The organism is Streptomyces sp. NPDC047841 (assembly GCF_040704085.1).
In the GTDB taxonomy this organism is placed as follows: domain Bacteria; phylum Actinomycetota; class Actinomycetes; order Streptomycetales; family Streptomycetaceae; genus Streptomyces; species Streptomyces argyrophylli.
This window is the reverse complement of sequence record NZ_JBEYRP010000022.1, coordinates 1-113,499: the sequence shown is the minus strand read 5'-3', so window position 1 is coordinate 113,499 and position 113,499 is coordinate 1. Positions and strand designations below refer to the sequence as shown.

General features: G+C 72.3%; 98 protein-coding genes, 4 pseudogenes and 1 riboswitch (1 of these 103 only partly in view). Of the genes and pseudogenes, 37 read left to right on the top strand and 65 right to left on the bottom strand.

The annotated features are described in order from the left end of the window. The 9 genes from AB0947_RS32070 to AB0947_RS32030 form a co-directional block, all read right to left on the bottom strand. Positions 1 to 109: the 5' portion of a VOC family protein gene (locus AB0947_RS32070; RefSeq protein WP_366753861.1), read on the bottom strand. It extends 317 nt beyond the left edge of the window; only the first 109 of its 426 coding nucleotides appear in the window; its start codon is at positions 107 to 109; its stop codon lies off the left edge, out of view. A gap of 13 nt (positions 110 to 122) precedes the next feature. Further along, positions 123 to 1,733: a citramalate synthase gene (cimA, locus tag AB0947_RS32065; RefSeq protein ID WP_366753860.1), complete on the bottom strand. Its 1,611-nt coding sequence runs from the start codon at positions 1,731 to 1,733 to the stop codon at positions 123 to 125. Between the two features lie 284 nt (positions 1,734 to 2,017). Further along, positions 2,018 to 3,319, bottom strand: coding sequence for an MFS transporter (locus AB0947_RS32060; protein ID WP_366753859.1), 1,302 nt, complete (start codon positions 3,317 to 3,319; stop codon positions 2,018 to 2,020). A gap of 60 nt (positions 3,320 to 3,379) precedes the next feature. Then, the gene (locus AB0947_RS32055) at positions 3,380 to 3,988 is read right to left on the bottom strand and encodes a TetR/AcrR family transcriptional regulator (RefSeq protein WP_366753858.1); all 609 of its coding nucleotides are present in this window, start codon (positions 3,986 to 3,988) and stop codon (positions 3,380 to 3,382) included. A gap of 18 nt (positions 3,989 to 4,006) precedes the next feature. Beyond that, on the bottom strand, positions 4,007 to 5,047 hold the full coding sequence (locus AB0947_RS32050; protein WP_366753857.1) for an agmatine deiminase family protein: 1,041 nt from the start codon (positions 5,045 to 5,047) through the stop codon (positions 4,007 to 4,009). An 11-nt stretch (positions 5,048 to 5,058) separates the two neighbouring features. After that, complete coding sequence (locus AB0947_RS32045) at positions 5,059 to 6,801, bottom strand: urease subunit alpha (protein WP_366753856.1); 1,743 nt, start codon at positions 6,799 to 6,801, stop codon at positions 5,059 to 5,061. Next, positions 6,798 to 7,496, bottom strand: coding sequence for an urease subunit gamma (gene ureA, locus AB0947_RS32040; RefSeq protein WP_366753855.1), 699 nt, complete (start codon positions 7,494 to 7,496; stop codon positions 6,798 to 6,800). The genes AB0947_RS32045 and ureA overlap by 4 nt, the downstream gene beginning before the upstream one ends. Positions 7,497 to 7,730: 234 nt before the next feature. Beyond that, positions 7,731 to 8,819, bottom strand: coding sequence for a branched-chain amino acid aminotransferase (locus AB0947_RS32035; protein ID WP_366753854.1), 1,089 nt, complete (start codon positions 8,817 to 8,819; stop codon positions 7,731 to 7,733). Positions 8,820 to 9,060: 241 nt separating this feature from the next. Next, the gene (locus AB0947_RS32030; protein ID WP_366753853.1) at positions 9,061 to 10,104 is read right to left on the bottom strand and encodes a 3-isopropylmalate dehydrogenase; all 1,044 of its coding nucleotides are present in this window, start codon (positions 10,102 to 10,104) and stop codon (positions 9,061 to 9,063) included. Between the two features lie 143 nt (positions 10,105 to 10,247). Between AB0947_RS32030 and AB0947_RS32025 the strand changes: the two genes are divergently transcribed. Beyond that, positions 10,248 to 11,804, top strand: a complete 1,557-nt coding sequence (locus AB0947_RS32025; RefSeq protein WP_366753852.1) for a metallophosphoesterase family protein — start codon at positions 10,248 to 10,250, stop codon at positions 11,802 to 11,804. Positions 11,805 to 11,853: 49 nt separating this feature from the next. Here the strand turns inward: AB0947_RS32025 and AB0947_RS32020 are convergent, their stop codons facing one another. The 4 genes from AB0947_RS32020 to AB0947_RS32005 all read right to left on the bottom strand — a co-directional run bounded on the left by AB0947_RS32020 (position 11,854) and on the right by AB0947_RS32005 (position 15,535). After that, complete coding sequence (locus AB0947_RS32020; RefSeq protein WP_015493350.1) at positions 11,854 to 11,985, bottom strand: hypothetical protein; 132 nt, start codon at positions 11,983 to 11,985, stop codon at positions 11,854 to 11,856. A 311-nt stretch (positions 11,986 to 12,296) separates the two neighbouring features. Then, positions 12,297 to 12,818, bottom strand: a complete 522-nt coding sequence (locus AB0947_RS32015; protein ID WP_366753851.1) for a GNAT family N-acetyltransferase — start codon at positions 12,816 to 12,818, stop codon at positions 12,297 to 12,299. 110 nt (positions 12,819 to 12,928) lie between these two features. Beyond that, on the bottom strand, positions 12,929 to 14,569 hold the full coding sequence (gene pruA / locus AB0947_RS32010) for an L-glutamate gamma-semialdehyde dehydrogenase (RefSeq protein ID WP_366753850.1): 1,641 nt from the start codon (positions 14,567 to 14,569) through the stop codon (positions 12,929 to 12,931). A gap of 39 nt (positions 14,570 to 14,608) precedes the next feature. Next, positions 14,609 to 15,535 carry a proline dehydrogenase family protein gene (locus tag AB0947_RS32005; protein WP_366753849.1) on the bottom strand — a complete coding sequence of 309 codons (927 nt, stop codon included), beginning with the start codon at positions 15,533 to 15,535 and terminating at the stop codon, positions 14,609 to 14,611. A gap of 165 nt (positions 15,536 to 15,700) precedes the next feature. On the opposite strand from AB0947_RS32005, the gene AB0947_RS32000 reads away from it, so the two are divergent. Further along, positions 15,701 to 16,990, top strand: coding sequence for a helix-turn-helix domain-containing protein (locus AB0947_RS32000; protein WP_366753848.1), 1,290 nt, complete (start codon positions 15,701 to 15,703; stop codon positions 16,988 to 16,990). 12 nt (positions 16,991 to 17,002) lie between these two features. On the opposite strand, the gene AB0947_RS31995 is transcribed toward AB0947_RS32000, so the two are convergent. Continuing rightward, complete coding sequence (locus AB0947_RS31995; RefSeq protein ID WP_366753847.1) at positions 17,003 to 17,587, bottom strand: TetR/AcrR family transcriptional regulator; 585 nt, start codon at positions 17,585 to 17,587, stop codon at positions 17,003 to 17,005. Between the two features lie 97 nt (positions 17,588 to 17,684). Here AB0947_RS31995 and AB0947_RS31990 point away from each other — a divergent pair, with 97 nt between their 5' ends. Then, entirely contained in the window at positions 17,685 to 19,220 is a 1,536-nt protein-coding gene (locus AB0947_RS31990) for an MFS transporter (RefSeq protein WP_366753846.1), read from the top strand. 66 nt (positions 19,221 to 19,286) lie between these two features. Here the strand turns inward: AB0947_RS31990 and serA are convergent, their stop codons facing one another. The 6 genes from serA to AB0947_RS31960 form a co-directional block, all read right to left on the bottom strand. After that, positions 19,287 to 20,876: a phosphoglycerate dehydrogenase gene (gene serA, locus AB0947_RS31985; protein ID WP_366753845.1), complete on the bottom strand. Its 1,590-nt coding sequence runs from the start codon at positions 20,874 to 20,876 to the stop codon at positions 19,287 to 19,289. A 224-nt stretch (positions 20,877 to 21,100) separates the two neighbouring features. Continuing rightward, complete coding sequence (gene ilvC / locus AB0947_RS31980; protein ID WP_366753844.1) at positions 21,101 to 22,099, bottom strand: ketol-acid reductoisomerase; 999 nt, start codon at positions 22,097 to 22,099, stop codon at positions 21,101 to 21,103. A 118-nt stretch (positions 22,100 to 22,217) separates the two neighbouring features. Continuing rightward, positions 22,218 to 22,742, bottom strand: coding sequence for an acetolactate synthase small subunit (gene ilvN / locus AB0947_RS31975; RefSeq protein ID WP_121786755.1), 525 nt, complete (start codon positions 22,740 to 22,742; stop codon positions 22,218 to 22,220). A gap of 20 nt (positions 22,743 to 22,762) precedes the next feature. Further along, positions 22,763 to 24,613 (bottom strand): acetolactate synthase large subunit, encoded by a 1,851-nt coding sequence (locus AB0947_RS31970; protein WP_366753843.1) that lies wholly within the window; start codon positions 24,611 to 24,613, stop codon positions 22,763 to 22,765. A gap of 244 nt (positions 24,614 to 24,857) precedes the next feature. Then, the gene (locus AB0947_RS31965) at positions 24,858 to 27,875 is read right to left on the bottom strand and encodes an EAL domain-containing protein (RefSeq protein WP_366753842.1); all 3,018 of its coding nucleotides are present in this window, start codon (positions 27,873 to 27,875) and stop codon (positions 24,858 to 24,860) included. Positions 27,876 to 28,250: 375 nt separating this feature from the next. Next, entirely contained in the window at positions 28,251 to 29,228 is a 978-nt protein-coding gene (locus AB0947_RS31960) for a 2-hydroxyacid dehydrogenase (RefSeq protein WP_366753841.1), read from the bottom strand. Positions 29,229 to 29,303: 75 nt separating this feature from the next. Here AB0947_RS31960 and AB0947_RS31955 point away from each other — a divergent pair, with 75 nt between their 5' ends. Beyond that, positions 29,304 to 30,302 (top strand): aldo/keto reductase, encoded by a 999-nt coding sequence (locus AB0947_RS31955; RefSeq protein WP_366753840.1) that lies wholly within the window; start codon positions 29,304 to 29,306, stop codon positions 30,300 to 30,302. Between the two features lie 176 nt (positions 30,303 to 30,478). Continuing rightward, on the top strand, positions 30,479 to 31,645 hold the full coding sequence (locus AB0947_RS31950) for a PQQ-dependent sugar dehydrogenase (protein WP_366753839.1): 1,167 nt from the start codon (positions 30,479 to 30,481) through the stop codon (positions 31,643 to 31,645). A 31-nt stretch (positions 31,646 to 31,676) separates the two neighbouring features. On the opposite strand, the gene AB0947_RS31945 is transcribed toward AB0947_RS31950, so the two are convergent. The 12 genes from AB0947_RS31945 to AB0947_RS31890 form a co-directional block, all read right to left on the bottom strand. Further along, entirely contained in the window at positions 31,677 to 31,883 is a 207-nt protein-coding gene (locus AB0947_RS31945) for a DUF6191 domain-containing protein (protein ID WP_366753838.1), read from the bottom strand. A gap of 37 nt (positions 31,884 to 31,920) precedes the next feature. Next, complete coding sequence (locus tag AB0947_RS31940; protein ID WP_366753880.1) at positions 31,921 to 34,959, bottom strand: AAA family ATPase; 3,039 nt, start codon at positions 34,957 to 34,959, stop codon at positions 31,921 to 31,923. A gap of 95 nt (positions 34,960 to 35,054) precedes the next feature. Further along, positions 35,055 to 35,246 (bottom strand): hypothetical protein, encoded by a 192-nt coding sequence (locus tag AB0947_RS31935; protein WP_366753837.1) that lies wholly within the window; start codon positions 35,244 to 35,246, stop codon positions 35,055 to 35,057. Positions 35,247 to 35,452: 206 nt separating this feature from the next. Next, the gene (locus tag AB0947_RS31930) at positions 35,453 to 36,097 is read right to left on the bottom strand and encodes a hypothetical protein (RefSeq protein WP_366753836.1); all 645 of its coding nucleotides are present in this window, start codon (positions 36,095 to 36,097) and stop codon (positions 35,453 to 35,455) included. Positions 36,098 to 36,132: 35 nt separating this feature from the next. Then, positions 36,133 to 36,705 carry a GNAT family protein gene (locus AB0947_RS31925; protein ID WP_366753835.1) on the bottom strand — a complete coding sequence of 191 codons (573 nt, stop codon included), beginning with the start codon at positions 36,703 to 36,705 and terminating at the stop codon, positions 36,133 to 36,135. Positions 36,706 to 36,871: 166 nt separating this feature from the next. Then, entirely contained in the window at positions 36,872 to 37,180 is a 309-nt protein-coding gene (locus tag AB0947_RS31920; RefSeq protein WP_366753834.1) for a hypothetical protein, read from the bottom strand. Positions 37,181 to 37,406: 226 nt separating this feature from the next. Continuing rightward, a complete protein-coding gene (gene gatB / locus AB0947_RS31915; protein WP_366753833.1) occupies positions 37,407 to 38,921 on the bottom strand; it encodes an Asp-tRNA(Asn)/Glu-tRNA(Gln) amidotransferase subunit GatB in 1,515 nt (504 codons plus the stop codon). 16 nt (positions 38,922 to 38,937) lie between these two features. Next, positions 38,938 to 39,177, bottom strand: coding sequence for a hypothetical protein (locus tag AB0947_RS31910; protein ID WP_030346630.1), 240 nt, complete (start codon positions 39,175 to 39,177; stop codon positions 38,938 to 38,940). Continuing rightward, entirely contained in the window at positions 39,174 to 40,676 is a 1,503-nt protein-coding gene (gene gatA, locus AB0947_RS31905) for an Asp-tRNA(Asn)/Glu-tRNA(Gln) amidotransferase subunit GatA (protein ID WP_366753832.1), read from the bottom strand. The genes AB0947_RS31910 and gatA overlap by 4 nt, the downstream gene beginning before the upstream one ends. Before the next feature lie 5 nt (positions 40,677 to 40,681). Continuing rightward, positions 40,682 to 40,978, bottom strand: a complete 297-nt coding sequence (gene gatC, locus AB0947_RS31900; protein WP_004925108.1) for an Asp-tRNA(Asn)/Glu-tRNA(Gln) amidotransferase subunit GatC — start codon at positions 40,976 to 40,978, stop codon at positions 40,682 to 40,684. Positions 40,979 to 41,248: 270 nt separating this feature from the next. Then, complete coding sequence (locus tag AB0947_RS31895; RefSeq protein ID WP_366753831.1) at positions 41,249 to 41,743, bottom strand: cupin domain-containing protein; 495 nt, start codon at positions 41,741 to 41,743, stop codon at positions 41,249 to 41,251. Between the two features lie 40 nt (positions 41,744 to 41,783). After that, on the bottom strand, positions 41,784 to 42,155 hold the full coding sequence (locus tag AB0947_RS31890; RefSeq protein ID WP_366753830.1) for a DUF4267 domain-containing protein: 372 nt from the start codon (positions 42,153 to 42,155) through the stop codon (positions 41,784 to 41,786). 97 nt (positions 42,156 to 42,252) lie between these two features. Here AB0947_RS31890 and AB0947_RS31885 point away from each other — a divergent pair, with 97 nt between their 5' ends. Continuing rightward, positions 42,253 to 42,831 (top strand): TetR/AcrR family transcriptional regulator, encoded by a 579-nt coding sequence (locus tag AB0947_RS31885; protein ID WP_366753829.1) that lies wholly within the window; start codon positions 42,253 to 42,255, stop codon positions 42,829 to 42,831. Between the two features lie 15 nt (positions 42,832 to 42,846). Here AB0947_RS31885 and AB0947_RS31880 read toward each other — a convergent pair whose 3' ends face one another. The 5 genes from AB0947_RS31880 to AB0947_RS31860 form a co-directional block, all read right to left on the bottom strand. After that, positions 42,847 to 45,084 (bottom strand): bifunctional diguanylate cyclase/phosphodiesterase, encoded by a 2,238-nt coding sequence (locus AB0947_RS31880; protein ID WP_366753828.1) that lies wholly within the window; start codon positions 45,082 to 45,084, stop codon positions 42,847 to 42,849. 259 nt (positions 45,085 to 45,343) lie between these two features. Next, positions 45,344 to 47,539 carry an NAD-dependent DNA ligase LigA gene (ligA, locus tag AB0947_RS31875; protein ID WP_366753827.1) on the bottom strand — a complete coding sequence of 732 codons (2,196 nt, stop codon included), beginning with the start codon at positions 47,537 to 47,539 and terminating at the stop codon, positions 45,344 to 45,346. Between the two features lie 15 nt (positions 47,540 to 47,554). Next, positions 47,555 to 48,562: a methionine synthase gene (locus AB0947_RS31870; protein ID WP_366753826.1), complete on the bottom strand. Its 1,008-nt coding sequence runs from the start codon at positions 48,560 to 48,562 to the stop codon at positions 47,555 to 47,557. Positions 48,563 to 48,593: 31 nt separating this feature from the next. Continuing rightward, positions 48,594 to 49,292, bottom strand: a complete 699-nt coding sequence (locus AB0947_RS31865; protein ID WP_366753825.1) for an SDR family oxidoreductase — start codon at positions 49,290 to 49,292, stop codon at positions 48,594 to 48,596. Between the two features lie 40 nt (positions 49,293 to 49,332). After that, positions 49,333 to 49,863, bottom strand: coding sequence for a TIGR00730 family Rossman fold protein (locus tag AB0947_RS31860; protein WP_366753824.1), 531 nt, complete (start codon positions 49,861 to 49,863; stop codon positions 49,333 to 49,335). Positions 49,864 to 49,930: 67 nt separating this feature from the next. Here AB0947_RS31860 and AB0947_RS31855 point away from each other — a divergent pair, with 67 nt between their 5' ends. Continuing rightward, positions 49,931 to 50,254 carry a DUF427 domain-containing protein gene (locus tag AB0947_RS31855; protein WP_171152588.1) on the top strand — a complete coding sequence of 108 codons (324 nt, stop codon included), beginning with the start codon at positions 49,931 to 49,933 and terminating at the stop codon, positions 50,252 to 50,254. Between the two features lie 63 nt (positions 50,255 to 50,317). Continuing rightward, entirely contained in the window at positions 50,318 to 51,100 is a 783-nt protein-coding gene (locus tag AB0947_RS31850; protein WP_366753823.1) for an alpha/beta hydrolase, read from the top strand. A gap of 31 nt (positions 51,101 to 51,131) precedes the next feature. Here AB0947_RS31850 and mnmA read toward each other — a convergent pair whose 3' ends face one another. Then, positions 51,132 to 52,262, bottom strand: coding sequence for a tRNA 2-thiouridine(34) synthase MnmA (mnmA, locus tag AB0947_RS31845; protein ID WP_366753822.1), 1,131 nt, complete (start codon positions 52,260 to 52,262; stop codon positions 51,132 to 51,134). A gap of 105 nt (positions 52,263 to 52,367) precedes the next feature. On the opposite strand from mnmA, the gene AB0947_RS31840 reads away from it, so the two are divergent. Further along, entirely contained in the window at positions 52,368 to 53,069 is a 702-nt protein-coding gene (locus AB0947_RS31840; protein WP_366753879.1) for an N-acetylmuramoyl-L-alanine amidase, read from the top strand. Here the strand turns inward: AB0947_RS31840 and AB0947_RS31835 are convergent. The 3 genes from AB0947_RS31835 to AB0947_RS31825 form a co-directional block, all read right to left on the bottom strand. Further along, a complete protein-coding gene (locus AB0947_RS31835) occupies positions 53,062 to 54,231 on the bottom strand; it encodes a cysteine desulfurase family protein (protein WP_366753821.1) in 1,170 nt (389 codons plus the stop codon). The genes AB0947_RS31840 and AB0947_RS31835 overlap by 8 nt on opposite strands. A 299-nt stretch (positions 54,232 to 54,530) precedes the next feature. After that, complete coding sequence (locus AB0947_RS31830; RefSeq protein WP_366753820.1) at positions 54,531 to 54,815, bottom strand: DUF4190 domain-containing protein; 285 nt, start codon at positions 54,813 to 54,815, stop codon at positions 54,531 to 54,533. Positions 54,816 to 54,867: 52 nt separating this feature from the next. Next, entirely contained in the window at positions 54,868 to 55,026 is a 159-nt protein-coding gene (locus AB0947_RS31825) for a hypothetical protein (protein ID WP_366753819.1), read from the bottom strand. A gap of 145 nt (positions 55,027 to 55,171) precedes the next feature. Between AB0947_RS31825 and AB0947_RS31820 the strand changes: the two genes are divergently transcribed. Next, positions 55,172 to 55,798 (top strand): TetR family transcriptional regulator, encoded by a 627-nt coding sequence (locus AB0947_RS31820; RefSeq protein WP_366753818.1) that lies wholly within the window; start codon positions 55,172 to 55,174, stop codon positions 55,796 to 55,798. Positions 55,799 to 55,824: 26 nt separating this feature from the next. Here the strand turns inward: AB0947_RS31820 and AB0947_RS31815 are convergent, their stop codons facing one another. Continuing rightward, positions 55,825 to 56,787 (bottom strand): YafY family protein, encoded by a 963-nt coding sequence (locus AB0947_RS31815; protein ID WP_366753817.1) that lies wholly within the window; start codon positions 56,785 to 56,787, stop codon positions 55,825 to 55,827. 101 nt (positions 56,788 to 56,888) lie between these two features. Here AB0947_RS31815 and AB0947_RS31810 point away from each other — a divergent pair, with 101 nt between their 5' ends. After that, positions 56,889 to 57,500, top strand: coding sequence for a TIGR03086 family metal-binding protein (locus AB0947_RS31810; protein WP_366753816.1), 612 nt, complete (start codon positions 56,889 to 56,891; stop codon positions 57,498 to 57,500). On the opposite strand, the gene AB0947_RS31805 is transcribed toward AB0947_RS31810, so the two are convergent. Continuing rightward, on the bottom strand, positions 57,487 to 58,350 hold the full coding sequence (locus tag AB0947_RS31805) for a thioesterase family protein (protein ID WP_366753815.1): 864 nt from the start codon (positions 58,348 to 58,350) through the stop codon (positions 57,487 to 57,489). The two genes, AB0947_RS31810 and AB0947_RS31805, sit on opposite strands and share 14 nt — an antisense overlap. Positions 58,351 to 58,515: 165 nt before the next feature. Between AB0947_RS31805 and AB0947_RS31800 the strand changes: the two genes are divergently transcribed. Further along, positions 58,516 to 59,775, top strand: a complete 1,260-nt coding sequence (locus AB0947_RS31800; protein ID WP_366753814.1) for an alpha/beta hydrolase-fold protein — start codon at positions 58,516 to 58,518, stop codon at positions 59,773 to 59,775. Here AB0947_RS31800 and AB0947_RS31795 read toward each other — a convergent pair. From AB0947_RS31795 to AB0947_RS31750, 10 genes are all read right to left on the bottom strand, one after another. Then, the gene (locus AB0947_RS31795) at positions 59,684 to 60,343 is read right to left on the bottom strand and encodes a trimeric intracellular cation channel family protein (RefSeq protein WP_366753813.1); all 660 of its coding nucleotides are present in this window, start codon (positions 60,341 to 60,343) and stop codon (positions 59,684 to 59,686) included. The genes AB0947_RS31800 and AB0947_RS31795 overlap by 92 nt on opposite strands. A gap of 47 nt (positions 60,344 to 60,390) precedes the next feature. Further along, entirely contained in the window at positions 60,391 to 61,782 is a 1,392-nt protein-coding gene (locus tag AB0947_RS31790; protein ID WP_366753812.1) for a M1 family metallopeptidase, read from the bottom strand. 98 nt (positions 61,783 to 61,880) lie between these two features. Continuing rightward, positions 61,881 to 63,677 (bottom strand): dipeptide ABC transporter ATP-binding protein, encoded by a 1,797-nt coding sequence (locus AB0947_RS31785; RefSeq protein WP_366753811.1) that lies wholly within the window; start codon positions 63,675 to 63,677, stop codon positions 61,881 to 61,883. Beyond that, entirely contained in the window at positions 63,674 to 64,768 is a 1,095-nt protein-coding gene (locus tag AB0947_RS31780) for an ABC transporter ATP-binding protein (protein WP_366753810.1), read from the bottom strand. The genes AB0947_RS31785 and AB0947_RS31780 overlap by 4 nt, the downstream gene beginning before the upstream one ends. Further along, on the bottom strand, positions 64,765 to 65,772 hold the full coding sequence (locus AB0947_RS31775) for an ABC transporter permease (protein WP_171152614.1): 1,008 nt from the start codon (positions 65,770 to 65,772) through the stop codon (positions 64,765 to 64,767). Before AB0947_RS31775 ends, AB0947_RS31780 begins: the two co-directional genes overlap by 4 nt. Positions 65,773 to 65,844: 72 nt before the next feature. Continuing rightward, the gene (locus AB0947_RS31770) at positions 65,845 to 67,617 is read right to left on the bottom strand and encodes an ABC transporter substrate-binding protein (RefSeq protein ID WP_366753809.1); all 1,773 of its coding nucleotides are present in this window, start codon (positions 67,615 to 67,617) and stop codon (positions 65,845 to 65,847) included. A 36-nt stretch (positions 67,618 to 67,653) separates the two neighbouring features. Next, positions 67,654 to 68,652, bottom strand: a complete 999-nt coding sequence (locus tag AB0947_RS31765) for an ABC transporter permease (RefSeq protein WP_366753808.1) — start codon at positions 68,650 to 68,652, stop codon at positions 67,654 to 67,656. A 349-nt stretch (positions 68,653 to 69,001) separates the two neighbouring features. After that, a complete protein-coding gene (locus tag AB0947_RS31760; protein ID WP_366753878.1) occupies positions 69,002 to 69,787 on the bottom strand; it encodes an enhanced serine sensitivity protein SseB C-terminal domain-containing protein in 786 nt (261 codons plus the stop codon). Positions 69,788 to 69,983: 196 nt separating this feature from the next. Beyond that, positions 69,984 to 70,775 (bottom strand): enhanced serine sensitivity protein SseB, encoded by a 792-nt coding sequence (locus tag AB0947_RS31755; RefSeq protein WP_366753807.1) that lies wholly within the window; start codon positions 70,773 to 70,775, stop codon positions 69,984 to 69,986. 66 nt (positions 70,776 to 70,841) lie between these two features. Then, the gene (locus AB0947_RS31750; RefSeq protein ID WP_366753806.1) at positions 70,842 to 71,510 is read right to left on the bottom strand and encodes an AAA family ATPase; all 669 of its coding nucleotides are present in this window, start codon (positions 71,508 to 71,510) and stop codon (positions 70,842 to 70,844) included. Positions 71,511 to 71,689: 179 nt separating this feature from the next. Continuing rightward, positions 71,690 to 71,785, top strand: a riboswitch (glycine riboswitch). A 155-nt stretch (positions 71,786 to 71,940) separates the two neighbouring features. On the opposite strand from AB0947_RS31750, the gene gcvT reads away from it, so the two are divergent. The 6 genes from gcvT to AB0947_RS31720 all read left to right on the top strand — a co-directional run bounded on the left by gcvT (position 71,941) and on the right by AB0947_RS31720 (position 78,514). Continuing rightward, entirely contained in the window at positions 71,941 to 73,059 is a 1,119-nt protein-coding gene (gene gcvT / locus AB0947_RS31745; protein ID WP_366753805.1) for a glycine cleavage system aminomethyltransferase GcvT, read from the top strand. Between the two features lie 137 nt (positions 73,060 to 73,196). Continuing rightward, the gene (gcvH, locus tag AB0947_RS31740) at positions 73,197 to 73,574 is read left to right on the top strand and encodes a glycine cleavage system protein GcvH (protein ID WP_366753804.1); all 378 of its coding nucleotides are present in this window, start codon (positions 73,197 to 73,199) and stop codon (positions 73,572 to 73,574) included. A gap of 14 nt (positions 73,575 to 73,588) precedes the next feature. Continuing rightward, positions 73,589 to 74,854: a serine hydroxymethyltransferase gene (glyA, locus tag AB0947_RS31735; protein ID WP_366753803.1), complete on the top strand. Its 1,266-nt coding sequence runs from the start codon at positions 73,589 to 73,591 to the stop codon at positions 74,852 to 74,854. 62 nt (positions 74,855 to 74,916) lie between these two features. After that, a complete protein-coding gene (locus AB0947_RS31730; RefSeq protein WP_366753802.1) occupies positions 74,917 to 76,284 on the top strand; it encodes an L-serine ammonia-lyase in 1,368 nt (455 codons plus the stop codon). A 613-nt stretch (positions 76,285 to 76,897) separates the two neighbouring features. Further along, a complete protein-coding gene (locus AB0947_RS31725) occupies positions 76,898 to 77,920 on the top strand; it encodes a phosphatidylinositol-specific phospholipase C domain-containing protein (protein ID WP_366753801.1) in 1,023 nt (340 codons plus the stop codon). A 36-nt stretch (positions 77,921 to 77,956) separates the two neighbouring features. Next, on the top strand, positions 77,957 to 78,514 hold the full coding sequence (locus tag AB0947_RS31720) for a glycoside hydrolase family 25 protein (RefSeq protein ID WP_366753800.1): 558 nt from the start codon (positions 77,957 to 77,959) through the stop codon (positions 78,512 to 78,514). Positions 78,515 to 78,546: 32 nt separating this feature from the next. Here AB0947_RS31720 and AB0947_RS31715 read toward each other — a convergent pair whose 3' ends face one another. After that, on the bottom strand, positions 78,547 to 79,209 hold the full coding sequence (locus AB0947_RS31715) for an NAD(P)-binding domain-containing protein (RefSeq protein ID WP_366753799.1): 663 nt from the start codon (positions 79,207 to 79,209) through the stop codon (positions 78,547 to 78,549). Between the two features lie 132 nt (positions 79,210 to 79,341). Between AB0947_RS31715 and AB0947_RS31710 the strand changes: the two are divergent. Both AB0947_RS31710 and AB0947_RS31705 read left to right on the top strand, forming a co-directional pair. Next, positions 79,342 to 79,506, top strand: a pseudogene (locus AB0947_RS31710) (2-isopropylmalate synthase); the annotation flags it as partial. 74 nt (positions 79,507 to 79,580) lie between these two features. Next, positions 79,581 to 80,405: an ATP-binding cassette domain-containing protein gene (locus AB0947_RS31705; RefSeq protein ID WP_366753798.1), complete on the top strand. Its 825-nt coding sequence runs from the start codon at positions 79,581 to 79,583 to the stop codon at positions 80,403 to 80,405. 59 nt (positions 80,406 to 80,464) lie between these two features. Here AB0947_RS31705 and AB0947_RS31700 read toward each other — a convergent pair whose 3' ends face one another. Then, positions 80,465 to 80,677, bottom strand: coding sequence for an EF-hand domain-containing protein (locus AB0947_RS31700; RefSeq protein WP_366753877.1), 213 nt, complete (start codon positions 80,675 to 80,677; stop codon positions 80,465 to 80,467). Positions 80,678 to 80,871: 194 nt separating this feature from the next. On the opposite strand from AB0947_RS31700, the pseudogene AB0947_RS31695 reads away from it, so the two are divergent. Then, positions 80,872 to 81,520, top strand: a pseudogene (locus tag AB0947_RS31695) (GNAT family N-acetyltransferase). Here the strand turns inward: AB0947_RS31695 and AB0947_RS31690 are convergent. The 6 genes from AB0947_RS31690 to AB0947_RS31665 all read right to left on the bottom strand — a co-directional run bounded on the left by AB0947_RS31690 (position 81,487) and on the right by AB0947_RS31665 (position 87,806). Further along, positions 81,487 to 82,674: a hypothetical protein gene (locus AB0947_RS31690; protein WP_366753797.1), complete on the bottom strand. Its 1,188-nt coding sequence runs from the start codon at positions 82,672 to 82,674 to the stop codon at positions 81,487 to 81,489. The pseudogene AB0947_RS31695 and the gene AB0947_RS31690 overlap by 34 nt on opposite strands. Then, the gene (locus AB0947_RS31685) at positions 82,674 to 83,462 is read right to left on the bottom strand and encodes a polysaccharide deacetylase family protein (RefSeq protein ID WP_366753796.1); all 789 of its coding nucleotides are present in this window, start codon (positions 83,460 to 83,462) and stop codon (positions 82,674 to 82,676) included. The genes AB0947_RS31690 and AB0947_RS31685 overlap by 1 nt, the downstream gene beginning before the upstream one ends. Positions 83,463 to 83,532: 70 nt before the next feature. After that, on the bottom strand, positions 83,533 to 84,141 hold the full coding sequence (locus AB0947_RS31680; protein ID WP_366753795.1) for an ATP-binding protein: 609 nt from the start codon (positions 84,139 to 84,141) through the stop codon (positions 83,533 to 83,535). A 199-nt stretch (positions 84,142 to 84,340) separates the two neighbouring features. Continuing rightward, positions 84,341 to 85,108, bottom strand: a complete 768-nt coding sequence (locus AB0947_RS31675) for an enoyl-CoA hydratase-related protein (protein ID WP_366753794.1) — start codon at positions 85,106 to 85,108, stop codon at positions 84,341 to 84,343. A gap of 80 nt (positions 85,109 to 85,188) precedes the next feature. Continuing rightward, the gene (locus tag AB0947_RS31670; protein ID WP_366753793.1) at positions 85,189 to 86,424 is read right to left on the bottom strand and encodes an Ig-like domain-containing protein; all 1,236 of its coding nucleotides are present in this window, start codon (positions 86,422 to 86,424) and stop codon (positions 85,189 to 85,191) included. Between the two features lie 158 nt (positions 86,425 to 86,582). Continuing rightward, positions 86,583 to 87,806: an Ig-like domain-containing protein gene (locus AB0947_RS31665; protein WP_366753792.1), complete on the bottom strand. Its 1,224-nt coding sequence runs from the start codon at positions 87,804 to 87,806 to the stop codon at positions 86,583 to 86,585. 229 nt (positions 87,807 to 88,035) lie between these two features. Here AB0947_RS31665 and glgX point away from each other — a divergent pair, with 229 nt between their 5' ends. From glgX to AB0947_RS31640, 5 genes and pseudogenes are all read left to right on the top strand, one after another. Next, positions 88,036 to 90,279, top strand: a complete 2,244-nt coding sequence (glgX, locus tag AB0947_RS31660) for a glycogen debranching protein GlgX (protein ID WP_366753791.1) — start codon at positions 88,036 to 88,038, stop codon at positions 90,277 to 90,279. A gap of 112 nt (positions 90,280 to 90,391) precedes the next feature. Continuing rightward, positions 90,392 to 90,898, top strand: coding sequence for a SigE family RNA polymerase sigma factor (locus AB0947_RS31655; protein WP_366753790.1), 507 nt, complete (start codon positions 90,392 to 90,394; stop codon positions 90,896 to 90,898). Between the two features lie 10 nt (positions 90,899 to 90,908). After that, positions 90,909 to 91,493 (top strand): hypothetical protein, encoded by a 585-nt coding sequence (locus AB0947_RS31650; RefSeq protein WP_366753789.1) that lies wholly within the window; start codon positions 90,909 to 90,911, stop codon positions 91,491 to 91,493. A gap of 149 nt (positions 91,494 to 91,642) precedes the next feature. Continuing rightward, a pseudogene (locus tag AB0947_RS31645) lies at positions 91,643 to 92,341 on the top strand (dolichyl-phosphate beta-glucosyltransferase); the annotation flags it as partial. An 86-nt stretch (positions 92,342 to 92,427) separates the two neighbouring features. Further along, entirely contained in the window at positions 92,428 to 93,621 is a 1,194-nt protein-coding gene (locus AB0947_RS31640; RefSeq protein WP_366753876.1) for a hypothetical protein, read from the top strand. A gap of 34 nt (positions 93,622 to 93,655) precedes the next feature. On the opposite strand, the gene AB0947_RS31635 is transcribed toward AB0947_RS31640, so the two are convergent. Continuing rightward, complete coding sequence (locus AB0947_RS31635; RefSeq protein ID WP_366753875.1) at positions 93,656 to 95,473, bottom strand: ABC transporter ATP-binding protein; 1,818 nt, start codon at positions 95,471 to 95,473, stop codon at positions 93,656 to 93,658. Positions 95,474 to 95,526: 53 nt separating this feature from the next. Next, positions 95,527 to 97,338 (bottom strand): ABC transporter ATP-binding protein, encoded by a 1,812-nt coding sequence (locus AB0947_RS31630; RefSeq protein ID WP_366753788.1) that lies wholly within the window; start codon positions 97,336 to 97,338, stop codon positions 95,527 to 95,529. A 206-nt stretch (positions 97,339 to 97,544) separates the two neighbouring features. Between AB0947_RS31630 and AB0947_RS31625 the strand changes: the two genes are divergently transcribed. The 10 genes and pseudogenes from AB0947_RS31625 (at position 97,545) to AB0947_RS31580 (ending at position 108,714) form a co-directional block, all read left to right on the top strand. Further along, positions 97,545 to 99,344 (top strand): ABC transporter ATP-binding protein, encoded by a 1,800-nt coding sequence (locus AB0947_RS31625; RefSeq protein ID WP_366753787.1) that lies wholly within the window; start codon positions 97,545 to 97,547, stop codon positions 99,342 to 99,344. Then, on the top strand, positions 99,341 to 101,101 hold the full coding sequence (locus AB0947_RS31620) for an ABC transporter ATP-binding protein (RefSeq protein ID WP_366753786.1): 1,761 nt from the start codon (positions 99,341 to 99,343) through the stop codon (positions 101,099 to 101,101). Before AB0947_RS31625 ends, AB0947_RS31620 begins: the two co-directional genes overlap by 4 nt. Positions 101,102 to 101,349: 248 nt before the next feature. Further along, entirely contained in the window at positions 101,350 to 103,404 is a 2,055-nt protein-coding gene (locus AB0947_RS31615; RefSeq protein ID WP_366753785.1) for a M4 family metallopeptidase, read from the top strand. 250 nt (positions 103,405 to 103,654) lie between these two features. Next, the gene (locus AB0947_RS31610; protein WP_366753784.1) at positions 103,655 to 105,295 is read left to right on the top strand and encodes a M4 family metallopeptidase; all 1,641 of its coding nucleotides are present in this window, start codon (positions 103,655 to 103,657) and stop codon (positions 105,293 to 105,295) included. A gap of 72 nt (positions 105,296 to 105,367) precedes the next feature. Then, positions 105,368 to 105,889 (top strand): DUF1990 domain-containing protein, encoded by a 522-nt coding sequence (locus AB0947_RS31605; RefSeq protein ID WP_366753783.1) that lies wholly within the window; start codon positions 105,368 to 105,370, stop codon positions 105,887 to 105,889. Between the two features lie 218 nt (positions 105,890 to 106,107). Further along, positions 106,108 to 106,524, top strand: coding sequence for a hypothetical protein (locus tag AB0947_RS31600; protein WP_366753874.1), 417 nt, complete (start codon positions 106,108 to 106,110; stop codon positions 106,522 to 106,524). After that, positions 106,521 to 107,171, top strand: coding sequence for a hypothetical protein (locus tag AB0947_RS31595; protein ID WP_366753782.1), 651 nt, complete (start codon positions 106,521 to 106,523; stop codon positions 107,169 to 107,171). The genes AB0947_RS31600 and AB0947_RS31595 overlap by 4 nt, the downstream gene beginning before the upstream one ends. Beyond that, positions 107,171 to 108,097, top strand: a pseudogene (locus AB0947_RS31590) (putative T7SS-secreted protein). The gene AB0947_RS31595 and the pseudogene AB0947_RS31590 overlap by 1 nt, the downstream one beginning before the upstream one ends. Then, the gene (locus tag AB0947_RS31585) at positions 108,085 to 108,270 is read left to right on the top strand and encodes a polymorphic toxin type 28 domain-containing protein (RefSeq protein WP_366753873.1); all 186 of its coding nucleotides are present in this window, start codon (positions 108,085 to 108,087) and stop codon (positions 108,268 to 108,270) included. Before AB0947_RS31590 ends, AB0947_RS31585 begins: the two are co-directional and overlap by 13 nt. Before the next feature lie 12 nt (positions 108,271 to 108,282). After that, a complete protein-coding gene (locus AB0947_RS31580; RefSeq protein ID WP_366753781.1) occupies positions 108,283 to 108,714 on the top strand; it encodes a contact-dependent growth inhibition system immunity protein in 432 nt (143 codons plus the stop codon). Between the two features lie 96 nt (positions 108,715 to 108,810). On the opposite strand, the gene AB0947_RS31575 is transcribed toward AB0947_RS31580, so the two are convergent. Together AB0947_RS31575 and AB0947_RS31570 are read right to left on the bottom strand one after the other, a co-directional pair. Next, entirely contained in the window at positions 108,811 to 111,429 is a 2,619-nt protein-coding gene (locus AB0947_RS31575) for a glycosyltransferase family 1 protein (protein WP_366753780.1), read from the bottom strand. A gap of 98 nt (positions 111,430 to 111,527) precedes the next feature. Continuing rightward, the gene (locus AB0947_RS31570) at positions 111,528 to 112,019 is read right to left on the bottom strand and encodes a hypothetical protein (protein WP_366753779.1); all 492 of its coding nucleotides are present in this window, start codon (positions 112,017 to 112,019) and stop codon (positions 111,528 to 111,530) included. A 496-nt stretch (positions 112,020 to 112,515) separates the two neighbouring features. On the opposite strand from AB0947_RS31570, the gene AB0947_RS31565 reads away from it, so the two are divergent. After that, the coding region (locus tag AB0947_RS31565; protein WP_366753778.1) for a maltotransferase domain-containing protein at positions 112,516 to 113,499 on the top strand (984 nt) is incomplete at its 3' end.

The following is a 113,499-nucleotide window of genomic DNA, read 5'->3' as shown; positions in this document are numbered from 1 at the left end:
ACAGACCGAGCTTGTCGGCGTAGAAGCGGCGGGCCCGGTCCAGGTCCCGGGCCGGCAGCCGGGTGGCGACGCGGGCCCGGGACAGCACGTCTGGGTCTTCTGAGGTCATGCCTCCACTGTGGCTACTCCGCGGGCTCCACGCCCGCGCGGAGGAGGCCGTACGTGTACGCGTCCTCCAGCGCCTGCCAGGAGGCGGCGATGACGTTCTCGGCCACGCCGACCGTGGCCCACTCGCCTGAGCCGTCCGAGGTGGAGATCAGCACCCGGGTGGTGGACTGGGTGCCGTGCTTGCCCTCCAGGATGCGGACCTTGTAGTCGACCAGGTCCAGCTTGGCGAGCTGCGGGTAGATCTTCTCCAGGGCCACGCGCAGGGCGCGGTCCAGGGCGTTGACGGGGCCGTTGCCCTCGGCGGTGGCGACGATCCGCTCGCTCTTGGCCCACAGCTTGACCGTGGCCTCGTTGGCGTGGGTGCCGTCGGGGCGGTCCTCGACGATGGCCCGCCAGGACTCGACCTCGAAGTACTTCAGCGGCCTGCCCTCGGCCTCGGCGCGCAGCAGCAGCTCGAAGGAGGCGTCCGCCGCCTCGTAGCTGTAGCCCTGGAGCTCGCGCTCCTTCACTCGTTCGACCACCCGGCCGACCAGCTCCCGGTCGCCGCTCAGGTCGATGCCCAGCTCCTTGCCCTTCAGCTCGACCGAGGCGCGGCCGGCCATGTCGGAGACGAGCATGCGCATGGTGTTGCCGACCAGCTCGGGGGCGATGTGCTGGTACAGGTCGGGGTCGACCTTGATGGCGGAGGCGTGCAGGCCGGCCTTGTGCGCGAAGGCGGAGACGCCGACGTAGGGCTGGTGGGTGGACGGCGTCAGGTTGACGACCTCGGCGATGGCGTGGGAGGTGCGGGTCATCTCGCGCAGCCGGCCCTCGGGCAGCACCTTCTTGCCGTACTTCAGTTCCAGGGCGGCGACCACCGGGAACAGGTTGGCGTTGCCGACGCGTTCGCCGTAGCCGTTGGCGGTGCACTGCACGTGGGTGGCGCCCGCGTCGACGGCGGCCAGGGTGTTGGCGACCGCGCAGCCGGTGTCGTCCTGGGCGTGGATGCCGAGCCGGGCGCCGGTGTCGGCGAGGACGGTGGAGACGACCGCGTGGACCTGGGCGGGGAGCATGCCGCCGTTGGTGTCGCAGAGGACGACGACGTCGGCGCCGGCTTCCGAGGCGGTGCGGACGACCGCCTTGGCGTACTCGGGGTTGGCGCGGTAGCCGTCGAAGAAGTGCTCGCAGTCGACGAAGACGCGGCGGCCCTGCTCGCGCAGGTACGACACGGTGTCGCGGACCATCTCCAGGTTCTCGTCCAGGGTGGTGCGCAGCGCCAGCTCCACGTGCCGGTCGTGCGACTTGGCGACCAGGGTGATCACCGGGGCGCCGGAGCTGAGCAGTGCCTTGACCTGCGGGTCCTCGGCGGCCGTGCTGCCGGCGCGGCGGGTGGCGCCGAAGGCGACCAGCTGGGCGTGGCGGAAGCCGATCTCCGCCTGCGCGCGGGCGAAGAACTCCGTGTCGCGGGGGTTCGCGCCGGGCCAGCCGCCCTCGATGAAGCCCACGCCGAAATCGTCCAGGTGCCGGGCGATGGCGAGCTTGTCCGCGACGGTGAGGTTGATGCCCTCGCGCTGCGCGCCGTCGCGCAGCGTGGTGTCGAAGACGTGGAACGAGTCGTCGAGCTCGCTGTTTGCCGTCTCGGTCATGTCTCAAGGCTCCTGTGGGAAATCTTCGGTCTTTACCGGAATGACCGGCTCCACCGTTCCTCCATGCTCCCTCGCGCTCCGCCTCCGGCTGCGGGTGGGCCGGAAAACGAAAAAACCCCTCGCGGGTGCGAGAGGTCTGCGCGCGGGTCGAGGACGACGGTGGCCACCCGCACTTGGTCGTACGAGATGGTCACTGCGGACCGGCGCGCCTGCTGCCGATAATCATGGCGAACGAGAGCACGGGGGCAGTCTGGCACACCTGCGCCCCCGGCTCACCGACCGTCTCAGGATGCGGTCGTCACGCTGGACTCCGCGCGGGCCTGCACGCGGGCCAGATCCAGGTCCTTGGTCTCGCGCATGGTGGCGTACACCACGAGGGAGACGGCGGCGCAGCCGGCCACGTACCAGTAGAAGCCGGACTCCATGCCGCCCTTCTTGAACCACAGGGCGACGTACTCGGCGGTGCCGCCGAAGAGGGCGTTGGCGATGGCGTAGGGCAGGGCGACGCCGAGCGCGCGGACGCCGGTCGGGAACAGCTCGGCCTTCACGCAGGCGTTGATCGAGGTGTAGCCGGTGACCACGACCAGCGCGAGCAGGGCGAGGCCGAGGGCGGGCCAGTAGCCGTCCGCGTGCTTGAGCAGCGTCATGACCGGCACCGTCAGGAAGGTGGAGCCGACGGCGAACGTGATCAGCAGCGGGCGGCGGCCGATGCGGTCGGACAGGGCGCCCGCGAGCGGCTGGAGGCACGCGAAGACGATCAGCGCGGTGAAGGAGACGAGCGTGGCGGTCTCCTTGGACAGCCCCGCCGAGTTCGACAGGTACTTGGTCAGGTAGGTGGTGTACGTGTAGTACGCCACCGTGCCGCCCATGGTGAGGGCGATCACCAGGAACGCCTCCCGCCGGTGCCGCCACAGCGCGCGCAGGGTGCCGCGCTCCTCGGTGTGCGAGGCGTCCTCCTCGTACACCTCCGTCTCCAGCATGGTGCGGCGCAGGTAGAAGACGACGGCCGCGCCGAGCGCGCCGACGACGAACGGGATGCGCCAGCCGTAGCTGTGCAGGGCGTCGTCGGACAGGGTGCGCTGGAGGACGATCTGGAGGCCGAGACCGGCGATCTGGCCGGCGGTCATGGACACGTACTGGAAGCTGGACGCGAAGCCGCGCCGCCCCGGGTCCGACGCCTCGGTCAGATAGGTGGCGCTGGCCGCGTACTCGCCGCCCACCGACAGGCCCTGGAGCAGACGGGCGACGAGCAGCACGAGGGCCCCGCCGTAGCCGGCGACGCCGTAGGTGGGGGCGACGGCGATGAGGACCGCCGAGGCCGACATGAGCGTGACGGTCAGGGTCAGTGCCGCCTTGCGGCCCTTGCGGTCACCGACCCTGCCCAGCAGCCAGCCGCCGACGGGGCGCATGAAGAAGCCGACGGCGAAGATGCCGGCGGTGTTCATCAGCTGGGCGGTGGGGTTGCCGCTGGGGAAGAAGGCACCGGCGAAGTACGTGGCGAAGCTCGCGTACACGAACCAGTCGAACCACTCGACCATGTTGCCCGCCGAGCCGACCCAGATCCTCTTCCAGTGTTGTCGTCCCATGGGCCGTTACTTGCCCGTCTGCGGAGGAAAGGATTCCGATGCGCCGCCGGACGTGCGTCCCTAGGGGGCCACGGCGAGCCCGTCCTCGATGAACTCCCGGACGTGGGCGAGGACTTGCTCCCTGTCCGTGCCCCGCAGCCCGATCGCCACATGGATGGAGAACCCGTCGAGCAGCGCGCGCAGCCTCGTCGCGAAGCGGTCCGCGTCCACCGGGCGGAACTCCCCCCGTGAGATCCCCTCGGCGATCAGGGCGACCAGGTCGCGGTGCCACGCGCCCTCGATCGCCGCCTGCCGGGCCCGCGCGTCCTCGTCGGCGTTCTGCGAGCGGTTCCAGACCTCCAGCCACAGGGTCCAGTGCGGATCGCGGTGCCCGTCGGGGACGTACAGGTCGACGTACCCGGACAGCCGCTCCCGCGCGCTCCCGGTACGGGCCAGCAGCCGCCCCCGTTCCGCGCCCAGCCGGCCCTCGCTCCACTCCAGCGTCTGCAGCAGCAGCTCGTCCTTGGAGCGGAAGTAGTACAGCAGGTGGCCGCTGCTCATGCCGACCTCGCGGCCCAGCCCCGCCATGGTGAGCTTCTCCAGACCGCGCTCGGCGATCATGTCCATGGCGGCGGCGAGGACCGCCTCGCGCGGCGGCGCGTTCCTGCGCGCCCGGCCCGCACCGGTCATCTGCCGCTCCCGTGTGTGTCAGACCCTCGGCTGCTGTTGCGTGATGCAGTGGATGCCGCCCCCGCCAGCGAAGATCGTACGCGCGTCCACCAGCGTCACCGTCCGCTCCGGGAACAGGCGCCGGAAGATCCCGGCGGCGATCTCGTCGCGCGGGTCGTCGAAGCCGCACAGCACCACACCGCCGTTGCAGAGGTAGTGGTTGATGTACGAGTAGTCCGCCCAGTGGCCGTCGGCCTCCAGGGCGGTGGGCGCGGGCACCTCCACGACCTCCAGGCGGCGGCCCCGGGCGTCGGTCGCCGACCTCAGCAGGCCGATGACCTCCTGGGTGACCTCGTGGTCGGGGTGGGCCGGGTCCGGCTGGTGGTGGGCGACCACGACGCCCGGCCGGGCGAACGCGGCGACGATGTCGACGTGGCCGAGGGTGCCGAAGCCGTGGGGAGGGTAGTCGCCGGTCAGGCCGCGCGGCAGCCATATCGCCTTGCTGGTGCCGAGGTGGGCGTGGATCTCCGCCTCGACCTCCGCCCGGGTCCAGTGCGGGTTGCGCTCGGGGCCGAGCTGCACGGTCTCGGTGAGCAGCACGGTGCCCTCGCCGTCGACGTGGATCGCGCCGCCCTCGTTGACCAGCTTCGAGGCGTACGTCGTGGCGCCCGCGAGGCCGGAGACGTACGCGCCGATCCGGGAGTCGTGCTCCCAGCGGGCCCATGCCTGGGCGCCCCAGCCGTTGAACGTCCAGTCCACGGCGGCCAGCCGGCCCCGGCCGTCGGTGAGGAAGGTGGGGCCGATGTCCCGCATCCAGGCGTCGTCCAGCTCGCGCTCGACCGTGTCGACGCCGGGGCCGAGCAGCTCCCTGGCCTTCTGCGACTGGCCGGGGCCGCACACGACCGTCACCGGTTCGAAGCGGCGGACGGCGCGGGCCACGGACGCCCAGGCCGTCCGGGCGGCGCCCAGGTCGTCCGCGTCGTCGAAGGTGGGGTTGGGGCTCGGCCAGGCCATCCAGGTGCGCTCGTGGGGGGACCACTCGGCGGGCATGCGGAAGCCGTCGGCGGCGGGGGTGCTCATGGCGCGGGTCCTTAGAGGAAGTAGAGGCGGTTGAGGGAGACGGAGTCGGCCGGTTCCGAGCGGATCGGGTCGCCGTCGAGGGTGACCAGCCCGGTGCGCCGGTCGACGTCCACCGCTCCGGTACGGGAGTTCAGCCGCAGGTCGGCGGGTCCGATGCCGCGGGTGCCGCGCACGGCGACCCTTCTGCGCCGGGTCGGCATCAGGTCGTTGCCCTGGTCGACGGCGGCGCGGGCGACGAACGCCACGGAGAGATCGGCGGCCGTGGCGCCGTACGCCCCGAACTGCGGGCCCAGGACGAGGGGTTCGCAGGTGTCGGTGGCCGCGTTGGGGTCGCCGACCACGCCATACGCCGGGAAGCCGGCCTTGAGGACGAGCTGCGGTTTGGCCCCGAAGTACTCCGGGCGCCACAGCACGATGTCGGCGAGCTTGCCCACCTCGATCGAGCCGACCTCGTGCGACAGCCCGTGCGCGATGGCCGGGTTGATGGTCAGCTTGGCCATGTAGCGCAGGACGCGCGCGTTGTCGTCGTTCTCGCCGTCGCCCGCCTGCCCGTCATGGGGAAGCAGGGGCCCCAGCTCGGCCTTCATCTTGCCGGCCATGGCGAAGGTGCGGCGGACCGTCTCACCGGCCCGGCCCATGCCCTGGGCGTCGGAGGAGGTGATGCCGATCGCGCCCAGGTCGTGCAGCACGTCCTCGGCGCCCATGGTGCCGGCCCGGATCCGGTCGCGGGCCATGGCGGCGTCGCCGGGCAGGTCGGGCTTCAGGTCGTGGACGGAGACGATCATGCCGTAGTGCTCGGCGACCGCGTCCCGGCCGAAGGGCAGGGTGGGGTTGGTGGAGGAGCCGATGACGTTCGGGACGCCGGCCATCTTCAGCACGTTGGGCACGTGTCCGCCGCCGCAGCCCTCGATGTGGAAGGCGTGGATCGTGCGGCCCTCCAGCACCCGCAGGGTGTCCTCGACCGACAGGCACTCGTTCAGCCCGTCGCTGTGCAGGGCGACCTGGACGTCGTGCTCCTCGGCGACCCGGAGCGCGGTGTCCAGCGCGCGGGTGTGGGCGCCCATGTCCTCGTGCACCTTGAAGCCGGAGGCACCGCCCTCGGCCAGGGCCTCCACGAGCGGCGCCGCGTGGGAGGACGAACCCCGGCCCAGGAAGCCGATGTTGACCGGCCAGGCGTCGAAGGCGTTGAAGGCGTGCCGCAGCGCCCAGGGCGAGTTCACGCCGACACCCCACACCGGGCCGAACTCCTGCCCGATGATCGTGGTGACGCCGGAGGCGAGGGACGCCTCCATGATGCGCGGCGACAGCAGGTGCACATGGGTGTCGACGGCCCCGGCGGTGGCGATCAGCCCCTCGCCGGAGACGATCGAGGTGCCGGTGCCGACGACGACGTCCACGCCGTCCAGGGTGTCCGGGTTGCCGGCCCGCCCGATGGCGCAGACGCGGCCCTCGCGGATGCCGATGGACACCTTCCTGATCCCCAGCACCGCGTCGATCACGACGACGTTGCTGATCACGACGTCGCAGGTGTCCCGGACGGCGGCGGCCTTCAGGTGCAGTCCGTCGCGGGCGGTCTTGCCGAAGCCGGCCAGGAACTCGTCGCCGTACTTCTGCGAGTCGGACTCGACGCGGACGGTGAGCCCGGAGTCGCCGAGGCGGATGCGGTCGCCGGCGCGGGGGCCGTGGGTGGCGGCGTAGGCGTGCGGGTCGATGTGGACCGACCGGCTCACCTCGCGTCCCTTCGAGCGGCTCATCGCTCCTCGTCTCCTTCCGGTGCGGCTCCCAGGTATCCGCAGGCGGCGGCCCTGCGGAGGGCTTCCTCCTTCGCGCCCGGCGCGTCCAGCGGCCCGTCGACCAGTCCGGCGAAGCCGATCGCGACGCGCTCGCCGCCGATCGGCACGAGCCCGACCTCCTCGCTCTCCCCCGGCCCGAAGCGGACCGAGGACCCGGCGGGCACGGCGAGCCGCATGCCGTAGGCCCGCTCGCGGTCGAAGTCGAGGCGCGGGTTGGCCTCGAAGAAGTGGAAGTGGGAGGTGACGGAGACCGGCACGCTCGCGGTGTTGGTGACGCGCAGCCGGACGACGGGCCCGGGGCCGGCGTGGTCGGGGCCGGGGAGCAGGGCGCCCGGGGCGTCGGCGCCCAGGCCCCCGCCGATGGGGTCGGAGACGACCGCGAGCCGGGAGCCGTCGTCGAAGACGGCCTCGACCATCACCTCGGCGACGACGTCGGCGACGCCGGGCAGGACGTCCTCGGGGCCGAGCACGGAGCGGGCCGCCTCGACGGCCTCCGCGAGCCGCTTGCCGTCGCGGGCGGCCTCGCAGACGGTGTCCGCGATCAGCGCGGTGGCCTCGGGCACGTTCAGCCTCAGGCCGCGCGCCCGGCGGGCCCGGGCCAGCTCGGCGGCCCCGAAGAGCAGCAGCCGGTCACGTTCCGTGGGGGTCAGTCTCACGACCCGGCACCTCCTTGGCTTCCCCAGGTTTGAGCATCACTCTAAACAGAGAAGCAAGGAAAGAGAAGCACCGTCCGACCGTACTGATCCCTTCAATTTGAGCAACGCTCTAACTCGGGTGTGCGGCGGGGCACCCAACGACAAGCGCCCCGAGGGGGTGCGGGAGACCACGTGACCGGCCGAACCGGCCCCGCGGACGCCCGGCACCCCGCCGGGGCGCTTCAGGCCGCGTTCTTAACCGACCCGGTGCATCCAGCCGTGTTTGTCCTCGGTCAGGCCCCGCTGGATGCCGAGCAGCGCCTCGCGCAGACGCCCGGTGACCGGCCCGGGGGTGCCGTCGCCGTGGGACCACTGGTCGGTCCTGGTCTTGACGTGGCCGATCGGCGTGACCACGGCGGCGGTACCGCACGCGAACACCTCGGTCAGCGCGCCGGACGCGGCGTCCTCACGCCACTGCTGGAGGGTGATCACGCCCTCCTCGGCGGTGTAGCCGAGGTCACGGGCGACCTGGAGGAGGGAGTCACGGGTGATGCCCTCCAGGATGGAGCCGGTGAGCGACGGGGTGACGATCCGGTCGCCGTAGACGAACGCGACGTTCATGCTGCCGCTCTCCTCGACCTTGGTGCGGGTGACCGCGTCGAGGTACACGACCTGGTCGCAGCCGTGCGCGGCGGCCTCGGCCTGCGGCAGCAGGGACGCGGCGTAGTTGCCGCCGGTCTTGGCGTCGCCGGTGCCGCCCGGCACGGCGCGGACGTGGTCCTCGGAGACCCAGATGGTGACCGGCTTCACCCCGCCGGCGAAGTACGCGCCGGACGGGGAGGCGATCAGCATGAACAGGTACTCGTTCGCCGGGTGCACGCCGAGCGCGGCCTCCGTGGCGAACATGAACGGCCGCAGGTACAGGGAGGCCTCGCCGCCGTGCGGCGGGACCCAGTCGGCGTCCTGGGTGAGCAGCGCGTCCAGCGCGGCGATGAACAGCTCCTCGGGCAGCTCGGCCATGGCCATGCGGCGGGCGGAGTTGCGGAAGCGGCGGGCGTTGGCCTCGGGACGGAACAGCGCGACCGAGCCGTCGGGCTGGCGGTAGGCCTTCAGGCCCTCGAAGATCTCCTGGCCGTAGTGCAGGACGTGCGTGGAGGGGTCCAGGGAGATCGGCCCGTACGGAACGAGCTGCCCGTCGTGCCAGCCACGGCCCTCGGTCCACTTGATCGTCACCATGTGGTCGGTGAAGTGGCGGCCGAACCCCGGGCTGGCCAGGATGGCCTCGCGTTCCGCGGCGGCGAGCGGGCTGGCGGAGGGCTTGAGCTCGATCGTGGGCGTCGTCATGAGTGATTGTCCTTCACCGGTTGTAGTGACGGGCCGCGCTCACGCCTGTGCTCCCGGTCGTCGGTGCTAGGACGTCCGAGCATTCCCTCATACCGCGGCTCCGCGTTCGATTATCGCGCGGGCGGCGGTAGTGGACGGAATCGGGGTGAAGCGGTCCAAGGGTTGATGGTGGCACCCGGCGAGGCACAGGAAAAGCCGCCGGGTGCGGTTGCGACCCGGCGGCTCGGTATAGCGCGGCGGGTCAGCCGGCTACGCGTACGGCGAGCGCGTCGCCGATCCCGGAGGTGCTCCGGGCGGGCTGCCCGGCGCGCTCGGTGAGGTCGGCGGTGACCGCCGCGTCGATCCGGTCGGCCTCGGTGTCGTAGCCGAGGTGACGCAGCAGCAGGGCGACGGACAGGACGGTGGCGGTGGGGTCGGCCTTGCCCTGGCCGGCGATGTCCGGGGCCGAGCCGTGGACCGGCTCGAACATGGACGGGAACTCGCGGGTGGGGTTGATGTTGCCGGAGGCGGCCACGCCGATGCCGCCGGAGACGGCCGCGGCGAGGTCGGTGATGATGTCGCCGAAGAGGTTGTCGGTGACGATGACGTCGAACCGGCCCGGGTCGGTGACCAGGTAGATGGTCGCGGCGTCGACGTGGATGTAGTCCGTGGTGACCTCGGGGTACTCCTCGGCCACCTTGTTGAAGACGTTCGTCCACAGGTGCCCGGCGAAGGTCAGCACGTTGTTCTTGTGGACCAGCGTGAGCTTCTTGCGCGGGCGGGCCTGGGCGCGCGCGAAGGCGTCGCGGACGACGCGCTCGACACCGTAGGCCGTGTTGACGGACACCTCGGTGGCGACCTCGTGCGCGGTGCCCTTGCGGATGGTGCCGCCGTTGCCCGTGTACGGGCCCTCGGTGCCCTCGCGGACGACGACGAAGTCGATCTCCGGCTGGCCGGCGAGCGGGGTGGCGACACCCGGGAGCAGCTTCGACGGACGCAGGTTGACGTGGTGGTCGAAGGCGAAGCGGAGCTTGAGCAGGAAGCCGCGCTCCAGGACGCCGGACGGCACCGACGGGTCGCCGATGGCGCCCAGCAGGATGGCGTCGTGCTGCTTGAGGGAGGCGAGGTCGGCGTCGGTGAGGGTCTCACCGGTGGCGTGGTAGCGCTTGGCGCCGAAGTCGTACTCCTTGGTCTCCAGCTTCACATCCTGCGGCAGGACGGCGGAGAGGACCTTGAGACCCTCGGCCACGACCTCCTGGCCGATGCCGTCACCGGGGATCACTGCGAGATTGATGCTGCGAGACATGCGGGCACCCTACTCCTCGTCCCAGGTGATGACACGTAGCGTCCGCCATGCGGACAGCGGGACGTGTTCCCGGTGTCCGCCCGCCGGCCGGCGTTCACCCGTGCGCGGCACGGACGTCGGGCTCCGGGGGAACGTTGTGCGACATGGAGACCCCCGACGTCGGCATCCCCCGTCCGCTCGCCGAGCGGCTGAGCATGGCCGAGCAGTACGCGTACCTGCGCGACCGCATGGTGCGCCGCCGCACGCTGGTGACGGCGGGCGCGGTGGCGGGCGGCCTGCTGACCGGCTGCGGCACCGCGTCCGGCGGGAGGCCGGGCCCGGCCGGATCGGCCACCTCGCGGGTGCCGGGCGCGGCGGTCGCCCCGTTCGGCCGGCACCTCGCCTTCGGCGCCGACCCCCGGACGGGGATGCGGATCTCCTGGCAGGTGCCGTTCGCGGTGAAGCGGCCGTACATGCGGGTCGGGCCGCGCCCCGACGACCTCGGGCACCGGGTGCCGGCCGAGATCCGCCCGCTGCACACGCCCGGGGTGCAGGGCGTGCGGCCCGCGCTGGAGCAGTTCTACGTGCACGCGTCCGTGGACGGCCTCGCGCCCGGCACGGCGTACTACTACGGCGTCGGCCACGACGGCTGGGAGCCCACCGCCCCAGCCCACCGGGCGGCCATCGCCTCCTTCCGCACGGCGCCCGCGCGTGCGGAACGCTTCGTGTTCACGGCCTTCGGCGACCAGGGCGTGGGCCGGGCGGCGCACACCAACGACGACCTGGTGCTGCGCCAGAAGCCCGCCTTCCATCTGCACGCCGGTGACATCCGCTACGCGGACGTCAGCGGAACGGGCCGGACGGCGGACGGCTACGACCCCGCCTTCTGGGACCTGTTCCTGAAGCAGAACGAGCCGGTCGCACGGTCCGTGCCGTGGATGGTGACGACCGGCAACCACGACATGGAGGCCTGGTACTCGCCGGACGGCTACGGCGGCCAGCTGGCCCGCTTCCATCTGCCCGAGACCGGCTTCGACCCGCACGGCACACCGGGCGCCTACGCGTTCACCTACGGCAACGCCGGCTTCGTCGCGCTGGACGCCAACGACGTGTCGTACGAGATCCCCGCCAACCTCGGGCACAGCGGCGGACGGCAGACGGCGTGGCTGGACCGGACGCTGCGGCGGCTGCGCGCGGCCGACGGCATCGACTTCGTGGTCGTCTTCTTCCACCACTGCGCCTACTCCACCTCGCGGCACGCCTCGGACGGGGGCGTCCGGCGGGAGTGGCTGCCGCTGTTCGGGAAGCACCGGGTGGACCTGGTGATCAACGGCCACAACCACGTGTACGAGCGCACGGACGCGATCAGGGACGGGGAGACCGGCCGGGCGGTGCCCGTCGGCGGCTCCACCGACCCCGGCCGGGACGGCACCGTGTACGTCACGGCGGGCGGCGGCGGGCGGGACCTGTACGGCTTCCCGTCGGGCGTGCCGGACAGCTACGAGGGCCATGTCACCCGGCACCGGCCGGTCGCGACCTTCGTGTGGACGAAGGACGGGGGCCGGGTGCCGGAGACCGCGGAGTGGTCACGGGTGCGCTACACCGGCTTCTCGCTGCTCTCGGTGGAGGTGCGGGCCGGCGCGGCGCCGCGGCTGACGGTGTCGGCGCTGGCCCAGGACGGGCGGCGGATCGACCGTTTCGAGGTGCGGCGCGGCGGGTGAGGGCCGCGCCGCACCCCGTCGGGGTGCGGCTCCCGGCCGGTGGTCCGGCTCAGTGGCCGGTCTCGCCGCCGTTGTCCCGGCGGTCCAGGGCGCGCTGGAGGGCGGCGGCGGCGTTCTTGCGGTCGGACTCGCTCGTGCGGGACACGTGGCGGACTCGGCGGCGGACGGTCGTCTCGGCCATGGCGATCGACTCCTTCGGCATACGTGGAGCGCGGCAAGGAAGGGGGTGACGAGACGCCGGAAGGGGCGGGGAGCACCGGCCGCAGGGATTGCCTGCACGGGGCCCGGCTCACGACCGCCATTCGCTGGATGGAGCGAGACGTTCGGCTCCTACAAAACTAAGGGAGTCGTCCGTGTCTGTCTGCACAATTACTCGGGCTTCCTACTATCTGAGACGGCGGGCCGGGTGGCACCGTCCTGAGCCGGGGTTTCGTCCGGTGGCGGCGGCGTCGGCCGGATGCGGGGCCGCGCGGTCACACGACCGTGCGGCCGTCAGAGGACGTCGCCGTCCCGCCAGTCGAAGAGCAGCTCCCCGTCCGGGTCGAGCGCGCCCCGCACGTACACGCCGCCTTCCTCCTCGGGCAGCCGGACGATCCCGTCCGGCGAGAGGGCGTGCACCTGCCCGGCCCACCGGTGCCAGCCCCGGGCGGCGTACAGCGCGGCGCCCGCGTCGCTCGCGGAGAGCGCGCCGAGGTCGTAGGCCCGGTCGACCACCCGCTCCAGCCCGGCCATCACCCGCCCGCCGAGCCCGGTCCGACGCACGTCGGCCCGCACGGCGACCGCCTCCACGTACCCCGCGCGCAGCCAGCGCCCCCGGTGCCGCACCCGCCGCATCACGACGGCCCCATGAGCGGCGAGCCCGGCCCCGTCCCGGACGAGCGCGTGCAGCCCGCCCAGCCCGTGCTCCCAGTCGGCGTCGGAGAAGTCCCCGTCGAAGGCGTCGTCCAACAGGGCGCGCACAGCGCGGAGTTCGGCCGCGTCCAGGTCGGCGGTGTGGGCGAGGCGCAGGGTCATGACGTCAGTATCACGTGCCGGGAGCCTTCCGGGGGCGGCCGGCGGACGCATGGGAACGGCCCGGGGAGCCCGCTCGTGTCGGGCTTCCCGGGCCGTGCTCGGGGGGCTGGTCAGCCCATGTGCGGGTAGGTGTAGTCGGTCGGCGCGACCAGGGCCTCCTTGATGGCGCGGGTCAGCGTCCAGCGCTGGAGGTTCTGCGGGGCGCCGGCCTTGTCGTTGGTGCCGGAGGCGCGGCCGCCGCCGAAGGGCTGCTGGCCGACGACGGCGCCGGTCGACTTGTCGTTGATGTAGAAGTTGCCCGCGGCGAAGCGGAGCTTGTCCATCGTGTACGCCGCCGCCGCACGGTCGTTGGCGATGACCGAGCCGGTGAGGGCGTAGTCCGACACCGACTCCATCTGGGTCAGCATCTCGTCGTACTTCTCGGCCGAGCTGTCGTCGTACACGTGCACCGCGAGGATCGGGCCGAAGTACTCGGTGGTGAAGACCTCGTTCTCCGGGTCGGTGCACTCGATGACGGTCGGGCGCACGAAGTAGCCGACCGAGTCGTCGTAGCTGCCGCCCGCGACGATCGTGCAGGACGGGTCCGCCTTGGCGCGGTCGATGGCGGCCTTGTTCTTGGCGAAGGCACGCTCGTCGATCACGGCGCCGATGAAGTTCGACAGGTCGGTGACGTCACCCATGGTCAGGTAGTCGACCTCGGCCGCGAACTCCTCCTTGAAGCCCGAGTTCCAGATGGACGCCGGGATGTAGGCGCGGGAGGTCGCGCTGCACTTCTGGCCCTGGTACTCGAAGGCGCCCCGGGTGAGGGCCGTCTTCAGGACCGCGCGGTCGGCCGACGGGTGCGCGACGAGGAAGTCCTTGCCGCCGGTCTCGCCGACCAGACGCGGGTAGGAGCGGTACTTCTCGATGTTGTTGCCGACCGTCTTCCACAGGTACTGGAAGGTCTTGGTCGAGCCGGTGAAGTGGATGCCCGCGAGGTCCCGGTGCTCCAGGGCGACCTTGGAGACCTCGATGCCGTCGCCGGTGACGAGGTTGATGACGCCCTTGGGCAGGCCCGCCTCCTCCAGCAGCCGCATGAGGAGCACGGCCGCGTGGGTCTGCGTCGGGGACGGCTTCCAGACCACCACGTTGCCCATCAGGGCGGGGGCGGTGGGCAGGTTGCCGGCGATCGCCGTGAAGTTGAACGGCGTGATCGCGTAGACGAAGCCCTCCAGCGGGCGGTGGTCCAGGCGGTTCCACACGCCCGGGGAGTTCGCCGGGGGCTGCTCGGCGAGGATCTTCCGGGCGTAGTGGACGTTGAAGCGCCAGAAGTCGACCAGCTCACAGGGCGTGTCGATCTCGGCCTGCTGCGCGGTCTTGGACTGGCCCAGCATCGTGGAGGCGGCGAGGGTCTCGCGCCAGGGGCCGGCCAGCAGCTCGGCGGCGCGCAGGATGATCGCGGCGCGGTCGTCGAAGGACATCGCACGCCAGGCCGGCGCGGCGGCCAGGGCCGCGTCGATGGCGTCCTTAGCGTCCTGCTGCGTGGCGTGGCGGCCGGTGCCGATGACGGACTTGTGGTTGTGCGGCTGCACGACCTCGAACGGCTCGCCGCCGCCCAGCCGCTTCTCGCCGCCGATCGTCATCGGCAGCTCGATCGGGTTCTCGGCCAGCTCCTTGAGCCTGGCCTCCAGCCGGGCGCGCTCGGGCGAGCCGGGGGCGTAGCCGTGCACCGGCTCGTTGACGGGGGTGGGGACCTGGGTCACAGCGTCCATGGGATCCGTAACTCCTTGTACGTGAGCGGGTGTGCGGGCTCAGCCCTTGCTGACCATGCTGCGGAGGAAGAACCGGAGGTTGGCCGGCTTCTCCGCCAGGCGGCGCATGAAGTAGCCGTACCAGTCGGTGCCGTAGGCGGTGTAGACGCGCATGCGGTGGCCCTCGGCGGCCAGCCGCAGGTGCTCCTCGCCGCGGATGCCGTACAGCATCTGGAACTCGTACTCGTCGAGCTTGCGGCCGGCCTTGTGGGCCAGCTCCTGGGCGATGGCGATGAGCCGCGGGTCGTGGGACCCGATCATCGGGTAGCCCTCGCCCTCCATCAGCGTCCTCAGGACGCGCACGTAGGCCTTGTCGATCTCGTGCTTCTGCTGGTAGGCGACCTCGGCGGGCTCCTTGTAGGCGCCCTTGACCAGGCGGACGCGGCTGCCGCTCTCGGCGAGGCGGCGGGCGTCGGCCTCGGTGCGGAAGAGGTAGGCCTGGATGACGCAGCCGGTCTGCGGGAAGTCCTTCCGCAGTTCCTCGTGGATGGCGAACATCGAGTCGAGGGTGGTGTGGTCCTCGGCGTCGAGCGTCACGGTCGTGCCGATGGCGGCGGCGGCCTCGACGACCGGGCGGACGTTCGCGAGCGCCAGCTCGTGGCCGCCCTCCAGCGCCTGGCCGAACATGGACAGCTTGACGGACATCTCCACGCGCTCGCCCAGCCCCAGGTCCTCGAGGTGGTCGATCAGCGCCAGGTAGGCGTCCCGGGCGGCGGTGGCCTGCCCGGGGGTGGTGATGTCCTCGCCGACGACGTCCATCGTCAGCTCCAGGCCCTTGGCCGTGAGGTCCTTGATGATCGGGACGATGTCGGCCACGGTCTCGCCCGGGATGAAGCGGTCGACGACCTGCTTGGTCACCGGGGCCGCCGAGATCAGGCGTCGCATCCGGTCGCTGCGCGACGCGGCGAGAATCACGGGACCCAGCACGGGGCACCTCCACAGACAAGCACCAAATACGGCCGTCACCCGACGATTCGGGTACGGCACGGAGAACCACCGTGAAACCTATGGATCCCTCCGATCGTCGGCCATCGACAGCTGTCACGCATCCGTGCACGGGATCTCAGACAGATGTATGAAGGTGTCCGGGAAATGGGGGAGAATGCCCGGGTGGCGGCTGAATTCAAGGCGGACTACCAGGAGCTGGTGGACGAGCTCTCCGAGTTGCTGGGGGTGCCGGCGACCCTGGAGAACCGTGACTTCGAGCTGATCGCCTTCGGTGCCTACGACAGCGAGGACGAGCTGGACCCGACCGCGCTGGACCCGGTGCGCACCCGCTCGATCCTGACCCGGCGTTCCACGGCGGCGGTCCGCGCCTGGTTCGAGGGCTTCGGCATCACGCGCGCGACCGGGCCGGTCCGCATCCCGCCGAGCCCGGAGGCCGGTGTCTACCGCGGCCGGATCTGCCTGCCGGTGCGCCACCGGGGCGTCGTCCTCGGTTACGTCTGGCTGCTGGACAGCGATCCCGGGCCGACGGACGCCCAGCTCGCCGCCGCCCTGCGGGTCGCGGGCCGGATCGGCGCGCTGCTCGCGGACGAGGCGGAGGCCGGGGCGGGGCTGAGCCGGGAGCTGCGGGCCGTGCTCACCGCGGAACGCGGCTGGCAGCGGGACATGGCGGTGGCGGAGCTGCGCACCGCGCTGGGGCCCCGCGCCGACGGCCCGCACACCCTGGTCTGCGTGGCGCCGTGGCCGTCGGCCGACCCGGACGACGCTCCCGCCGCCCGGACGATCCCGCACGCCACGGCGCTGTGCACACTGCCGTGGGGCGCCTCGGGGCAGAGCCTCGCGCTGCTGGTGCGCCTGCGGACCACGGAGTCCAGCGCGCCCGCGCTGGCGGCGGCCGCGCGGCTGCTGAAGGAGGCCGACGGGGCCCGTGGGGCGCCGGGCGGCGCGGCGCGCGGGGCGGGGGCGCAGGTGGCGGCGGCGGTCGCGGCGGGGTTCGCCGCCGGGGCCCGGGCCGCCGGCGCCACCGGCTGCGCGGCCGGGGTCGGCGAGCCCCGCACCGGCCTCACCGAGCTGGGCACGGTCTGGCAGGAGGCGTCGGCCGCCGCACGGGCCGCGCTGGCCGAGCCACGGTTCGGTCCGGTCGCGCAGTGGGCGCGGATCGGGGCGTACCGGCTGCTGACCGCGCTGCCGCCGGACGCCGCCTACGACCGGGTGGTCGGCCCGCTCCTGTCCCCCGCCCACCGGGAGCTGGCCCGCACGGCCGAGGTCTACCTCGACTGCGCCGGGCAGGCCGGCCGCACGGCGGCCGAGCTGGGCATCCACCGTCAGACCCTCTACTACCGCCTGTCCCGCGTCGAACAGCTCACCGGGCTGGACCTGGACGACGGGGAGGACCGGCTGCTGCTGCACATGGCGCTGAAGCGGGCGCGGCTGTGACGCCCGGTGCGGTCAGCTGCGCGCGGCCTGCCCGATCACCCGCCGCAGCCCCTCGGTGAGCTGCTCGGCGGTGGTGGCCGTACCGGGGTCGAAGAGCCACTGGACCATGAGGCCGTTGAGGAGGGTCTGGTAGAGGCGCCCCTCGGTGTCGATCGTCTCCTCGTCCAGGGCGGGCTCGGGGACGCCGTTGAAGAGCGGGACGAGTCCCGCGCGGCCTTCCTTCTGGGCCTCGGCGAGCAGCTTGCGCACCTCTTCGAGCCGGTCGTCCTGGAACATCAGCTCGAAGCTGAGCAGCCAGATCGCCCGTGACTCGGGCACGGTCCGGATGATGCCGGCCCACACCTCTTGGAAGCGCTCCAGCGAGCCCGGGGGCTGGGTCATCTCGCCGTCCAGGCCGGGGTCGAAGCGCTCGCCGACGCCCTCGATCAGCGAGACGTACGCCTGCACCAGCAGCGCGTCCTTCGAGCCGTAGTGGTAGCCGATGGACGCGAGGTTGGTGCCCGACTCCTTGACGATGTCGCGCGCGGTGGTGCGCAGGAAGCCCTTGTCCAGCAGGCAGCGCTTGGCGCCTTCGAGCAGATCCTCACGGTGTCCCATGGACCCACCCTACCCCGCGATTCATACAACCGTCCTAGACGAGTGACTTATACAGCTGTCCTAGACAAGCGTTTAAGACGCTCGTACAGTCCTCGGCATGACGATGAACCCGACGAGCACCACCGACCCCGCCGGCGCCGGCAGCGCACCCGCCCGCGCCGGACGCCGCGAGTGGACCGCGCTCGGCGTGCTGATGCTGCCGCTGCTCCTGGTCTCGATGGACGTCTCGGTCCTCTACTTCGCGACCCCCGCGATCAGCGCCGACCTGCGCCCGAGCGGCACCCAGCAGCTGTGGATCTTCGACGTCTACGGCTTCGTCCTGGCCGGCCTGCTGCTGACGATGGGCTCGCTCGGCGACCGCGTCGGCCGCCGCAGGCTCCTGCTCATGGGCGCCGCGGCCTTCGGCGCCGCCTCGCTCCTCGCGGCCTACGCGGACAGCGCCGAGACCCTGATCGCGGCCCGCGCGGTCCTCGGCATCGGCGGCGCCACCCTGATGCCCTCCACGATGGGCCTGCTGCGCACGATGTTCACCGACCCGGCCCAGCGGGCGAAGGCGATCGGCATCTGGTCCGGCGTGATGACCGGCGGCATCGCCCTCGGCTCGGTGATGAGCGGCATCCTGGTCGAGCACTTCTGGTGGGGCTCGGTCTTCCTGGTCAACCTGCCCGCGATGGCGCTGCTGCTCCTCCTCGGCCCGGTGCTGCTGCCCGAGTCGAGGGACCCCGCGCCCGGCCGCTTCGACTGGCTCGGCGTCCCGCTGTCCCTGGCCGCCGTGCTCCCCGTCGTCTACGGCCTGAAGGAGATCCCCTCCGAGGGGTGGAACCCGGCGTACGTCGTCTCGATCACCGTCGGCCTGCTCTTCGCGGCCCTGTTCGTCCGGCGCCAGCGCACCGGCACCTCACCGCTGATCCCGCCGGCCCTCTTCCGGGGCCGCGGCTTCACCCCGTCGCTGGTCCTGACCCTCGTCTGCGCGTTCGGGCTGATGGGCTCGGCCGTCTTCACCACGCAGTACCTCCAGTCCGTCCTCGGCAAGAGCCCGCTCCAGGCGGCCCTGTGGAGCCTGCTGCCGTCGGTCCTCATCGGGGTCGCCGGACCGGTCAGCGCCCAGCTCGTCCAGCGGGGCGTCCCCCGCGGACACGTCGTCGCCGGCGGCTTCGCGGTCAGCGCGGCCGGGTACGCCCTGCTCACCCTCATCGGCACCGACTCCCTGTGGCTGGTGCTGGCCGGCGCCGGCGTCCTCGCCAGCGGGGCGGTCATGGTGATGTCCCAGCTGACCGACCTGGCGATGGGCGCGGCGCCGGTGGAACGGGCGGGCACCGCCTCCTCGCTGCTGGAGACCGGCACCGAGTTCGGCGGCGCCCTCGGCATGGCGGTCCTGGGCTCCATCGGCACGGCGGTCTACCGCCACGCGATGCCGGCCGCCGCCCCGGCCGGGGCCCGCGAGACCCTGGGCGGAGCGCTGGCCGACGCGGCGCGGCTGCCGGGCCGGAGCGGGCAGACCCTGCTCGCCATGGCACGGGAGGCGTTCACCAGCGGCATGCGGGGCGCCGCGCTGGCCGGGGCGGTGATCCTGGTGCTGGCGGCGGTGGGGGCGGCGGCGACGCTGCGGAGGACCGGGGCCGGGCGGAAGTAGGCGACGGAAAAACGCCGGACGGGCTGAGGTGCTCCTCAGCCCGTCCGGCGTTGCGGCACAGTTGGATCAGACCAGGTTGACCGACCGGGCCGACGTGGCGCCGATCTCGGAGGCGACCTCGGCCAGGACGGTGGCGCCCACCGTGTCGTCGACGGTCAGCACGGCCAGCGCCTCCCCGCCCACGGCCGCGCGGGCGACCTGCATGCCGGCGATGTTGATGCCCGCCTCGCCGAGGATGCGGCCGACGGTGCCGACGACACCCGGGCGGTCCTCGTAGCGCAGCACCACCATGTGGTCGGCGAGCGCGAGGTCGACGTCGTACTCACCGACGGCGACGACCTTCTGCACGTGCTTCGGGCCGGACAGCGTGCCGGAGACCGACACCTCCTCGCCGGTGCCCAGCGTTCCGCGCACGGTGACCACGTTGCGGTGGTCGCCCGACTCCGAGCTGGTGGTCAGGCGGACCTCCACCCCGCGCTCCTGCGCGAACAGCGGAGCGTTGACGTAGGACACGGTCTCGTCCACGACGTCCTCGAAGACGCCCTTGAGCGCGGACAGCTCCAGCACCTTCACGTCGTGCTGGGTGATCTCGCCGTACACCTCGACGTCGAGGCGGACCGCGACCTCACCGGCGAGCGCGGTGAAGATGCGGCCGAGGCGCTCGGCGAGCGGCAGGCCCGGCTTGACGTCCTCGGCGATGACACCGCCCTGGACGTTGACGGCGTCCGGCACCAGCTCACCGGCGAGGGCCAGCCGGACGGACCTGGCGACGGCGATACCGGCCTTCTCCTGCGCCTCGTCCGTCGACGCGCCCAGGTGCGGGGTGGAGACGACCTGGTCCAGCTCGAAGAGCGGGGAGTCGGTGCAGGGCTCCTTGGCGTACACGTCGAGGCCGGCGCCGGCGACCCGGCCCTCCTTCAGCGCCGCGTACAGCGCCGCCTCGTCCACGATGCCGCCGCGCGCGGCGTTGACGATGCGGACGCTGGGCTTGACCTTGCGCAGCGCCTCGTCGCCGATGAGGCCGAGCGTCTCGGGGGTCTTGGGCAGGTGGACGGTGATGAAGTCGGAGACCTCCAGCAGCTCGTCCAGGGAGAGCACCTTGACGCCCATCTGCGCGGCCCGCGCGGGCTGCACGTAGGGGTCGTAGGCGACGACCTTCATGCCGAAGGCGGACATGCGCTGCGCGACGAGGGCACCGATGCGGCCCAGGCCCACGACGCCCAGCGTCTTCTCGGCCAGTTCGACGCCCGTGTACTTGCTGCGCTTCCACTCGCCGTTCTTCAGCGCGGCGTTGGCCTGCGGGATGTTGCGGGCGGTGGAGAGGATGAGACCGCAGGCCAGCTCGGCGGCGGTCACGATGTTGGAGGTCGGGGCGTTGACGACCATCACGCCGGCCTTGGTGGCGGCGGAGACGTCGACGTTGTCCAGGCCGACACCGGCCCGGGCGACGACCTTGAGCTTCTTCGCGGCGGCGATGGCCTCGGCGTCGACCTTGGTGGCCGAACGGATCAGGATCGCGTCCACGTCGGCGATGGCCGGCAGCAGCTCGGAGCGGTCCGCTCCGTTGCAGTGCCGGATCTCGAAGTCCGGACCGAGTGCGTCGACGGTGGCAGGCGACAGCTCTTCAGCGATGAGTACGACAGGTTTCGAGCTCACGTGAGTCCTCACATGTGCGATGCGGACGGCCGTCCCGACGGCCGCAGGCGGAGGAGGGGCTAGCCGCGGAAGACGCACGACGCTGTGGGCCTGACGCGTGTTGTGCAGAAGCATAGTGGCGCGGCGGGCGTCGCATTGCGCCTCTGCGGAAGGATCACCCGTCCGTGGCTGGACGGGGTGGACAACAGGGGCCGGAGCAGTCCGCCCCGGCCCCTGTCAGCGGCTCACGCCTCTTCGTTGACCCAGCTCATCAGCTTGCGCAGCTGCTTGCCGGTCGTCTCCAGCAGGTGCTCGGAGTCCTGCTTCTTGTACTCGTTGTACTTCTTCAGGCCGCCGTGGTACTCGTCCATCCAGTTGCGGGCGAAGGAGCCGTCCTGGATCTCGGCGAGGACCTTCTTCATCTCGGCCTTGGTGGCGTCGGTGATGATGCGCGGGCCGGTGACGTAGTCGCCCCACTCGGCGGTCTCCGAGATGGACCAGCGCATCTTCTCCAGGCCGCCCTCGTACATGAGGTCCACGATCAGCTTCAGCTCGTGCAGGCACTCGAAGTAGGCGATCTCCGGCTGGTAACCGGCCTCGGTCAGCGTCTCGAAGCCCGCCTTGACCAGCGCGGCGGTGCCACCGCACAGCACGGCCTGCTCGCCGAAGAGGTCGGTCTCGGTCTCCTCGGTGAAGGTGGTCTTGATGACGCCGGCGCGGGTGCCGCCGATGCCCTTGGCGTACGACAGGGCCAGCGCGAAGGCGTTGCCGGAGGCGTCCTGCTCGACGGCCACGATGCACGGGACGCCGCGGCCCTCCTCGTACTGGCGGCGCACCAGGTGGCCCGGGCCCTTCGGGGCGACCATGCAGACGTCCACGCCCGCCGGGGGCTTGATGAAGCCGAAGCGGATGTTGAAGCCGTGACCGAAGAACAGCGCGTCGCCGTCCTTCAGGTTCGGCGCGATGGACTCCTCGTACACCTGGCCCTGGATCGGGTCCGGGACGAGGATCATGATGACGTCGGCCTCGGCGGCGGCCTCGGCCGGGGTCACCACGCGCAGGCCCTGCTCCTCGGCCTTCGCCTTGGACTTGGAGCCCTCGTGCAGACCGACACGCACGTCCACACCGGAGTCACGCAGCGACAGGGCGTGGGCGTGGCCCTGGCTGCCGTAGCCGATGACCGCGACCTTGCGGCCCTGGATGATGGACAGGTCGGCGTCGGCGTCGTAGAACAGCTCGGCCACTTTGGGTTCTCTCCTTGTGTGCAGGTGGTGCGTCCCACCGTATGACGGCGGGCGGGAAGGAAGTTCGGGGGTCTCGGCATACGGGCGGCCGTTGATCGCCGGCCGCCCGTTCCCAGTCTTACGCCGTCCGGTCGAGAGCGCGCAGCGAGCGGTCCGTGATCGAACGGGCGCCACGGCCGATCGCGATCGTGCCGGACTGGACCAGCTCCTTGATGCCGTACGGCTCCAGCATCTTGAGCATGGCGGACAGCTTCTCACCGGAACCGGTGGCCTCGATGGTCACGGCCTCCGGGGAGACGTCGACGGTCTTGGCGCGGAACAGCTGGACGATCTCCACGATCTGGGAGCGGGTCTCGTTGTCGGCGCGGACCTTCACCAGAACGAGTTCACGCTGCACGGCCTGACCGGGCTCCAGCTCCACGATCTTCAGCACGTTGACGAGCTTGTTGAGCTGCTTGGTCACCTGCTCCAGCGGCAGCTCCTCGACGCCCACCACGATGGTGATGCGGGAGATGTCCGGGTGCTCGGTGACGCCGACCGCGAGCGAGTCGATGTTGAATCCGCGCCGGGAGAACAGGGCGGCGATGCGGGCGAGGATGCCCGGCGTGTTCTCCACCAGGACGGAGAGCGTGTGCTTGGACATGTCTTCTGGCTCTTCCTCGCTCAGTCGTCTTCGTTGTCGCCGAAGTCGGGGCGGACGTCCCGGGCGGCCATGATCTCGTCGTTGGAGGTGCCGGCGGCGACCATCGGCCAGACCATCGCGTCCTCGTGGACGATGAAGTCCACGACGACCGGGCGGTCGTTGATGGAGTTGGCCTCCGCGATGACCTTGTCCAGGTCCTCCGGGCGCTCGCAGCGCAGCCCCACGCAGCCCATCGCCTCGGACAACTTCACGAAGTCCGGCACGCGCGTGCCCTTGGCCTCCGGGTTGACGTCGTCGGGGCCGCTGTGCAGCACGGTGTTGGAGTAGCGCTGGTTGTAGAAGAGGGTCTGCCACTGGCGGACCATCCCGAGGGCGCCGTTGTTGATGACGGCGACCTTGATCGGGATGTTGTTCAGGGCGCAGGTGGTCAGCTCCTGATTGGTCATCTGGAAGCAGCCGTCGCCGTCGATCGCCCAGACGGTACGGCCGGGCCGGCCGGCCTTGGCGCCCATCGCGGCCGGGACCGCGTAGCCCATCGTCCCGGCGCCGCCCGAGTTCAGCCAGGTGGCGGGGGTGTCGTACTGGATGAAGTGCGCGGCCCACATCTGGTGCTGGCCGACGCCCGCCGCGAAGATCGTGTCTTCGGGGGCGAGCTGCCCGATGCGCTCGATGACCGCCTGCGGGGAGAGCGAGCCGTCCCCGGGCTGGTCGTAGCCGAGCGGGTAGGTCTCGCGCCACCGGTTGAGGTCGCTCCACCAGGCGGTGTAGTCGCCCCGGTGGCCCTCGCTGTGCTCCTTCTGGACGGCCTGGACCAGGTCGGCGATGACCTCGCGGGCGTCGCCGACGATCGGCACGTCGGCGGCGCGGTTCTTGCCGATCTCGGCCGGGTCGATGTCCGCGTGGACGATCTTGGCGTACGGGGCGAAGCTGTCCAGCTTGCCGGTGACGCGGTCGTCGAAGCGGGCGCCGAGGGCCACGATCAGGTCGGCCTTCTGCAGCGCGGTGACGGCGGCGACGCTGCCGTGCATGCCGGGCATGCCCAGGTGCTGCGGGTGGCTGTCGGGGAACGCGCCGAGCGCCATCAGGGTGGTGGTGACCGGGGCGCCGGTCAGCTCGGCGAGGACCTTCAGCTCGGCGGTGGCGCGCCCCTTGAGGACGCCGCCGCCGACGTACAGGACGGGCCGCCGGGCGGCGGTGATCAGCTTGGCGGCCTCGCGGATCTGCTTGGCGTGCGGCTTGGTCACCGGGCGGTAGCCGGGCAGGTCCATGACGGGCGGCCAGGAGAAGGTGGTCTTCGCCTGGAGGGCGTCCTTGGCGATGTCGACCAGGACCGGGCCGGGGCGGCCGGTGGAGGCGATGTGGAACGCCTGCGCGATCACCCGGGGGATGTCCTCGGCCTTGGTGACCAGGAAGTTGTGCTTGGTGATCGGCATCGTGATGCCGACGATGTCCGCTTCCTGGAACGCGTCCGTGCCGATCGCCTTGGAGGCGACCTGGCCGGTGATCGCGACCATCGGCACCGAGTCCATGTGCGCGTCGGCGATCGGCGTCACCAGGTTCGTCGCGCCCGGACCCGAGGTCGCCATGCAGACGCCGACCTTGCCGGTGGCCTGCGCGTAACCGGTGGCCGCGTGGCCCGCCCCCTGCTCGTGCCGGACCAGGACGTGCCGCACCCGGGTGGAGTCCATCAGCGGGTCGTACGCCGGCAGGATCGCACCGCCCGGAATGCCGAATACCGTGTCCGCGCCGACCTCCTCGAGGGAGCGGATGAGGGACTGCGCACCCGTGACGTGCTCGACGGGGGCGGACTGATGTCCTCCGGAACGGGGCCGCGGCTGCGGATGGTGGGCCCCGGTGGCCTGCTCGGTCATCGGCATTCTCTTCTCGATGCTGAGGGTTTTTTGCGAGGTTCGGGCGGATTTCGAGCGCTGCACGCAAGGCACTCGTGCAACAAAAAACCCCTCGTGCCGCAAGGCAAGCGAGGGGAGCGCGCCGGTGAGGTCGCTGGGGATTCCGGATCGTCCTCCGGTGGGTCCCAGCTCAGCCGACGCGCTGTCCAAGTACGAGAATTCGGGTGCGCATGGAACTGACCCTCCCCCCGGCACGCACCGCGTGTCAAGTGGGTGGGACGGGAGTCTCAGAATGTGAGCGGAGGGCACTGCCGCCTCCGAAGACGGCCGGGACACCCCCTGTGTACACCCTCTCCGGCTCCCTGGCGCTGCCCGCGAACGCGGGTTCGGCCGGGGCGTGCGGCACCGGGTAGTGGCCGGATCCGAGCGCCCGGCGCAGCCGGTACTCGTCCAGCGGGCCGGCGAACGCCATGCCCTGCCCATGGGTGCACCCCATCGCCCGCAACGCGACCACCTGCTCGGGCAGGTCCACGCCCTCGGCGACCGACTGGAGCCCGAGATCGCCGGCGATCCGCAGCAGACCACTGGTGATCTTGTGCAGCCGCGCCGACTCGACCACGCCCTCGACCAGGCCGCGGTCGAGCTTGAGGATGTCCACGGGCAGCCTTCTGAGCGCCGTGATGGCCGCGTAGCCGCTGCCGAAGCCGTCCAGCGCGATCCGCACCCCGAGCCGGCTCAGCGCGGTCAGCCGCCGCTCCAGCTCGTCCAGGGGGACGCGGGGGTCGGTCTCGGACAGCTCGATGACCAGGGCCCCGGGCGGCAGCCCGTGCCGGGTCAGCAGCCCCTCCACCGAGCCCAGCGGCATCGAGCGGTCCAGCAGCCGCCGGGCGCTCGTCCGGACCGCCACGGGGACGACGGTCCCGGTCGCGGCCCGCTCGGCCGCCTGCTCCACGGCCTCCCGCAGGATCCAGCGGTCCAGCTCGGCGGTCTTGTCGCCGTCCTCGGTCACCCGCAGGAACTCGGCCGGCGTGAACAGCACCCCCTGCGAGGAGCGCCAGCGCGCCTGTGCGGAGACCGCCGTGATCCGGCCGTTCTGCAGGCACACCACGGGCTGGTGCAGCAGGGTGAACTCGCCGTCGTGCAGCGCGGCGCGCAGCCGTGTGGCCAGCTCCGCCTTGCGGACGACGTCCTGCTGCATCTGCGGCTTGTACAGCTCGACCCGGCCCTTCCCGGCCGACTTCGCGCGGTACATCGCCAGGTCGGCATTGCGCAGCAGCTCGCCCGCGCCGAGGCCCGGTTCGGCGAAGGCGACGCCGATGGAGGCGTTGACCCTGACGTCGTTGCCGTCGATGGCGTACGGGTGGGAGAGGGTCAGCCTGAGACGGTCGGCGAGCTCCAGGATGTTCCGCTCGCGGGCGGCCCGGTCCCGGGTGCCGTCCCCGACGATCAGGGCCGCGAACTCGTCGCCGCCCAGCCGGGACGCGGTGTCCCCCTGCCGGACCGCGTCCTGGAGTCTGCGGGCGGCCTGGATGAGCAGTTCGTCGCCGGCCTGGTGCCCGATCGTGTCGTTGACGGCCTTGAAGCCGTCCAGGTCGATGAAGAGCACCGCCGTGCCCCGCAGCGCGGCGCCCCGGTCGGTGGCCCGGCGGCCGGACAGGGCCTGCTGCACGCGCTTGGTGAACAGCGCCCGGTTGGGCAGGTCGGTCAGCGGGTCGTGCTCGGCGTTGTGCTGCAACTGGGCCTGCAACCGCACCCTCTCGGTCACGTCCCGGCTGTTGAAGATCAGTCCCCCGTGGTGCCGGTTGACGGTCGACTCGACGTTGAGCCAGCCGCCGTCGCCGGAGCGGAACCGGCACTCGATGCGCGTGGTGGGCTCCTCCAGCGGGCTCGCGGCGAGGAAACGGCGCACCTCGTGCACCACGCAGCCGAGGTCCTCCGGGTGGATGAGCCCGGCCAGCTCGGTGCCCACCAGCTCCTCGGCGGATCTGCCGTACACCCCGGCGGCGGCTGGGGAGACGTACCGCAGGATGCCGTTGGGCGCGGCGATCATGATGACGTCGCTGGAGCCCTGCACCAGGGAGCGGAAGTGGTTCTCCTTCTGCGCCAGTTCCTGGGTCAGGGTGATGTTGTCCAGCAGCATGATGCCCTGCCGGATGACGAGCGCCAGCACCACGGCACCCGCGGTGATCAGCACCACGTGGTCGGGCCTGCGGCCGTTGAGGACGTTGTACAGGATGCCCAGGGTGCACACCGCGGCGGCGAGGTACGGGGTGAGGGCGGCGAGCGAGCCGGTGAGCGGCCGGCCCGACGGGTACCGCGGGTGCTCGCCGCCCGGCGCGGACAGGGGCGGCTGCCGGCCCGTGCTCAGCCGTCCCGGCCGGTGCTCGTGGACCACGCGCGTGTGCCCGTCCGCCGGGCGTGCCTCCCGCGCGCGCCGGCGCCGGGGCGCGGCCCAGGGCGCGTAGGCGAGCAGCAGCGAGCCGGCGAACCAGCCCGCGTCCAGCAGTTGCCCGGAGCGGTAGCTGCTGTGCAGCAGCGGCGAGGTGAACAGGGCGTCGCACATCACGGTCAGCGCGAGCGCGCCGATCGCGGTGTTCACCGCCGTGCGGTTGCCCGGGGCGCGGCGGAAGTGCAGGGCGAGGACCATGCTGACGAGCGCGATGTCGAGCAGCGGGTACGCCAGGGACAGCGCGGCGTGCGCCACGCTGGAGCCTTCGATCCGGGCCGCCTGGGCGAGGGCGAGGCTCCAGGAGAGGGTGAGCAGCGAGCCGCCGATCAGCCAGGCGTCCAGTCCCAGGCAGATCCAGCCCGCCCTCGTCACGGGCCGCTTGGCGAGGACCAGCAGGCCGACGATGGCGGGCGGTGCGAAGCAGAGGAAGAACAGGTCGGCGTAGCTGGGGCTGGGCACGGGCCGGTCCAGCACGACCTCGTACCAGCCCCAGATCGCGTTGCCCAGCGCGGCCATGAGCGAGGAGAGGGCGAACAGCAGCCAGGCCGAGCGGAAGCGCACGCGCCGGCTGCGGGCGTAGAGGAAGCAGGAGACGGCGGCGGTGCCCGCCGCCGCGCTCAGGCCGAAGTCGCCCATGACCAGCGCGAGTTGGCTCGCGCCCCAGTCGCACGCGGCTCCGACGGCGTAGGCCGCGCAGATCAGGGCGAGGACGAGCTGCTCCATCAGCCGGGTGTTGCCGCCGATGCGCGGCCGGCGGGGCGGCGGTGCCTCGTGCGGGTGCGGTGCGCGCGCCGCTCCGTCGAGGGTGGTCGTCACGGACGGCGGGGCGCTCACCGGGGCCTCCCGGTGAGCGCCGCTCCCGTGTCCCGGCGGTCCCGGTGCGCGGGGTGCGCATGCCTGCGACGACCGCTGTGGCTGCGCTCGTTGTGGCTGTGGTGGCTGGTGTGGTGTCCGCGCCTGCCCCAGGGTCGCCGTCGGCGGTTCCGCCGCGTCGGATCGTTCGTCCATAGGCCGTGCATCGCCCGTCGCCCCCCTCACGAATCTGAAAAGTCCATCCCCGGCGCCGAGTGGTCAGTCGGCGCTGCCCCTGTCGGGGACGATACACCAGTATCGTCACTCAGGGACATAGCCTCTCTACGCTCCGTGACGATCACCGGGAGTACGGGTACGGACCGCGTCCGAAAGGTTGCGGAGGGTGCCGGAAGCGGCCTAGCGCCCGTTTGCTCCCCTGGTTCCGGGTCCGGTCGTCAGGATCACGTTCCGCAGGGGCTGCCGGTTCACGAACCGGGTCAACTGGTCGGCGAGCAGCCTCCCGGCGCGGGGCAGGAAGGCCGAGGAGGGCCCGCCGACATGCGGGCTGATCAGCACTCCGGGCGCCTGCCACAAGGGGTGGCCGGGGGGCAGCGGTTCGGGGTCGGTGACGTCCAGGGCGGCGGTGATCCGGCCCCGCTCCAGCTCGGTGAGCAGCGCCTTGGTGTCCACCACGGGCCCGCGCGCGACGTTGACGAGCAGCGCGCCGTCCTTCATCCGGGCGAGGAAGCCTGCGTCGACGAGCCCCCTGGTCTCGTCCGTGAGCGGGGTGCAGAGGATCACGACATCCGCGTGTGGAAGCAGTGGAAGCACATCGGCGATCGGATGCACAGGACCGCGCGCGGTTGTGCGACCGGAGCGCGCAACGCGCGCCACCCGCGCGACCTCGAAGGGCACGAGCCGGTCCTCGATGGCGGCGCCGATGGCCCCGTACCCGACGATCAGCACGTTCTTGTCGGCGAGGGCGGGGTGGAAACCGCCCGCCCAGCGCTCCTGTTGCTGGGCGCGGACGAAGCCGGGGATGCCGCGCAGCGCGGCGAGGGTGAGGGTGAGCGCCAGCTCGGCCGTGCTCGTCTCGTGCACTCCGCGCGCGTTGCACAGCCGCACGCCCGGCGGGATCACCGACAGCTGCCCGGTGATGTCGTCGACGCCGGCGGTGAGCGTCTGGATCAGCCGTACGTTCCTCAGGTGCTCCAGGGGGCCCACCCGGACCGACAGCCGCTTCATGTACGGCACCACGTAGACGGCGCACCGCGCCGGGTCGCCGGGATACGGCTGCTCGCCGTCCTCTCCCCCGTCCCAGAACAGGTAGCGGGGCCCCTCGGGCAGCCCCTCGATCTCCTCGGGCGGAATGGGAAGCCACACGTCTGCACTCATGCCAGGAGGCTATGTCAGGCACGTCCGCGCCCAGAGGTTAGGTTGGGGGCCGGGCTAAGGGAGGTTCACGAGCAGGTGGAGCGCAGGACGATCGGCGCGGGGGCGCTCGCGGTGGGGGCCGTCGGACTCGGATGCATGCCGATGAGCTGGGCGTACAGCGGATCGCGCCGGCGGGGTGAGGAGTCGGTCAGAGCGGTGCACCGCGCGCTGGACCTGGGCTGCGACCTCCTGGACACCGCGGACATGTACGGCCCGTTCACCAATGAGCTGCTGCTCGGCCGGGTGCTCAAGGAGCGGCGCCGGGACGCCTTCGTGTCGACGAAGGTGGGGCTGCTGGTGGGTGAGCAGCACATCGTGGCCAACGGCCGGCCCGGTTATGTGCGGCGTGCCTGCGACGCCTCGCTGCGGCGGCTCCAGACCGATGTGATCGACCTGTACCAGCTGCACCGCGCCGATCCGGAGATACCCGTCGAGGAGACCTGGGGCGCGATGGCGGACCTGGTGCGGGCCGGGAAGGTGCGGGCCCTCGGTCTGTGCGCGGTGGGCGCGCGCGGCGGGCGCCGCCCGGGGGCCGGGCTGTACGACACGACGCTGCGCCAGTTGCAGCGGGTGCAGCAGGTGTTCCCGGTGGCCGCGGTGCAGGCGGAGCTGTCGGTGTGGTCGCCGGAGGCGGTGCGGGAGCTGCTGCCGTGGTGCGAGGCGCGCGGTGTGGGCTTCCTGGCGGCGATGCCGCTGGGCAACGGCTTCCTGACCGGCACGCTGACGCCGGGCGAGGGCTTCGAGCCGGACGACGTGCGCGCCCGGCACCCCCGGTTCACCGCCGAGATGATGGCGGCCAACCAGCCGATCGTCGCGGGCCTGCGGCGCATAGCCCGCCGGCACGGCGAGGACCTGACCCCGGCCCAGGTGGCCCTGGCCTGGGTGCTGGCGCAGGGCCGGCACGTGATCGCGCTGCCGGGCACCAAGCGGGAGCGCTGGGCGGCGCAGAACGCGGCGGCGGCCGGGCTGCGGCTGACCGCGCGGGATCTGGCGGAGGTGGCCGGGCTGCCGCCCGCCCAGGGATCGTGGGACTGAGCCGGCCACCACGGGATCTGCGGGCCGCCCGCCACCCGGCGGACACGTGACCGAGGTTTTCGCGGCCGGCCGGTGGGGATCGGGAACCCGTGGGGGCATGGCCGGTGTTGGACAGGGAGAGCGTGCCGTCGGGCCCGCCTGTGGAGCGCCACCGGACCGCCGCGGCGAAGGGAACCGTGATCGTGCGACGTAGAGCTGTGCCTGCCGCGCTGGCCGTGGCCGCCCTCCTGCTGGTGGCCGGCTGCTCCTCCGACGGCGGTGGCGTCCCGGGCCCGTTCCCGGGCGCGACGACCTCCGGGGCCACCGCTTCCGGGCACGGCACCGCCTCGGCCGCGCCGCTCCCTCCGGCCAAGGGCGCGGTGGAGGTGCTGCGCACGGTGGCCGAGGGCCTGAAGACACCGTGGGGGCTGGCTCCGCTGCCCGGCGGCGGCCTGCTGGTCTCCTCCCGGAACGAGGGCACGATCAGCCGGATCGACGAGAAGACCGGCCGGACGACCGAGCTGGGCGCGGTCTCCGGGGTCGCGCCGGCCGGCGAGGGCGGCCTGCTGGGCATCGCCCTCTCCCCCGACTTCGCCTCGGACCACATGATCTACGCCTACTTCACCTCGGCCTCGGACAACCGCATCGTCCGCATGCTGTACGACGAGCGGAAGCCGGCCGGTGAGCAACTGGGCGCCCCGGACACGGTGTTCAAGGGCATCCCGAAGGGGTTCATCCACAACGGCGGCCGGATCGCGTTCGGTCCCGACCGCATGCTGTACGCGGGCACCGGCGAGAGCGGGGAGAAGGGCCTGGCGCAGGACAGGAAGTCGCTGGGCGGCAAGATCCTGCGGCTGACCCCGGACGGCGAACCGGCTCCGGGCAACCCGTTCCCCGACTCGCCCGTGTACTCGTACGGCCACCGGAACGTCCAGGGGCTGGCCTGGGACGACAGACAGCGGCTGTTCGCCTCGGAGTTCGGGCAGGACACCTGGGACGAGCTGAACGCGATCGCGCCCGGTGGCGACTACGGGTGGCCCCGGGCCGAGGGCAGGTCCTCGGAGGCCGGCTTCCACAACCCGGTGGCCCAGTGGCACACCGACGACGCCTCCCCCAGCGGCATCGCCTACGTGAACGGCGTGATCTGGATGGCGGGCCTGAAGGGCGCGCGGCTGTGGCGCGTCCCGCTGAACGACACGTCGCCCTCGGCCGCCCCGCAGGCGTTCCTCAAGGGCGCCTACGGCCGGCTGCGTACGGTCGTCCCGGCGGGCGGCGACAGACTCTGGCTGGTGACGAGCAACACGGACGGCCGGGGCACCCCGAAGAAGGGCGACGACCGGGTGCTGGAGCTGCGGGTGCGGTGAGCGGCGCGCCTTGCCCGGATGAGCCGCGCGGCTACGCGTCCCCGGTGGGCGCTTCGGGCTCCGGCTCGGCCGGCGCCCTGTCCGGCAGGCGTATCACCGCCTTTCCGGAGGTCAGGTCTATGGGACCGCGGCCGGGGTCGTTGTCGCCCACGTCCTCGCGGGTCAGTTCCAGCCGGTTCTGCTCGTCCCGGGTGTGCTTGCGGCCGGGTGCGAACAGTTCCTCGAAGGCGTTGAACACGGCTCCCCCTCACTGCCGGTTTCCTCCAGCGTAGGTCTCAGCCCGGTGTTTCGGCAGTGAGCGTCCCGGCCGCGAACAGCCCCAGCCGGTGGGCGACGGCCGCCGCCTCCCCCCGGCCGGAGACGCCGAGCTTGCCGAGGATGTTGGAGACGTGCACGCTCGCGGTCTTCGGGGAGATGAACAGCTCCGCCGCTATCTGGCGGTTGGTGCGGCCGGCCGCGACCAGGTGCAGGACGTCCCGCTCGCGGCTGGTGAGGCCGAGTGCCGTGGCCGGGTCGGCGGGGGCCTGGCGGGTCGCGCCGGTCAGGGTGAGGCGGGCGCGCTGGGCGAGCCGGGCCACGGCGTCGGCGAGGGGGCACGCGCCGAGGTGGCCGGCGACCGCCCCGGCCAGCCGGAGCAGTTCCACCGCGCGCTCGCGCTCGTCGTCGCCGCCCTCGGCCAGCAGCGCCGCGGCGAGGCGGTGGCGGACCCGGGCGAGGTCGTAGGGCCGGTCCAGGCACTCGAAGGCGGTGACGACCGGCCACCAGGTGCCGGCGGTGTCCCGGCCCTCGGCGCGGAGCAGTTCGGCGCGGGTCCACTGGCCGTAGGCCTGCCAGAGCGGGACGCCGGTGGTGAGGGTCCGTGCGGCCTTCGACAGGCGGTCGAGGGTCTCGGCGCGGCCGGGCAGGGCGGCGGGCAGGGCACGGGCGTCGGCCTCGGCGGTGGCGGCGGCCAGCAGCAGCGGCCAGCCGTAGCGGTGGGTGCCGGGCGGGAAGCCGGCGTCCAGGGCCGGGAGCAGTGCCGCGCGGGCGTCGGTGATCCGGCCCTCGGCGGCGGCGACCCCGAGGACGATGCCGGCCACGGGCAGGGACTGCTGGGGCATCGGGTCGTGGGTGCCGTACCAGGCGCGGGCGGCGGCGAGGTGCCGGCCGGCCTCGGCGTGGTCGCCGCGGGCGAGGGCGAGGTGGGCCTGCAGCAGGCCGCCCGCGCCGCGGGGCATGGCGCCGTGGCCGACCCGGGCGGCGTGCGCGGCGGCCTCGGCGGCCTCCTGCCACCGGCCGAGCGAGTACAGCGCCTCGGACAGGTTGCCCCACATCCAGGCCCCGGAGTCCAGCATCCCGTACGCGCGGCAGAACTCGATGCCCTCGCGCAGCAGGGGGACGGCCTCCCGGTCCCGGCCGACGCTCTGGAGCACGGACGGCAGGTTCACATAGGCGCGGGCCGCGACGTGGTGCATGCCCTCCGCGCGGGTGTCCCGCAGCACCTGCCGCATCCGAGCCAGACCGGCCTCCGGCTCGCCGGCCTCCGCGGTCAGCCCGCCCAGGGTGAGGCGTGCGTCCAGCTCGGTCTCCCGGGCGCCGACCATGCGGGCGTACTCCACGGCCCGCTCGGCGGCGGCCAGGGCCTCGGGGCCCGGCCGGCGCTGCATGGACCAGCTGGCGGCGACCGCCAGCACCTCCGCGTGCACCTCGGACGGCGGCAGTCCGCGCACCAGTTCCTGGGCGGCGGCCAGCTCCTGCCGGCCGTCACCGCGCGCCGTGGCCTGGATCAGCCGGGAGCGCTGCACCCAGAACCAGGCGGCGCGCAGCGGGTCCGGCTCCTCCTCCAGGAGGCGCAGGGCCCGCTTGGTGATCTTCAGGGCGCGTTCCCGCTCGCCGCCGAAACGGCCCGCCACGGCCGCCTCGACCAGCAGGTCGAGGTAGCGCAGCGGTGTGGTGGCCGGGTCGCAGCCGCACGGGGGGTAGACCTCGGCGTAGTCGACCGGGCGCAGGGCGGAGCGGACCTCCGCCGGGGCGCTGTCCCACAGCTCCATCGCCCGTTCCAGCAGCCGCAGCTGCTCGGTGTAGGCGTGCCGGCGGCGGGCGACGACGGCGGCGGACAGGACGGCGGGCAGGGCCTTCGCGGCGTCGTGGGCGTGGTACCAGTAGCTGGCCAGGCGCATCACGCGGGCGTCGGCCGGGACCAGGGCCGGGTCGGCCTCCAGGGCCTCGGCGTAGCGGCGGTTGAGCCGGGAGCGTTCGCCGGGCAGCAGGTCGTCGGCGACGGCCTCACGGACCAGGGAGTGCCGGAAGCGGTAGCCGTCGCCGGTGCGGGCGGCGGTGAGGATGTTGGCGCCGACGGCGGCCCGCAGCGCCTCGATGAGGTCGTCCTCGGCGAGCCGGGCGACGGCGGCGATCAGCCGGTACTCCACCGTGGAGCCGCCCTCGGCGACGATCCGGGCGACCCGCTGGGCGGGCTCGGGCAGTGCTTCGACCCGGACCAGGAGCAGGTCGCGCAGGGAGTCGCTGAGGCCGGCGCAGTCGCCCGCCGTGGCGGCGACGGCCAGCTCCTCGATGAAGAAGGCGTTGCCGTCGGAGCGTGCGTAGATCTCGTCGACGTGTGCGGGATCGGGTTCGGCGGCGAGGATGCCCGCGATCTGGCGGCCGGCCTCCTCGCGGGTGAAGCGGGCGAGTTCGACGCGGCGGACGGTGCGCAGCCGGTCCAGTTCGGCGAGCAGCGGGCGCAGCGGGTGGCGGCGGTGGATGTCGTCGGAGCGGTAGGTGGCCAGGACGAGGAGGCGGCCGGCGCGCAGGGTGCGGAAGAGGTAGGCGAGGAGGTGTCGGGTGGAGGCGTCGGCCCAGTGCAGGTCCTCCAGGACGACGACGACGGTGTGCTCGGCGGCGATCCGCTCCAGCAGCCGGGCGGTGAGCTCGAACAGGCGGGCCGTGCCCTGTTCGTCGGGGCGGCCGGAGCCGGCCTCGCCGAGGTCGGGCAGCAGCCGGGCCAGTTCCTCCTCCTGGCCGGCCGCCGCCGCGGCGAACTCCTCGGGCAGGGTGTCGCGCAGGGCGCGCAGCGCCGCGGAGAAGGGGGCGAACGGCAGTCCGTCCGCGCCGATCTCCACACAGCCGCCGACGGCGACGACGGCGTCGTGCCGGGCGGCGGCGGTGGCGAACTCCTCCACGAGGCGGGTCTTGCCCACGCCCGCCTCGCCGCCGAGCAGCAGCGCCTGCGGCTCGGCCCGGGCGGCACGGGCGAGCGCGTCGTTCAGCGTGTGCAGTTCGTCGGCGCGGCCGACGAACACGGGACTGACGGACCTGTTCTCCACGGGCCCGAGCATCGCACGGGGCCGGAACGGCCCGGCACCGGTTTTCCACAGCCCCTGTGTGATGGTCGTACCGGTGGCCGGTGGTGCCGTGCCGGCGGGCGGCAGGGTCACGCGGTGCGTGGCAGCCGGTGCCGGCGGGGGCGGTCGGTATGCGACTCGGCGGCCGGGGCACCGTCGCCGGCTGCGCCGGCGCGGCGGGCGGCACGACGGGACCGCAGGACCTCGCGGGCCAGGCGGTCCTCCTGGGCCGTGCGACGCAGTTCGTCGGAGCGCAGGCGGTGCAGTTCGAGGGCGTACATGGCGGGTCCTTCCGGGAGGGACGGTGTCGTCTGCCGCTTTCCGCGACGCCTCCACCCTCGTATCCCGGAGGGGTCCGCCACATCGGGAGAGTGCCGCATCTTCGCGGCGACGGGCGGGCCGCACGCACGCGTAAGGGGCCTTAGGGCGGCGGTGAGTCGCTCACGCGCGCCCTAAGGCCCCCTGGGCTGCGGGCCCCGGCGTGCTCTCAGCCGGTCGAGGGCAGGCCGAGCAGGGCGTCGGAGTACTTCAGGACGGCGAGCAGCAGTCCGATGACGCCGAGCGAGACGCCCGCCCAGGCGACCGACTTGATCCACGCGGCCTGCGGGCGTCCGGGCGTGCCGAACGCGGGCCGGGCCAGCACGACCACGCCGGTGATCAGCGCGGCGAGCGCGAACAGGCCGGCCCACAGGGCGGTGGTGTGCCAGGCGTCGCCGTAGACCTCCTTGATCTGCCGGGCGACGCTCGCGGTGGAGGACGTCTGCAACTGGCCGACGAGCTGTTCGCGCGCGGACGCGACGGTGCCGATCCAGCCGCCGCTGAGCGAGACCAGGCCCAGCGCCGCGGAGACGACGGCGCCGGCGCCCTGGCCGACCCCGGAGGGCGCCTTGCCGCCGGCGGCTTCCGTCGCATCGCCCGCCTCGCCGCCGTCGGCTTCCGCGGCCTCCTCGGCGGCCGGTTCCTCGACGGCCTGGTTCCCGGCGGCCGGGTCACCGGCGGCCTGGTTCCCGGTGGTCTGTTCCCCGGCGGCCTGCTGCGCCGCGGGAGCGGCCGTCGTCGTCTCGTCGTCCTTGCGCGCCCCGGTGCCGGCCTCAGTGCCGCCCGTGGCGTCTTCCGCTGTCTTCGTTGCCATGCCTGGCACCGTACGGACGCTCTCTGAGAGGTCCCTTAATGATCGTCGTGCGCGGTACGCGCGCGTGCCGCACGCCACTCGGGCGCGAGCACCGACCAGATCTCGGTGCTGGTGCGCACGCCCCGGTGCCGGTAGTTCTCGCGGAGCACGCCCTCACGCGTCATGCCGAGCCGCCGGGCCACGTTGATGCTCGGCTCGTTGGCCGAGGACACCTGCCACTCCACCCGGTGCATGCCGCGCTCCTCGAAGGCCCAGTCGAGCAGCACCCGCATCCCGCGCGTGACCAGCCCCCGCCCGGCCGCGGCCGGCTCCAGCCAGCAGCCGGCCTCGCAGACCCCGCCCGGGGTGTCCCAGACGCGGAACAGCAGGCCGCCGACGAGGGTGCCGTCCAGCCATATGCCGTGCAGGCTGCCGGCGTCGGCGGCGCGCTTGTCGGCGTACGCCTTCAGCCAGCCCCGGGCCCCGTCGAGGTCGGACACCACGTCCGCCAGACCGACGTGCCGGCCGATGAACTCCCGGCCCCGGTCGATGGTGGCGAGCAGTTCCTCCGCGTGCCAGACCTCCAGGGGCCGCAGTTCGGCGGCGTCACCGAGCGGTATCGCGTACATCGTGCTGTTGTTCCTTCCGTAGTGCGTGCACCGGGACCCGGCCGGGCCCGTCCTCGCTCGCGCGGCACCGCGGGCGGCGCTTGCCGCGTACGCTGCCCGTGCCCGCCCTCATGCATCTGCTCGGTGCCGCCGACTGGTGGCTGCCCGGCCGGCTGGAGAAGGGGTGTCAGTCGAACTGGTCGCCGAGCGCCATGACCATCGTCCCGGCGATGAGCAGCCACAGGGCCCTGCGGGTACGGCCCTTGGAGCCGAGGAGGGCCGCGAGCGCGCAGACGGCGGCACCGAGGGCGTAGGCCGCCGGCACGCGGGCGGGTGCGGACCCGGTGAGCCGCAGCAGGGAGGCGGCGAGCCCCGCGAGACAGAGGAGCGCTCCGGTACCGGCCGCGGTCCACCGGGCCCGCCGCGCGTCCTCGACGTACCCCTCCGGCTCCTCGGTTATCGGGGGCTCGATGTCGGAATCGGTGCGTCCACTCATGGCGGGCGAGCGTACCGTCCCCGGCCGGAAGGCCCTGGTGCGGGGCGGCACCGGGGGCGCGGGGCGCGAACGGCCCGTACGAAGCCCGGCGGACGGATCGGAGCGGGTTCACGGCCGGGCCGGCACGCGACTCGCTGGGGCTGCCGGGGTCGCCCGGGCGGTGGGGCCCCGCACCTGGCCGTACGGCCCCGGAGGGCGTCCCTCCGGGGCCGTACACCGCCTGCCGTCAGCCCTCGCTGACGCCCAGCTTCTCCAGGATCAGCTCCTTGACGCGGGCCGCGTCGGCCTGGCCGCGGGTGGCCTTCATGACCGCGCCGACCAGGGCGCCCGCCGCGGCCACCTTGCCGCCGCGGATCTTGTCCGCGATGGCCGGGTTGCCGGCGATGGCCTCGTCGACGGCCGTGCCGAGCGCGGAGTCGTCGGAGACGACCTTCAGACCGCGCTTGTCGACGACCTCGTCCGGGGTGCCCTCGCCCGCGAGGACGCCCTCGATGACCTGGCGGGCCAGCTTGTCGTTCAGGTCGCCCTTCGCGACCAGCTCGGTGACCCGGGCCACCTGCTGCGGCGTGATCGCCAGCTCCTCCAGCGCCTTGCCGGACTCGTTGGCGCTGCGCGCCAGTTCGCCCATCCACCACTTGCGGGCGGAGGCCGCGTCGGCACCGGCGTCGATGGTGGCGACGATCGGGTCCAGCGCGCCGGCGTTGAGGATCGCCTGCATGTCGGTGGCGGAGATGCCCCACTCGGCCAGCAGCCGGGTGCGGCGGACCAGCGGCAGCTCGGGCAGGGCCCCGCGGATCTCCTCGACCCACTCGCGCGAGGGCGCGACCGGCACCAGGTCGGGCTCCGGGAAGTACCGGTAGTCCTCGGCCTCCTCCTTCACGCGGCCCGAGGTCGTGGACCCGGTGTCCTCGTGGAAGTGGCGGGTCTCCTGGACGATCGTGCCGCCGCCGGAGAGGACGGCCGCGTGCCGCTGGATCTCGAAGCGGGCCGCGCGCTCCACCGAGCGCAGGGAGTTGACGTTCTTCGTCTCCGAGCGGGTACCGAACTTGTCGGCGTCCTTGGGCATCAGCGACAGGTTCACGTCGCAGCGCATCTGGCCCATCTCCATGCGGGCCTCGGACACGCCGAGCGCACGGATCAGCTCGCGCAGCTCGCGGACGTACGCCTTCGCCACCTCGGGGGCGCGCTCGCCGGCGCCCACGATCGGCTTGGTGACGATCTCGATCAGCGGGATGCCGGCGCGGTTGTAGTCCAGCAGGGAGTGGGACGCGCCGTGGATGCGGCCGGTGGCGCCGCCGACGTGCGTCGACTTGCCGGTGTCCTCCTCCATGTGGGCGCGCTCGATCTCCACGCGGAAGACCTCGCCGTCCTCCAGCTGCACGTCGAGGTAGCCGTTGAAGGCGATCGGCTCGTCGTACTGGGAGGTCTGGAAGTTCTTCGGCATGTCCGGATAGAAGTAGTTCTTCCGGGCGAAGCGGCACCACTCGGCGATCTCGCAGTTCAGCGCGAGACCGATCTTGATCGCGGACTCGACGCCGGTCGCGTTGACGACCGGGAGCGCGCCGGGCAGGCCGAGGCAGACCGGGCAGGTCTGGCTGTTCGGGTCGGCGCCGAGCGCCGTCGAGCAGCCGCAGAACATCTTCGTCTTGGTGCCGAGTTCGACATGGACCTCAAGGCCCATGACGGGGTCGTACGACGCCAGCGCGTCCTCGTACGACACCAGGTCGGTCGTGGTGGTCACGGTGAAAACTTCCCTCTCAGCCCAGCAGGACGTCGTCGTCGCCCAGCCGCTTCAGCTCGCGGTAGAGGATGGCGAGGCCGGTGACGATGCCGGCGGCGGTGACGACGGCGTCGACGAGCCGCAGCGTGTCGTTCTCGGCGCGGGCCTTCTTGATCTGCTTGGCGGCGCCGACCGCGCCGAACGCGGTGGCGGCCATGGACAGGTACGTACCGGACCTGGACTTCTTGAAGCCCTTGGCCTTGGTCAGTGCGCTCACAGCGACGGTGCCTCCTCCAGCAGCGGGTGACCCCACTTTTCCACGAAGGCGGCCTCGACGGCGGCGCCCACCTTGTACAGCCTGTCGTCCTTCATCACCGGGGCGATGATCTGCAGGCCGACCGGGAGGTTGTCCTCCGGGGCGAGGCCGCAGGGCAGGGACATGGCCGCGTTGCCCGCCAGGTTGGTCGGGATGGTGCACAGGTCCGCGAGGTACATCGCCATCGGGTCGTCGGCGCGCTCGCCGATCGCGAAGGCGGTGGTCGGGGTCGTCGGGGAGACGATCACGTCGACCTGCTCGAAGGCCCTGTCGAAGTCCCGCTTGATCAGCGTGCGGACCTTCTGGGCGCTGCCGTAGTACGCGTCGTAGTAACCGCTCGACAGGGCGTACGTGCCGAGCATGACGCGGCGCTTCACCTCGGGGCCGAAGCCCGCCTCACGGGTGAGGGAGGTGACCTCCTCGGCGGAGTGCGTGCCGTCGTCGCCGGTCCGCAGGCCGTAGCGCAGGCCGTCGAAGCGGGCGAGGTTGGAGGAGCACTCGGACGGGGCGATCAGGTAGTACGCCGACAGGGCGAGGTCGAAGGACGGGCAGTCCAGCTCGACGATCTCGGCGCCCAGTTCCTTCAGCAGCTCGACGGACTCGTCGAAGCGCTGGATGACGCCCGCCTGGTAGCCCTCGCCGCGGAACTGCTTGACCACGCCGACGCGCATGCCCTGGACGCTGCCGTTGCGGGCGGCCTCGACGACCGGCGGGACCGGGGCGTCGATGGAGGTGGAGTCGAGCGGGTCGTGACCGGCGATGACCTCGTGCAGCAGGGCGGCGTCGAGCACCGTGCGGGCGCAGGGGCCGCCCTGGTCGAGCGAGCTGGAGAACGCGACCATGCCGTAGCGGGAGACCGCGCCGTACGTCGGCTTCACACCGACCGTGCCGGTGACGGCGGCCGGCTGGCGGATGGAGCCGCCGGTGTCGGTGCCGATGGCGAGGGGCGCCATGTGCGCGGCCAGCGCGGCGGAGGAGCCGCCGCCGGAGCCGCCGGGGATCTTGGTGAGGTCCCAGGGGTTGCCGGTCGGGCCGTAGGCGCTGTTCTCGGTGGAGGACCCCATGGCGAACTCGTCCATGTTGGTCTTGCCGAGGATCACCACGTCGGCGGCCTTCAGCCGCTTGGTGAGCGTCGCGTCGTACGGCGGGATCCAGCCCTCGAGGATCTTCGAGCCGACGGTCGTGGGCACGCCCTCGGTGGTGAAGATGTCCTTGAGCGCCAGCGGGACACCGGCCAGCGGGCCGAGCTTCTCGCCGCGCTCCCGCTTCTCGTCCACGGCACGGGCCTGGGCGAGGGCGCCCTCGCGGTCGACGTGGAGGAAGGCGTGCACCTTCTCGTCGACCGCCTCGATCCGGGCGAGGTGGGCCTCGGTGACCTCGACGGCCGTCAGCTCGCCGGAGGCGATCTTCGCGGCGGTCTCGGCCGCGGTGAGCCTGATGATGCTGTTGTGGTCCGTCATGGCGGTCACTCCTCCCCCAGGATCTGCGGCACCTTGAAACGCTGCTGCTCCTGTGCCGGGGCGCCGGAGAGCGCCTGCTCGGGGGTGAGCGAGGGACGGACCTCGTCCGGCCGCATGACGTTCGTCAGCGGCAGCGGGTGGGAGGTCGGCGGTACGTCTTGGTCGGCGACCTCGCTGACGCGGGCGACCGCGCCGATGATGTCGTCCAGCTGTCCCGCGAAGTGATCGAGTTCTTCGGGCTTCAGCTCCAGACGCGCCAGCCGGGCGAGGTGGGCGACCTCCTCGCGCGTGATGCCAGGCATGCAGCGATCCTCTGGGGTGAGTGTGTGTGGTTTTGGGCCGGGGGCTGGTCGTGCCGTTCCCCTCGTCCGCCCGAAGGGCGGGTCGCGCGGCGGCTGGTGCGTGCGATCGCAAGGCGCCGGAGCGTCCTCGTGGCGGGGCCACGTGGACGGTTCGGCAACGCGGCGAGCGTGCGTGCCGGGCGTCGCGCGACAGACGGGAACGGGACGGCCAGCCCCAATCCTATGGGGCGCGGCCTCGTACCCGTGAAACGGTTTCGCCCGGCCGCGGCCTCACCGGTGCCGGCCGTCCCAGGCGGGGCTTGCCAGGAAGTGGTTGTCGTACAGCTCCTGGACCTCCAGCAGGCTCTCCGGGGTGACCTCGCCGAGGCGGATGCGCTGGAGGTGGCGGAAGTACTCGAAGCGCTCGACGCCCGGGGTGATGACGATGAGCAGGTCCGCGGCGCTGCCGGGGGCGGCGGCGAAGGCGTGGGGCCGGTCCGGCGGGACGATGACCAGGTCGCCGCGCCCGGCGGTGACGACGTCGTCGCCGGACAGCACCTCGGCCTCGCCGTCGAGCAGGTAGAACATCTCGGCCGAGTCGTGGTGCACGTGCGGTCGGGCCCCGTCGGCGCCCTCGGCGAGCGTGACGCGCACGGTGGACAGCGCGCCGCCGCTGGCGCTGCTGTCGGCCAGCAGCCTGACGGCGACGGGCGCGCCGCCGACGACCTCTGCCTCGGCGTCCCGGACCAGCACGGTCTCGTCGAACCTGGGCACGAACAACGACATGGCGGCATCCCCCTTGTGTGTGGCGCCCGCTGCGGGGCGGTCAGACCGCGAAGAGCAGTCCGGCACTGATCAGTACGACGATCGCGGTGGCGAAGTGGATCCCGAAGGCGACGGCTTTCCGCCCGCCGGCGCGCAGGACTATCAGCGTGTCGACGAACGGCACGAGTGCCACGCAGAGCATGAACCACGCCTCGGCGCGGACACCGGCGAAGGCGAGCAGGGCGAGGCCCACCAGGCCGAGGGTGCCGTCCCTCAGTCCCTTGACCGACAGGTAGGCGCGGGCGTCGCCGTGCGGGTCGGCCGGAACTCCGTAGCCGGCCGCCGCGGGACCGGGCCGGAACCAGAACCGGTAGCCGAGGAACACGCAGAACAGGTCGAGCAGGACGGCCAGGGTGTACGCGGTGACGGTCATGTGCGGTGCTCCCCCATCAGTTTTTCTAGCGTTGCTAGCTGTGAGAGCGAAGCTAACAGATCGGCGACAGGTTGGCTAGCATTGCTAGAATCAGGGCATGCCGATCCAGGCGCGCCGGGAGCGCGAACGAGCGGAACGCGCGCGGCTGATCGTCACGGCCGCCCGGGAGCTGGCGGAGGCCGAGGGCTGGGACGCGGTGACCACGCGCCGGCTGGCCGCCGAGATCGAGTACAGCCAGCCGGTCCTCTACAGCCACTTCCAGGGCAAGGGCGCGATCATGGCGGCGGTCGCGGTGCAGGGGTGCGCCGACCTGGCGGCGGAGCTACGGCGGGCCCGAACGGCGGCGCGGGGCACGCGCGGGGCGCTGGCGGCGGTCGCGGAGACGTACACGTCCTTCGGCAGGCGCCGGCCCGCCCTCTACGACGCGATGTTCACCCACCTGGTGGATCTGCCGTTCGCGACGCGGGAAGCGCCGGCGCCCCTGCGGGAGGTCTTCGCCGAACTGCTGCTCGCGGTGGAACCGATCGCGGCCGCGGGCGACGACCCCGGGCTGCTGACGGAGACGTTCTGGGCGGGGCTGCACGGCCTGGTGACGCTGACGCGCGGCGGCCGGCTGCCGGAACGCGCGCACGAGGCACGCCTGGCGCTGCTCATCGGCCACTTCGCGGGGGGCTGACCACCCGGCCGGGAGCTACTCGGCCGCGGGGAGCGCGGCGCGCGGCCGTTGCCAGCCGCGGGAGCCCCGCGCCAGCAGCCAGGCCGTGGTCTCCTCGGGCGGCATCGCCGCGGCGACCAGCCAGCCCTGCACCGCGTCGCAGCCCAGGTCCCGCAGCCGCTCCCACGTCTCGTCGTCCTCGACCCCCTCGGCGACGACCAGCAGGCCCAGGGAGTGCGCGAGATCCACCGTGCAGCGCACGATCTCCGCGTCCTGGGCGTCGACGGCCAGCCGGGCCACGAAGGAGCGGTCGATCTTCAGCTCGCTGACGGGGAGCCGCCGGAGGTGCACCAGCGACGAGTAGCCGGTGCCGAAGTCGTCCAGGGACATCTTCACGCCGTGGCCGGTGAGCCCGGCGAGGGTGTCGGCGGCCCGCTGCGGGTCCTCCAGCAGCACGTGTTCCGTGATCTCCAGCTGGAGCGCCCCGGCGGGGACGCCGTGCCGGGCGAGGCGCGCGGCGACCGACCCGGCGAACCCCGGGGTGTGGACGTCGCGCGGGGAGACGTTGACGGCGACCGGCACCCGCAGCCCCTGCGCGCGCCACCGGGCGACCTGGCCGAGCGCGGTCTCCAGGACGTACTCGGTGAGATGGGGCATCAGCCCCGAGGACTCGGCTATCGCTATGAACTCGTCCGGCGGCACCTTCCCGCGCTCCGGGTGCACCCAGCGGACCAGGGCCTCCAGCCCGGCGACCTGTCCGTCGAAGCGGACCTTGGGCTGGTAGTGGAGCTGCACCTCGTGCGCGTCCAGCGCCCGGCGCAGGTCGCCCAGCAGGCCGAGGCGGTCGGGGGTGTTGGAGTCCCGCTTGGACTCGTAGACCTCGACGCCCGTACGGTCCCTCTTCGCCTGGTACATCGCGACGTCGGCGCGGCGCAGGAGCCCTTCGGCGTCGAGCGCGTGGTCGGGGAAGACGGCGACGCCGGCGCTGGCCTCCAGGACGAGGGTGAGTCCGTCCAGGTCGAGCGGGGAGCTGAGGTCGGTGACGAGGCCGCGGGCGACGCGGGTGGCCGACGTGGTGGAGTCGGCTACGGGCAGTAAGACGGCGAACTCGTCACCGCCGAGCCGGGCGGCCTCGGCGCCGCGCGGCAGGGCGAGTCGCAGCCGGTCGGCGATCTGGAGCAGCAGCCGGTCGCCGGCCAGATGACCGAGGGTGTCGTTCACCGACCGGAAGCGATCGAGGTCGATCAGCATGAGGGCGGAGCGCGCCCCGATGCGGTCGGCGTCGTCCAGGGCGGTCCAGATGCGTTCCAGCAGCCACTGCCGGTTGGGCAGCCCGGTCAGCGGGTCGCGCAGCTGCTCCTCGGCGCGGGCGCGGGCCATCCACAGCGTGGAGTCCAGGGCGATGAGCGGGATGGCGAACAGCGGCAGCAGGACCGGCTGGGTGTCGGCGACGACGCACAGCAGGGGCGCGATGCCGAGCAGGGCGACGGCGACCAGGCCCTGCCGGACCAGGGCGGTGCGGGCGACGGTGGGCACCCCGCCGCCGCGCGGGGCGTACAGGTACCACAGCAGGCCGCGGCTGACGGCGAGGTAGGCGAACGCGACCAGCACGATCTCGGGTGCCGCGACGACGCTCCAGGTGCCGGGCCGCCAGGGCTCCTCGACGCTCGGGACCCGGCCGAACGCGCCGAGCAGCAGGGCGCCGACGCCGATGCCGAGGATGTCGACCGCGCCGTGCAGCACCCCTTGCCGCCAGCGGTTGCGGCGGGCGATGCCGACCAGGACGACGACGGTGAGGCTGACCAGGCCGGCGGGCAGCCAGCCGTACAGCAGCAGGACGGCGAGGGTGAGGGCGGCGCCCGATCCGGTGCCGCCCCACCAGCGGGCGCGGCCCAGCATGACGAGGTGGCCGACGATGACGCCGGTGAGCAGGGCCAGCGACCAGCCGACCGTGCCGCCGGGGAAGAGGGCGTGGTGGCCGGTGTAGGCGCGGTAGAACCCTGCGCCCAGGACGAGTCCGGCGGCGGTCACGGCGGCCGCGGGCAGGGCGGGCCAGGACAGGTGCCGTTCGGCGTCGGCCCCGGCGAGGCCGGGGGCGGGCGCGACGGCGGACAGGGAGGCGCGGGCGTCGGTGGCCGCGCCCGGTCCGGCCGGGCGCTGCCGCACGGCCGTGCGCCCGTCGTCCCGTCCGGTCCACCGGTTGACCCGCCACGCGCCCGCGCGGCGGCGCAGGCGCAGCCATGAGTCCGGGGCGGCGCTCTCGGTCGGTTCCATTCCCGTCCCTCTCACAGCCGGCGGTGCCCACGCCACGCGGCCCGATGCCCGACAACCATCAGCGGCTCCGCGTCGAAGAAACCTTCCCCGTGCCTGTGGAGGGCACGGAAATGCCCCAGCCGTAGCTGGGCACGGCAGGCGCACACCTCAACAGTAGGCCGCGGAAGGCTTCCACGGGCAGCGGTCTCCGACGGTTGCCCGAATGCGCCCGGGCCACCCGTATGCATCTGATATGCGCCGATCGGGTGGCCTTCAACCGCTACTCCCCGGTCGGAAGCGCGACTTCGGCCGCCGCTTCGGGGCCCTGTTCCAACAGGACGCCGAAACCGTCCTCGTTCAGCACGGGAACCTTCAGCTGCATGGCCTTGTCGTACTTCGATCCGGGGTTGTCACCCACAACGACGAACGAGGTCTTCTTCGACACCGAACCGGTCACCTTCGCGCCCTGGCGCTGCAACGCCTCCTTGGCGCCGTCCCGGGTGAAGTGCTCCAGCGTGCCGGTGACGACGACCGTGAGCCCCTCCAGCGGACGCGGTCCCTCCTCCTCGCCGGACGACTGGTCCTCCAGGGGGACGCCCGCCGCCTTCCACTTGCGGACGATCTCGCGGTGCCAGTCCTCGGCGAACCACTCCTTGAGCGCGGCGGCGATGATGGGGCCGACGCCGTCGGTGGCCGCCAGCTCCTCCTCGGTCGCCTGTTCGATGCGGTCGACGGACCGGAACTCGCGGGCCAGCGCCTGCGCGGCCACCGGTCCCACGTGCCGGATCGACAGCCCGTTCAGGAAGCGGGCCAGCGGACGCGACTTGGCCGCCTCGATGTTCGCCAGCAGGGCGAGGGTGTTCTTCTTCGGCTCGCCCTTCTGGTTGGCGAAGACCGTGACGACCTTCTCCTCGCCGGTCTTCGGGTCGCGCTTGGGCAGGCCGCTGTCCGGGTCGAGGACGTATGCCTTGATGGGCAGCAGCTTCTCCACCGTCAGGTCGAACAGGTCGCCCTCGTCCACCAGCGGCGGGTCGGCCGGCTCCAGCGGGCGGGTGAGCGCGGCGGCGGCCACCGCGCCGAAGTGCTCGATGTCCAGGCACTCCCGGCCGGCGAGATAGGACACCCGCTCACGCAACTGGGCAGGACAGCCACGGGCGTTGGGGCAGCGGAGGTCGATGTCGCCCTCCTTCATCGGCCGCAGCGGCGTCCCGCACTCGGGGCACTCGCCCGGCATCACGAACTCCCGCTCGCTGCCGTCCCTGAGGTCGACCACCGGACCGAGGATCTCCGGGATGACGTCACCGGCCTTGCGCAGGACCACGGTGTCGCCGATGAGCACGCCCTTGGCCTTGACGACCTCCTGGTTGTGCAGGGTGGCGAACTCCACCTCGCTGCCCGCGACCGTGACCGGCTCGACCTGCGCGTACGGGGTGACGCGGCCCGTGCGGCCGACGCCCACCTTGATGTCGACGAGCTTGGTGTTGACCTCCTCCGGCGCGTACTTGTAGGCGATCGCCCAGCGCGGTGCCCGCGCGGTGGAGCCGAGCCGGCCCTGGAGGCGGATCTCGTCCAGCTTGACCACGACACCGTCGATCTCGTGCTCGACGGAGTGGCGGTTCTCGCCGTAGTACGCGATGAACTCCCGTACGCCGGCGAGGTCGTCGACCACGCGGTTGTGCGGGGAGGTGGGCAGGCCCCAGGTCTTCAGCAGGTCGTACGCCTGCGAGAGCCGGGTCATGCCCGAGAAGCCCGCCAGGGCGCCGATGCCGTGGACGACCATGTGCAGCGGGCGGGTCGCGGTGACCCTCGGGTCCTTCTGGCGCAGCGAACCGGCGGCGGCGTTGCGGGGGTTGGCGAAGGGCTTGTCGCCGGCCGCGACCAGGCGTTCGTTCAGTTCGAGGAACTTCTCCATCGGGAAGTAGACCTCGCCGCGGATCTCCACCAGGTCGGGCACCTTGTCGCCGTTCAGGCGGTCCGGGATCTCCGCGATCGTCCGGACGTTCGGCGTGATGTCCTCGCCGGTGCGGCCGTCGCCGCGGGTGGCCGCGCGCGTGAGCCGGCCCTTCTCGTAGGTGAGGTTGACCGCGAGGCCGTCCACCTTCAGCTCGCACAGGAAGTGGTACGCCTGGTCGCCCAGCTCCCTGGCGACGCGGTCGGCCCAGGCGGCCAGGTCGTCGTCGTTGAACGTGTTGTCGAGCGAGAGCATCCGCTCGCGGTGCTCGACCGCCGTGAACTCCGTCTCGTACGACCCCGAGACCTTCTGGGTGGGCGAGTCCGGGGTGCGCAGCTCCGGGTACCGCTCCTCCAGGGCCTCCAGGGACTTCAGGAGCTGGTCGAACTCCGCGTCGCTGATGACGGGAGCGTCCTTCACGTAGTACCGGAAGCGGTGCTCCTCGACCTGCTCCGCCAGCTGCGCGTGCTTGTCGCGGGCCTCGGCGGGCACCGCCGTCGTCTCCGCCTGCTTGTCGCCGGCCACCGTGTTGTCCTCCCGTTACTCAGGGTTGTCCGCGAGGGATCTCGCCGCCCGGACGCAGTGGGCGAGCGCCTGGCGCGCGTACGCGGGGGAAGCGCCCGCCAGACCGCACGCCGGGGTGACCGTGACCGCCTCCGCGAGCAGCCCCGGACGCAGCCCCAGCCTGCGCCACAACGTCCTGACACCCATGACGCTACCGGCAGGGTCTGACAACGGGCCGTCCGTGCCCGGCACGACACCGGCGAACAGCCGAGTACCGCCCTCCACGGCCTCGCCGATCGCCTCGTCGTCACGCTCGGTGAGGAGCGCGAGGTCGAAGGAGACGGCCGCCGCGCCGGCCCGCCGCAGCAGGGCGAACGGCACGTCCGGGGCGCAGGAGTGCACCACTACCGGCCCGCCGGCGTGGGTGCCGGCGACGTCCCGGAGGGTGGCCTCCACGATCTGCCGGTCCACGGCCCGGTGGGTGCGGTAACCGCTCGCCGTACGGACCTGCCCGCGCAGGACGGCCGTGAGGGAGGGTTCGTCGAGCTGGAGGACGATCCGGGCGCCCGGGACGCGGCGCCGCACCTCGTCGAGGTGCAGCCGCAGGCCCTCGGCGAGCGAGGCGGCGAGGTCCCGGCAGGCGCCGGGGTCGGACAGGGCGGCCTCGCCGTTCTTCAGCTCCAGGGCGGCGGCCAGCGTCCACGGCCCGACCGCCTGCACCTTCAGGTCGCCCTCGTAGCCCTGGGTGTACTCCTCCAGGGCGTCCAGGTCCTCGCCGAGCCAGGATCTGGCCCGCCTGGTGTCCCGGCCCGGCCGGTCCCCGATCCGCCACCCGCTGGGCTCCACGCGCGCGTAGAGCTCGACCAGCATCCCGGCGGTGCGGCCGATCATGTCGGCGCCGGGCCCGCGCGCGGGCAGCTCCGCGAGGAACGGGAAGTCCTCGAAGGATCCGGTGGCGGTCTTGGCGGCTTCTCTCGCGTCCCCGCCGGGCAGGGAACCGACGCCGGTGGCCCCCGGGAACCTGAACTGGCTGTTTTCGCTCACCAGCGAAGCCTACGGAACCCTCCGGACGAGGTCAGCGCCCCGGACGTACCGTCAGGTCGTTGATCTCCGCGTCCCTCGGCAGGTCCAGGGCGGTCAGGATCGCCGTGGCGACCGACTCGGGGTCGATCCACTTCGACGGGTCGTACTCCTTGCCCTCCTGCTGGTGCACCTTGGCCTGCATGGGGCTCGCGGTGCGGCCGGGGTAGACCGAGGTGACGCGGACGCCGTTCGCGTGCTCCTCCTGGCGCAGGGAGTCGGCGAGGGCCTTCAGGCCGTGCTTGGAGGCGGCGTACGCGGACCACCCCGCACTGGCGGAGAGGCCGGCGCCGGAGTTGACGAAGATCACATGGCCGCGGGCCGCCCGGAGCTGCGGCAGGAAGTGCCGGGTCAGCTCGGCGGGGGCGATGAGGTTGACGTTGAGCTGGTGGCGCCAGGACTTCGGGGTCAGCTCGCCGACGCCGCCGAGGTCGACGACTCCGGCGATGTGCAGCAGGGAGTCGATCCGGTCCGGGAGCGTCTGGTGTGAGAACGCCCAGGACAGCTTGTCCGGGTCCGCCAGGTCGCCGACGAGGGTGCGCGCGCCGGGGAACCCGGCCGCCAGTTCCTTCGCCCGGCCCGCGTCGCGCGCGTGGAGCACGATCTCGTCCCCGCGCGCGTGCAGCCGGCGGGCCACGGCCGCGCCGATGCCGGAACCGGCTCCGGTGATCACATGAGTAGCCATGACCGCCATGCTCGCATCACCGGACGCCGGGTCCCGCGGCGGTGGCCGCTCAGGCCGCGGACTCCAGGTACGCGAGGGCCCGGACCGGCTCGTCGGCGAAGAAGACCAGTTCGGCCAGCGGGCGCGGCAGGAAGCCCTCGGCCTCCATGCGGCGGAACTGCTCGCGCAGGCCGTCGTAGAAACCCGCCGTGTTCAGCAGCACGACGGGCTTCTCGGTGCGGCCGTGCTTCTTCAGCTCCAGGATCTCGGTGGCCTCGTCCAGCGTGCCGGTGCCGCCCACCATGATCACCACGGCGTCGGCCTTCTCCAGCAGCAGCTTCTTGCGTTCGGCGAGGTCGGCCGCGATGATCATCTCGTCGGCGCCGGGCCGCGCCTTGTTCGCCAGGAACTCCACGGAGACGCCCAGCAGCCTGCCGCCCGCCTCCTGCACACCGTCGGCGACCACCTTCATCAGACCGACGTCGGAACCGCCCCAGACGAGCGTGTGGCCGGCCTTGCCGAGGAGTTCCGCGAACTCGCGCGCGGGGCGGGTGTAACGCTCGTCGAGGTCGGCGGCGGACAGGAAGACGCAGATGTTCATGGCCTCTACCGTACGGGCCCCGCGCCGGACGGGAAGAAGCACGGCCCCTCCCGGCGCTGGAAACGGTATGACCCAAGGACACACGATCACGATCCAGAAGAGCGAGCGGCACGTGCGCGTGGTGCGCGGCGACCAGGTGCTCGCGGAGTCCGACCGGCCCCTGGAGCTGCGCGAGACGGGCTGCCCGGTCAGGTACTACATCCCCGCCGAGGACGTCCGCCTCGATCTGCTGACGCCCTCCGACACGCACACGGTGTGCCCCTTCAAGGGCACGGCGTCCTACTGGTCGCTGCCGGACGCGCCGGACCTCGTCTGGGCGTATCCGGACCCCAAGGACGGGGTGGCGGAGATCAAGGACCACTACTGCTTCTACGACACCGAGGTCGCATGACCACCCCCGGCATCGCCGTGTCGTGACCGATGAGCGCCGTGCCGTGCGGCAGTCTGCACGGCCATGGACAAGAAGACGACTTCCCGCGACGGCACCCCCCTCGCATACCAAGTGATCGGCCAGGGGCCCACGGTGATCCTGGTGAGCGGCGCGATGTCCACCGGCGGCACCGTGGCGCCCCTGGCCCAGCGCCTCGCGGACCGCTGCACGGCTGTCGTCTACGACCGCCGGGGCCGCGGCGCGAGCGGCGACACGGCGCCGTACGAGGTCGACCGCGAGATCGAGGACCTGGCCGCGCTGATCGACGCGGTGGGCGGCGAGCCGGCGCTCTTCGGGGTCTCCTCGGGCGGCGCGCTGGTCCTGCGCGCGGCGGCGAGCGGGCTGCCCGTCGCCCGCGCGGCGGTCTACGAGGTGCCCTACGCCGACCACCTGGCGGGCGGCGCCACCCGTGAGGCCACCTACAAGGAGCAGTTGGGCAGGGCGCTCGGCGAGGGCCGGCGCGGGGACGCGGTGGAGCTGTTCCTGCGCCTGACGGGCCTCGGCGAGGAGATGATCCAGCGTGCCCGGGAGTCGCCGATGTGGGCCGGCATGGAGGCGGTCGCCCCCAGCCTCGCCCACGACGACGCGGTCATGGGCGACGGCCTGCTCCCCCGGGACCGGCTCGCCGCGATCGGCGCACCCGTGCTCGCGGTCGCGGGCGGCGCGAGCCCCGGGTGGATGCGCGCGGCCTCCCGGGAGATCGCCCAGACGGTGCCCCAGGGCACGTACCGGGTCCTGGAGGGCCAGACCCACGTGGTGGAACCGGACGTGCTGGGGCCGGTGCTGGCGGAGTTCTTCGCGGGCTAGCCCCGCCGTCCTCCCAGGACGGGGGGCCGGTTCAGACCGCCGCGGCCGTCGCGCGCGTGGTCGACGCGATCGTCGCCGAGCCCACTACGCGCGTGCCGTCGTACAGGACGATCGCCTGGCCGGGGGCGACGCCGCGCACCGGCTCGGTGAAGGTGACGCGCAGTGTGCCGTCGACGGGCTCGGCGGTCACCTCGGTCTCGCCGCCGTGCGCGCGCAGCTGGGCGGTGTAGGTGCCGGGGCCGGTGGGGGCGGTGCCGCACCAGCGGGGCTTGATCGCGGTGAGGCCGGTGACGTCCAGGGCGTCGGCCGGGCCGACGGTGACCGTGTTGGTGACCGGGGAGATGTCCAGGACGTAGCGCGGCTTGCCGTCCGGGGCCGGCGTGCCGATCCGCAGGCCCTTGCGCTGGCCGATGGTGAAGCCGTACGCGCCCTCGTGCGTGCCCAGCTTGGCGCCGGACTCGTCCACGATGTCGCCCTCGGCCTTGCCGAGCCGCTTGGCCAGGAAGCCCTGGGTGTCGCCGTCGGCGATGAAGCAGATGTCGTGCGAGTCGGGCTTCTTGGCCACGGCCAGGCCCCGGCGCTCGGCCTCCGCGCGGATCTCCTCCTTGGTGGTGACCGTGTCGCCGAGCGGGAACAGCGCGTGCGCGAGCTGCCTCTCGTCCAGGACACCGAGGACGTACGACTGGTCCTTCGCCATGTCGGAGGCGCGGTGCAGCTCGCGGGAGCCGTCCGGGTTCACGATCACCTTGGCGTAGTGGCCGGTGCAGACGGCGTCGAAGCCGAGGGCCAGCGCCTTGTCCAGCAGCGCGGCGAACTTGATCTTCTCGTTGCAGCGCAGGCACGGGTTCGGGGTGCGGCCGGCCTCGTACTCGGCGACGAAGTCCTCGACGACGTCCTCGCGGAAGCGGTCGGCGAGGTCCCAGACGTAGAACGGGATGCCGATGACGTCGGCCGCGCGGCGGGCGTCGCGCGAGTCCTCGATGGTGCAACAGCCCCGCGCGCCGGTGCGGAACGACTGCGGGTTCGCGGAGAGCGCGAGGTGGACGCCGGTGACGTCGTGGCCTGCTTCCGCGGCGCGCGCGGCGGCGACGGCGGAGTCGACTCCGCCGGACATGGCGGCGAGGACGCGGAGGGGGCGGGTGCGCTGCGGGGTGTCAGTCATAGCCCTTCCAGGGTACGGGGCGCGGGAACCGCGTCGGCCTGATATCCGTTGACGATCGCAGAGGGTGACGACGGGCCGGTGACACCGGCGGCGACGGGGGCGGACATGGGCACGGCGAAGGACGACGCGGACCGGCGGCTGGGCCGGCGGGCGCTGCTGGCCGGCGGGGCCGCGGCGGCCGTGGGCACGGCCGTGCTGGCCCGGCAGGAGCTGTCGCGGCTGTGGTGGCGGATGCCCGGGGTGGGCAAGCCGCGGGTGGCGGGCGCGGTGGACTTCCGGGGCGCGCGCTGGGTGGGGGCCTCGGCGGCGAACTACCGGCTCGCGGACCGGCCGTCCGACTACCGGGTGGACCGGGTGGTCGTCCACGTCACCCAGGGCGGCTACGCGTCCGCGGTGAAGGTCTTCCGGGACCCGGGGCACGGGGCGGCGGCGCACTACATCGTGCGCAAGGACGGGCGGGTCACCCAGCTGGTCCGGGAGCTGGACGTGGCCTTCCACGCGGGCAACCGGGAGTACAACGAACGCAGCGTCGGGATAGAGCACGAGGGCTTCGTGGAGGACGCCTCGTCGTTCACGGACGAGATGTACGCGGCCTCGGCGCGGCTGACGGCGGCCATATGCGAGCGGTACGGCATGCCCGTGGACCGCGAGCACATCATCGGGCACGTGGAAGTGCCGGGCACGGACCACACCGATCCGGGGCGGTTCTGGGACTGGGACCGGTACATACGCCTGGTCCGGGCCGAGCGGGAGAAGGCCGAGCGGGAGAGGGCACGGGCGTCCGCGTCCCCCCGCGCGGCTACGTGAGCCCGGCCGCGCGGGCGCGTTCCACCGCCGGGCCGATCGCCTTGGCCACGGCCTCGACGTCCGCCTCCGTGGAGGTGTGGCCGAGGGAGAAGCGCAGGGTGCCGCGGGCCAGGTCCGGGTCGGTGCCGGTGGCGAGGAGGACATGGCTGGGCTGGGCGACGCCCGCGGTGCAGGCGGAGCCGGTGGAGCACTCGATGCCCTGGGCGTCCAGCAGGAGCAGCAGGGAGTCGCCCTCGCAGCCGGGGAAGGTGAAGTGGGCGTTGGCCGGGAGCCGGCCCTCGGGCGCCGGGTCGCCGCCGAGGATCGCGTCCGGTACGGCACGGCGCACGGCGTCGACCAGCTGGTCGCGCAGGGCGCCGATCTCGCGCGCGAACCACTCGCGCTGTTCGGCGGCGAGCCGGCCGGCGACGGCGAAGGAGGCGATGGCCGGGACGTCCAGCGTGCCGGAGCGCACGTGCCGCTCCTGGCCGCCGCCGTGCAGGACGGGTACGGGGGTGTGCTCGCGGCCGAGGACCAGCGCGCCGATGCCGTACGGCCCGCCGATCTTGTGCCCGGAGACGGTCATGGCGGCCAGGCCCGAGGCTTCGAAGTCGACCGGGACCTGACCGAAGGCCTGGACCGCGTCGGCGTGCAGCGGGATGCCGAACTCGGCGGTGACGTCGGCCAGTTCACGGACCGGCATGACCGTGCCGATCTCGTTGTTGGCCCACATCACGGTGGCCAGGGCGACGTCGGCGGGGTTGCGGGCGATGGCCTCGCGCAGCGCCTCGGGGTGGACGCGGCCGTAGGAGTCGACGGGGAGGTACTCGACGGTGGCGCCCTCGTGCTCGCCGAGCCAGTGCACGGCGTCCAGCACGGCGTGGTGCTCCACGGGGCTGGCCAGGACGCGGGTGCGGGCCGGGTCGGCGTCGCGGCGGGACCAGTACAGGCCCTTGACGGCGAGGTTGTCGGCCTCGGTGCCGCCGGAGGTGAGGACGACCTCGCTGGGGCGGGCGCCGAGGGCTTCCGCGAGGGTCTCGCGGGACTCCTCGACCGTACGGCGTGCCTGGCGGCCGGATGCGTGGAGGGAGGAGGCGTTGCCCGTGATGCTCAACTGGGCGGTGAATGCCTCCGCCGCCTCCGGGAGCATCGGGGTGGTCGCGGCGTGGTCGAGGTAAGCCATGGTGAGCCGATTCTACGGCTCCCCTGCGGCCGGCTTCGGCCGCGAGGGCGTGCCGGTGGCTCCGCGCCTTGCGTGGGCCGCGCCTGGGCGCGTTGCGCTGGCCGCGCCTGGGCCGCGTTGCGTTGGTCGCACCTCGGCGCCTTGCCTGGCCGCACCTGGGCTTGGTGGCGGCGCACCCGGCGCTGCCCGCCATGCCCACCCGTTCCGCCCTGCGGAACGATTGCCCACGGCGGGTACCGCGACGTCGGGGGCCTGGGCCGTGTTGGCGTCCGTGGTGCGCCAGGGCGTGCCGGGGGACGTCACAGGCTCCAGGACACCGTGCCCGAGACTTCCATCGCGATCAGCAGGGCCGCCAGGTCGGCGACGCCCAGGGTCAGGCCGAGGTAGGCGCGGCCCCGGCGGGTCGTGCCGCGCCAGAGGGCGACCGCGGCCAGGACGATGGCGACCGGGCCGAGGAAGAGGTTGAGCACGAGCAGGCCGAGGAGGCCGAGGATGAAGGACGCGACGGCCATGCCGTCGGCGTCGCGGGGGCGCGGGCGGGCGGCGGCGTGGGTGCGGCCGGTGGCCGGTGCGGTGAGGTGCATGGCGCTCAGCTCCTGGAGTGCTTTCCGGTGGTCGGCTGGCCGGGGTCCGGGGTCAGTGGGCCGAGGTGCGGCGGCGGCGCTCGCGGATCGCAAAGACGCCGAGCCAGACGGCGATGACGGCGGCCAGGACGGCGGTGACGGTCAGCGGCGCGTGAGCGACGGTGCCCAGCACGACGCCGAGCAGCATGAGTGCGGCGACGAGGAACAGCATGGGATCAGATCCCCCCTCCGATATGCCTCGTGTTCAGCCGGTGTGACGTTTGGGTGAACAGTTGTAGTAACAGTTGTTCACTGACTTCGAGTGTAGCGCTCCCGACGGCTTTTCAATTCCGGAGAACAGTTGTTAACTGGATGACATGAGTCACACCGTCGGCATCCGGCAGGCCCAGAAGCAGAAGACCCGGCAGGCGTTCCTCGACGCGGCCCTCGCGCTGCTGGAGGAACAGAGCCTGAGCAGCCTGGGTCTGCGCGAGGTCACCCGGGCCGTCGGTGTCGCCCCGACGGCCTTCTACCGGCACTTCCGCTCGACCGCCGACCTCGGGGTCGCCTTGGTCGACGAGGCGCTGGGCAGCCTGCATCCGATGGTGCGGACGACGGTGTCCGCGACGGGCGACAGTGAGGAACGCATCGCGCGCGCCGTCGAGTTGATCGCCCGTCACGTAGACGCGTACCCCGCACATGTCCGGTTTATCGCCCGGGAACGGCATGGCGGGGTCCAGCCGGTGCGCGAGGCCATCCGGGCCCAGCTGCACCGGTTCGCCGAGGAGGTGAAGGCCGAGCTGGCCAAGGACCCGGAGGCGGCGGGCTGGAGCGACGACGACCTGCTGATGCTCGCGCACCTCTACGTCGACCAGATGCTCATCACCGCCTCCCTGTTCCTCGAGGCGCTGGAGGCCCCGGCACAGGAGCGGGAGCGGGTGGCACAGCTCGCCACCCGCCAGCTGCGGCTGATCAGCATCGGCCGCGCCCACTGGCTGGACTGAGCCGTCCCGTCACGCCCGGCCGCGGCTCAGCGCTGCTCGTACAGGGCCGTGACGGAGCGGGCCCCGGCCAGCAGTTCCGCGCGGGCCTCGGGCGGGTCCAGGATCTCCACCCGGTCGGAGAACGCGAGGAGCTGGCGCACGGCGCGCAGCACCGGGTAGGCCAGCCGGGCGGTGACCCACTCGCCCGCGCCGTCGTCCTCGGGCGGAGCCGTCAGCTGTGCGGCGGCCATGCGCTGGAACATGTCGAGCAGTTCCCGCCGTACCCGCACGGTGACCTCGACCTCGTTCTCCCGCTCCTCCACCTGCCGGCGCAACAGCTCCCAGAGGCCGGCGAGTTCGATCCCGGGCCGGCGCCGCACGGGCTCGTCCAGCGGCCGGGCCGAGCGCACCCGGTCGGCGCGGAACAGCCGGGGCCGGCCGCGCCGGTCGGCGACCAGGTACCAGACCCCGGCCTTGGCGACGAGACCGTAGGGGTCCACCGTGTACGTCCGCGGTTCCCGCTCCCCGCTGTGCCGGTAGCGCAGTGCCAGACGCCGGTCGGAGAAGACCGCGTCCTGGAGCACGTCCAGGTCGGCGGCCTGCCGCGGGCCGCTCTTCCAGCGGGTGGCGTCGACCAGGACGCGGCGGCTGGTCACCTCGGCGGCGGGCCGGTGCGGCGCCGGCAGCGCGGCCATCACCTTGCGCAGGGCCGAGCCGAGGGCCGCGTCGAGGCCGAGCGCGGCATGGGCGCCCTGCGCGGCCAGGACGAACAGGGCGCGGGACTCGTCGGCGGTCAGCCCGGTGACGTCGGTGCGGAAGCCGGGGAGGAGTTCGATGCCACCGTGCCGGCCGCGCTCGGCGTACACCGGGACGCCGGCGGCGGACAGTGCCTCGACGTCCCGGTAGATGGTGCGGACCGACACCTCCAGCCGGTCGGCGAGTTCGGGCGCGGGGACACGGCCCCGGGTCTGGAGGAGCAGCAGGATCGACAGCAGCCGGTCGGACTTCACCGCGCCAGGATCGCGCCGCCGCCGGGTGCCGGACAAATCCTGACGCCAGTTGTCAGGTTATCCGGGCATCCTCGCCTCACCGACCGAGGGAGAGACACATCATGACCAGCACCGGCAGCACCGGCTTCGTCGACCCGCGCCCCGTCTACGTCCGCGCCACCGAGCAGGCGGCCGCCCTGATCAGGACCGTGCGCCCCGAGGACCTGACCCGGCCGACGCCCTGTGCCGAGTTCGACGTCCGGGACCTGTTGAGCCACGTCGTCGGCGGCACCCGGCGGATCGCGGTGGTGGGCGAGGGCGGCGACGGGCTCGCCGTGCAGCCGACCGCCGACGGCGTCGCGGACGACGGCTGGGCCGCGGCCTACGACGAGGTGCGGGTCCGTGTCCTCGCGGCCTGGGAGAGCGACGCGCGGATGGTGGCTCCGGTGCGGGTGCCCTGGGGCGAGGTCCCCGGCCACGCGGCGCTCTCCGGTTACGTCATGGAGGTCGTCACGCACACCTGGGACCTGGCCGAGGCGATCGGGGTCCCCACGGGCGAACTCGACGCGGAGCTGGCCGAGTTCGCGCTGGCGACGGCCCGCGCGGTGCTGCCGGACACCCGGCCCCGCGACGCGGAGACGCCCTTCGGGGCCCGCCGCGAGGCGCCGCCGGCGGCCGGCCCCTACGAGCGGCTGGCGGCCTGGCTGGGGCGCGAGCCGCTCAGCCGAGTCTGACCCGGGCCAGCTGGCGGGACTGGGCGACCAGGCGGTCCGCGCTGTCCCACACCTCGGCGTCCTCCTCCAGGAAGCCGCCGGCCAGGTTGCGGGTGGTGATGGACACCCGCAACGGGCCCGGGGCCGGCCGGTGACGGACGTGCACGGTCAGTTCCACGGTCGGCACCCAGCCCTTCAGGCCCAGCTCGAAGGCGGTGGGCGGCAGGGCGTCCACGGCCAGGAGCAGCGAGAGCGGGTCGGCGTCCCGCCCGTCGGCAAGCCCGAACCAGGCACGCATCTCGCCCCTCCCGGACGGCGTGCCCAGCGCCCAGCCGAGGGTGGCGGGGTCGAGCTTGAGCATCAGCCGGTCGGCGATGGCGGAGCCGCCCTCGACCGGGGACGGCCCGTCCTCGGAGCCGAAGCACTGCTCCAGCGGGGGCATCGCGGGCGAGGTGGCGGTCGTGCGGACGTCGTCGGGGAGGGCGGCGAGGTCGCCGTAGGAGGCGAGGACGCGGATGCGTTCGACCTCGTTGCCCTCCTCGTCGTACTGGAAGAGCGAAGCCTGGCCGGTGGAGAGGGTGCGGCCGGTGCGGACGGTCGTGGTGCGGACGACCGCCGGGCCGGGCCGGGAGGCGGTCAGGTAGTGCGCGGTGACGGAGAAGGGGTCCGGGTGCGGGAGGGCGTCCGCGAGGGCCCGGCCGAGCACGGCCAGCAGGTAGCCGCCGTTGACGGCGCCGAGGATGGTCCAGCCGGCCGACAGGCCGGTGTCGTAGACGCCGGGCCCGCGCCGGGTGACCGCGGTGTCGCGGTCGAACTCGCTGTCGCCGATCAGGGCCCGCGACGGGGAAGGGGCGGAAGCTGCTTCTGGCATGGCTGCACGGTACAGCAGACAACTACTAAGCGGTAGCTTTTTTGCCTGGCGGCGGGGTTCCCAGCAGTCGGTCCGCTCCGGCCCCCGGGTGAGGTTCCGGCAATTTCTCGGTAAGTGTCCGGACCTGTCCACAACCTCCGGCGGCGGATCGCCCTCTATGGGGACATGAGCCTCACCGGGACTCCGTTCCTCTACACGACCGTCCTGCTCTCGGTCGTCGCCCTCATACTGCCGCTCGTCCTGTGGTCGCGGATGCGCGGGCCCAAGCCCCTGCGGATCACGGCCCGGGTCCTCATGCTGCTGTTCGCCCAGGGCACGGCCGTCACCCTGGTCTTCGTACTGGTCAACAACCAGAACAACCTCTACGACAACTGGGCCGACCTGCTCGGCACCGGCGACCACGTCCAGCGGGCCGCCGACCTCGGCAAGGACGGCACCGGCGGCATCACGGTGACCCGGCTGCCGAAGGTCAGGCAGACCTTCACGGCCGCCGACGGGCCCGGCATGCGCGCGGCCGGCGGGGTCCGCGTCACCCAGCTCAGGGGCCGGGTCTCGGGCGTGAACGCCGAGGTCTACGTCTGGCTGCCGCCGCAGTACGGCGACCCGGCCTACCGGAACAAGAAGTTCCCGGTGGTCGAGCTGCTGCCGGGCTACCCCGGTTCCGCTAAGGCGTGGTTCGGGTCGCTCAAGGCCCACGAGCAGCTGCTGCCGCTGATGAGGAGCGGCCGGGTGGCGCCGTTCATCCTCGTCGCCCCGCGCACCAACCTGCTGGCCGGCGTGGACACGGGCTGCGCCAACGTCCCGGGGCAGGTCAACGCCGACAGCTGGCTCAGCGTCGACGTCCCGAAGATGGTCATGGACAACTTCCGCGCCGAGCCCGCCCCCCAGGGCTGGGCGGTGGCCGGGTACTCGGCGGGCGCGCACTGCGCGGTGAAGCTCGCCGTGGCCCACCCCGACCGGTACCGGGCCGCGGTGAGCCTGTCCGGCTACAACGACCCGATCGGCGAACGCGACTCCCTCGCCGCCCAGACCCCCGCCCTGCGCGCCGCGAACAACCCCTATCTGCTGCTCAGGCAGGAGGCCGTGCCGCCCCGGATCGCGCTGTACCTCTCCGGCGAGTCCGGCGACGGCTACCAGGCGGGCATGGCCCTGGAGGCCGTCGCCAAGGCGCCGACCACCGTGCGGGTGGTGTTCCTGCCGCGCAGCGCGGGCGGTCACACCATGGCGCTGTGGCGCCCCCAGGTCGACACCGTCTTCCGCTGGCTGACCCTCCAGATGGGCCAGGGCCACGCCAGGGGCCGGGACACCTCGGTCGCCGGGAGGGCCCCCGGGGCTACTCCTCCGTCACCGTCGACCGGCGGTTCCACGCGCGCGGCGCTCGCCAGTGGAACCGCATCGCGAGCAGGCGCAGCACGAAGGCCGTGATCACCGCGAGCCCGCTGGTGAACGGGGTCAGGACGTCGTAGCGGATGCACAGCACGACCATCGTGGCGCCGACCATCGCCGGGACCGCGTACAGGTCGCGGTCCCAGCGCAGCAGCGAGGGCACCTCGTTGGCCAGCACGTCCCGCAGGACGCCGCCGCCCACGGCGGTGGCGAGGCCCAGCGTCGCCGACGCGGTCAGGCCGAGACCGTAGCTGTACGCCTTCGTCGTACCGCTGACGCAGAACAGGCCGAGGCCGGCCGCGTCGAAGACGAGCACCGCCGCCTGGATGCGCTCCACGTGCGGGTGCAGGAAGAAGACGACGAGCGTGGCGAGCAGCGGGGTGAGGAAGTACCCCAGGTCCGTGAAGGCGGCCGGGGGCACGGCTCCGATCACCAGGTCGCGGAACAGCCCGCCGCCCAGCGCGGTGACCTCGGCGAGCACGGCGATGCCGAAGACGTCGAAGTTCTTCCGCACGGCCAGCAGGGCGCCGGAGATCGCGAAGACGAAGATGCCGATCACATCGAGCGTGTGCTGGACGGAGGGACTGAAGAGTTGCTGGAGCTGCACCCTGACATTCTCACCCGCCGGAGTGCGTGGGCCTTACAAAGCCAGGCTCACAGGGCGGGTTTCCCTGTGGTGAACAGCCAGGTGTCGAAGAGGTCGTCGAGCTGCTGTCCGCTGACGCGCTCGGCGAGGCGGATGAAGCCGGCGGTGTCCGCGTTGCCGTACCGGTGGAGCTTCGTCCAGGCCGGCAGCAGCTTGAAGAAGGCCGTGTCACCGATCCGCTCGCGCAGCGCCTGGAGCGTCATCGCGCCGCGCTGGTAGACGGCGGAGGCGAACATCGTGTCCCGCTGCGGGTCGGCGACCTTGATCTGCCAGAAGGCGGAGCCGGCGGGGCGGGAGCCGTAGGCGGCCAGGAAGGAGTCGTGGGCGCTGCGGGTGCCCTGGTGCTCGGCCCACAGCCACTGGGCGTAGGTGGCGAAGCCCTCGTTGAGCCAGGTGTCCTTCCACTGGGCCACGCTCACCGAGTCGCCGAACCACTGGTGGGCCAGCTCGTGCACGATGGTCGACTCGTTGCGCACGGCCGAGTAGGCGGGCTTGCTCTGCACCTCCAGCGAGAACCCGGCCTGCGGCATGTCGTCGACGATCGCGCCGGTCTCCTCGAAGGGGTACGGCCCGAAGACCTGCGACCAGTAGTCGGTGGCGGCGGCCGTGACGGCGTACACGTCGACGCTGTTGCCGTCCTTGAGCACGGGGTCGATGGCGACGTAGACGGGGATGCCGCCGGGGGTGCGCCCGGTGCGCACGTCGAACTTCCCGATGGTGGCGGTGGCGAGGTAGGTCGCCATCGGCTTCGACTCCCGCCAGTGGGTGTACGTCGAGCCGCCCTTGTCGTACGTCGACACCAGCCGGCCGTTGGAGACGGCGGTCAGGCCCCGGGGAGCCTTGATCCGGATGTCGTACGTGGCCTTGTCGGAGGGGTGGTCGCTGGACGGGAACCAGGTGGAGGCGGCGTTGGGTTCGCAGGCGACGAAGACGCCGTCGGGGGTCTTCATCCACCCGTAGTCGGAGCCGAAGATGATCGGCCCGCCGAGGGCCTGCGGTACGCCGCCGTAGGTCACGGAGACGGTGAAGTCCCGTCCCTCGGGGAGCGGGTGGCGCGGGGTGACGGTCATCTCGTCGCCGTCGCGCGTGAACCCGGCCGGTCTGCCGTCGACCCGGACGCCGGTGACCTCCAGCTGCTGGAGGTCGAGGTCGAAGGAGGAGAGCTCCTGGGTGGCGCGGGCCGTGAGGGTGGTACGGCCGTCCAGGCGGCCGGTGTCCGGGGCGTAGGCGATGTCCAGGTCGTAGTGGCGGGCGTCGAAGCCGCCGTTGCCCAGCCGGGGGAAGTAGGGGTCGCCGATGCCGGGGGCGCCGGGGGTGGGGGCGGAGGAGGCGGCGACGACGAGGAAGGAGGCTGCCGCGGTGGCGACAGCCCCCAGACGTGCCGAACGGGAGAGTGCCATGTGTCGTCCCTTTCGAGCGTGCCGATCAGTGGTCGGACACGGACGACTCTGCACTCCCCCGCTCAGGCATGTACATGACTTTGCCTAGTTGTCATGCGCTACTTGCCGGTTGACTCCTGGGAGTCCGCGCCGGCCGCCTCGCCGGTGGCCTCGGCCGCACGGCCGGTCTCCTCGGCGACGGCCACGGTGTCGCCCGAGCCCTCCGCCGGGGCGTCGGCCGCGGCGCCGGTTGCGGTGGACGCCGTGGGCTCCTCGGCGGGGGCATCGGCCGCGGGCGCGGGCTTCCCGGCCGAGACCTTCGCACCGGGACCGGTCTTCACACCGGAAGCCGCCGCCTCGCCCTTGCCGGCCGCGTCCTCCTGGGAAGCCGCCTCGCCCTTGGCGGGCTCTTCGCCAGAAGCCGCTTCCTCGGAAGCCGCGGCCTTGCTGGAAGCCGCCTCCTTGGGGGCCGCCGCCTCAGAGGCCGACGCCTCCTTGGAGGCCACCTCCTTGGAAGCCTTGCCCTCGGAAGCCGCCTCGCCGGAAGCCACGTCCTTGGAAGCCCCCTCCTCGGAAGCCGCCGCCTCCTCGGAAGCCACCTCCTTGGAAGCCTCGCCCTCGGAAGCCGCCTCCTCAGAAGCCACCTCCTTGGACGCCTCGCCCTCGGAAGCCGCCTTCTCCTCGGAAGCCGCCGGCTTCTCGGAGACCGCCGCCGCCTCGGCCGCCGCCGTCTCCCCCGCAGCCGTCTCCGTCGCCGACGCCGGTTCCTCGCCGGCCTGACCCTCGGAGAGCACCGCGTCCGGTACCAGCTCCGACGCCTCCTTCGCCGCCGTCAGCAGGACCGTGTCCTGCGGGGCCTGGTCGGCGAAATTCTCGGGGTGGTGGCAGGCGACCCGCTGGCCCGGCCGCAGCTCCACGAGCTGGGGCTCGGTGGTCTTGCAGATCTGCGTCGCCTTCCAGCACCGGGTGTGGAAGCGGCAGCCGGAGGGCGGGGCGATGGGCGAGGGCACATCGCCGCGCAGCAGGATGCGCTCGTTCTTCTGGCCCCGGCGCTTCGGGTCCGGCACGGGCACGGCCGACATCAGCGCCTTGGTGTACGGGTGCATCGGCGACTCGTACAGCGAGGTGCGGTCGGCGAGTTCCACGATCTTGCCGAGGTACATCACCGCGATGCGGTCCGAGACGTGCCGGACGACCGAGAGGTCGTGCGCGATGATCACGTAGGTGAGGCCCAGCTCCTGCTGGAGGTCGTCCATCAGGTTGACGACCTGCGCCTGGATCGACACGTCCAGCGCGGAGACCGGCTCGTCCGCCACGACCAGCTTCGGCTTCAGGGCGAGCGCGCGGGCGATGCCGATGCGCTGGCGCTGACCGCCGGAGAACTCGTGCGGGTAGCGGTTGTAGTGCTCGGGGCTGAGGCCGACCAGGTCGAGGAGCCGCTGGACCTCCTTCTTCACCCCGCCCTCGGGCTCCACGCCCTGGAGCCGGAAGGGCGCCGAGACGATCGAGCCGATGGTGTGCCGGGGGTTCAGGGAGCCGTACGGGTCCTGGAAGATCATCTGGATGTTGCGGCGCAGCGGGCGCATCTGCCCGGTGCTCAGCCGCGTGATGTCCTGGCCCTCGAAGGTGATCCTGCCGTCCGTCGGGTCCTGGAGGCGGGTGATGACCCGGCCCATGGTCGACTTGCCGCAACCCGACTCGCCGACCACGCCCAGGGTCTCGCCCTTGCGCACCTCGAAGTCGATGCCGTCGACGGCCTTCACGGCGCCGACCTGCCGCTGCAGGAGGCCCTTCTTGATCGGGAAGTGCTTGGTCAGCCCCTCGACCTTGAGCAGCACGTCCCGCTCCTCGGGAGCCGACGCCTGCTTCGGGACCACGGCCTCGGCGACGGTGTCCGTCTTCTTGGTCTCACTCACAGCTTGGGCGCAATCTCTTCGGTCCAGATCCGCTGGCGGTCCTCGGCCGAGAGGTGGCATGCGGACCAGTGCCCGGTGCTCACCTGCTCCAGCTCGGGGCGCACCGTGCGGGTGACGTTCCCCTTGGGGATGTCCGCGTACGGGCAGCGGGGGTGGAAGGCGCAGCCCGAGGGGACGTTGATGAGGCTCGGCGGGGAGCCCTTGACCGGGATGAGCCGTTCGGAGGTCTCGCGGTCGATGCGGGGCATCGAGCCGAGCAGGCCCCAGGTGTAGGGGTGCTGCGGCTGTTCGAAGACCTCGCCGGCCGGACCGCGCTCCACGCACCGGCCGCCGTACATCACGAGGACGTCGTCGGCGATCTCGGCGACCACACCGAGGTCGTGAGTGATCATGATGACCGCGGAGCCGAACTCCTTCTGCAGGTCACGGATCAGGTCGAGGATCTGCGCCTGGACGGTCACGTCGAGGGCGGTGGTCGGCTCGTCCGCGATGAGCAGTTCGGGGTTGTTCACCAGCGCCATGGCGATCATGGCGCGCTGGCGCATACCGCCGGAGAACTCGTGCGGGTAGCCGTCGACGCGCTTGGCGGGCTCGGGGATGCCGACGCGGTCGAGCATCTCCACGGCCCGCGCGCGGGCGACCTTCTTGCTGACGTCGTGGTGCACCCGGTAGGCCTCGACGATCTGGTCGCCGACCTTGTAGTAGGGGTGCATCGCGGACAGCGGGTCCTGGAAGATCATCGCCATCTCGCGGCCGCGGAGCTTGCGCACCTCGTCCGGGGCGGCGGAGACCAGTTCCTTGCCGTCCAGCCAGATCTCACCGGACATCTGCACGTTCTTGCCGCGGGTGCCGAGCCGGTGCAGGCCCATGATGGCCTGCGAGGTGACGGACTTGCCGGAGCCGGACTCGCCCACGATGGCGAGGGTCTTGCCCTTCTCCAGCGAGAAGCTGAGCCCGTCGACGGACTTCACCAGGCCGTCGTCGGTCGGGAAGTGCACCTTGAGGTCGCGGACCTCCAGGAAGGCTTCGGGCGCCTTGCCGGACTCGGTGGGCTCGCCCACCGCCGCGCCGGTCTTGGAGAGTTCGGTCACGAGAGCCTCACCCGCGGGTCGGCGGCGGCGTAGAGCACGTCCACCACGAGATTTGCGATCACGACGAAGAAGGCGGCGAGCAGCGTCACGCCGAGGATCTTGGGCAGGTCGTTGTCGGTGATGCCCTGGACCGCGTACTGACCGACGCCGCCCAGCGAGAAGACGCTCTCGGTGATCACGGCGCCGCCGAGCAGCAGACCGAGGTCCATGCCGAACACGGTGATGATCGGGGTGAGGGCCGCGCGCAGTCCGTGCCGGACCACGACGTTGCGCTCGCGCAGACCCTTGGCGCGGGCCGTGCGGATGAAGTCCTCGTTCATCGTCTCCAGCATGCCCGAGCGGGTGAGCCGCGCGTAGATGGCGGAGTACAGCAGCGCCAGCGAACACCAGGCTGGGAACAGGGTGTTGGCCCACTGCTCGGGGTTCTCGGTGAACGGGACGTAGTCGCGTCCGAAGATCGGCCAGTTGAAGACGAAGAGCAGGATCGCCAGGTTCCCCGTGAAGAACATGGGCAGCGAGACGCCGGCGAGCGCGATGCCCATGAAGGTGCGGTCGAAGACCGAGCGTGGCTTCAGCGCGGAGATGACACCGATGACCACACCCGAGACGAGCCACAGCACGGCGGCGCCCGCGGCCAGCGACAGGGTGATCGGAATGCGCTGGGTGAGCTGCGGCCAGACCGCGACGTGGTCCTTGAAGGAGTAGCCGAAGCAGGGTACGTCGCAGTGCACCGTGGTGGGCCCGAGGTTGTAGTCGGCGCCGGCCACGATCCCCTTGATGAAGTGCCAGTACTGGACGTAGACGGGCTGGTCCAGACCGAGGTTGTGCTTGACCGCGACGATGTCCGCCTTCGACGGGCTCTTGCCGATGTACTGCTGCGCCAGCTGGTCCGCTGTCTGGCCGGCGAGCCGTGGCAGCAGGAAGAAGATGGCAAAGGTGACCGCGGAGACGACCAGCAGCAGGATCACTGCCGCGAACGTCCGGCGGAGGATGTACGAGATCACGGGGATCGGCGCTGGTGCCCGCGGGCCGCGAAGCCCGCGGGCACCAATGCCTTCACCTGCCTTCCGGGGCTGCTACTTCGACGCGACGCCGATGTTGAGGTAGTCGTACTGACCGCTGAAGGCCGCCGTGGAAACCAGGTTGGTGTAGTTCTGCGGGCGGGCCAGCAGGACCTTGAAGTAGGTCAGCGGGACGAGCACGGCGTCGTCCATGGCCTTCTTGTCGATCTGCGTGTAGAGGCTGTTGCGCTCGTTGGTGTCCTGAGTGCCGATCGCCTTGGACAGCTGGGCGTTGACGTCCTTGTTGTCGTACTGCGACAGGTTGGTGTTACCGGACTGGCTGATCGCCTTGCCGTTCAGGATCTGCTGCAGGAAGCCGTAGCCGGAGGGCCAGTCGGCGCCCCACTGCATCATCTCCAGGCCGATGTTCTGCTTCTTGGTGAACTTCGGCACGCCGGCGTAGTCCGTGAAGTACTTGCCGGACGGGTACTGCTTGAGGGTGGCGTTGATGCCGACCTTCTTCAGCGAGTTGATGATCGCCGTGGCGGCGTCGATCTCCTGCGGACGGTCCGAACGGGCCGAGATGTTCGTCGAGATCGAGGACTTGCCGCAGGCCTTCAGCTGCTGCTTGGCCTTGGCCGCGTCACCCTTGCTGTCCGTGGTGGCGTAGACGTCGGACTTGGCGTAGCCCGGGATGTCCGGCGGGAGGACCGTGGAGGCGATCTCACCGCGGATCGGGCCGCCCTCGGCGGTCTGCACCGAGACCTTGTCGATGGCGTACTGGACGGCCTTGCGGCACTCGGCCTTGTCGAACGGCGCGACCTGGGTGTTGATCGCCATGTAGACCAGGCGGCCACCGTAGGTGTTGTCCGTGTTGGCCTTCTTCGACGGGTCGGTGATGACCTGGGCCTGCGTCGCGGCCTGGACGCCCGTGCCGCCGAGGTCGATCGCGTTGCCCGCGAGGACGTCCTTGTCGATCGTCTCCGGGTTGACCTTCAGCTTGACGACGATCTTGTCCGGCAGCTGCTTGCGCAGCGGGTCCGTCTTCGCGTCCCAGTTCTCGTTGCGGACGAGGACGGCCTGCTGGCCCTCCGCGTAGCTCTGGAACTTGTACGAGCCCGAGGAGACGATGTGCTTGACGTAGTCGACGCCCGTGTCCTTCGCCTTGGGCACCGGGGCCGTCTGCGGGGCGGCGACCAGGTAGTCGAACTCCTGGAAGGCCTGCTTCAGGTGGAAGACGATCGTGGTGTCGTCCGGGGTCTGGATGGAGGACAGGCCCTTGTCGCTCTTGTCCTTGTACGGGCCCTTGTACTTGTCGCCGCCGGCCAGGAACTGCTGGAAGTAGTTCGGGCCGAGGGAGAGCACGTCACGCGCGAAGTTCGAGCGCTCGACGGCGTACTTGACGTCCTTCGAGGTGATCGGCGAGCCGTCCTCGTACTTCAGGCCCGAACGCAGCTTGTACGTCCAGGTCTTGCCGCCGTCGCTCGGGACGCCCTTGCTCGCGGCGAGGTCCGGGACGAGGGTGTTGCCCTCCTGGCCGGCGCCCGGCTTGAAGGTCATCAGCGGGCGGGCCCACAGCCGGCTGAGGTTGTACATGTACGCGTAGTACGTGTTGCCCGGGTCGAACGAGTCCGGGACGTCGGACAGCTCGTAGGTGAGCGTGCCGCCCTTCTTGTCGGACGCGTTGACGACGCCCTTGGTCGCGGCGTTGGCCCCGGCCGACTTGGTGCCGTTCTCGTTCTTGTTGTCATCGGCCTTGCTGCAACCTGCAAGAAGCAGGCTGGCGGAGCCGATGGCCGCGATCGCGGCCAGCGCTGACCTTCGCATGATGGGCGCTTTCCCCTCCATTGATCGGAAAAATTTACGGGCTCTCCGCGGCAGGCGTCAGCGGCTGCGCGGGTCGAGAGCGTCGCGGAGACCGTCACCCAGCAGGTTGAACGCCAGGACGGTGATGAAGATGGCGAGACCAGGGACGATCATGAACATCGGGTCGACCTGGTAGAAGTTGACCGCCTCCCGGAGCATGCCGCCCCAGGACGCCTGCGGGGGCTGGATGCCGACGCCGAGGAAGCTCAGGGACGCCTCGAAGAGGATGTTGGTCGGGATGAGCAGCGTCGAGTAGACGATGATCGGGCCGACCAGGTTGGGCATCAGCTCCCGGAACAGGATGTACGGGGCCTTGGCGCCCATGCCCCGGGAGGCGTCGACGAACTCGCGCTCGCGCAGGGCGAGGGTCTGGCCCCGGACGATCCGGCCCAGGTACGGCCAGTTGAAGAAGCCGATGACGAAGATCAGCACGCTCAGGTGGAGCGGCAGACCGTCCAGGCCGAACGCGCCGCCCTGGAGGGTGGCGGAGATGGAGATGGCGAACAGCAGGAGGGGGAAGGCGAGGAACGTGTCCATCAGCCGGCTGATGATCGAGTCAACCCGTCCGCCGTAGTAGCCCGCGATCACGCCCATGATGGCGCCGATCACGTTGGACAGGACCGTGGCGCCGAAGGCGACCACCAGCGACACCCAGGAGCCCTCCAGGACGCGGGTGGCGATGTCCCGGCCGAACTTCGGGTCCACGCCGAGCGGATGATCCGCGCTGATGCCGCCGAAGCTGCCCTTCGGCAGCGAGGTGTCCGGGCTGATCAGGTCCTGGTTGAAGGCGTTGGGGTCGAGCCCGAACGCGGCCTGGATGGGGCGCGAGAGGATCGCGACGAGGATCAGCAGGACGACGATGACGCCGCCCGCGACGGCGACCTTGTCCTTCTTGAACCGGGTCCAGGCGATCTGGCCCAGGGAACGACCCTCGATCTGCCCCTTACCGGCACCCTCCAGCACAGCCTCCGGCTGTGCCTCGGCTGCCGCCCCGGTGGTCTCGATCGGTGCGGTCACGGTGAGCGACCCCTCTCGCCGGTGGTGACCGGCCTGAACTGCCGCGGATTGCGGCTTTGTCGACTTGCCATCGAGCATGAGGTCTCAACCTCATGTCTGAGTCGGGAGTCTTCAGCGTCTTCGCGATCACCCGCCAGAGCTGACGGCGAAAGTATGCGCAACCGTGATGCAGTCCAGGGGATTCCGTTATCCGATCAGTGGGTAACGGGCATCGGACGTGGGCCAGTTGGGACAGAACGGTGAATCTACGCGGTTCGGGGCGATCGGGCGATGTCTACGCGCGCAGAAGTGTGTCGCCCGTGTGAAATCTGCGACCCGGACTCAGAAAGCCTGCCGAGCCGTCCGGTTGTCAGTAACCGCCGTGCACGGGCGGGTAGCCGTACCCGCCGGCCGGGGCCTGCGGCGGGACCGGTGCCTGAAGCTGCGGCCGCGGCGCGGGGGCGTGTGCCTCGCGGTCGTAGAACGGGCGCGCGTTGGCCCGCATCCACATCACCACCGGGTCGTAGCCGTCCGTCATCGCGACCGTCGAGACCGGCAGCCCCTCCGGGACCGCTCCGATGGACTGCTGCATCATCGCGCGCACCGAGTCGACCGCGGCCGGCGAGGTTTCGTACACGTCCAGGCCGATGGCCAGATACGGCGCCCCGAGCGCGGGCTGGACCCAGGCGCGGCGCAGGGAGCGCAGCGCGGGGGTGCGGTGCGCGTTCTGCGCGAGCAGGGCGTAGAACTGCGGGATCTCGATGCCGGGCTCCGACAGGCGGAGCGGGCCGGCGGGCTGGCGGTCCAGGCCGGTGGCGATGCGGCGCAGATCCAGCCAGGGGATGCCGACACCGCCGCCCGGGGAGTGCGGATTGAGCCAGAGGCCGTAGTGGTCGGGGTAGAGGGTGCGGGCCACGTCCAGTCCGTCGACCACTTCGTACGAACGGTTCCAGCCGCTGGCCGACAGCTCCTGGGCGGAGGTGACGCAGGGGGCGTAGTGACAGCCGTCCACCTCCATGTCCCCGTACTGGGCGTCCGGGGAACCGGCCTGGCCGTGCCACAGGAGCATCCAGATCTGGCCGGAGGAGGGGGTGGCGAGGGCGCGGAGCAGGGCCTCGTAGGCGTCGTAGCGTCCCGGGGTGACCTGGCGCAGCATGTGCTCGACGCTGCCGCTGTGGCTCGCGCTCACCTGTTGTACCGGCCCTTCTACTCCGTGCCCCGCGTTTGGAGACAGCTTAAGCGCCCAGCGGCTCGGGGCCTTGGGTTCGTACGCGGGTGCGGGTCGTCCGTGGCCGGCCGCGCTCCGCGGCGGAGCCGCATACCGGATGCGGCCCCGCGCCCTCCGGGTGCGTTCAGTGGCCGTACTGGTAGAAGGGCCGGACGTTCGTCTTCAGCCAGTCGGAGACCGGGTCCTCGGCCACGTCCATGAGGATCAGGTTGACCGGCCACGTGACCGGGACCGTGCCGAGGGCCCGGCCGAGGGCGTCCAGGGGCAGGTTCCGGACGTCGCCCTCCCACTGGGAGAGTTCCACGCCCACGAACATCACCGGGTCGGCCGTCTCGATGACGGCCAGGCAGCGGCGGGCGGTGAGCACCACGCCGGTCCCCGCGAACTCGGCGGAGGCCGCCGCGAGGAAGTCGACCGGGTCGTCCTGCCAGTCGGGTTCGAACAGGCGGACCCGGCCGCCGGTGCCGGGCCCGTCGAGCGGGGTGCGGCCGGCGCGGCACAGCTCGGCCACGGCGTCGGGCGGCAGCGGGATGCCGACCACACCGCCCGGGTTCACCGCGATGCCCGCCTGCGGCGGCAGGCCGCGCGCGAACTCCACGGCGGGGGCGATGGTGTACGACATATGGGGACCGGTCGCCTGGCGCAGCTGCTCCTCGGAGCTGAACACCGGGACGTACACCTGGCCGTCGATCTCCAGCGTCGGCAGGTCCAGCGGGCCGCTGTGCGGGCCCCCGCCGTTGGGCAGCGGTATCCACAGGAAGCTGCGCCCGAGGACCTCGACGATCCGGCCGCCCGCCGAGGGGATGCCGAGGGAGGCCGACAGCACCTCCTCCAGCTCGTTGCCGGGCCAACCGCCGTGCGGGTGGGGGTGCGCCTGTGCCGGGAAGTCCGCGGGAACGTCCGCCGGGAAGTCCATGTGCCTACCGCCTGCTGGGAACCACTGCTGGGAGCAAGAAGGCTAGCGGGTGGCCGTGACGGTGCCTCACCGCGCGAAGCCGACCCGGCCGAGGACGTCCGCCGCGTCCCGGTCCAGCAGCACCGCCGCTCCGCAGCCGGCGGGCAGCTCCCCCTTCTCCACCGCGCGCAGCAGCCGGGCGGTGGTGCGGCGGTGGCGGCGGAAGGCGTAGCGGGAGACGCCCCGGCCGCGCTCGCGCTGGCCCGCCCGGGCGGTGTCGGGGCTGACGTCGAGGAGGAGCAGGTGCAGGGTGGCGCCGCGGCGCCGGGCCTCGCGGGCCAGCCAGGCGCGCACCCAGCGCTGGGTGCCGCAGTCGTGCACGACGACGCCCTCGCCGGTGCGCAGCGCCCTGCGCAGGGCGGCGTAGTGGGCGAGGCGGACCAGGGGGCGGTAGAGCGCGTAGGGGACGCGGCGGGGGGCGCGGGCGTCCCAGCGGTCGCGGGTGTCCTGGGAGTCGACGCGGTGGCCGGTGACCGCGCGGTGCATCAGGGTGGACTTGCCGCTGCCGGGCAGGCCGGTGATCACCACCAGGTCACCGGGGTCGAAGAGCAGGGCGTGCGGGCTGCGGCCCGCGCGGTCGCGCAGGTCGCGGACGACCGGGGCGGGACGGTCCGCGCGGCGGTCGCGGGCCGGGGCGGAGGGCTGTCCCGGCACCGCGATGCCGGCGTCGGCGGCGTAGGCCGATGTCCTGTTCACCGTGATCGTCCTCCCCAGGGGGCTCGGTCATCCCCATGCCCGTTCTGTGTAAAGAGAAGGTAATGGGCAACGGTAGGGGGTTCGTGTGCGTTCTGCCACAACCCGGTCACAAGGAGCACGCTCTGGATGGGCGGGGAGCGGCGTGCAATGATGTGCCCGCCAACTGCATACCGGCCGCTTGAATCCGCGCGGGAGAGTTCCCAGCCCCGGGCTGGGACGCCGAAGGAGCAAGTCCCTCCCTTGAATCTCTCAGGCCCCGTTACCGCGCGGGCGAGGCACATCTGAAAAGCGGGCCGCTGTGTCAGTGGCTCCACCCAAGGTGCAAGCCGTGGTCGTCCCCGTGGCGGTCGTGGCGAACCTCTCAGGTTCCGATGACAGATGGGGAGGAACGATCCTCGCCTGTCCGCTCGCCTTGGGAGACGACCGTCCGATGAGCAGCACTGAACTCCGCCACACCGCGCTCGATGCCGTGCATCGCGCGCTCGGTGCGACGATGACCGACTTCGCGGGCTGGGACATGCCCCTGCGCTACGGCTCCGAGCGCGACGAGCACCTCGCCGTGCGGACCAGGGCCGGTCTCTTCGACCTCTCCCACATGGGCGAGATCACCGTCACCGGCGAGCAGGCCGCCGCGTTCCTGAACCACGCCCTGGTCGGCAACATCGCCTCCGTCGGCGTCGGCCGCGCCCGCTACACGATGATCTGCCGGGCCGACGGCGGCATCCTGGACGACCTGATCGTCTACCGGCTCGCCGACACCGAGTACATGGTCGTGGCCAACGCCTCCAACGCCCAGGTCGTGCTGGACGCGCTGACCGAGCGCGCCGAGGGCTTCGACGCCGAGGTCCGCGACGACCGGGACGCCTACGCGCTGATCGCCGTGCAGGGCCCGGAGTCCCCCGGCATCCTGAAGTCCCTCACCGACGCCGACCTCGACGGCCTGAAGTACTACGCCGGCCTGCCGGGCACGGTCGCCGGCGTCCCGGCGCTGATCGCCCGCACGGGTTACACCGGCGAGGACGGCTTCGAGCTGTTCGTCGCGCCGGAGCACGCCGTCGAGCTGTGGCAGGCGCTGACCAAGGCGGGCGAGGGCGCGGGCCTGGTCCCGTGCGGGCTGTCCTGCCGGGACACGCTGCGCCTGGAGGCGGGCATGCCGCTGTACGGGCACGAACTGACCACCTCCCTCACCCCGTTCGACGCCGGGCTCGGCCGCGTGGTCAAGTTCGAGAAGGAGGGCGGCTTCGTCGGGCGCGAGGCGCTCGCCGAGGCCGCCGCCCGGGCCCAGGAGAACCCGCCGCGGGTCCTGGTCGGCCTGGTCGCCGAGGGCCGCCGGGTGCCGCGCGCCGGGTACGCCGTCGTCGCCGGCGGCAAGGTGATCGGAGAGGTCACCTCCGGCGCCCCCTCCCCCACTCTGGGCAAGCCGATCGCCATGGCCTACGTCGACGCGGCGCACGCGGCGCCGGGCGCCGAGGGCGTCGGCGTGGACATCCGGGGCACCCACGAGCCGTACCAGGTCGTGGCGCTGCCGTTCTACAAGCGCCGGAAGTAGACACTGGGCGCGGTCGCGCCCGCCGGGGACCCCGGTCCCGTGGCCGGGGCGTGACGCTGCGCACATTCGCCCGCTCACCAGCGGTTTTCGCAGTCCCCCGTCATCAGCACCCTCGCGTGTACAGGAGAATTCAGGCCATGAGCAACCCCCAGCAGCTGCGCTACAGCAAGGAGCACGAGTGGCTGTCGGCCGCCGAGGACGGCGTCGCGACGGTCGGCATCACGGAGCACGCGGCCAACGCGCTCGGTGACGTCGTCTTCGTCCAGCTCCCCGAGGTCGGCTCTACGGTGTCCGCGGGCGAGACCTGCGGCGAGCTGGAGTCGACGAAGTCGGTGTCCGACCTGTACTCGCCGGTCAGCGGTGAGGTCACCGAGGTCAACGAGGACGTCGTCAACGACCCGTCGCTGGTGAACTCCGCCCCCTTCGAGGGTGGCTGGCTGTTCAAGGTGCGCGTCGCGGAGGAGCCGGCCGACCTGCTCTCCGCCGACGAGTACACCGCCTTTTCCGCCGGCTGAGGAGTCGTAGCCGTATGACTGTCCTGAACACGCCCCTGCACGAGCTGGACCCGGAGATCGCCGCCGCGGTCGACGCCGAGCTGCACCGCCAGCAGTCGACCCTGGAGATGATCGCCTCCGAGAACTTCGCGCCGCTCGCGGTGATGGAGGCGCAGGGCTCGGTCCTGACGAACAAGTACGCCGAGGGCTACCCGGGCCGCCGCTACTACGGCGGCTGCGAGCACGTCGACGTCGCCGAGCAGATCGCCATCGACCGGGTCAAGGAGCTGTTCGGCGCGGAGTACGCCAATGTGCAGCCCCACTCCGGCGCCTCCGCGAACCAGGCGGCCCTCTTCGCGCTGGCCCAGCCCGGGGACACCATCCTCGGCCTGGACCTGGCGCACGGCGGCCACCTGACCCACGGGATGCGGCTGAACTTCTCCGGCAAGCAGTTCGACGTGGTCGCCTACCACGTGGACGCCGAGACCGGCCTGGTCGACATGGCCGAGGTCGAGCGGCTCGCCAAGGAGCACCGCCCCAAGGTGATCATCGCGGGCTGGTCGGCGTACCCGCGGCAGCTGGACTTCGCCGGGTTCCGCCGGATCGCCGACGAGGCCGGCGCGTACCTGTGGGTCGACATGGCGCACTTCGCGGGCCTGGTCGCGGCCGGTCTGCACGAGAACCCGGTGCCGTACGCCGACGTGGTCACCTCCACCACCCACAAGACGCTGGGCGGACCCCGCGGCGGCATCATCCTCGCCAGGAAGGACTTCGCGAAGAAGCTGAATTCCTCCGTCTTCCCGGGCTTCCAGGGCGGCCCCCTGGAGCACGTGATCGCGGCCAAGGCGGTGTCCTTCAAGGTCGCGGCCTCGGAGGACTTCAAGGAGCGCCAGCGTCGTACGGTGGAGGGTGCCCGCATCCTCGCCGAGCGCCTGACGGCCCCGGACGCCCGCGAGGCCGGCGTGAACGTGCTGTCCGGCGGCACGGACGTGCACCTGATCCTGGTGGACCTGCGCGCGTCCGAGCTGGACGGGCAGCAGGCCGAGGACCGGCTCCACGAGGTCGGCATCACGGTCAACCGCAACGCCGTCCCGAACGACCCGCGGCCGCCGATGGTCACCTCGGGTCTGCGGATCGGCACGCCGGCCCTGGCGACCCGCGGCTTCACGGCCGAGGACTTCGCCGAGGTCGCGGACGTGATCGCGCAGGCGCTGAAGCCGTCCTACGACGCCGAGGCCCTGAAGGCGCGCGTGAAGGCGCTCGCCGACAAGCACCCGCTGTACCCGGGCCTGAACAAGTAAGTCCCCGGTGGGGCACCCGCCGAGGGTGCCCCACCACCCCCCTGCTGTCTTGAGGAGTGACCGTGGCCATCTCGGTCTTCGACCTGTTCTCGATCGGCATCGGTCCGTCCAGCTCCCACACGGTCGGCCCGATGCGCGCGGCGCGGATGTTCGCCCGCCGCCTGCGCAACGAAGGCCTGCTGGAGCAGGCCGCCGCCGTCCGCACCGAGCTGTACGGCTCCCTGGGCGCGACCGGGCACGGCCACGGCACCCCCAAGGCCGTCCTGCTCGGCCTGACCGGCGACTCACCGCGCACGGTGGACGTGGAGACGGCGGACGCGCGCGTGGAGGCGATCAAGACGCAGGGGCGGATCCGGCTCCTGGACGAGCACGAGATCGCCTTCGACTTCGACCGGGACCTGGTGCTGCACCGCCGCAAGGCGCTGCCGTACCACGCCAACGGCATGACGCTGTGGGCCTACGACGCCGACGGCGAGGAACTGCTCACCAAGACGTACTACTCGGTGGGCGGCGGCTTCGTCGTCGACGAGGACGCGGTGGGCGCGGACCGGATCAAGCTGGACGACACGGTCCTGAAGTACCCGTTCCGCACGGGCGACGAGCTGCTGCGCCTGACGAGGGAGACGGGCCTGTCGATCTCCTCGCTGATGCTGGAGAACGAGCGGGCCTGGCGCACCGAGGAGGAGATCCGCGCGGGCCTGCTGGAGATCTGGCGGGTGATGCGCGAGTGCGTGCAGCGGGGCATGTCCCGCGAGGGCATCCTGCCGGGCGGTCTGAAGGTACGCCGCCGCGCGGCCGTCTCGGCCCGCCAGCTGCGCGCCGAGGGCGACCCGCTGGCGCACGCCATGGAGTGGATCACGCTCTACGCGATGGCGGTGAACGAGGAGAACGCGGCGGGCGGCCGTGTGGTGACCGCGCCCACGAACGGCGCGGCCGGCATCATCCCGGCGGTCCTGCACTACTACATCAACTTCGTTCCCGGCGCCGACGAGGACGGCGTGGTCCGCTTCCTGCTGGCCGCGGGCGCGATCGGCATGCTCTTCAAGGAGAACGCCTCCATCTCCGGCGCCGAGGTCGGCTGCCAGGGCGAGGTGGGCTCGGCCTGCTCCATGGCGGCGGGCGCGCTCGCCGAGGTGCTCGGCGGCTCCCCCGAGCAGGTGGAGAACGCGGCCGAGATCGGCATGGAGCACAACCTCGGCCTGACCTGCGACCCGGTCGGCGGCCTGGTCCAGATCCCGTGCATCGAGCGCAACGGCATGGCCGCGGTGAAGGCGGTCACGGCCGCGAAGATGGCGATGCGCGGCGACGGCTCCCACAAGGTGTCCCTGGACAAGGTCATCAAGACGATGAAGGACACCGGCGCGGACATGAGCGTGAAGTACAAGGAGACGGCCCGGGGCGGGCTGGCCGTGAACATCATCGAGTGCTGACCCGGCCACCCGGCCCCGGCGGCACGGCGCCCCGGCGGCCTGCCCGCGGAAGTGGGCCGGCGGGGCGTACCCCGGCGGCCTGCCCGCCGGCGGGGGCCGGCGACGCCACACGACCACCCCGGCACCCGGCCGACGAAGCCGCCCCCCGACCCCGCTCCGGCCACCGGGCCCCCACCGCGCGGTGAACCCCGCCGCGCGATGACAGGCCCCCTCCGTCCCAACCGCCCCCCTCCGTCCCAGCCGCCTCCCCCGGCACACAGCCGCCCCGCCCACCGCACAGGGCGACGCGTCACGCCCGGCGGACCACGCCCCCCGACCCCGCTCCGCCCACCCGGCCCCCACCGCGCGGTGAACCCCGCCGCGCGATGACAGGCCCCCTCCGTCCCAACCGCCCCGCCCGCCCACCGACCGGGGCGGCGCCGTCACGTCCGGGCGGGTCCCGCGCCGCGAGCCGGCGACCCGCCCGGCAGAGGGTCCGTACGACCGGCCCGGCGCCCGGTCGGCGGTGCCGCGGCTCTCCTGATGTTCCCTCAAGGGCTACCGCACAGTAACCGCTTGGCCCTACGCTGCCGCCAACTCGACGGCTGCGAAAGGGAGTTCGGTGATACGCGGGATGAGACGGCTGGCGGCGCTCGTGGGGGCCGCCGCTTCGTTGGTGGTGGTGCCGGGCAACGCGCACGCGGCGTCGCCGAAGTTCTCCGAGACGACGGCCATCGGCACGCACAACGCGTACGACAAGGCCAAGTACACCTACTTCGCCCAGGCGCTGGACTCCGGCGCCTCGCTGCTGGAGCTGGACGTCTACGTCGACAGCATCAGCCACCGCTGGCGGGTCAGCCACAGCAACCCGCTGGGCAACGACAACAACTGCGAGGCGGCGAAGACCCCGGGCGAGCTGTACAGCAAGAGCCGCAACCAGGACCTCGGCAGCTGCCTGGACAACATGGCCGCCTGGAACCAGCTCCACCCCGACCACCCGCCGATCGTCGTCAAGGTCGAGATGAAGGTCGGCTTCAACGACAAGGCGGGCCTCGGACCGGACGAGTTCGACACGCTCGTCGCGCAGAAGCTGGGCAGCAGCGTCTACAAGCCGGCCGACCTGCTCGGCGGCACGTACGGCACGCTGGACGCGGCCGCGAAGGCCAACGCCTGGCCCGCCCGGGACGCCCTCAAGGGCAAGTTCGTCTTCGACCTGATCCCGGGCACGGTGGAGCAGTCCAACCCGTTCGACAGCTACTGGACGGACGAGGAGTACGGCGACCACCTGCGCGACCTGAAGGCGGCCGGGAACATCTCGGCGGCCCAGGCCTTCCCCGTCGTCCTCGGGGCGGCGAACGGCGACCCGCGCACCAGCCGCTACGACGCCTCGATCCGCCCCTGGTTCGTGTTCTTCGACGGTGACGCGGCCACGTACGTCAACAACGGCTACGACACCTCGTTCTACTCCGCGAACCACTACATCCTCATCACCACCGACGCCCACAACGTGTCGCCGGCCATCTCCTCCACCAGTCCGACGGACGCGGAAGTCGCCGCGCGCCTCGCCCTGCTGGCCAAGAACCACGCCAGTCTGATCACCTCGGACTGGTCGGCGAAGTCCGCCTCCGTCCTGAGTTCGGTGACCACCCGGAGCTGAGGTTCCACAACGGCGCCCACGGGGGACAACCTTCACATGCTGCATGGCATCGACGTGAGCGCCTACCAGTCCTCCTCCTACGCGACGAGCGGTCTCTCCTTCGTCTTCATCAAGGCGACGGAGGGCCGTTCGTACGTCAATCCCAGACTCGCGGCCCAGGCCAAGCACGGCCGTGACGCGGGCCTGGTCGTCGGCTTCTACCACTTCCTGTGGCCCGGAGACCTCACCGCCCAGGCCGAGTACTTCCTCAGTCACACCCCGGACCGCCGCGGCGATCTGCTGGCCGTCGACTGGGAGACCACCGGCGACGGCACCCACGCGAGCAACGCGGAGAAGGACCGCTTCATCCGCAAGCTGAAGGAACTGCGGCCGGACAACCGGGTGGTGCTCTACTGCAACCGCCACTTCTGGCTGAACGTCGACACCACCTCCTACGCCGGGGACGGGCTGTGGATCGCCGACTACGTCACCGCGGGCAAGCCCCGGATCAAGGCCAGGTGGCGGTTCCACCAGTACACCAGCGAACCCCACGACAAGGACGTGGCGGACTTCTCGAGCAAGGCGGCGTTGAAGGAGTGGGCCACGAGCGCGTGACGCGCTCGTGGCCCCTCCCGCCTCACCGCCGGTCAGCCCCGGAAGTCCGCCGGGCGCTCCGGGGACACCTCCGCGAGGGCCTTGCGTACGGCTTCCACGCCGGCGCGGAGGCCGTAGACGGGGGTGCCGGGCTGCTGGCGCCAGGAGTCGGCGATGCCGCCGGCGTCGACGGTGTCGAAGCCGAGTTCGTCGATCAGGTCGCGGACGACGCGCTTGGCCGCCTCGTCGTCGCCGGCGACCGGGAGGGCCATGCGCTCGGGGTCGCCCGCGGGGCGCAGCCGGTCCAAGATGTCCTGGGCGTAGGTGCCGTTGAACGCCTTGACCACCGGGTGGCCGAGGTGCCGCTCGGTCCAGCGGCTCTCGGTGAGGCCCTCGTCCTCGATGGCCGCGATCCGCCCGTCCCGCTGCTGCGGGTAGTAGTTGCCGGTGTCGATCACAGTGACGCCCTCGGCCGCGCCGTCCAGCAGGCCGGCGGGCAGGTCCGGAACCGCCTTCAGCGGCACGGTGACGACCACGACCTGGGCGCCCCTTGCGGCGTCCTCGGCCCGGACGGGGGTCGCGCCGGTCTCCTCCGCCAGGTCGCGGAGCGTCTCGGGGCCGCGGGAGTTGGCGACGGAGACGTCATGGCCGAGGGCGGTGAGCCGCCGGGTGAGGTTGCCGCCGATGTTCCCCGCGCCGATGATGCCGATCTTCATGGCTGACCCTCCGGATGGTCTATGCGCATGCATGGAATGTTCTCCGGACAACCTCACCGGGTCCCGGCCTATTCCGCGCCGTGCGCCGAATCGGTGACGGCCGCCCGGCCGGTGCGCCGGGCGCCCCCGAACGTGGAGGGCTGCCTGTCCGGCCACGGTGAGCGCACCGGTAACGTCGACCGGGTGACCCTCGCCCCGAACCTCCACGCCCAAGGAGTCGACCCCATGGCCGGCCTCGGCGACATCGAGCCCTGCGACCGGCTTCCCGTGCACCCGCGGCCCCCTCACGCCGGGGAACCGGCTCCCACGGCGTCCTCCGCCGGCCCACCGACCGCCTTCGCGGTGCTGTCCGCGAGGAAGCGGGCGGTGCGATGACGGAGGCGACGACGGAGGTGCTGCGCGCCGAGGACGTGCACGTCGTCCGGGACGGGCGGCCCATCCTCCAGGAGGTCTCGCTGACCGTCCGGGCCGGTGAGCACTGGGCGCTGCTCGGCGCCAACGGCGCGGGCAAGTCCACGCTGCTGGGGCTGCTCGGCGCGGTGGTCCATCCGACCCGCGGCGCGGTGGAGGTGCTCGGGCACCGGCTGGGCCGGGTGGACCTGCGCGAGTTGCGGACCCTGGTCGGGCACGTCGACCCGCGCCATCCGCTGACCTCGCCGCTGCGGGTACGGGACGTGGTGCTCACGGGGGCGACGAACTCGGTCGAGCCGGTCCCCCGGTGGCGGCCCACCCCGGCGCAGACGGAGCGGGCCGAGGCGCTGCTGGCCACGCTGGGGCTGGGGGCACTGCGGGACGCCCGGTGGCCGACGCTCTCGCAGGGGCAGCGCGGCCGGACGCTGATCGCGCGGGCGCTGATGCCCGAGCCGCGGCTGCTGCTCCTGGACGAGCCGGCGACCGGCCTCGACCTGCCCGGCCGGGAACAGCTGATCGACGCGCTGGAGGAACTGCGGGCGGCTCATCCGGCGCTGGCGACGGTGCTGGTCACCCATCATCTGGAGGAGCTGCCGGCGGGCACCACGCACGCCGTGCTGCTGCGCGACGGACGGATGCTGGCCTCGGGGCCGGTCGCGTCGGTGCTCACCGGTGACCAGGTCGGCAAGTGCTTCGACCTGCCGTTGACGCTGGAGCGGCACGAGGGGCGCTGGAGCGTGCGGATCCGGCGCGGGGCGCGACGGCACGACGGCATGACTGCGTGACGGCGTGACGAAGGGGGTGCCCGGGCCGCTCGGAGCGGGCACCCCCTGTCGCCGGCGGGTCACTTGTTCAGGTAGGCCCAGAACTCGTCGAACGACAGCACCTTGTCGCCGTTGAGGTCGCGGGTCTTGATGACGGCCTCCGCGACCGTCTCGGTGACGTTCCAGTCACCCTGCTGCGCGAGGGCGGACTTGAACTCCGCTGCGGTGATGAATCCGTCACCGTCCGCGTCGATCCGCTGGAACTGCTTGCGTGCTTCCTCGATGTCCGCCACCGATCCGCCCCTTTTGTTCGTGTTTCTCATGCCGTGCTGGCGTACTGACGCTGGTCAGGTTAACGGCCCGCACGAAAGCGGAGTGCGGCGACCACCCAGGCGCGGTCCGCGCCGATGGCGAGAAGCCCGGTGCCGTCGTCGATCATGTCTGCGAGTCTGGGCCTTTCAGTGGGCGGCGACTCAAGGAGCGGGCCTTGGAGACCTTGCGGGACATCCTCGACGCGGCGGCGGCCGGTGTCTTCCCACCGGCGGACGGCGGTACGACGGTCGTGGCGCAGCCCTCGCCGCGGGACGCCGGGGTGCTGTCCTTCACCGCGCACTCGGTGGTCGTCACCGACGAGGACCCGGAGTGGGTGTACGAGACACTGCGCGGCCTGGACTGCGATCCCCTGGCGGCCACGCTGAACCCGCGCTTCCTGACCGCCCTCCTGGACCGGACGCCGGGCCGAGACCGTCGACGCGGTGCTGGTGGGCGACCCGCTGCCGGGTGGACCCCCGCTCGCGCTGACGGAGATCGAGGACGCCGGGCACCCCCGGATCCGGTACGCCCGAGGGCGCCGGGACGAGGTGCGGGCCTGGGTGGCCGACGGCGGGGTGCTGGTCATGGGGCGCGGGTTCGCCGGGCGGCTGGAGGTGTCGGTCGAGGTGGCCGAGGACGCCCGGCACCGGGGGCTCGGACGGCTGCTGGTGACCGCCGCCCGGCAGCTGGCCGCGGAGCCGCTGTGGGCCCAGGTGGCGCCGGGGAACGCCCGCAGCCTGCGGGCGTTCCAGGCCGCCGGGTACCGTCCGGTGGGCGCGGAACTGCTGCTTCAGCGGAAGATGCCGGTGTGCCCCAGTGAGTAGCGGCCCGGCTGGGGGTAGACGGCGAGGCCGTGCGGACCGCTGCCGACCTTGATGCGGGCCACCTGCGCGCCGGTGCGGGTGTCGATGGCGTACACCTCGGCGTTGTAGCGGCCGGAGAGCCACAGGATCTTGCCGTCGGCGGAGACCCCGCCCATGTCGGGGCTGCCGCCGCCGGGCAGGTGCCACTTCTTGGTGAGCCGGTTCCGGGTGAAGTCGAAGATCGAGATGGTGCCCTCGCCCCGGTTGGAGATGTACATCTCGCGGGAGTCGCGGCTGACGTAGAGGCCGTGGGCGCCCTTGCCGGTGGCGAGGAACCGGGGCCGGGTGAACTTGTCGCCGTCCAGGATCCACAGGCCGTTGGCCATCATGTCGGCGATGTAGAACAGCTTGCCGTCCGGGGAGATCTTGACGTCCTGCGGCATGGCGCCGTGGAACGGCAGCTTCTCCTGGGCGACGACCTTCATCCGTGCCGTGTCGACCTTGAGGATCTCGCCGCTGAACTCGCAGGAGACGATGAAGTAGCGGCCGTCGATGGAGAAGTCGGCGTGGTTGACGCCGTAGCAGCTGACCGGGAGGGCCTTGACGACCTTCATGGTGTGCGCGTCGCGGAAGACCAGCTGGCGGTCCATGGAGGCCATGACGACGGCGTACTTGCCGTCAGGCGTGAAGTACAGGTTGTACGGGTCGTGCACGGCGACCGGTTTGCCGGCCCGGCCGGTGCGCGGGTCGATCGGGGTGAGGCTGTTGCCGAGGTCGTTGTTGACCCAGAGGGTCTTCAGGTCCCAGGACGGCACGACGTGCTGGGGCTGGCGGCCGACCGGGATGGTCTCGACGATCCGGTAGGTGGCGGGGTCGATGACGGTGACGGTGTCGGAGTTGGTGTTGGGGACGTACACCCGGGAGGGGAAGCCCTTGACCGCGGGCGAGAGCCGGTTCGGCCGGTCGGCGGCGTAGAGGTCGGCCGGGTCGTCCACCGGTGGCATCCCCGGCAACACGTCGACCAGCGGCTTCTTCACCTTCGGCTGGACCGGCGCCTTGCTGCCGACGGGCTCGTCCGCGTGGTCGTGGGACCCGCCGCCGCACGCGGAGAGCAGGGTCAGGGCGGTGACGGCGGCACCGGCGGCCAGCAGCCGGGCGGCTTTCGTGGTTCGCATCAGCTCAGCAGCTCCGTGGTGGTGACCGCGCGCAGTCCGCGGCGGCCGAGTTCGGTCAGGACGTCGGGGAGGGCGGCGACGGTGTCGGGGTACCCGAAGTGCAGGCTCACCACCGATCCGTTGCGCGCGCCGGCGAGGACCTCGCGGGTGACGGCGGCGGCGCCGGGGCGGGTGTAGTCGAGCGAGTCGACGTCGTACGACAGCACGTGCGGGTAGCCGGCGGCGCGGGCCAGCCGGGCGACGAGCGGGGAGGCGGCCGGGGCGCGGGAGGGGCGGAACCAGGTGCCGATGGAGCCGGTGAGCCGTTTGAGCCGCGTGGCGCAGTCGGTGATCTCCCGGCGGGCCTCCGCCTCGGGCAGGGTGTTGACGCCGATGTGCCGCTGGGTGTGGTTGCCGAGGTCGTGGCCGCCGTCGAGGATGCGGCGGGCGAGGTCCGGGTGCTGGTCAAGCCAGGTGCCGACGGCGAGCACGGTGAGCCGCGCGCCGCGCCGTTCGGCGGTGTCGAGCAGGGCGCGGGCCAGGGCGGGGTCCCCCTGGCCGTGGAAGGTGAGGGCCACCTGGGGGCGGGTGCGGGGGCCGTGGGTGATCTGGGCCGGGAGGCCGGGGTAGGCGCGGGGCCCCGGCGGGGGTTTCGACGGGGATTCCGACGGGGACGGCACGGGGGCGGCCGGGACGGAGGGCCGGGCGGCGTGTCCGGTGCCGCATCCGGCGGCGAGCGCACCGCCGGCGACGATTCCGGCGCCGGTGCGCAGCACATCACGGCGGTGGGTGGGGGTCACCTGCACCATTTAAGGGGCGATCGGTAAGAAACCGGGCGATTGGCGCCGCGGATGGCGCAACCGGACGCCCCGCCGGGTCTCAGCGGTCGGCGACCCGCATCTCGAACCACGTCGTCTTGCCCCGCGGCAGCAGGTCCACGCCCCAGCGGTCGGCCAGTTTGTCGACGAGGAACAGTCCGCGTCCGCTGACGTCCAGTTCCTGGACCGGCATCAGGCAGGGCAGCCCGCGCGAGGGGTCGCGGACCTCGACCCGGATCCAGCCGGTGCGGCGGCGCATCCGCAGGCCGAAGACGCGGGCGCCGGTGTGCCGTACGGCGTTGCCGACGAGCTCCGACACGAGCAGGACGGCGTCCTCGGCCAGTCTGGGGGTGAGCCGCCAGGTGCGCAGGACGACGACCTGGGCGAGCCGGCGGGCGGTGGCCGCGGATTCCGGGCGGGACGGCAGCGGGACCTCCGCCTCCGTCGGGTTCCCGAACAGTTCGAGCGCCTTGAGCCCCTGTTCGTCCTCGACCGCGGGTGACCAGCGCGCCGCGGCCGCACGGCTGTCTCCCCGCGGCTGTTCGATGCCCTCCAGCCCCGCCATGCCCCCATGATGGCCGTCCGGAGCCGCCTTGGGGGCCGTTCCCGAGGAATACGCCCCCCGCACGCCCCCGCCCCGCACCCGCCGTTCGGCATATGCCGTTGGCATGTCGATGTCTGGCACCGCCCGGTTGACCTGCGGCGACGGCTCACTTCCGGGCAATCGTCGGACCCCCTCGACGAGGCAGGCTTAAGGTTGCGTTAAGGCTCCCATAAACCGCCCCATCGGGGGACCCGAATGAGACGACGCGTCAATTGCAAGCCCCCGCACGAAAGTCGGCGGGGTGTTCACGCGGTTGGCGGTGCGGTCAGACGAACTTGGCCTTGCCCGGCCCCTCCTCCACGAAGCTGCGCATGCCGCGCTCGCGGTCCTCGGTGGCGAACAGACCGGCGAACCAGTTCCGTTCGACGGCGAGCCCGGTGTCGATGTCGGCCTCCAGGCCGGTGTCGACGGACTCCTTGGCCGCGCGCAGCGCGATGGCCGGCCCCTGGGCGAGCCGCGCGGCCCAGGCGTGCGCCTGCTCGTACACCTCGGCGGCCGGCACGACACGGTCCACCAGGCCGATGGCGAGGGCCTCGTCGGCCTTGACCTGACGGCCCGTGAAGATGAGGTCCTTGGCCTTGGAGGGGCCGATCAGCCGGGGCAGCCGCTGGGTGCCGCCGGCGCCCGGGATCAGGCCGAGCAGGATCTCGGGCTGGCCGAGCTTGGCGTTGTCGGCGGCGATGCGGTAGTCGGCGCACAGGGCCAGCTCGCAGCCGCCGCCGAGGGCGTAACCGGTGATGGCCGCGACGACGGGCTTGGGGATGCGGGCGACGGCGGTGAAGGAGTCCTGGAGGGCTCGGGAGCGCCGGACCATCGCCGCGTGGTCCATGGTCTGCATCTCCTTGATGTCCGCGCCCGCCGCGAACACCCGCTCGCCGCCGTAGATCACCACGGCGCGCACGTCGTCGCGGTCCGTGGCCTCCTCGGCCAGCTCCTTCAGCCGGTCCTGGGTGGCGATGTCCAGCGCGTTCATCGGCGGCCGGTCGAGCCGCAGGGTGCCGACGCCTTCGGCGACTTCGAGAGTGACGGTCATGGGGGTCAGGTTAACGGCCACTAACGACAATGGGCCCGGTGCGGTAGGTCACAGCACCGGGCCTCTGCGTCAGACGGGGCTCACTTCTTCCAGTCGGCCCACGACATGTTCCAGCCGTTGAGGCCGTTGTCGGGGGCCACCGTGGCGTCGTGGGAGTTCTTGACGACGACCACGTCACCGATCATCGAGTGGCTGAAGAACCAGGCGCCCGGGACGGACCTGTCGTAGCCGCCGCGCACGTCGCGCAGGCCGACGCAGCCGTGGCTGGCGTTGTAGTGGCCGGGGGCGTCCGGTGCCCAGTAGTTGCCGTGGATGAAGGTGCCGGAGTTGGTGAGGCGGATGGCGTGCGGGACGTCCTTGATGTCGTACTCGCCGCCGTAGCCGACGGTCTCGCCGTTCATCCGGGTGACGGTGAGCTTCTCGCTCATGACCATCTGGCCGTTCCAGGTGTCGTAGCCGGGCTTGCCGGTGGTGACGGGGAGCGTCCTGACGACCTTGCCGTCCTGGGTGACCTTCATCGTGTGCTTCTTGGCGTCCACGACGGAGACCTGGTTGCGGCCGATGGTGAACTTCACGGTCTTGCGCTGCTTGCCGTAGACGCCGTCGCGGCCCTCGACGCCGTCCAGGTCGAGGTCGACGGTGACCTTGGTGCCTGCCTTCCAGTACTTCTCGGGGCGGAAGTCCAGGCGGTCGTTGCCGAACCAGTGGCCCTCGACGTCGACGGCCGGCTCGGTCTTGACGCGGATGGCCTTCTCGACCGCGTCCGGGCTGGTGATGCCCCGGGTGAAGCGTATGGAGAACGGCATCCCGACGCCGACGGTGGACCCGTCCTCGGGGGTGAAGTAGCCGACGAAGGTGTTCTTCGGGGTCAGCGTGGTGAAGGTGGAGTCCTCGGCGGCCTCGCGGCCCTCGGCGTCCTTGGCGACCGCGTGCACCGTGTACCTGGTGCCGGCGGCCAGATGGGTCGACGGCGTCCAGGAGGCGCCGCCGCCGGATATCGCGCCCTCGACCTTCCCGCCCTTGGCGTCCTTGACGGTGACCTCGGTCAGCTTGCCCCGGGCGACGGCGACCTTGAGCGCCCCGCTGGTGTCGACGCCGGTGGCACCGGACGCGGGCGCGATGCTGACCGCGGCCGTGGACTGCCCGCCCTTGCGGCCGCCGGCGTCCTTGCCCTTGCCGTCCGCCGAACCGGAGCCCGAGTCGTCGCCCCCGCCGCACGCGGCGAGCGACAGCGCCAGGGCGCCGGCTATGACCGCCAGTGCCCCACGGCCTCGTCGCCCCCGAGCCGACGCCCCCGCCACAGGCCGCGTGTTCACGTTGTTCTCCCCTCCAGCGGCCCTGGTCAGGCCCGCTCCCCACCACGTTGTGCGCGCATATTAACTGCCAGGATTTGAGCGGGGTGTCAGGCGAATGTCACCGTTCCGTCGCAACTTCCGCCCGGCACCCGCGCCGCGCGCCCCGCCCCCTCACCCGGTTACTTCACCGCGCCGCCCGCCTTCCATTCCTTCCAGCCCATGTTCCAGCCGCCGAGGCCGTTGTCGGGGGCGACGGTCTTGTCCTTGCTGTTGACGACCTCGATGACGTCGCCGACGAGACTGCGGTCGAAGAACCAGCCCGCCGGGGTGTCCGAACTGCCGCCCTTGACGTCCATGAGGCCCACGCAGCCGTGGCTGACGTTGACCTGTCCGGGGGCGTCCGGCGCCCAGTAGTTGCCGTGCAGGAAGGTCCCGGAGTCGGTGAGCTTCATGGCGTGCGGGACGTCGGGGATGTCGTACTCGGCGCCCAGCCCGACCGTCTGGCTGTTCATGCGGGTGACCTCCAGCATGTCCATCACCACCATCTTCCCGTTGTACGTCGGGTGCTTGGGGGCGCCCGCGGTGATGGGGACGGTGGCGAGGAGATGCCCGTCGCGCCGGACGTCCATGGTGTGCCGGGCCGCGTCGACCACGGAGACCTGGCTGCGGCCGACGGTGAAGGAGAACGTCTTGTCCTGCAGGCCGTAGATCCCGCGGGCGCCCTGGACGTCCCGCAGGTCCAGGTCGACGGTCACCTCGGTGCCGGGTTTCCAGTACCGCTCGGGACGGAAGTCCAGGCGGTCCTTGCCGAACCAGTGCGGGCGGATCTCCACCGGGGGCCGCGCGCTGATCCGGACCGCGCGCTGGACGGCGGCACGGTCGGTGATCTGCTGGCTGAAGGCGAGCGAGACGATCATGCCGGTGCCGACGGTGGCGCGGTTCTCGGGGCTGACGTAGGCGATGAACCGCTTGTCGGGGACGTAGGTGGTGAACGTGGTGTGCCGGGCCGAGCGGCGGCCGTGGGAGTCCAGCGCGACCGCGTCGACGGTGTACCTGGCGGCCAGCGCCAGCCGGTCCTCGTCGGGCCGCCAGGTCAGCCCGTCCTCGCTGATGCGCCCCGGGACCGGGGTCTCCTGCGCGTCCTGCGACCTGACCACGGTCACCTTCTCCAGGCGCCCGCCGGGCACCCGTACCTGTAGCCGGTCACCCGGACGCACGGCCTTGCTGCCGTCGTCGGGGGTCACCCGGATGACGTCCTCGGGGGCCGGGGGCCTGCCCGGCTGCCCGCCCATGCCCAGGGGGCCCGAGCCGTCCATGGAGCAGCCCGCGAGCAGCCCCGCCCATGTCAGTACGGCGGCCAGCGCGGCCCCCGCGCGCCGTGCGCGTCCAGTTGCGTGCCTCACGCGAGACCCAACGACCGGGCCCGCTCCGGGGAAACGTGAGTGCGAGCCACGCGCTGGGCAGAACAGAGGGAAGGACGACACATGGGGGGTCTCCCCGCAGGGGACCCCCGGCCCGCGTCGGAGCCGTCGGGGCGCGGCCGGACCGGGTGGCCGGGGTGCCGGGAGCGCCCCGGCCACCCGGCGCGGCCGGCCGCGCCCCTCGGGCGAGCCACTGGGAAGAGGGGCGACAGTGACGAGCGCAGCCGAGCAGCGGGCACCGGCCGGGGTGCCGGCCGCGGGGAGCGGGCAACCGGCGGCGGTGAACGGCGCCCGGCGGGCCGTACCGCCCGTCCCGGCCGTGTGGCCGGGTGCGCCGACCCCGCTGGGGGCCCGGTTCCGGGTCGGCCCGGACGGAGTCGCGGGCACCAACTTCGCGCTGTGGGCGGCCGGTGCGGAGGCGGTCCGGGTGTGCCTCTTCGACGAAGGCGGCCGGGAGACGCAGATCCCGCTGACCGAACTGACGCACGAGATCTGGCACGGCTTCGTGCCCGGTGTGATGCCCGGCCAGCGCTACGGCTACCGGGTGGACGGCCGCTGGGACCCGTGGACCGGCGCCCGCTGGAACCCGGCGAAGCTGCTGCTGGACCCGTACGCGCGCGCGGTGGACGGCGAGTTCGGCCTCCCGCCGGAGGTGTACGGGCACGTGCGGGACTGGCCGGACCAGTCGGTCGCCGACACCGTGCGCGACGAGCGGGACTCGGCGCCGCACGTCCCGAAGGGGGTCGTCGTCCACGACGACGACGACTGGTCCGACGACCGGCGCCCCAAGACGCCCTGGGCCGACTCGGTGATCTACGAGCTGCACGTGCGGGGCTTCACCAAGCTGCACCCCGGCATCCCCGAGGAACTGCGCGGCACCTACGCGGGACTGGCGCACCCGGCCGCGATCGACCACCTCGTCGGGCTCGGCGTCACGGCCGTCGAGCTGCTGCCGGTGCACCAGTTCGCGCACGAGGACCACCTGCTGCGCCGGGGCCTGAGGAACTACTGGGGCTACAACTCCATCGGCTACTTCGCCCCGCACGCGGCCTACGCGGCCTCCGGTACGACCGGCCAGCAGGTCGGCGAGTTCAAGCGGATGGTGCGCGCGCTGCACGCGGCCGGCATCGAGGTCATCCTGGACGTGGTCTACAACCACACCGCGGAGGCCGGCGAACTGGGCCCCACGCTGTCCCTGAAGGGCATCGACAACCGCGGCTACTACCGGCTCCAGGACGACGCCCGCCGGTACGCGGACTACACCGGCTGCGGCAACACCCTGCACGTGGTCCGCCCCCAGGTGCTGCGCCTGATCACCGACTCGCTGCGCTACTGGGTGACGGAGATGGGCGTGGACGGCTTCCGCTTCGACCTCGCGGCGGCGCTGGCCCGCTCGATGCACGACGTCGACATGCTCTCCCCGTTCCTGGCGGTCATCGCCCAGGACCCGGTGCTGCGCCGGGTGAAGCTGATCGCCGAGCCGTGGGACATCGGCTCCGGCGGCTACCAGGTGGGCGCCTTCCCACCCCTGTGGACCGAGTGGAACGACCGCTACCGCAACGCGGTCCGGGACTTCTGGCGGCACGCCCTGCCCGACGTGCGCGAGATGGGCTACCGCCTCTCCGGCTCCAGCGACCTGTACGCCTGGGGCGGCCGGCGCCCCTACGCCTCCGTCAACTTCGTCACCGCGCACGACGGTTTCACCCTGCGCGACCTGGTGTCGTACGAGAGCAAGCGCAACGAGGCCAACGGCGAGAACAACCGGGACGGCACGGACGACAACCGCTCCTGGAACTGCGGCGCCGAGGGCGAGACCGACGACGCGGACGTACGGGCCCTGCGCCGCAGGCAGCTGCGGAACCTGCTGACCACCCTGCTGCTGTCCACCGGGGTGCCCATGCTGGTCGCGGGCGACGAACTGGGCCGCACCCAGCGCGGCAACAACAACGCCTACTGCCAGGACAACGAGATCAGCTGGCTGGACTGGTCGCTGCTGGAGCAGCCCGGCTGGCGGGCGCTGTACGACCTGACCTCGCGGCTGATCGCGCTGCGCCACCGGCATCCGGTCCTGCGCCGGCGGGCCTTCTTCTCCGGCCGCGCCCAGACCGCGGACGGGCTGCGCGACCTGGCCTGGTTCACCGCGCGGGGCGCGGAGATGACCGAGGGCGACTGGTACGCGCCCGCCGCCACGCTCGGCATGTACCTCTCCGGCCGGGACATCCCGGGCCGCGACGAGCGGGGCGCGCCGGTGGTGGACGACAGCTTCCTCGCGGTGCTGCACGCGGGCGAGGGGCCGACCGGCTTCGTGCTACCCGGCCCGCCGTGGGCGCAGCGGTACGAGGTGGTCGTGGACACCTCGGCGGAGGAGCAGGACCGGGCGCCGGGCACGGTCCACCGGGCGGGGGCGCGGATCACGGTCCCGGCGCGGACGGTGCTGCTGCTGAGGGTCTCCTGAACCCTACGGGAGCCGTGCGTGACGCGGATCACGCCCGCCGGGTGCAGCGTCGCCGGGGGCCCAGTGCCTTTCCCCTGGTGGAAGAAGAGCCGGCGAGGACGGGGACCGTGGGATGGAGCAGACCAGGGCCGGTGAGTACGACGCGTTCGTGGCGGCCCGCTGGTCGGTGTTGTTCCATCTCGCCCGTCTGCTCACCGGCGGGGACCGGCACCGCGCCGAGGACCTGTTGCAGGAGTCCTTGGTCAAGCTGTGGTTCGTCTGGCCGAGGGTCGCCGACGAGGCGCCGGAGGCGTATGTGCGCAAGGTGCTGGCGCGGGCCGCGGCCCGGTCGGCGCGGCGGCGCTGGTGGGGCGAACGGCCGGTGGAGGAGCTGCCCGAGGTGGCGGCGAACGGCGACGTGTCGGCGACCGTGGCCGAGCGGTCCCGCCTGGAGGCCGCGCTCGCCCAGCTGACGCCGCGGCAGCGGGCCGCGGTGGTCCTGCGCTACTACCAGGACCTGCCCGACCGGCAGGTCGCGGAGGCCCTGGGCTGCCCGGTGGGCACGGCCCGCTCCCATGCCGCGCGCGGCGTGGCCCGGCTCCGCGGGCTGCTGGCCGACGTCATCGAGCCGGTGGGGTGAGGGAGGACCCATGGAGCGCAGGGACCGCACGGATCACGGGGAGGACCGCATGGCTCCGCCGGACGGCACGGATCCCTTCGAGCGGGAGCTGACGCGGCTCATGCACCGGGCCCGGCAGCCGGTGCCGTTCGAGGTCCGGCACCGGGAGGCGCTGCGCGCGGGCGTGCGCGCCCGGCGCCGGGTGCGCACGGCGCGCCGGGCCGCCGGTTCCGTCCTGGCGGTGGCCGGGCTCGGCCTGGGCCTGTTCCTGTGGCCGCACGGCCACACCGCCGACCGGCCCACCGCCCCGCGCCCCCGGCCCGTGGTGAGCCCGGCGCCCGCGCCGAGCACCTCGCCGTCGCGGTCGCCGTCCGGGACGCCGGGTCCGCCGCCGTCCTCGTCGTCCACGCCGACGTCCACGCCGTCGTCCACGTCGACGTCCTCGCCGACGTCGACGCCGGAGGGCCTGCCGTCACCGGGCGACACCGCGACCACCTCCGCCCCGCCCACCGCCCCGGAGGGTCCGGCGACCGCCACGCAGCGGCCGCCGACGGCCACGGAGACCGCCTGGGGCGACAGCACCACGCCACCGGCCACCGCGACGGCGAGCGACTAGCCCCGCCTTCCGGCTCCTGCCCGCGCATGCCCTTCCGCGCGCCCTGTCCATTGGAACAAACAGGTACTTACGTGACATACATCCGACCGAGCCGACCGGTCCGACCGAGTGCGTCACCGGCCGCTGCACCCCGGCGCACCCCCGTGCCGATGCCCCAGGAGGACCCCGTCCTGGACGTGACCGTGCCGGTGTTCAACGAGGAGAAGGACCTGGAGCCCAACGTCCGGCGGCTGCACGCGCACCTGCGCAACGGCTTCCCCTACCCGTTCCGGATCACCATCGCCGACAACGCGAGCACCGACCGCACCCCGGTCATCGCCGCCCGGGTCGCCGGCGACCTCCCGGAGGTGGTCTCACTGCGGCTGCCCGAGAAAGGCCGCGGCCGGGCACTGCGGGCCGCCTGGTCGGGCTCCCGGGCGCCCGTGCTGGCGTATCTCGACGTGGACCTGTCCACCGGGCTCACCGCGCTGCTGCCGCTGGTGGCCCCGCTGATCTCCGGCCACTCCGACCTGGCCATCGGCACCCGGCTGGCGCCCGGCGCCCGGGTCGTGCGCGGGGCCCGGCGCGAGGTCATATCCCGCTGCTACAACGCCCTGCTGCGCCACACGCTCGCCGTCGGCTTCTCCGACGCGCAGTGCGGGTTCAAGGCGGTCCGGCGGGAGACAGCCGAGCGGCTGCTGCCGCTGGTGCGGGACGGGGAGTGGTTCTTCGACACCGAGTTGCTGGTGCTCGCCGAGCGGGCCGGCCTCAGGATCCACGAGGTGCCGGTGGACTGGGTGGACGACCCGGACAGCAGCGTCGACATCCTCGCCACCGCCCTGGCCGACCTGCGCGGGATCGTACGGATGCGACGCACCCTGCGCCGCCGCCGGCCCGGACCAGCGCTCCGGTGACCGCGACCCTGCCCGGCGCCCGCACGCCGGCCCCCGAGACCGTGCCCGTCCCCCGGGCGCGGGCCGCCGTCCGCCGCCACGGACCGGTCCTCGCCCTGTTCGGCACGCTGAAGCTGGCCGGTTTCTGCTCGTTCCTGTACCTGCTGTCCTCCGCCGGGGACTACCGCACCAAGCACCCCCGGTTCGGCGGCGGCGCACACCCCTGGGACGTGCTGGCCACCTGGGACGGCTGGTGGTACCAGCAGATCGCGCTGCACGGCTACGACCCGAAGCTCGTCCCGGTCCCGGGCGCCACCGGCCTGATCACGCTGGAGGGCAACTCGGCGGCGTTCTTCCCGCTCTACCCGGCCCTGATGCGGCTGGCCTCGGCCGTCACCGGCCTCGGCCCCTACGGCGCCGGGCTGCTTGTCTCCGTCGTCGCCTCCTTCGCCGCCGCCCTCGGCGTGTACGCCGTCGCCGAGCGGTTCGGCGGCCGGCGGGCCGGGCTCGCGGCGGCCGGGCTGTGGGCAGTGTGGCCAGGCTCGGGGGTGGAGTGGGCGGTCTACTCCGACTCGCTGTACGTGGCCCTGGCCGCCTGGGCCTGCCACGCCGTCCTCACCCGCCGCTGGCTCACCGCCGGCGTGCTCGCCTTCGCGGCCGGTCTCAACCGGCCCACGGCCGCCGCGCTGATCGCCGCGCTCGGCGTGGCCGCGCTGCTGTCGCTGCGCCGGCGGGAGGACGGCGCCCTGCGCCCGCTGCTGGCCACGGCCCTCGCCCCGCTGGGGCTGCTCGGCTACCTGCTCTGGGTCGGCGACCGCATGGGCGACCTGGGCGGCTACTTCCGCCTCCAGTCGGGCGCGTGGGCGCACAGCTTCGACTACGGCGCGCAGACCCTGGACGTGCTGACGTCCGTGCCCGTGGGCAGGTTCGACTACCTCTTCGCCTACCCCTTCGCGGACGTCATCTCCGTCGCCGTCATCCTGCTCGCCTGCGCGCTGCTGCCGCTGCTGCTGCGGCTGCGCCCGCCGGCGGTGCTGGTCGTGTACACCGTGCTGACCCTGGCCCTGGTGCTCGGCAGCCAGCAGATCGTCGCCAACATCTCCCGCTACCTGCTCCCCTGCTTCCCGCTGTTCCTGCCGCTCGCGGTCGCCATGCGCCGGCTGAGCCTGCCCGTGCAGTGCACGCTGCTGGGCATCGCGGCCCTGGCGTCCGGCTCGTACGCCGGGTACGCCCTCTTCGAGCTGGGGGTGCCGTGATCCGCCCGGCTACGACGTCCGGGTCCCGCGCGCGTCAGGCCAGGCTGTCCCGCCACGCCTTGTGGAGGTCCGCGAACCGGCCCGTGCCGCCGATGAGTTCGTCCGGGCGGCCGTCCTCGACGATCCGGCCGTGTTCCATCACCAGCACCCGGTCCGCGATCTCCACCGTGGAGAGCCGGTGCGCGATCACCACCGCGGTACGGCCGCGCAGCACCGTCGCCATGGCCCGCTGCACCGCCCGCTCCCCCGGGATGTCCAGCGAGCTGGTCGCCTCGTCCAGGATCAGCACGGCCGGGTCGGCGAGCAACGCGCGGGCGAAGGCGACCAGTTGGCGCTGCCCGGCGGAGATCCGGCCACCGCGCTTGCGGACGTCGGTGTCGTAGCCGTCGGGCAGGGCGCTGATGAACTCGTGCGCGCCGATGGCCTTCGCGGCCCGCTCGATCTCCTCCCGGGTGGCGTCGGGCCGGCCGAGGGCGATGTTGTCGGCGACCGTGCCGGAGAACAGGAACGCCTCCTGCGTCACCATGACCACCCCGCGCCGCAGTTCGGGCATCGGCAGCTCGCGCAGGTCCACGCCGTCCAGCAGCACGCGCCCGGCGGAGGGGTCGTAGAACCGGGCGAGCAGCTTGGCCAGGGTCGACTTGCCCGCGCCGGTGGAGCCGACGACCGCGACCGTCTGCCCGGCGGGCAGGGTCAGGTCGAAGCGGGGCAGCACCTCGCCGCCGGTGCGGTAGGCGAACCGGACCCCGTCGAAGACGACCTCGCGTCCCGGGAACTCATCCCGCCGGGGCGGCAGTTCGCGCGGGTGCTCCGGTTCCGGCACGGACGGCGTCTGCGCCAGCAGCCCGGCGATCTTCTCCAGGGAGGCGGCGGCCGACTGGTAGGAGTTCAGGAACATGCCGAGCCGGTCGATGGGGTCGTACAGCCGGCGCAGGTACAGCACGGCCGCCGCCAGCACACCCAGTTCCAGCGAGCTGGACGCCACCCGGTGGGCGCCCCAGAGCACGATCCCGGCGACCGCGGTGTTGGCCACCAGCCGGGAGCCGACGACATAGCGGGCCATCTCCAGCAGCGAGTCGCCGTTCGTGCGTTCGTGCCGCGCGTTCAGCACGGCGAACTCGGCGTCGTTGGCGGCCTCGCGGCGGAAGGCGCGCACCGGCCGGATGCCGTTCATCGTCTCCACGAACTTCACGATCACCGCCGCGATGGCCGTGGACCGCGCCCCGTACACCCGCGCCGCGCGCCGCCGGTAGAGCCGGACGAGCAGGTACAGCGGCAGGAAGGACGCCACCGCGACCGCGCCGAGGCCGGGGTCGAGCCAGAGCAGCGTCGCGGAGATGTAGACGAACGACAGGATGACGGTCACCAGTTCCTGGAGACCCTCGTCGAGGAGTTCGCGCAGCGACTCGACGTCCGTGGTGGACCGGGAGATCAGCCGGCCCGATGTGTACCGCTCGTGGAAGTCGACGCTCAGCGCCTGCGCGTGCCGGAAGATCCGCTCGCGCAGGTCCAGCAGCACGTCCTGGCTGACCCGGGCGGAGGTCTCGATGAACGCGAACTGCAGCGCGCCGGAGGCGAGGGCGCACAGCAGGTAGCCGGCGGCGACCGCGAACAGCGGCCCGTTGCGGTCGTCCCGGAACGCGGGGACGGCGGTGTCGATGGCGTACGCCACCAGCAGCGGGCCCGCCTGCACCGCCGCCTGCTGGAGCAGCAGCAGGAGCGTGGTGAACGCGACCCGGGCCTTCATGGGCGCGAGCAGCGAGCGCAGCAGGGCGGCGGTGGCGCCGGGCGGGCTGGGCAGGACGTCCCGGTCGAACTGGTCGCCCGCGCCGCCCGGCTCGTCCGCGTCCAGGCGACGGGCCGGTCCGTCGTCGTCGACGGCGGGGGTTGAGGGGGTCGTGGTGGTCAACGGGAGTCCTCCTGTTCCCCGGACATCAGACGGGCGTACTCGGCGTTCTCGCGCAGCAGTTGCTGATGGGTGCCGACGGCGGCGATGCGGCCGCCCGAGAGCAGGGCGACGCGGTCGGCGAGCAGCACGGTGGACGGGCGGTGGGCCACGATCAGCGCGGTGGTGTCGGCGAGCACCTGGCGCAGCGCGGCCTCCACGGCGGCCTCCGTGTGCACGTCCAGGGCGGACAGCGGGTCGTCCAGGACCAGGAACTCCGGCCGGCCGACCACCGCGCGGGCCAGCGCGAGGCGCTGCCGCTGGCCGCCGGACAGGCTCAGGCCCTGCTCGCCGACGCGGGTGTCGGTGCCCTGCGGCAGCGCGTGCGCGAAGTCGGCCTGGGCGATGGCGAGGGCCCGGTCCAGTTCCGGTTTCCCCGCGGCGTCCCGGGCGCCCATGAGCACGTTCTCACCGACGCTGGCGGAGAACAGGGTGGGTTCCTCGAAGGCCACGGCGACTCTGCCGCGCAACTCCGCGCGGGACATGGCGGCGATGTCCTCGCCGTTGAGGGTGATCCGCCCGGAGGTCACCTCGTGCAGCCGGGGGACGAGCGCGGTGAGGGTGGTCTTCCCGCTGCCGGTGGCCCCGACGAGGGCCATGGACTCACCGGGGCGGATGTGCAGGTCGACGGCGGACAGCAGGGGCGGGGAGCCGGGGGGCGCGTCGGGGTAACGGAACGACACGCCCTCGAACCGGAGTCCCGGTGCGGCGGCGGGGTCCGCGGCACCGCGCGGGCGGGTGCCGCCGCCCGCGACCCCGTTCCCGTCCTCGTCCAGCCGGTCCTCCGGCACCTCGTCCATCACCTCGAAGTACCGCTCCGTGGCGGTCGCCGCCTCCTGGCTCATGGCCAGCAGGAACCCGATCGAGTCCACGGGCCACCGCAGGGCGAGCGCCGTGCTCAGGAAGGCCACCAGCGTCCCGGCGGACAGCTCCCCGTCGGCCACCCGCAGCACCCCAAGCACCAGCGCCGCCCCGATCGCCACCTCCGGCAGCGTCACGATGACGCCCCAGATCGTGGCCAGCAGCCGCGCCTTGCGCAGTTCCGTGCCCCGGAGCCGGCCGGCGAGTTCGCGGAAGGCGCGCGCCTGGCTGCGGTGGCGGCCGAAGCCCTTGATGACGCGGATGCCGAGCACGCTCTCCTCGACCACCGTCGTCAGGTCGCCGATCTGGTCCTGGGCGCGCCGCGCCACCTGCGCGTACCGCCGTTCGAAGACCACGCACGTCCACATCACGGGGACGGCGGGGCCGAGGATGACCAGTCCCAGCACCCAGTCCTGGAGCAGCATGATGACCAGGCCGACGAGGATGGTGACGCCGTTGACGAGGAGGAACGTCAGCGGGAAGGCGAGGAACATGCGCAGCAGCATCAGGTCGGTGGTGCCGCGCGAGAGCAGCTGACCGGACGCCCAGCGGTCGTGGAAGGCCACCGGCAGCCGTTGCAGACGCCGGTACAGCGCGGCGCGCATCTCCGCCTCGACGTGGGACAGCGGCCGGGCCACGAGCCAGCGCCGTATGCCGAACAGGACCGCCTCGGCGATGCCGAGCAGGAGCAGGCAGAGCGCGCCGAGCCATACGCCCGCCGGGTCGCGGCCGGCGACCGGCCCGTCGACCATCCACTTCAGGACGAGCGGGATCACCAGCCCCGTACAGGAGGCGACGACCGCGACGAACGCGGCGGTGAACAGCCGGGCGCGCACGGGACGGACGTACGGCCACAGCCTGAGCAGGGTCCGTACGGCGGATCGGTCGGTGGTTTCACGTGTCGTGGCCATCAACCGCGAGCGTACGGACCACCACTGACATCGCCCACCGAGTTTCGGCCCGGCTCCGCTCGGACCCCGCTCCCGGCGCGGGTCCGGCCGGCCGCCGGCGGCGCCGGCCGGCCCTCACCCGGCCGGGTGACCGTGTTCCGCCGGGCGGGGCGCCTCGGGGAAAATGGGCGGGCGCCGAGGGGGACGGCCGGCGGATCGGGGGATGGATGATCGACGCGTACGAGGATCCGGGCACGCCCGACACCCGTGGCGGCTGGCGGTTCCTGTGGTGGCTGGTGCGGTGTCAGGCGGGGCGTTCGGTGGCCGGGGCGCTGCTGGCCAGTACCTGGATGGTGCTGCTGGCCGCACAGCCGTACCTGATGGCGCGGGCCGTGGACGACGGGCTGCTGCCGGGGCGGCTCGGGGTGCTCGCCGGGTGGGCCGGGGCGATGTTCGCCGTCGGGGCGCTGAACGCGTGGGTGAGCATCCTGCGGCACCGGGTGATGACGCGGGTCCGGATGGACGCCAACTTCCGCACCGTCAAGGTGGTGGTCGGGCACGTGGTGCGGCTGGGGGCCGTGCTGCCGCGCCGGGCCGGGGCCGGTGAGGTCGTCACCATCGGGGTCGGGGACGTGCAGACCCTGGCGACCGCGCTGACCGTGGTGGGCCCGGGGGTCGGCTCGCTCGTGGTCTACGCGGTGGTGGCCGGGCTGCTGCTGGCGATCTCCGCGCCGCTGGCCGCGGTGGTGCTGCTCGGGGTGCCGGTGATCGCACTGCTCACCGGGCCGCCCGCGCGGCGGCTGCAGGGCGCGGAGAGCGGGTACCGCGAGCTCCAGGGGATCCTCACCGCGCGCATCGCCGACCTCGCGGGCGGGCTGCGCGTCCTGAACGGGCTCGGCGGCAAGGGGTTGGTCGCGGACGCGTTCCGGAACGACTCGCGGCGGTTGCGGGCACAGGGCTACCGGGTGGGCGCCGTGGCCAGCTGGGTGCAGGCGCTCGGAGTGGGCCTGCCGACCCTGTTCCTCGCCGTGGTGACCTGGCTGGCGGCCCGGCTCACCGCCGAGGGCTCCATGTCGGTGGGCGAGCTGGTCTCCGTCTACGGCTATGTGGCGGTGCTGGTCGGACCGGTCTCGTTCTTCATCCGGATGGCCTACGACCTCAACCGGGGCGTGGTGGCCGCGCGCAGGGCGGTACGGCTGCTGCGGCTGGAACCGGAACCGGACACCGGCACCCTGCCGGCGCCCGCCGGACCGGCCGAGCTGCACGACCCGGCGTCCGGGGTGCGGGTGGTGCCGGGCCGGCTGACCGCCCTGGCCGCCGTCCGGCCCGCCGAGGCCACCGCCGTGGTCGACCGGCTCGGCCGGTACGGGCCCACCGACGCCACCTGGGGCGGGGTACGGCTCGACGCGGTCCCGCTGCCGGACGTGCGGCGGCGCGTGCTGGTCGCCGACAACGAGGCGGACCTGTTCGCGGGGCCGCTGCGGGAGGTGCTGGCCGCCGCGCACCCGGCCGACGAGGCGGCACTGCGCCGGGCGGTGCACGCGGCGGCGGCCGAGGACGTGGTCCGGGGCCTGCCGGACGGCCTGGACTCGGCGGTGGCCGGGCAGGGCCGCAGCCTCTCCGGCGGCCAGCGGCAACGCGTGCGCCTCGCCCGGGCGCTGCTGGCCGACCCCGAGGTGCTGCTCGCCGTGGAACCGACCTCGGCGCTGGACGCCCACACGGAGGCGGCGGTCGCCGACCGGCTCCGGGCGGCACGGGAGGGCCGCACCACGCTGGTGACGACGACGTCCCCGCTGGTCCTGGCCCGGGCGGACACGGTCGTGTTCCTGGCCGACGGCAAGGTCGCGGCGACCGGCCCGCACCCGGCCCTGCTGGCGGAGCAGCCGGCGTACCGGGCGCTGGTCGCGCGCGACGGCGGGGAGCCGGGGGACACGCCGGACGGAGAGGACACGCCGGACCCGGCGACCACCGCCACCGCGCCCCCGACGGGTGCGGTGGCCCCACCCGCGAAGGAGCCCCGCGCATGACCACTGGCGATGCCCTGCTGCCCGTCGCCGACCGGGCGGCCGTGCGGCGGGCCACGGTGCGGCTGGTGTCGGCCGACCGGCGGGCGTTCGCCGCGGCGCTCGGCCTGAACGCGCTGGCCGCTGCGGCGGGGCTGGCCGGGCCCTGGCTGCTGGGCCGGATCGTCGACGAGGTGCGGGCCGGGCACGGGGCCGGCGCGGTCGACCGGCTGGCGTCCTGGATCGTGGTGTGCGCGCTGGCGCAGCTCCTGCTGGCCCGCTGGGCGCGGTACGTCGGGCACCGGTTCGGGGAGCGCACGCTGGCCCGGGTCCGCGAGGAGTACGTCGAGCGGGTGCTGGCACTGCCCGCCTCCGTGGTCGAGCGGGCCGGTACCGGTGACCTGACCGCGCGGGGCACGGCGGACGTGGCGACCGTCGGCACGACCCTGCGGGACGCCGGCCCCGAGCTGCTCGTCGACAGCGTGCAGGCGGTCTTCGTGCTGGGCGCGGTGTTCGCGCTCGACCCCCTGCTGGGGGCGTTCGGCCTGCTCGGTCTCACCCCGATCCAGCTGGCGCTGCGCTGGTACCTGCGGCGCGCCCGGGACGGCTACCTCGCCGAGGGGGCGGCGACCTCGCAGGTCGCGGAGACCGTCGCGGCGACGGCGGCCGGCGCGCGGACCGTGGAGGCGTTCGGGCTGCGGGAGCGGCGGATCGCGGCGAGCCGCGACGCGCTGGAGGCGTCCCGCCGTACCCGTCTGTACACCCTGCGCCTGCGGTCGGTGTTCTTCCCGGCGGTCGAGGTGACGTACACCGTCCCGGTGGCCGGTGTGCTGCTGCTCGGCGGCTGGCTGCACGCCCGGGGGGCGGTCGGGGTGGGCGCGGTGGTGGCGGCGGCGCTGTACCTGCGGCAGTTCACCGAGCCGCTGGACCAGATCCTGATGCGGGTGGAGCAACTGCAGAGCAGCGGCGCCTCGTTCGCGCGCGTGGAGGGGCTGGCGCGGGCTCCCCGGGACGAGGGCGAGGCGGTGTCCGCGGTGCCGGCGGACGACCGGATCGAGGTGCGCGGGGTGCGGTACGCCTACGAGCACGGCGGTGAGGTGCTGGGCGGGGTGGACCTGACGGTACGGCCCGGGGAGCGGCTCGCCGTGGTGGGGCCGTCCGGCGCCGGCAAGACGACCCTGAGCCGGCTGCTCGCGGGCGTCGACCGGCCCGGTTGCGGCACGGTGACGGTGGGCGGGGTGCCGGTGGCCGGGCTGGCGCCGGAACTGCTGCGCCGGCAGGTGGTGCTGGTCACCCAGGAGCACCACGTCTTCCTGGGCACCGTGCGGGAGAACCTGCTCATCGCCGAACCCGCCGCCGACGACGCCGCCTTGTGGGCGGCGCTCGCGGCCGTGGGCGCCGACGACTGGGTGCGGGGCCTGCCGGACGGACTCGACACCCGGCTGGGCGAGGGCGGCCGGCCGACGGACGGTTCGCAGGCCCAGCGGCTCGCCCTCGCGCGCGTGGTCCTGGCGGATCCGCACACCCTGATCCTCGACGAGGCGACGGCCCTGCTGGATCCGGCCACCGCCCGGCACACCGAGCGCGCCCTCGCCTCGGTGCTCGAGGGCCGTACGGTCATCGCCATCGCCCACCGCCTGCACACGGCGCACGACGCGGACCGGGTGGCGGTCATGGAGGGCGGCCGACTGACCGAACTGGGCACGCACGAGGAGCTGGTGGCGGCGGACGGCGCGTACGCGGCGCTGTGGCGGACGTGGCACGGGCAGGCGTCCGCATAACGGACTCGCACATCCGGACAACGAACCGTTTCCGGCCAAATTGGTGACGCGGTCCTGACAAGGAGTGAGATCGCCTGCCACTCTTCCCTGGCCGACTCACAGCGGCCCCACAGTTTCCGCGCCTTCTGTGTGAGCCGGCTCCGCACCTGCACGTGGCTTTCGCGTACCGCCTTGTTCTGCCCGGACGCCCCAACCCATCGTCCGGTCTCCCCGGCCGCGCGACCCGCGGTCACGCAGAAGGAGTCAGTGTGAGAAGCAATTCCTCTCGCGGACGCACCTCCCACACCCCGCACCGTCCCACCGCGCACCGCCGTGCCGCCACCGTCGCCCTCGCCGGCGTCGCCGCCCTGATCGCCGCCGCCGTCCAGTCCGGCGCGGCCACCGCCGCCCCGGCGACCCCGCGGGCCGGCAAGGCCGGCCCGGCCCACGCGGCGGTCAGGCTCACGCCCGCGCAGCGCGCCGAGCTGATACGCCACGCCGACGCCGGCACCGCCGCCACCGCCCGGCAGATCGGCCTGGGCGCCCGGGAGCAGCTGGTCGTCAAGGACGTCGTCAAGGACGCCGACGGCACGCTGCACACCCGCTACGAGCGCACGTACGGGGGTCTGCCGGTGCTCGGCGGCGACCTGGTGGTGACCACCGACAGGTCGGGCAAGACCATGGAGGTGATCCGGGCCACCGGCGCCACGCTGAAGGTCGCCGGGCTCACCCCGGCCGTGCCGAAGGCCGCCGCCGAGAAGCAGGCCGTCCAACGGGCGAAGGCGCTCGGCGCCACGAAGCCGGCCGCGGACGGCGTCCGCGAGGTGATCTGGGCGGCGAGCGGCAAGCCCGTGCTGGCGTACGAGACGGTCGTCGGCGGCCTCCAGGACGACGGCACCCCGAACCAGCTGCACGTCGTCACGGACGCGGCCAGCGGGAAGAGGCTCTTCGAGTACCAGGGCGTCAAGAGCGGCATCGGCAACACCCAGTACAGCGGGCAGGTCACGCTGACCACGACCCAGTCGGGCTCGGCGTACACGCTCACCGACGGGGCGCGCGGGGGCCACAAGACGTACAACCTGAACCGGGGCACCTCCGGCACCGGGACCCTGTTCTCGCAGTCCTCCGACACCTGGGGCAACGGGAGCAGCTCCAACGCCGCCACCGCCGGCGCGGACGCCCACTACGGCGCGGCGCTCACCTGGGACTACTACAAGAGCACGTTCGGCCGCACCGGCATCAAGAACAACGGCGTCGGCGCCTACTCCCGCGTGCACTACGGCAACGCCTACGTCAACGCGTTCTGGGACGACAGCTGCTTCTGCATGACCTACGGCGACGGCTCCGGCAACGCCAAACCGCTGACCTCGATCGACGTGGCCGGCCACGAGATGAGCCACGGCGTCACCTCCGCCACCGCGAACCTCACCTACAGCGGTGAGTCCGGCGGCCTGAACGAGGCGACCAGCGACATCATGGCCGCCGGCGTGGAGTTCTACGCGAACAACTCCAGCGATCCCGGCGACTACCTGGTGGGCGAGAAGATCGACATCAACGGCAACGGCACCCCGCTGCGCTACATGGACAAGCCCAGCAAGGACGGCGCCTCCAAGGACACCTGGTACTCGGGCATCGGCGGCGTGGACGTGCACTACTCGTCCGGTCCCGCGAACCACTTCTTCTACCTGCTCAGCGAGGGCAGCGGCGCCAAGGTCGTCAACGGTGTGAGCTACAACTCGCCGACGGCGGACGGGCTCGCGGTCACCGGCATCGGCCGGGACAAGGCGCTGCAGATCTGGTACCGGGCGCTGACCACCAAGTGGACGTCCACGACCAACTACGCGGGCGCCCGCACCGGCACCCTCGCGGCCGCCGGCGAGCTGTACGGCACCACCAGCGCCGAATACAAGGCCGTGCAGGACGCCTGGGCGGGCGTCGGGGTCGGCTCGCGCTCCGGTGGCGGGACCGGCGGCGGTACGTCGTACGAGAGCACCACGCCGGTGCCGGTGCCGGACAACGGCCCCGCCGTCACGTCGGACATCACCGTCTCCGGCCGCACCGGCAACGCGCCCGGCAGCCTCCAGGTGAGCGTCGACATCACCCACACCTGGCGCGGTGACCTGGTGATCGACCTCGTCGGCCCGTCGGGCACCGCCTACCGGCTGAAGAACTTCAGCTCCTCGGACTCGGCGGACGACGTGAACGAGACCTACACGGTCGACGCCTCCGCCGAATCGGCCAACGGCACGTGGAAGTTGCGGGTGCAGGATCAGGCCACGTACGACACCGGAACACTCAACGGCTGGAAGCTGACCTTCCCGTAAACCGCACGCCAGGCGCCCGGGACCACGGGGCTGTCCGGGGGTCGAGCACCCCGGACGGCACCCGGTTCACATGCCCGCAACGTTTCTCGGACAGCGTTTTTCGGCCAACATCACGTCAGGGTCCTGACATGTACGCGTCCTTGATGTCACTCTCTCTCCACCCGCCGCAGCAGCACCGCAACTTCGCAACGCCACCTCACTCCGGCAGTAACCCCACACTGCCCGGACTCCCCCACCAGAAGGAGCTTCTGTGAGCCCCCTCTACGCGCGTCACAAGCGCACCACTCTGGCCATCGCCACCGCTGTCGCCGCCGGAGCGCTGCTCGCCACCGGTGTCACCACCAGTGCCACCGCCCAGCCCGCGGCCAAGCCCCTCGCCGCCGCCCCGACCGCGCTGTCCGCGGCCGCGCGCACCACCCTGATCCAGCAGGCCCAGGCCGACGCGGCCGGCACCGCCCGGAAGATAGGCCTCGGCGCCCAGGAGAAGCTGGTCGTCAAGGACGTCGTCAAGGACGCCGACGGCACCGTCCACACCCGCTACGAGCGCACCTACGCGGGCCTGCCGGTGCTCGGCGGCGACCTGATCGTCCACACGGCCAAGTCCGGCAAGACCCAGGGCGTCACCAAGGCGACCAAGTCGGCGATCAAGGTGGCCTCGCTCAAGCCGCAGATCACCGCCGCCAAGGCCGAGAAGCAGGCGGTGTCCGCCGCCAAGACGCTGGGCTCCGCCAAGACCACCGCGGACGGCGCCCGCAAGGTGATCTGGGCCGGCTCCGGCAAGCCCGTCCTCGCCTACGAGACCGTCGTCGGCGGCCTCCAGGACGACGGCACCCCGAACCAGCTGCACGTCATCACCGACGCGGCCACCGGCAAGAAGCTCTTCGAGTACCAGGGCGTCGAGACCGCGACCGGCAAGACGCTGTACTCCGGCACGGTCACCCTCAACTCCGTGCAGTCGGGCTCGACGTACCAGCTCACCGACAGCGCCCGGGGCAACCACAAGACCTACAACCTGGCCCGCAAGACGTCCGGCACGGGCACCCTGGTGGCCAGCTCCACCAACGTCTTCGGCACCGGTACCGCCTCCAGCTCCTCCTCCGACCAGACCGCGGCCGCCGACGCCGCCTACGGCGCGGCCGAGACCTGGGACTTCTACAAGAGCACGTTCGGCCGCAACGGCATCAAGAACAACGGTGTCGGCGCCTACTCCCGCGTGCACTACGGCAACGCCTACGTGAACGCGTTCTGGGACGACAGCTGCTTCTGCATGACCTACGGCGACGGCTCCGGCAACGTCGACCCGCTGACCTCGCTGGACGTGGCCGGCCACGAGATGAGCCACGGCGTCACCTCCAACACCGCGGGCCTGAACTACTCGGGTGAGTCCGGCGGCCTGAACGAGGCCACCTCCGACATCTTCGGCACCGGCGTGGAGTTCTTCGCGAACAACGCGTCCGACCCCGGTGACTACCTCATCGGCGAGAAGATCAACATCAACGGCGACGGCACCCCGCTGCGCTACATGGACAAGCCCAGCAAGGACGGCGGCTCGGCCGACTACTGGTCCTCGACCGTCGGCAGCAAGGACGTGCACTACTCGTCCGGCGTCGCGAACCACTTCTTCTACCTCCTGTCGGAGGGCAGCGGTTCGAAGACGATCAACGGCGTGACCTACAACTCGCCGACCTACAACGGCGCCGCCGTCACCGGCATCGGCCGCGCCAAGGCGCTCCAGATCTGGTACAAGGCGCTGACCACGTACATGACGTCGACGACCAACTACAAGGCCGCCCGCACGGCGACCCTGAACGCGGCGTCCGCGCTGTACGGCTCCGGCAGCGCCGAGTACAACGCGGTCGCGGCGGCCTGGACGGCGGTCAACGTCAGCTAGTCCGCGCCGGCTCGTGAGGGGGGCGGCACCCGGGAAGCGGTTCTTCCGGGTGCCGCCCTACCCTTGTGACCCATGTCCTCGGCGACCTTCACCTACGAGCCGGTCGGTGCGACCCGCGACGATCTCACCTTCTGCCCGCCCGGCTTCCACCCCATGCTGGTCCGCACCCGCCTCGGCGAGGGCCAGGAGGTGTTCCAGCGAGCCGCCGAGGCGGTCCTGACCTGGGAGATGCACCGCGCGCTCGGCGTCGGCATAGACGCAGGCGCCGACCGAGCCGCCCCCGGAACCGACGTCACCGTCACCCTGGCCGGCGTCATCAGGGCCCCCTGCCGCATCATATGGACGGCCGAGGAGCACCGCCGGGCCGGCTGGGCCTACGGCACCCTCGAAGGCCACCCCGAGTGCGGCGAGGAGGCCTTCGTGGTCGACCGCACCGGCGACGGCACGGTCTGGCTGACGGTGGCGGCCTTCAGCAAGGCCGCCAAGTGGTACGCCCGCGCGGGCGGCCCGGCAACCCGCGGACTGCAACACGCCTACGCGCGGCGGTGCGGGGTTGTACTGAGGAAGTTGTGCGGGAACCTGCCGGAAGCATGACCCTTTGACAGGCCGGAATTCGGTCGTGCCGCCGACGGGATCCGCGCTCCGCGTTGCGATCCGGAACGCGCCGATGTGATGATCCGGCCGTGGACAATCACGGGGGCAATACCGGATCTGCTGCAGATAAGCCCAGGTCACGGCTATATGACTACGCGGGCGCGACCCGTAGCGACCAGCGGGACACGACCACACCCAAGGCGTCCGAAGGCCCCGGTTTGCCTGAGCGTGGGGCACCACAGACCGATGCGGCGGAGCACCGGCGGCATGAATTCGCGAATCTGCTCGGCGAGTTCCGTCGTACCCCGGTGCTCGTACCCCTGGACCAAGACGACGCGCCGCTGACGGCGGACTTCGGTGGTGTCCGCTGGTTCTACGCCTTCTCGAACGAGGAGGCGTTGGCGCGTTTCGCGCTCGCGCGGGGTGAGGGTGACCGGGAGTGGCCGTACCAGCGGTGGCTGGGGGCGCGTCTGCTGGACGCTGCGGTTCCGGCGGCCGGGGTGCCGTGCGGGGTGGCGCTGGACTGCGCGGACGGTGAGGACGGGATGGTGTTTCCTCCGGTGCGCGGGATCGTGCCGGACGAGGTGGCGGTGGACGCCGGTGCGGCGCCTGAGGACAAGGGGGACGAGCGGTGACCGGGGGCGGCGGCAAGGATCTGGCGACGGAGGGACTCGGTCTGATCGCCAAGGGCCTGACCGAGGCGCTGGGCGAGTTGAAGGAACTGGGCATGGTCGGCGAGGCCGGCGCCGGGCGTGGCTTCTCGGACATCGCCCTGTCCGGGCTGGAACTGGGCCACGAAGGGCTCACGGACGAGTTCAAGTCGTTCTGCGAACGCTGGGAGTGGGGCGTGCGGTCGCTGATCGACGAGGGCAACGGCTTCGCCGCGAAGACGGGCCTGGCGGCGGGCACGTACTACGAGACCGACCAGTACGTCGAGGGCACCTTCAAGATCGTCACCAACGCGGCCATCGGCAATCCGTACGCCTCCGAGGAGGACGTGCAGAAGATGGGTTATGGCGACATCGCCTCCTCCGTCGGGGAGGCGGACTACAGCAAGGAGTCCTTCGAACAGGCCTGGGCCAACAGCAAGCAGGGCTGGAAGGACGCCGGCCGCGACCTGATGACCTCGCACACCGTGGGCCCGATGGGTCTCAGCCAAGAGGACGTGTACAACGCGTTCGGGGTCTCGGACAAGGAGTACGACCAGTACCTGGACGACACCTTCGGCCCCTCCCCCGAGGCCCGCGCCGAGGCCGTCGAGCAGCAGCGCGGTGAGGACTGATGGGGGTCTTCGGTGACATCGGCGACGGCCTGAACAGTGCCCTGGGCTACGGAGAACATCTCTACGACGAGGGCAAGAAGAAGCTCGGCGAGGCGGTCGACTACGGCACCGACAAGCTGGGCGGGGCACTGGACTACGTCGGTGCGCACGACTGGGCCGACAGCGTGGAGGACTGGGGCGACGGTGTCGCCTCCGACCTCGGGGCGACCCCGGGCGAGCAGCAGCTCGGCCAGAGCGAGGAGGCGAACGAACTCGTCCATGGCAGCCCAGGCAAGATCCGCGAGAGCGCCAAGCACCTGCGGGACTTCCACGGCGCGTTCGACAAGGTCGGCCGGGGGCTGAAGAAGGTCGACTCCTCCGGCTGGCAGGGCGAGGGCGGCGACGCGTTCCGGGAGAAGTTCGCCGTGCACCCCGTCAAGTGGGCGCAGGCGGCCGAGGCGTGCGCCACGGCGGCCGGGGCGCTGGAGGCGTACGCCGACACCGTCAAGTGGGCACAATGACAGGCGAAGGAGGTTGTAGAGCTCTACAAGAAGGGCGTGAAGGCGTCCAAGGACGCGGTGGACGCGTACAACAAGAAAGTCGACGCCTACAACGCCAAGATCAAGGCCGACGAGGACCCCGGCCCGAAGCCCGGCCCCTTCCAGGACCCCGGCAAAGCCGACATCAAGGCGGCTGTCGACAAGCTCACCGAGGCCCGTAAGCAGCGCAACACCGCGGCCTCCGACGCCCAGGGCAAGGTCAAGGCGGCCCTGGCCCACGCCCCTGCGGAACCCCCGCCCCTGAGCCGTCTCAAGAACGACCTCGCCGACGGAGGACTGTCCACCAGCATCGAACTCACCCACTTCGCCGGTGGCGTGGCCAAGGGCACCGCCGGCCTGGTCGACTTCGTCCGCGGCCTGGACCCCTCGATCACATCGCGGAACTAAAGCAGGCACGGGATGGTCTGGACAGGGCAAGGAGAGTTCTTGAACGTGAAATCGAAAGTCCTCCTGAAACGCTGACGGACCGAGGAATCGGAGTTCTAATCGCCAAGCGCAAAGAGGTGATCGGAGAGCTTGACCGCCTAAATGGCTTCCTGCATTCGATCGGACATCGTTAGGCTCATCTCGGAATGAAGGAGATCATGCTCTCGGATCTCGTTGACAAAAGCAGATCCATCGAAGAGTTGGAGGGGGACCGATGGCCCGATCCCCCGGAGGGCAGCACGAGCTTGGTTCTCAGCGTTCACGAGTTGAGGAGACGAGCCATCGAAGATCTCAGCGTGGAGGATCTACGCCGGCTGATCGCCCAGGATGTCGGCCTGCGATGGCTCCTTCCCGTTGCTCTGGACTTCCTGCGCGAGACAGCACCACAGGAAGCGGCGGGCGGCTGGTACGACGACGACTTGCTCTCGGCGGCATTGACGCGGAAGGAACCGGTGTGGAGGAACGCACCGGAACTCGCACGTCACCTTGACGGGACAGTCCGCATGCTCACCGACCTCTCGCCTTACGTTCAGCGAGAGGTGGACGCGTTCCGCGCCGCTCTGTCCGACGTGCTCTGAACGCCTGCGTGCTTCCCGCGCAGCGGCAGTGGCTGCGGGCCCGTAGCCACTGCCGCGCTCGCGTCGGTCTGTGGTGAGACAGCGAGGAAGCGTCCCTCACCGCAACACCATCCCGGCCCCCTCCACCACCTCCTCCGACGGGAGCGTCAGGAGGCCCAGTTCGGCGGCGGAGGAGAGGAGGGGGTGGGTGGGGAGGATGCGGACCGTGTAGCCGTAGGGGCCGGTGCGGTCCAGGGAGAGGGGGCCCTCGTAGAGGAGGCGGCCCTCCAGGTCGGGGGCGCCGGCCGGCTTCAGGGGGACCACCGTGGCGTCCGCGATGCGGTCCTCCTCGTCCACCCGCCCGGACACCGCCTGCACCTCCACGTCGTCCGGGCCCAGTTCACCGAGGCCGACCCGGACCCGCAGGCCCACGGTGCCGCCCAGTTCCGCCGTGGCCGTCGTCGCCGTCGTCTCGACGTGGTCGACGCTCACCCCCGGCCAGGCGGCCCGCACGCGCGCCTTCCACCCGGCGAGGTCCCGGGCCGTGTCCGGGGTCAGCGCGCGGTGCGCCCGCGCGGCGGGGGCGTAGAGCCGGTCGACGTACTCCCGGACCATGCGGCCGGCCAGCACCTTCGGGCCGAGCAGGGAGAGGGTCTGGCGGACCATCTCGATCCAGCGGTCGGGCAGGCCGGCGCGCCCGCGCTCGTAGAAGCGGGGGGTGATCCGCTGCTCCAGCAGGTCGTACAGGGCGGCCGCCTCGATGTCGTCCCGCCGGTCGGCATCGGTGCCCGCGCCGTCCGCGGTCGGGATCGCCCAGCCGAAGTCCGGCTGGAACCACTCGTCCCACCAGCCGTCCAGGACCGAGAGGTTGAGGCAGCCGTTCAGCGCCGCCTTCATGCCGGAGGTGCCGCAGGCCTCCAGGGGGCGCAGCGGGTTGTTCAGCCAGATGTCACAGCCGGGGTAGAGCTTCTGCGCCATCGCCATGCCGTAGTCGGGCAGGAAGACGATCCGGTGGCGGACCCGCGGGTCGTCGGTGAAGCGGACCAGCTCCTGCACCAGGCGTTTGCCGCCGTCGTCCGCCGGGTGCGCCTTGCCCGCGACCACGATCTGCACCGGCCGCTCCGGGTGCAGCAGCAGCTCCATCAGGCGGTCGCGGTCGCGGAGCATCAACGTCAGGCGCTTGTACGACGGGACGCGGCGCGCGAAACCGATCGTCAGGACGTCCGGGTCCAGCACCCCGTCGACCCAGCCCAACTCGGCGTCGCCCGCGCCGCGTTGCCGCCACGAGGCGCGCAGCCGCTCCCGTACCTCCAGCACCAGCTGTTCGCGCAGGGTGCGGCGCAGCTCCCAGACCTCCTGGTCCGGGATGTCCGCGACCGCGTCCCAGCGTTCGGAGCGGCCGACGCTCAGCGCGTCCTCGGCACGCTGGGCGCCGATCTGCCGGACGCCGAGCCGCAGCACCTCCGGCGCCACCCAGGTCGGCGCGTGCACCCCGTTGGTCACGGAGGTGATCGGCACCTCCTCGGCGTCGAATCCCGGCCACAGCCCGGCGAACATGTTCCGGCTGACCTGCCCGTGCAGCAGCGACACCCCGTTGGCCCGCTGGGCCAGCCGCAGCCCCATCACGGCCATGTTGAACAGGTTCGGCTCGCCGCCCGGGTAGGTCTCCATGCCCAGCGCCAGGACGCGCTGCACGTCGATACCGGGCAGTTCGGCGTCCGGGCCGAAGTGCCGGCCCACCAGCTCCCGGTCGAAGCGGTCGATGCCGGCCGGGACCGGGGTGTGCGTGGTGAACACCGTCCCGCCCCGCACGGCCTCCAGCGCCGAGTCGAAGTCCAGTCCGTCCGCGCACAGTTCGGCGATCCGCTCCAGGCCGAGAAAGCCCGCGTGCCCCTCGTTGGTGTGGAACACCTCCGGCTCCGGGTGCCCGGTGAGCCGGCAGTACGTCCGTACGGCCCGCACACCTCCTATGCCGAGCAGCATCTCCTGGAGCAGCCGGTGCTCGCTGCCGCCGCCGTAGAGCCGGTCGGTCACCCCGCGTTCGCCGAGCTCGTTCTCCTCCACGTCCGAGTCGAGCAGCAGCAGCGGCACCCGGCCCACCTGGGCGAGCCAGACCCGGGCGCGCAGCGCCTTGCCGCCGGGCAGCGCGAGGGAGACCTGCGCCGGGGTGCCGTCGGCCGCCTTGAGCTGGGTGAGCGGCAGTTCGTTGGGGTCGAGCACCGGGTAGTGCTCCTGCTGCCAGCCGTCCCGGGAGAGGGTCTGCCGGAAGTATCCGTGCCGGTACAGCAGTCCCACCCCGATCAGCGGCACCCCGAGGTCGCTGGCCGCCTTCAGGTGGTCGCCGGCGAGGATGCCGAGGCCGCCGGAGTACTGCGGGAGCGCGGCCGTGATGCCGAACTCGGGTGAGAAGTAGGCGACGGCGGCGGGCAGGCCGGCGGCCTGCTCCTGGTACCACCGGTCGCCGGTGAGGTAGTCGTCGAGGTCGTCGGCGGCGGCGGTGAGGCGGCGCAGGAACCGCCGGTCCCCGGCCAGCTCGGCCAGCCTGGCCGGCCGCACGCTGCCCAGCAGCCGCACCGGGTCCCCGCCGGCCCCGGCCCAGCCCTCGGGGCTGACGGACTGGAACAGGTCGCGCGTTTCGGCGTGCCAGGACCAGCGCAGATTGCGCGCCAGGTCGCTCAGGGGCCGCAGGGGGTCGGGGAGAACAGGTCGGACGGTGAATCGGCGGATCGCCTTCACATTCCACCTCGTCGCATGCGGAGGGGGACGCACCGCTGTGTGCGCCCTGTCATCACTGTCGACGGTAGTGGTTACTTCGGGGTTGGCCCGGCTTGTCCTTACCGAACGGCGGGTTCTGTGAACTCCACGTCCTCCGGGAGGACGTGCCCGAGCTGTCCGAGCCGGCGGGCGACCGCGGTGGGGGCGGGGGTGTTCACGGGATGCCAGGGGTCATCGGCATGTCGTCGGCCGTTGCGGAGCAGGAACACGTCGTCCTGCTGCGTCCGGTCACCGGCCAGGGGCTCCGGGGTCACGTCGTCACCGCAGCGGGCCAGGCGCTCGACGACCTCATCCGTCGTCAGCCGGCAGGTGTCCGCGCCGCGCAGCACGTGGTGCCAGGGCACCCGGTGGTCCGCGTCCAGCCACGGCGGCCCACCGTGGTCCTCAAGGCTCGTGAGCGCCATGTCGAGGCAGTCGCGGGGCCGTCCCGGATGCTCGTCGAGATCCCGTACGGAGTACCCGAGCCGTCCGAGCAGGTCCGAGCCGTCCTCGCGGGAACCGTGTCCGGACAGCACCAAGAGCAGGTGGTCGCCGGGCCCCGCGTGTTCCACGAAGCGCTCCACCTCGCGCCTGAGCCGCGGGGCGTACCGGTCGTCGGCCTCCCGGACCTCCGCCCCCTGGTATCCGCCGTGCTCCTTCAGCGAGCGCGCGGGACGTCGGCCGGTCCGAAGCTGCGGCGCCGTACCCGGGGTCCGTCGCTCTCCTCGTCCACCGTGAGGAACTCCAGCTCCTGCGAGGGCCAAATGGTGCACTTGGTGTGTGAGTTGACGAGCCGACGCGGGCCCGTGCGCGGTACGAACGGCCGCACGGGGTTCTGCCCTGGCAACGGGCGTCAAGACCCGGTCACCGGGCACTCGGGAAAAGGGGCCGGTCTTGTGGGTGGACGTACGCGTGAGTAGTTAACAAAGTGCCGGATTGCCCACCCGAACCGGGTGGGAAGGCTCCTCCGGTACACCCCACAGCAGCACCACAGCACCACAGCACCTCGCAGGACCCACCTCCCCATATCCATCCGCCATACCCTCGTTGAAGCGGACAGGAGCGGTCATGCCCGCCACGCACCACTCGTCAGCACCACCGACCAGCAGTAAGGACAAGGCCACAGGAAAGAAGACGACGGGCAGGAAAGGCACGGCGCCGGCCGGCGCCGACGGTCCGTCCACCGCCGTCGCCGCCAACGCCGCCGCCACCACCGGGGAGCGGTCCTCCCCGGAGACGGCCACCGCCGTGGGCCGTATCCCCGTCCTCGACGTACGCCCCGTGGTCCAGCGCGGCCGCCGGCCCGCCAAGGCCGTCACCGGGGAGTCGTTCGAGGTGTCGGCCACCGTGTTCCGCGAGGGCCACGACGCCGTCGCGGCGAACGTGGTGCTGCGGGACCCGGCGGGCCGGCCCGGCCCCTGGACGCCGATGCGGGAACTCGCCCCGGGCACCGACCGCTGGGGAGCCACGGTCACCGCGGGCGAACCCGGCCACTGGACCTACACGGTGGAGGCCTGGTCGGACCCGCTGGCCACCTGGCGGCACCACGCCCGGATCAAGATACCGGCGGGCATCGACACCGAACTGGTCCTGACCGAGGGCGCGCAGCTGTACGAGCGTGCGGCCGGCGGTGTCCCGGAGGACCGGCGCCAGGCCGTCCTGGACGCGGCGGCGGCCCTGCGGGACGACGGCCGCCCGGCGGCCTGGCGGCTGGCCGCGGCCCTGGCGCCGGAGGTGGAGTCGGTGCTCGCCCGGTACCCGCTGCGGGAGTTGGTCACCGCCTCGGACCCGATGCCGCTGCTGGTGGAGCGCGAACGCGCGCTGTACGGCTCGTGGTACGAGTTCTTCCCGCGCTCGGAGGGCACCGCCGAGGAACCGCACGGCACCTTCCGCACGGCCGCGCGCCGGCTCAAGGCGATCGCGGACATGGGCTTCGACGTCGTCTACCTCCCGCCCATCCACCCCATCGGCACCACCTTCCGCAAGGGCCGCAACAACACCCTCACCGCCGGCCCGGACGACGTCGGCGTGCCCTGGGCGATCGGCTCGCCC

What these genes read in the sequence shown, in the direction of transcription:
- pruA (WP_366753850.1), bottom strand. Translation starts at nt 14,569, where the DNA reads ATGGACGCTGTGACCCAGGTCCCCACCCCCGTCAACGAGCCGGTGCAC.
- AB0947_RS32000 (WP_366753848.1), top strand. Translation starts at nt 15,701, where the DNA reads ATGGGGGAGAATGCCCGGGTGGCGGCTGAATTCAAGGCGGACTACCAG.
- glyA (WP_366753803.1), top strand. Translation starts at nt 73,589, where the DNA reads ATGACTGTCCTGAACACGCCCCTGCACGAGCTGGACCCGGAGATCGCC.
- AB0947_RS31630 (WP_366753788.1), bottom strand. Translation starts at nt 97,338, where the DNA reads ATGGCCACGACACGTGAAACCACCGACCGATCCGCCGTACGGACCCTG.
- AB0947_RS31800 (WP_366753814.1), top strand. Translation starts at nt 58,516, where the DNA reads ATGAGCCTCACCGGGACTCCGTTCCTCTACACGACCGTCCTGCTCTCG.
- AB0947_RS31830 (WP_366753820.1), bottom strand. Translation starts at nt 54,815, where the DNA reads ATGCACCTCACCGCACCGGCCACCGGCCGCACCCACGCCGCCGCCCGC.
- cimA (WP_366753860.1), bottom strand. Translation starts at nt 1,733, where the DNA reads ATGACCGAGACGGCAAACAGCGAGCTCGACGACTCGTTCCACGTCTTC.
- AB0947_RS32020 (WP_015493350.1), bottom strand. Translation starts at nt 11,985, where the DNA reads ATGGCCGAGACGACCGTCCGCCGCCGAGTCCGCCACGTGTCCCGCACG.
- AB0947_RS31655 (WP_366753790.1), top strand. Translation starts at nt 90,392, where the DNA reads ATGGAGCAGACCAGGGCCGGTGAGTACGACGCGTTCGTGGCGGCCCGC.
- AB0947_RS31885 (WP_366753829.1), top strand. Translation starts at nt 42,253, where the DNA reads ATGCCGATCCAGGCGCGCCGGGAGCGCGAACGAGCGGAACGCGCGCGG.
- AB0947_RS32025 (WP_366753852.1), top strand. Translation starts at nt 10,248, where the DNA reads ATGGAGACCCCCGACGTCGGCATCCCCCGTCCGCTCGCCGAGCGGCTG.
- AB0947_RS32050 (WP_366753857.1), bottom strand. Translation starts at nt 5,047, where the DNA reads ATGAGCACCCCCGCCGCCGACGGCTTCCGCATGCCCGCCGAGTGGTCC.
- AB0947_RS31580 (WP_366753781.1), top strand. Translation starts at nt 108,283, where the DNA reads ATGAAGGAGATCATGCTCTCGGATCTCGTTGACAAAAGCAGATCCATC.
- AB0947_RS32045 (WP_366753856.1), bottom strand. Translation starts at nt 6,801, where the DNA reads ATGAGCCGCTCGAAGGGACGCGAGGTGAGCCGGTCGGTCCACATCGAC.
- AB0947_RS31890 (WP_366753830.1), bottom strand. Translation starts at nt 42,155, where the DNA reads ATGACCGTCACCGCGTACACCCTGGCCGTCCTGCTCGACCTGTTCTGC.
- gatA (WP_366753832.1), bottom strand. Translation starts at nt 40,676, where the DNA reads ATGACGGACCACAACAGCATCATCAGGCTCACCGCGGCCGAGACCGCC.
- AB0947_RS31970 (WP_366753843.1), bottom strand. Translation starts at nt 24,613, where the DNA reads ATGACCGAGCAGGCCACCGGGGCCCACCATCCGCAGCCGCGGCCCCGT.
- AB0947_RS31675 (WP_366753794.1), bottom strand. Translation starts at nt 85,108, where the DNA reads ATGACCGTCACTCTCGAAGTCGCCGAAGGCGTCGGCACCCTGCGGCTC.
- AB0947_RS31920 (WP_366753834.1), bottom strand. Translation starts at nt 37,180, where the DNA reads ATGAGTGGACGCACCGATTCCGACATCGAGCCCCCGATAACCGAGGAG.
- AB0947_RS31995 (WP_366753847.1), bottom strand. Translation starts at nt 17,587, where the DNA reads ATGGGACACCGTGAGGATCTGCTCGAAGGCGCCAAGCGCTGCCTGCTG.
- AB0947_RS31690 (WP_366753797.1), bottom strand. Translation starts at nt 82,674, where the DNA reads ATGCGAACCACGAAAGCCGCCCGGCTGCTGGCCGCCGGTGCCGCCGTC.
- AB0947_RS31860 (WP_366753824.1), bottom strand. Translation starts at nt 49,863, where the DNA reads ATGAACATCTGCGTCTTCCTGTCCGCCGCCGACCTCGACGAGCGTTAC.
- AB0947_RS31865 (WP_366753825.1), bottom strand. Translation starts at nt 49,292, where the DNA reads ATGGCGGTCATGGCTACTCATGTGATCACCGGAGCCGGTTCCGGCATC.
- AB0947_RS31935 (WP_366753837.1), bottom strand. Translation starts at nt 35,246, where the DNA reads ATGTACGCCCTCGAACTGCACCGCCTGCGCTCCGACGAACTGCGTCGC.
- AB0947_RS31705 (WP_366753798.1), top strand. Translation starts at nt 79,581, where the DNA reads ATGACGGAGGCGACGACGGAGGTGCTGCGCGCCGAGGACGTGCACGTC.
- AB0947_RS31725 (WP_366753801.1), top strand. Translation starts at nt 76,898, where the DNA reads ATGAGACGGCTGGCGGCGCTCGTGGGGGCCGCCGCTTCGTTGGTGGTG.
- AB0947_RS31620 (WP_366753786.1), top strand. Translation starts at nt 99,341, where the DNA reads ATGACCACTGGCGATGCCCTGCTGCCCGTCGCCGACCGGGCGGCCGTG.
- AB0947_RS31755 (WP_366753807.1), bottom strand. Translation starts at nt 70,775, where the DNA reads ATGGACTTCCCGGCGGACGTTCCCGCGGACTTCCCGGCACAGGCGCAC.
- mnmA (WP_366753822.1), bottom strand. Translation starts at nt 52,262, where the DNA reads ATGACTGACACCCCGCAGCGCACCCGCCCCCTCCGCGTCCTCGCCGCC.
- AB0947_RS31930 (WP_366753836.1), bottom strand. Translation starts at nt 36,097, where the DNA reads ATGGCAACGAAGACAGCGGAAGACGCCACGGGCGGCACTGAGGCCGGC.
- AB0947_RS31715 (WP_366753799.1), bottom strand. Translation starts at nt 79,209, where the DNA reads ATGAAGATCGGCATCATCGGCGCGGGGAACATCGGCGGCAACCTCACC.
- AB0947_RS32060 (WP_366753859.1), bottom strand. Translation starts at nt 3,319, where the DNA reads ATGGGACGACAACACTGGAAGAGGATCTGGGTCGGCTCGGCGGGCAAC.
- AB0947_RS31825 (WP_366753819.1), bottom strand. Translation starts at nt 55,026, where the DNA reads ATGCTGTTCCTCGTCGCCGCACTCATGCTGCTCGGCGTCGTGCTGGGC.
- AB0947_RS31850 (WP_366753823.1), top strand. Translation starts at nt 50,318, where the DNA reads ATGGACAAGAAGACGACTTCCCGCGACGGCACCCCCCTCGCATACCAA.
- AB0947_RS31605 (WP_366753783.1), top strand. Translation starts at nt 105,368, where the DNA reads ATGTCCTCGGCGACCTTCACCTACGAGCCGGTCGGTGCGACCCGCGAC.
- AB0947_RS31990 (WP_366753846.1), top strand. Translation starts at nt 17,685, where the DNA reads ATGACGATGAACCCGACGAGCACCACCGACCCCGCCGGCGCCGGCAGC.
- AB0947_RS31790 (WP_366753812.1), bottom strand. Translation starts at nt 61,782, where the DNA reads ATGGCACTCTCCCGTTCGGCACGTCTGGGGGCTGTCGCCACCGCGGCA.
- AB0947_RS31940 (WP_366753880.1), bottom strand. Translation starts at nt 34,959, where the DNA reads ATGCTCGGGCCCGTGGAGAACAGGTCCGTCAGTCCCGTGTTCGTCGGC.
- AB0947_RS32035 (WP_366753854.1), bottom strand. Translation starts at nt 8,819, where the DNA reads ATGACGACGCCCACGATCGAGCTCAAGCCCTCCGCCAGCCCGCTCGCC.
- AB0947_RS31835 (WP_366753821.1), bottom strand. Translation starts at nt 54,231, where the DNA reads ATGGCTTACCTCGACCACGCCGCGACCACCCCGATGCTCCCGGAGGCG.
- AB0947_RS31625 (WP_366753787.1), top strand. Translation starts at nt 97,545, where the DNA reads ATGATCGACGCGTACGAGGATCCGGGCACGCCCGACACCCGTGGCGGC.
- AB0947_RS31960 (WP_366753841.1), bottom strand. Translation starts at nt 29,228, where the DNA reads ATGAGTGCAGACGTGTGGCTTCCCATTCCGCCCGAGGAGATCGAGGGG.
- AB0947_RS32030 (WP_366753853.1), bottom strand. Translation starts at nt 10,104, where the DNA reads ATGTCTCGCAGCATCAATCTCGCAGTGATCCCCGGTGACGGCATCGGC.
- gatC (WP_004925108.1), bottom strand. Translation starts at nt 40,978, where the DNA reads ATGCCTGGCATCACGCGCGAGGAGGTCGCCCACCTCGCCCGGCTGGCG.
- AB0947_RS32015 (WP_366753851.1), bottom strand. Translation starts at nt 12,818, where the DNA reads ATGACCCTGCGCCTCGCCCACACCGCCGACCTGGACGCGGCCGAACTC.
- AB0947_RS31805 (WP_366753815.1), bottom strand. Translation starts at nt 58,350, where the DNA reads ATGCCAGAAGCAGCTTCCGCCCCTTCCCCGTCGCGGGCCCTGATCGGC.
- AB0947_RS31770 (WP_366753809.1), bottom strand. Translation starts at nt 67,617, where the DNA reads ATGGAGGGGAAAGCGCCCATCATGCGAAGGTCAGCGCTGGCCGCGATC.
- AB0947_RS31895 (WP_366753831.1), bottom strand. Translation starts at nt 41,743, where the DNA reads ATGTCGTTGTTCGTGCCCAGGTTCGACGAGACCGTGCTGGTCCGGGAC.
- AB0947_RS31760 (WP_366753878.1), bottom strand. Translation starts at nt 69,787, where the DNA reads ATGCTGCGCCAGGTCACCCCGGGACGCTACGACGCCTACGAGGCCCTG.
- AB0947_RS32055 (WP_366753858.1), bottom strand. Translation starts at nt 3,988, where the DNA reads ATGACCGGTGCGGGCCGGGCGCGCAGGAACGCGCCGCCGCGCGAGGCG.
- ilvN (WP_121786755.1), bottom strand. Translation starts at nt 22,742, where the DNA reads ATGTCCAAGCACACGCTCTCCGTCCTGGTGGAGAACACGCCGGGCATC.
- AB0947_RS31685 (WP_366753796.1), bottom strand. Translation starts at nt 83,462, where the DNA reads ATGGTGCAGGTGACCCCCACCCACCGCCGTGATGTGCTGCGCACCGGC.
- AB0947_RS31810 (WP_366753816.1), top strand. Translation starts at nt 56,889, where the DNA reads ATGACCAGCACCGGCAGCACCGGCTTCGTCGACCCGCGCCCCGTCTAC.
- AB0947_RS31680 (WP_366753795.1), bottom strand. Translation starts at nt 84,141, where the DNA reads ATGCCAACGGCATATGCCGAACGGCGGGTGCGGGGCGGGGGCGTGCGG.
- AB0947_RS31880 (WP_366753828.1), bottom strand. Translation starts at nt 45,084, where the DNA reads ATGGAACCGACCGAGAGCGCCGCCCCGGACTCATGGCTGCGCCTGCGC.
- AB0947_RS31820 (WP_366753818.1), top strand. Translation starts at nt 55,172, where the DNA reads ATGAGTCACACCGTCGGCATCCGGCAGGCCCAGAAGCAGAAGACCCGG.
- gcvT (WP_366753805.1), top strand. Translation starts at nt 71,941, where the DNA reads ATGAGCAGCACTGAACTCCGCCACACCGCGCTCGATGCCGTGCATCGC.
- AB0947_RS31720 (WP_366753800.1), top strand. Translation starts at nt 77,957, where the DNA reads ATGCTGCATGGCATCGACGTGAGCGCCTACCAGTCCTCCTCCTACGCG.
- AB0947_RS31840 (WP_366753879.1), top strand. Translation starts at nt 52,368, where the DNA reads ATGGGCACGGCGAAGGACGACGCGGACCGGCGGCTGGGCCGGCGGGCG.
- gcvH (WP_366753804.1), top strand. Translation starts at nt 73,197, where the DNA reads ATGAGCAACCCCCAGCAGCTGCGCTACAGCAAGGAGCACGAGTGGCTG.
- AB0947_RS31650 (WP_366753789.1), top strand. Translation starts at nt 90,909, where the DNA reads ATGGAGCGCAGGGACCGCACGGATCACGGGGAGGACCGCATGGCTCCG.
- AB0947_RS31925 (WP_366753835.1), bottom strand. Translation starts at nt 36,705, where the DNA reads ATGTACGCGATACCGCTCGGTGACGCCGCCGAACTGCGGCCCCTGGAG.
- AB0947_RS31855 (WP_171152588.1), top strand. Translation starts at nt 49,931, where the DNA reads ATGACCCAAGGACACACGATCACGATCCAGAAGAGCGAGCGGCACGTG.